Origin of the sequence: Pedobacter soli (assembly GCF_900101435.1) — a bacterium.
Classification (GTDB): Bacteria; Bacteroidota; Bacteroidia; order Sphingobacteriales; family Sphingobacteriaceae; genus Pedobacter; species Pedobacter soli.
Genome location: NZ_FMZH01000001.1, coordinates 57,672 through 173,014, shown reverse-complemented (window position 1 = coordinate 173,014; position 115,343 = coordinate 57,672). Strand labels below are relative to the sequence as shown.

Below are 115,343 nucleotides of genomic sequence, written 5' to 3'. Positions count from 1 at the left end.
AATAATTCGATATTGAAGCAATTTAGCGGTGGTTTTAATGCCGAGTATAAACTTAATACTGGTAAAATTACCTTGAATTACAGTCACGAGAGCAATTCGAACGATGTAAACTCGAGTTTCATGGGCTTTGCCAGCAATTTTGTAAACTATGGTAAAATGAACGTAATCGATTTATTTTATAACCAGAAACTGGGTAATAAATTAGATTTATTGGTAGGTATCGATAACCGTAAAACAAAATTAATTACCGATACAAGTAATCCAACCACCAATATTTTTGCAGCTTACGGATCATTGTTCTTACACAATTTAAGTGTGTTTAACCTCGAAGTAGGTGGTCGTTACAATAAGCACGATCAATATGGCGAAAACTATACCTATTCGGTAACGCCAACCATCAATATTATCAAAGAAGTAAAATTGTTTGGAACCGTATCTACAGCTTTCAAAGTACCTACTTTAAATATGCTTTTCGGGCAGTTTGGTGCTAACTTAAACCTGAAGCCAGAAAAATCGCAGAACTACGAAGCAGGAGTAAACTTTAGCTTTGCTGATGATCAGTTCAGCTTACGCGTAGCGGGCTTTAAACGCGATTTAACCGATGCCATTGTTTATACTACAGGTTATACCAATCAGGGTACACAGAAATTTAAAGGGCTAGAGGTAGAGCCTGCAGTAAAATTTAGCGTATTTAACCTGAATGGTTATTACGCTTATGTAGAAGGAAATACCGGAACTGTTGATTATCTGATTCGCAGACCAAAACATACTTTTGGTATTACAGCAGGTGCGCAGGCTACTAAAAACCTATACATTAGTGCCAACTACCGTTATTTTGGTAAACGCTTCGATACAAACTTCATCTCTTATTTAAACGAAGAATTGCCATCGTATAAATTGTTAAATGCTTACGTAGAGTATGCTTTGGCTAAAAAACGTGTAAAACTGTTCTTCGATGCTAAAAACATCCTGAACGAAAAATACAGCGAAATTATTGGCTACAATACACCAGGCTTTAACTTTAATACCGGCGTAAGTTTTAATATACGCTAATAAAAATTTAACTTTGCTTAAACAATAAAAATACAATGTCTCATTTAAAATTTAATCCGCGCACCTTAATACTGCTGTTAATGATATTGGCGATTACGGCTTTCCGTTTGCTGGTAACATTTAATTCAGATGAATTGAAATTTGCTAATTTCTCCTCAATCGGAGCTGTAGCTTTATTCGGTGGTGCTTATTTTAAAGATCACGCCAAAGCTTTTGCTTTTCCGTTGTTGAGTTTATTCTTGAGCGACTTTATTTTAGCTTCGACCATTTTCAGTAAATACAACGGAGGTTCGTTTTTGTATCAGGGTTGGTACTGGACCTATATTGCTTTTGCTTTAATGGTTTTAGTGGGCAGAATTCTGCTTAAAAATGTAAACGTAGTAAATTTATTAGCCTCTACATTAAGCATTGTGCTTATTCACTGGTTGGTTACCGATTTAGGTGTTTGGATTAACAATCCGGCCTATACTCAGGATTTGGCCGGTTACTGGAATTGCCTGGTAAAAGCCATTCCGTTCGAAATCAGATTCCTGGAAGGAACAGTGATTTATGGTGCTTTACTTTTTGGAGCTTTCGAAATTTTAAAAGCAAAGTACCCGGTATTGAAATTAAACGCGCAAGCCGTTTAATATACCAGATTTAGATCATTCACTCGTTGGTGGCTCACCAACAAAATGAAAATAATCATGAAGATCCTCTTTTGAATTGATTTCAGAAGAGGATTTTTTTCTTAACGTCATGCTGAATTTATTTCAGCATCTCATTAAGTATCATTAGATTTTTTTACCTTAGAAATAGTAAGAGATCCTGAAACAAGTTCAGGAAGACGAATTTAGATATTATGAAAGTTGTTTCCTTTTTACCCGCTGCCACCAAAATGATTTACGATATGGGCCTTCAGGATTACCTGTATGGGGTAACTTTCGAATGTCCGCAAGAGGCAGCCGATCAACCTAAAATTGTGCGCTGCATCCTCGAGGGTAAAAACTATTCCAGTATTGAAATCGACCGGATTTTTTCAGCTTCCAAAGCGCAGGGTAAAAGCCTGTATTGGGTAGATGATGCACTTTTGGAAAGCATTGCGCCTGATATTGTGTTTACGCAGGATATTTGCGAAGTATGTAATATTGATACGGTTTGCACCGAAACTGCTGTGATGAAGCTGAGCAAACAGCCAACTTTGGTTCCGCTTTCGCCCAATAATCTGCAGGATGTTTTCGAATGTGCCATTACCATAGCCCGGGCATTGGGTAAAGAAGAAGTAGCTTTTAATTACCTGGCAGGCCTGCAGCAAAAAACCGATCAGATTTTAGATCAGTTACGGGCAAACAAATCGCCTTTAAAACGGGTAATGCTGATGGAATGGATAGAGCCAGTTTACAATTGCGGGCACTGGATTCCCTTTCAGATTGCTGTTGCCGGTGGGGTTGATATGCTTTCGAACCCTGCAGGTGATTCTATTGTTACCCCATGGGAAAAGATTGTAAAGTATAATCCCGAGGTTTTGGTTATTGCACCTTGTGGCTTTGATCAGAAACGAAGCCTCGAAGAAATGAGCCTGCTTACCGCTAAAGCCGGATGGAACGACCTTGAAGCGGTAAAAAACAATCAGGTGTACATTGCCGATTTTGATATGTTTACCCAGCCTAGTGTAGGTACCCTGGTAGCTGGTATCGAAGCTTTAGCTTGCATGTTTCATCCTGAGGTTTTTAAAGCTGATGGATTGATAGCTAAAAAATTTGTAAAATTTAATACTTCAATATTAGTATGAAGCATATCTTATTAACGCTCACCTGTATTTTCCTTTATTCATCATTATGTCGTTCACAAGAAAAAAAATATACTGATTCGGCAGTGGCAGAATATATTAAAGCGTGTCAGTGTAAGTATGGATATAGATATGGTTGGAAGTTAAAATCTGTAAAAAAACATGAAGCATATTCGCGGGTGAAAAAAATATTTTTTGTTTCGTTTAAAAATAATGATCCTGCAAAAGAGGCTCCTTATGTAAAAAATGAAAAAATTGATAATGATGTCGTTACCGAGCAACATTTGCTGACACAAACAGAAACTGATTCACTCTTCAATATAATATACGGGTATAACTATACAGGTTATCCATCAAAGATTCTGGTATTTGAGTGTAAGCAACCAGAAAATGCAATTTTATATGTAGATAATGATGATAAGGTTCTCTTTTCGATAAACATTTGTTTTTCTGGAACGGGCCACCAAATATGGACAAGCAAAAATTACAAAGGAACCCACACAACAACATTTGGGGAAACTTGCTTCGGCAAATACGAACAACTTGCTAAACTTTTCAGGTCGGCAGGGATTAGAAATATAAAATAAATGAAATTAGTTGTTTTAACAGGAGCGGGGATCAGTGCCGAAAGTGGATTGAAGACTTTCAGGGATTCGGATGGTTTGTGGGAAGGGTATATGATGTAGCTACTCCCGAGGCCTGGGAAAGGAATCCGGACTTGGTGCAGGAGTTTTATAACGAAAGAAGAAGACAGGTTGTTGCTGCACAACCCAATGCGGCGCACCGTGTACTAGCCGAACTGGAGCAGGATTTCGATGTAGAAATTATTACCCAGAATATTGATGATTTGCACGAGCGTGCCGGATCAACCAAAGTAACGCATTTGCATGGCATCATTACACGTTCGCAATCAAGCTTACGCCCCAGTTTAACTTATCCTATTGCGGGTACCGAAATTAAAATGGGCGAACGCTGCAAATTAGGTTCGCAACTGAGGCCCCATGTGGTATGGTTCGGCGAAGCGGTTCCCATGATAGAAGTCGCTGCAAAAATCTGCGAAAAGGCTGATTTGTTTGTGCTGATCGGAACTTCGCTTGCAGTTTATCCTGCGGCCGGATTGATTGATTTCGTTCCACGGCAAGTCAAAAAATACATTGTCGATCCTAAAACTCCCGATGTTAAACGCTACCAGAACGTAATTACCATCGAACAAAATGCAGTAAACGGAATGGAGCAGCTGAGAAGTATTTTAACGAATGGATAAGAAAATCTGCATTTTTAACTGGAGTGGCGGAAAAGACAGTACACTCGCGTTACACTACGCCCTTCAGGATCCAACACTGGAAATTCGCTATCTGGTTACCACCGTTACCGAGCAATACAACCGCGTTTCGATGCACGGCGTAAGAGAAGCTTTGCTGATTAAACAAGCAGAGAGTATCGGTATTCCCTTGTATCAGATCCGTTTGGGTGAAATGCCCGATATGGAAACTTACGACAATACCATGCGCGAACACCTGAATAAATTTAAAGCAGAAGGCATTACGCACTCGGTTTTTGGCGATATTTTTCTCGAAGACTTACGTAAATACCGCGAAAATAAACTGGCCGAAATTGGTCTAAAGGCTATTTTTCCGTTGTGGCAAAAAGATACCAGGCAAATGATCAGCGAGTTTATAGGCCTGAACTATAAAACCATCATTGTGTGTACACAAGAGAATCTGCAAGATATTTGTGGAAAAGTAATCACTGAAGAGCTGATTGATCAACTTCAGCCAGAAATTGATCCCTGTGGCGAAAACGGTGAGTTTCATACCTTTGCTTTCGAAGGACCGGTTTTTAGACAAAAAATTGCTTTTTCAGTTGGTGAACAGGTTTTCAGGACCTATAATGCGCCATCAAAAACTGCAGCTGAAAATGATGCTCCTTGTAGCACTAATGCACTTTCGGGCTTTTGGTACACTGATTTAATTGAATAATTTTCTTTTTATAAAACATTTTGGCATCATTTTTTCTTTAGTAGTGGTAATTAACTAAATCACACATTCCAAAATGAAACTGTTTAGCGAGGTTAGGTAACTAAACAGGCGTCATATTTAAAATTTAAGTTTATGAAAAGGATATTGGTAGTAATCGCATTAAGTTCTGTTATGTTTGCTTGTAATAACAAGGAAAAAGAAGAAGCAGCGTTAAAACAACAACAGGCAGAAAAACAACTGGCTATTAAAGCCGTAAAAGATAGTTTACGCCTAGATAGCTTTAAAAAAGCTGAAGTAGCCAAAGTTGAACAAGAAAAGGAAGCTAAACGTCAGGCTGAGTTAGCAGCAGCAAGAAGAGCAGGCGCTAATTCTTCAAGATCTTACGCGAGCTCAGGTGGTAGCTCAAGTGGCGCCTATGGTGGTACACAACCAACCGCTAAGAAAAAAGGTTGGAGTGATGCTGCTAAAGGTGCTGTAATTGGTGGTGCCGCAGGTGCTGTTGGTGGTGCTTTAATTGATAAGAAAAAAGGCAGGGGGGCTATTATTGGCGGTTTAGTTGGTGCTGGTGGTGGTTACCTGATTGGTAGAGGTGAAGACCGGAAATCAGGTCGTGTGCAGCCTAAAAACTAATAATAAGCTAATCATATTTGAGAAGCGTTCCGATTTAACATCGGGACGCTTTTTTTTTGTGCACCAGAAAATCATTTCTATCTTGCGCAAAATAAAATTCTATATGACAGATCACACTACCGCAGATAAAGGCCAGATTCAACATTTTGTAATGTTCTGGTTAAAGCCACAGTTAACCAAAAGCGAAATTGCCGATTTTGCTAATTTTTTCGAAAGCTTAAAGCCTATTAAGTACATTAAAACTTTAAGTTATGGTTTGGCTGCTAACACTCCGGTGCGCCCCGTAACCGACAATTCTTTTACTTATTCGCTTACCATAACATTTGCCAGCATCGAAGATCACAACGCTTATCAGGAAGATAAAACACATTTAGATGCGGTAGAGAAATTCTCTAAAAACTGGTACAGGGTAGTGGTGCACGATACGGTGATTGCTTAGGTTTAAGCTTAGACGTTCTATTGGCTTTTCGTCATTCCCGCGCACGCGGGAATCTTAAAGCGGTCGCTATAAATCCATTTTGTAAGATTGCTTCGTCGTTCCTTCTCGCAATGACGATTCATTATATTGTTGAGCTAAAAAAGCCTAACTTCCCATATATTTGGCGAAATAAGCGTTCGAAATTATATTTTGTTGAGTAGTTTATTTTTCATTATATCAGTTAGTTACGTTTGCTGTGCTAAATAAATTGCTGATATGTAGGTTGTTTTTCAGCTCAAAAACATTTAAAAAATCAAAATATAATTCTGGTTGACTAATTAACATACAGTAAATCAGTGAATTGCGTGGTTAATATTGATGTCTGTTGTAGGCTTCGGTAAAATCGGTACGCATTAATTTAAATCGATCAATAACTGTTGCAATAAAAGCTTCGTCGAGTATTTCGAATACATCATTTACTCCTCCTCCGCTTAAATCCAGTTCGGCTAATTTGTAGCTTTGCTCAAACGTTCCCTGCTCAAATTTTACAATATACTTCTGGTTCATCGAAAAGATGGTGATTTTGCATTCAGGATGCGGTAGTTCTGCTATTACTCTCATTGTAAATGATAATATGGTTAAAAAGGATTAAATCAATGGCTGGTAATCGTTAATGGCTTTGCCGTTTAAATGCCCCTGGCATGATATAATTTCGAAACGGGCAAAGAGCTCTTCTTTATACCATTCGCGCGCTCTGGTGAGCTTAATTACATCGGCGTGGTCAAAAGTTTTGTAAGCATAGTTTTTTACGCTTTCAGCATTTTCCCAGATCGAAAAAGTGGCCTGATCCACGAATGGATTTTCGCCTATGCCTGCAGCCAGGATAAAGCCAGGAGAAATTCGCATGGCTTCTGCTGCTCTTTTAATGTTTTGTTTAAACTCTTTCAGGCGGTTGAATCGAATGGCTGCCCTGGTAATTACGGCAATTTTTCCGGTATATGGAGTGGTATTTCCGCTTGTCTTAAAAGGTTCTTTTTTAGACCATTGTCCGTGACTGGATAAAGTTTTTAGTAAAATAGTGCAGCTTTCAATTCCGAAAAAGTTAAACCATTTTATGACCAGTGATTTGCTGTAAAAAGTATCGCAGTCTTGCTGGCTATCCCAGGTGGTGAGTGTAGCCCAGTGTTTATAATCGGGAGCCAGGTCTACCTGGGCATTTTTGCCGCTGCCCATTAATTTCCAGAAGCGGCATTTGCTGTTTAGCCATAACGGAAGGCGCAAAACCGCCATGCCTATAAAAGCAAAAGGGATCGTAGTGCCGCGGAATTTTGTAATGGTTAAGGCTGTAATCAAAGCAGTCGGGGTTTCAATTGTCAAAACTAACGAATTTCAGGATAGGTTCTCGTTCAAAATTTCGTCATTAAATCTGCGGGTTCATGGGTTCTTGTAAATGATGATTAACTTTGGTTATAGCATAAATAAAATGGCAGAAGATTTAACAATAAACCGTAATACCTCAAAAGAAGTCCAGTATCAATCTATTATCCCTCAAATAGAGGCATTGCTGTATGGCGAAACCGATTTTGTAGCTAACATGGCTAATGTGGCAGCTGCATTAAAAGAACAATTTAACTGGTTTTGGGTAGGTTTTTACCTCGTAAAACAAGATGAATTGGTGTTAGGGCCATTTCAAGGGCCTGTTGCCTGTACACGAATTAAAAAAGGAAAAGGTGTTTGTGGTAGTTCATGGGCGCAGGCCGAAACTATAATTGTACCCGATGTAGAGGAGTTTCCTGGTCATATTGCCTGTGCTTCTGCATCTAAATCAGAAATCGTACTTCCTTTAATTGTTGATGGTGAAGTAATTGGTGTATTAGATGTGGATAGCGAGGTTTTAGATAAATTTGATGATACAGATCAACTTTATTTAGAGCAGGTTATATCTGTTTTGTTAAATAATTTATCTAAATAATTTTTGAAGTTAAAATCCGAATATTACCTCAACGAAGATGTTGTTGCTCTTGCCAAAGATTTGCTGGGCAAGGTGCTGTACACCAAAATAGGTGACGAGATAACTGCCGGTATAATTGTCGAAACAGAGGCTTATTTTGGGGTAAAAGATAAGGCTTCGCATGCGTATGGCGGCCGGCGTACAAACCGTACCGAAACCATGTATGCGAAAGGCGGCATTGCTTATGTTTACCTCTGTTATGGCATGCACCATTTGTTTAATATCGTAACTGCGGTAGAAGATGAACCGCATGCTGTTTTAATCAGGGGGATTGAGCCGCTTGTTGGTATCGATATCATTGAAGCCCGCCGGAGAATGCCTGTTACCAAAGGCGCAATAGCTGCCGGTCCGGGTTCTGCAGCTAAAGCATTGGGGATTGATAAAGGTTTTAACGCTAAACACCTTGAGGGCGATGAAATTTGGGTAGAGGATCATAAAATCAGGTACAGCGACAATGAAATTGCAGCGTCACCAAGGGTTGGTATTGCTTACGCGCAGGAGCACGCCTTACTGCCATGGCGCTTTTTCGTTAAGGGCAATAAATATGTGAGCAAACCCAATAAGGGGTGATTATTTAAAACCTTTTATACTTGCTGCTGTTTTTCATACAAAGATAATTACGATGAAAAACGAAAAAAATATTGCCATATTGAAAGATATGGCAGAAAGTGTCCGTACCTGTATGTTTACTACTTTTTCTGCGCACGATGGTTTTGGTAGCAGGCCCATGGGAACGGCTAAAATTGAGGATGATGGCTCTTTGTGGTTTTATACCAACGAATATTCACCAAAAACTAAAGAAATATCAAAAGATGAGCAGGTATTGCTGGCTTACAGTGATCCCGGAAAGAATACTTACCTTACCGTTAAAGGAAAGGCGGAGCTGGTAGATGATGCAGTAAGAAAAGAAGCCTATTTTTCGCCTTTTATTAAAACCTGGTTTCCGGATGGAATTGAAGATCCAAGGTTGATTTTGATCAAGGTTACGCCAGAAGAAGCAGAATATTGGGATGCTTCGGCCTCCAAAATCGTAGTACTCTTCAGTATGCTCAAAGCAGTTGTTACCGGCGATACTCCGGATCTGGGCAAACACGATACCATAAAGTTTTAAATTTATAATACAGATTTGGAAAGCAGGATTGGAAACAATACCTGCTTTTTTTGTAATATTGAGACCATAAACTCAATACCGGCAAACGCTACCTGATATAGAATAATACGCAAGATGATAAATTACAACCCTAAAGATTGGTTTACTTTTATTTTTCACATCCATAAGGCCGATACCTTTCGCAAGCTCTGGCCGCTGATGTTAAGTGTAGCTGCATTTTCGGCCTTGGTTTCATTTCTGGAGCTTAATGTCTTTAAATTATCCAAGAGCGATTATGTGAGTAATATCGGCATGATGCACAGTTTACTGGGGTTTGTAATCTCTATGTTGCTGGTGTTTCGTACCAATACTTCTTACGATAGGTGGTGGGATGGCAGGAAACTACTAGGGGGATTAACCAACGTAAGCCGTAATTTTGCGATGAAAATTAAAGCGCTGAAGCTGCCTGAAGAAGATTTAAAGTTCTTTGAATACGGAATTCCCAAATATGCATTTGCTTTAAAAGAGCATTTAAGGGAAAAGAAGTATTTTGGCAAAAACAGTTTTTTAATCGAAGTTGAAGAACATAAGCATATTCCGAATCAAATAGCCAGCAGCATGATTTCCAGACTTTACGAATTGCTCAGAAGAGGTTTGATTTCACAGGAGCAGCTGATCGTGCTAACCAATGATGTAAATCAGTTTACCGACATTTGTGGGGGCTGCGAGCGAATTAAAAATACACCGATTCCTTTTTCATACAGTGTGTTTATTAAGAAATTCATTTTTGTGTACGTGTTAACCATTCCAATTGGCTGGGTGTTCAGTCTGGGGTATTACCTGGTGTTAATTGTTCCTTTTATCCTCTATGTATTAGCGAGTTTGGAATTAATAGCTGAAGAAATAGAAGACCCATTTGGGCAGGATGCAAATGATTTACCTGTCGATCAGATTTGTACCAATATTGAAAAACATGTTGAGGAGATTTTGAGCTAATGATTAAAATTGCCTGGCACGAATTATATGCACATCCATTGCCCGAAGGTCACCGTTTTCCAATGCTCAAATATGAGTTGATACCTGGTCAGCTCTTGCATGAAGGTACTATCGCGCAGCATAATTTGTTTCATCCAGATTGTGTGAGTGAAGATGTAGTTCGGTTAACCCACCAAAAAAAATATTGGGAGCAACTGCGTGATTTAACACTGTCGCCCCGCGATCAACGGCGTATTGGTTTTCCCTTAACTGCACAGTTACTGGAGCGCGAACTCCGCATTGTACAAGGCACAATAGATGGTACGCACTATGCTATGGAACAAGGTATTGCTTTCAATGTGGCTGGTGGTACGCATCATGCAGGCAGTAACTGGGGGGAGGGTTTCTGTTTGCTGAATGATCAGGCTGTTGCTGCTAACTATTTATTAAATAATAATTTAGCTAATCGTATATTAATTATCGATTTAGATGTACACCAGGGAAATGGCACTGCCGAAATTTTCCAGGATGAACCTAAAGTGTTTACCTTTTCCATGCATGGCGATAAAAACTTTCCTTTCAGAAAAGAGCTTTCAGATTTAGACGTGGCGCTGGCTGATGGAATGGAAGATGAGGCTTACCTGTCGCTGTTAAATGCCAACCTTGCAACCGCTTTTGAAAGGTCGGAACCTGATTTTGTTTTTTACCTTTCAGGTGTTGATGTTTTATCAACAGATAAACTCGGTAAGCTGGCATTAAGTAAAGCAGCTTGTAAAGAACGAGACCGCATCGTTTTGCAGGCATGCAAAGATAAAGGCTTGCCTTTGCAGGTCAGCATGGGTGGTGGTTATTCTGCCGATATTAAGGAAATTGTAGATGCACACTGCAATACCTACAGACTGGCTTTTGATTTATTTGCATAGTCGCTTATGTCAAAAATATAATATCCTTATCTTCGCGCCGATATGTTGGAGATTATTTACGAGGATGAAAACCTGATTGCGATCAACAAACCACATGGCTTGCTGGTTCATCAATCGTCTATTGCGCGCGATGCCACAGAGTTTGCTTTGCAGCTGCTTAGAGATCAGGTGGGTAAGCATGTGAGTCCGGTGCACCGCCTGGATAGAAAAACAAGCGGAATCTTATTGTTTGCTTTTGATAAGACTTCTGAAATTGCTATGCATCAGCAGTTTATGAATGCTGAAACGGATAAAAAGTACCTGGCTATTTTACGCGGTTATACACCTGATACAATGGATATAGATTATCCTCTGGCTAAAGAAAACGGCACCATGCAGGATGCTTTTACTTCGTTTAAAACGCTGCAAAGGGCAGAAGTAGCTGTTGCTTTTGGTAAACATCCCACATCACGGTATTCGTTGGTAGAAGCAACACCCAAAACAGGGCGTATGCACCAGTTGAGGCGTCATTTCAGTCATATTTTACATCCCATAATCGGCGACAGAACACATGGCTGTAACAAACAGAATAAATTTTTTAAAGAACAATGGGATATGACTACGATGTTATTGCATGCTTCTGAGCTTTCGTTTATGCATCCGGTTAGCCACAAACAAATACACCTCAAAGCAGGTTTACACGATGAGTTTAAAAGGGTGATGGATTTTATGAAAATGGAACACTAGCACAATTTTTGCCTTCAAAATCAGTTTATATAGCATCTATGATTAAATACTTACGTTTTTCCCTTCCGGTTTTAGCGCTTTTTGCAGCCAGTTGTTCTTCAGTTTATATGCCTAATGTTCCCAATACCCCAATGCTGAGTAAGCAGGGCGAATTTAGCGGAGGCGGTCACATTTCTTTAAAAGGCAATGCCAGTATTAATGGAGCCTATGCTGTTACCGATCACATTGGTGTGCTTTTTAGTGGTTCAACGATGAGCAGCGAAAGAAAAACAAAGGATTTTGGACATAAATTAATTGAAATTGGCGGAGGTTATTACGATACATTTGGTCCTGACAATAACCGTATTATCGAAATTTACGGTGGTGTAGGTAAGGGTTGGAGCGATATCACCTTTCGCGATTTTAAGGATGATGTGTTGGTTAGCAGCGAATTGCAGGAAGTAGATTACCGCAAAGCCTTTTTGCAGGTTAATTACAGCTCCAAAAAGAAAAACAACCTCCATTTATTCGGTAAAGATTTTCCGATTAATTATGGCACAGCATTGAGAATTAGCCATGTGAAAATGGACAGGTTCTTTTTAAATGGCGTAGTTCAACCAAAAGAAGATAATATTTTCTTTGAGCCTATTTTCTTTACGCGCATGGCTTTAAGTAAGACTTTTCAGCTACAATATACCACCAGTAGCAATATTGGCTTAAAAAGCCGCAAATATATGTCTGCAGGCAATTCTATCTTCACCATTGGTGTTGTGGTAAATGTAGGTGGGAAGTAAATATCGTCATTGCGAGGAGGCTTTTCAGCCGACGAAGCAATCTTTTAGTGTAATCTACTGTGATAGATTGCTTCGTCGTTCCTCCTCGCAATGACGATTTTTCTATTGATGAGGGCTTTTCTATTTAATTACTCTCCTTTAAGGTCCTCGTCTTATTCTGAAACCTTAAAAACAATAGGACAGAAGCCGTTAGTAAACCAAAGGTTAAGCCGTACCAGATGCCGTTTACACCCAGGTTGAATTTAAAGCCAAGCAGATAACCTACAGGGATTCCAACTACCCAGTACGCCAGGAATGTAATAAAAGTTGGGATGTTTACATCGCCCAGTCCGCGGAGTACACCAAGGCCAACCACTTGTGTACCATCAAATAACTGGAAGAAACCTGCAATAATCAGCAACTGAGCTGCAATAGCCACCACCGATAAATCTTCGGTATAAATAAAGGGCATAAAATTGTGTGCCAGCACAAAAATGATGGCTGAGCAAGTCATAAATAGTAAAATTACGTGGTAACTGGCAATCGCCGATTTACGCAGGTCGTCAAAGTTTTTCTTGCCGAAATTGGTGCCTGTTTTAATGGTTGCTGCCGAAGCTACGCCGCTGGCCATCATGTAAGTCATAGCTGCTAAACTAATGGCAATCTGGTGTGCAGCCTGTTCTGTTGCCCCAATGGTACCAATCAGTACTGCTGCACCACTAAAAGCACTGATTTCAAAAGAATACTGCATGGCTACAGGAGCGCCAATTTTAATAATTTTTATGGCTCGAACCTTGTCTATAAACGTAATTCTGAAATGCGTGAGGTACTTTTTAAAATGCTTTGATCGCAATACGTAAATACACATTACCGTAGCCATTAAAAGCCTGTCTATTAAAGTGCTCCAGCCCACACCGCTTACGCCCATGGGCTTAATGCCGAACATGCCCTTAACGAAGATGATTCCCAAAGTAATGTTTAATGCATTCCCCCAGATGGATACAAACATGGCCTGTTTGGTAAAGCCGAGGCCTTCGGCAAACTGTTTAAAGGTTTGAAAAATTAGTAAGGGGATAATGGAGACAGAAAGCAGGCCCAGGTAAGGCTTCGCGTAACTTACCACTGCAGGTGTTTGATCAAGGTGATCGATAACGAGTAGCACCCCGAAATGTACCAGGCAATACAGCACAATGCCAATCAGCACATTAATAATTAAACTGTTTGACAGTAAGCGGCCGCATTCTTCGTAATTCTGCCTGCCGTTTTCCTGTGCAATTAATGGGGTTAAACCGTAAGAAATACCGAGGCCGATAACCAAAATTAAGATAAAAATACTGTTTACCAGCGATACGGCAGCCAGCTGTGTCGTATCGGTGAAATGACCTACGATAATACTATCAGCCATGTGCACCAGGGTATGACCAACCTGTGAACCCACAATAGGAAGGGCAAGATGGAGATTTTCTTTGTAGTAAGGTTTATATTTTTGGTAAATTGTAGCAAACATAGGTGGACAAAGGTCGGGTTTTTAAACCTCAAAAAACAGGGGTGTAGAAAAGTAACACGGCATCTTTGATCACGGTCGTCATGCTGAACTTGTTTCAGCATCTCTTGTTTTTTTATAGAGACCCTGAAACAAGTTCAGGGTGACGATCCCGGAAGAAGCGGAATGGATAAATCACGGGTTTTGTCTTTCTACCTTACCGCTGTAAAATACTCCTCCCGCTCGGTGGTGTGCGATTTGATTACATTCGTCAGAATTAAATTAACCAGTATCTTTTGGGCTTTCCGGTAAGAGCTGCGTAGTAATTTACTGAACTCCTTGAGTGTTATCCTTTCGTTTTCATCCAGGTATTGGAGCAGTTTTTTCTCATTATCCGAATACGAAATCAGTACACCTTTATCTTTGTAATCGTTTTTCAGTACTTCTACAATAATTTTACTGGCCAATACGCTTTTATCATCAATACGGATATAGGCCCACCATTTTCCCTGGTCATCAAGTGCATAGTGCGGCTTGGTATCGCTTTCGGGGATATCTACCACCAGTACCAGTTTATCGTCTACGTAAATTTCTTCAAAATCAGGCTCGATAGCGGGTTTACAAAATTGGTGTGCCGAAGTAAGGATCATGTATTTTTCTTCCTCTTCCGATTTTACACCTTTAATCGAACCATCGTCGGCCACGCCAACCAGTAATTTGCCACCTTTATTATTGGCAAAGGCTACCAGGCTTTTGGCAATTTTTCCGGTATTGTTAATGGTTTTTTTAAAATCGAGCATAACACCTTCGCCCTGCATAATTAAACTCTTGATACTCGGCATAAGCTAAAAATTAATAGGCAACACGAGGCGTTTCGCCCTGGTGCAGGTTTCTTACATATACTTCATTCATTACAGTAGCACACAGTTCGCCGTTTTTATTGGTAATTTCCATGGGGTAAGCTTTTACAAACTTTCCAGCGGTTTTTAAGGCATGCGTGGCTTCTGCAAGCATTTCGTCGGTTATGGTAATGGTAAAATATAAAGCCGAACGCCCCGGTTTTAAATATTGTATAGAGGCGCTTTTAAGCCATACACGCACTTTAAAGCCTTCACGCTGCATTAACTGATCAAATAATAAAGCATAAAAAGGATCGGTTGCGGCATAAATTGTGCCGCCGAAAATAGAGCCATTGTAGTTCTTATTCAGGAAACTTTTGCTCACTTTAACCGTACAGCTTCTAAAGTCATTTTCAAATTTCTGAACCCAAATGCGCTGAAAAAACAAGGGAGGGTAAAAGCGCATTACCCATTTAAGGGTGTTTTGAGAAATAATCATACTTACTAATATCAGAAAGTTTTAGCACCTTTTAAAGTTTTATGGTGGTTGATTTGGTAATATTTCCGTAAATTAGGTTATGCATGTATACGACACCATTACCGCCGCTTTAAGCGACTTAGACCACCGGGGCTATAACCTGGATTTTAATTTAACAGCTGTTGGATTGGAGTGCAAACCGATCAATCTGTTCCTGAGACCAGAGGAGTTTGAAATTGAGGAGGTTTACCGTTTTGAAGGTATGACCGATCCGGCTGATAGTTCGGTAGTGTATGCCATTTCATCGAATGCCGGAAATTTAAAAGGTGTTTTGGTAGATGGCTATGGCGTTTATGCCGAAAATGTTTCGCCAGAATTGTTGAATAAGCTTAAAATACATCACGGGTAATTTTGGTTTTAGCGATTGATAATCAATTGGCTAGCCTAAAACTATACATTTACCAGCGAAGAAAATTAAAACCAAATGATTATAAGGTTGTTAGAAGGATAGATAACAATAAAAACTATGAAAAAAACAATCTTAAGTCTTGCTTTTGCTGGTTCTTTGATAATAGCCACTTCAGCATGCAATTCGTCTAAAAATATGGCTGGTTCTTCAGACAGTACCAAGATGGATTCTACCAAAGTGATGGATACGACTCAGAAAATGACCGACACGACCAAAAAAATGCCTGATACCACAAAACAAATGCTTCATTAAGCAGGTTAAAAGCCACACCAAACCAGGTGTGGCTTTTATTTTAAAATCTATTTTAATTTATTTGTGTTAATGCGTACTTTCAGCGATTAAACCCAAATATTTAAATGGACCAGCAAGCCCAAACCAACAAACGTAATGTAACCTTCTTAGTCATTGTAGCCGCCCTGGGCTATTTCGTTGATATTTATGACCTCGTATTGTTTTCGGTAGTACGGATTAAAAGTTTTACCGAAATTGGTATTTCAGCCGAGCACATGCGTACGGAAGGAGAGTATGTAATCAATATGCAGATGTTTGGGTTATTGCTGGGTGGTTTGCTATGGGGCATTATTGGCGACAAATTTGGTCGCATTAAGGTACTTTTCGGCTCTATTTTAATGTATTCACTCGCGAACATTGCAAATGGTTTCGCTAACGATGTGCACACTTATGCCATTATCAGGTTTATAGCTGGAATTGGTTTGGCAGGCGAACTAGGTGCAGGAATCACCCTTGTTACCGAAACCATGGACAAAGAAAAACGTGGTTACGGAACAATGGTAGTAGCAGGTATTGGTTTATTGGGAGCGGCAGCAGCGGCTACCATTGGCAAACATTTTACCTGGCAAACTTCCTATTTTGTAGGGGGCGGAATGGGATTATTGCTGTTGCTTTTACGTGTAGGTACTTTCGAATCGGGGATGTTTAAAAATGCCGAACAGGATAAAGCGGTCTCAAAAGGTAACTTTTTCATGCTTTTTTCTGATCGCAAACGCTTTTTAAAATACCTGGCTTGTATTTGCCTTGGATTACCGCTTTGGTTTATTGTCGGCATTCTGGTTACGCAATCGCCTGAAATAGGTAAAGCTTTAGGCGCAAAAGAATTGTTAAACCCGGGTACGGGGATTATGTATACTTATTTCGGTATCGCCATTGGCGATGTGGTATGCGGCGTTTTAGCACAAGTTTTAAGGTCGCGTAAGAAAACCGTGCTTATTTTTCAGGGTTTATCGGTAATTACGGTAATTATTTACCTGACCAGCACAGGCTTAACCGAAAGCAATTTTATTCTTATTTGTTTGTTTATGGGATTTGCTGTAGGCTATTGGGCCACCTTTGTAACTATCGCGGCCGAGCAGTTTGGTACCAATATCCGTTCAACTGTTACTACAACTGCGCCTAACTTTGTACGCGGCGCTTTAATTCCGATAACCTTTGTATTCGAGTTGTTTGTGCACCGCTACGATATTGTTTCTGCAGCCTTTATTGTAATGGGTATATTAACTATTATTGCTATGCTTTCTGTAGCTTCTTTAAAAGAAAGTTTTAATAAAGACCTGAACTATCTGGAGCAATAATTACCACAATAAATTCGGCTGGGTTTCATCAGTCAATGTCAATAAAATGTACTATCTAAACATAAATCAGCAGAGCTATTTGAATAGCCTTAAATTTGTATGGAAATAGAAAGAGCCATCATGTTGAAAGAAGAAGTAGCAGCGCGTTATAAGCAAATCCAGGATGAGATTTGCCGTGGATTGGAAATTGCCGATGGCAAGGGAAAGTTTGAAGAGGAGCTTTGGGAGCGAAATGGTGGGGGAGGCGGACGTACCCGGATTATGCAAAATGGAGCAATAATTGAAAAAGGTGGCGTAAATTTTTCGGCTGTACACGGTAAATTACCTGAGGCGGTTAAAAAAGCTTTCAACGTAACAGAAGATGACTTTTTTGCAACAGGCGTTTCTATTGTAATCCATCCAAATCATCCGCTGGTACCGATTATTCACATGAATATCCGCTATTTTGAATTAAACGAAACTACACGTTGGTTTGGTGGCGGAATTGATTTAACACCGCACTACGTTTTTGAAAATGATGCCCGTTTTTTTCACCACAAACTAAAAAAAGCATGTGATGAATTTAATCCGGATTTTTATCCAAAGTTTAAAACGCATGCCGACGATTATTTCTACATTAAACACCGCGAAGAAACCCGTGGCATTGGTGGTATTTTTTACGATCGTTTAAAACCTGAAAATACCAATTTAAGCTGGGAACAGATTTTGGATTTCTCGATTAATGTTGGCGAAACTTTCTTACCGATTTATACCGAACTGATTGACCGCAATCGCGATAAAGAATTTACTGAACAACATAAAGAATGGCAATACCAGCGCCGGAGCCGTTATGTAGAATTTAACCTCGTTTATGATTCAGGAACAAAATTTGGCCTGGAAACTAATGGCCGTATTGAATCTATTTTAATGAGCTTACCACCGCAGGCCAACTGGGGTTACAACGTACAACCGGCTGTTGGTACTGAAGAATACGAAACTTTGCAATTGCTGAAAAAAGGAATCAACTGGGTGTAGTATAATAGATAAGCGATATAATCGCTTCTTTCGGTCATCCGCGTTACAAACGCGGACGATTTCTATCATTAAAACAGGGTCAAATCTGGTAAAACTTCATGAAAACCAGCTTTAAGTTTACCTGTTCTAAAATCGTTTACAATGTTATGCGCCTGGCGTGTGGGCTCCGGAATGCGGTAGTTACCAATGCAATTTTTTATCACTTCAAGGCTTTGTTGCTGCGTAGTTAAATGTCCTGCCGATACATAAACTGGTGCACAATTATTTTTGGTACGCAGTGCAAAACCGAGTGTTTCGCCATGGCTTTTAATTTCCGTGGTGCTGAATTTAAGTGGTGCCGGCAAATGATTGTCTCCATACAAAAGGCTTTTGGCACAACCAATAGTTGCTTGATTAGCCAAAATACCAAAATGTGAAGCTACACCCATACGTCTTGGGTGCAGGATTCCATTGCCATCCAGCACCACCACATTCGGTTTGTTTTCAATCAGCTCCCAAACTTTCAACAAGGCCGGCACTTCTTTAAAACCTAAAAAACCGGGCTTGTACGGAAAATTAGTTTCGTAACTAGCTAATGCGAAGGATTTTAAAACCATTGTCGGATATGTGAGCATTACAATGGTAGCGTACATGGTTGTACTGTATTTATTAAATGAAATATCGGCACCGGCAATGGTTTCAATCTGATCAATCTGCTCAAACCTGAGTTGTTTGGCCAGTTCAATCTGGTAGGCAGTGGCATCCTGAAAACTATAATGATCGTACATGCTAAAAATACAAGCGGTAATTACAATTGTTTTTATTTATACGCCAAATTGCCTTAGGTGATGATCGAAATGCTTGTAGGCAAAAGTACCAATTTGCGTTTTAGACATTTTACCGAAAAAATCGTGTACAAAACCAGGGTTTGAAAAGTATTCGTAGTCAGCTATCAGTTGTATCCACTTTATTTTCTGAGCTTCTACATCACCTTCAATTTCTTTAATGGTAAAAGCTTTCCCGGCAGGCATATTTTTTCCAATTGGTTTATCATTTTTGGTATTACTTTTTAAAGCCCATTTACCAAAAATCTTTCCGATAAAATCTTGCTTATAAGCATAATCCGCATAATCTTCTTTTCCTAAAACCCAGTTATTCCAACGATTACAATGTTTGGTCATCTGGTAAACATTCATTTTTCCCCATTCAGCCTTACTTTCTGGCGATAATTTACCGATTCGGTTAGTAAGCTCATTTCTTACCGTTTGATCAAATATTGTTTTCATTGCCGAAGTTATTTAAGGGTTGTAGCGAAAAGTAATTACCAGAATCGTCTTTAAACAAGGCTTCAGTACCATAAAACTCTTTGGTTGGCGGTTTTATAAATTCGACGCCTTTGGCAACAAGCTCTTCGTAAGTGGCAAAAATGTCATTGCAAGTAAGCACTCCACAGCCGAAAATCCCTTGTTTAATCAGCGAAATCAAGGTTTCAGCGGTTTCTTTTGGGAACATTTTACTCACTTTCACCGGAAACAGCACAAGTTGCAAATCAGGCTGATCAGGAGGGGAGACGGTAAGCCATCTGGTATCGGGGCCCATTGGAATATCATCAACAAGATTGAAACCTAATTTATTAACGTAAAAATCGTAGGCGCTATCCTGGTCAATTACATGGATATTGGTAACGGTCATTTTGGTAATCATTGTCTTTCGTTTTAAGTTTAATGTTAGATAAAGATAACCGTCATTTTAAAGGTCGGTTTCTTCAAAATTGCTATTTTCAGACCACCCATGCTGGTAAGCGTAACAACCTGGTATAAAAGCTAATGGTGTTTTAGCAGCTAAAGCTTTGTTTTGTTTGTGTATCGCTGCATATGTTGATGCCGACTGGCCAACCATGCGCTTAAATAAACCGCTAAACGAACTTAAACTATCAAAACCCACTAAAAAACAAACTTCCGATACAGATTCACCGTCTTTGAGCAATTTCTTGGCATTCTCAATGCGGACGGCTTTTAAATACTGATGCGGCGTTTTTCCGTAAACATTTTTAAAGAGCCTGATGAAATGAAATTTAGAAAAAAAAGCTTCGTCAGAAATATTATCCAAATCGATATGCTTTGCGTAATTGCTGTCGATAAATAATTTTGACTGTACAATTCGACGATACAAATAAATTTTTGGATAAGTAAATTCCTGTTTGCTGCTCATAAAATTTGGTTTTGGTCGAATGCTGTATAGCTAATGTAGTGTAATCTGATAAATTAAACAATGAAACCAGCAAACAGCCTGTAAAGCCATAATAATGTTTTAGTCTTATAATTAATATTATGTTAAGTTGTATTTTATTAATACTAACCTACCCGCTGTAATCGGCTCAAAAATCAGTTAGAAAAACGTATAATGAATCAGATCAATATCGCAGCTTATAATTCCTGAAGCTTGCGGCTAAGCTCCTGAACTTTGTCTGTAGCTTTTTTACGGGTGTAAATATCGAGCAACAGCTGAACAGTTTTTTTATCGTTCGGATTAATTTCGTTGGCCCGTTGTAAAGCAAACTGTGCGCGGTTAATTAAACCATTGTATTTGCTGGCTTTATCGGCATCGTTCTTTTTAAGCGTTTCGTTTGCAGTATTGATATATGCGAGGCTTAGCTGGTACAAAGCATCGAAATAATTCTGATCAGTGGCCAAAGCTTTATCATAAGCTAAAATTGCTGTAGAGTTATTTCCGCCAACTTGCTGCAGGTAACCGTAAAGAAAATAAAGCAATTTACTACCCTTTTCAACCTGCAGGTTTTTCTCAATCAGTCCTGTGGCTTTGCTGTAATTTTCGGTATCGAGTAAAAGATTAATGTAATCGTTAGTTAAAAAACGGTTAAAGGGATTTAATACCAATCCTTCTTCCAATGTTTTAATGGCGGTTTCGTAATCAGATTTTACCACATACATTTGTGCCATTTTTTGAAAAACTGAAGGATTTTTAATGCCGTTTTCTTTAGCGCGCTTAAAATAATTTAAAGATTCATCGTACGATTGAATGTTTAAGGCGCAGATGGCGGTATTTAATGCCAATGTGGTATCGGCAGGAAATTTATTGCTCACCTCCTTTAAATCGGCAAAAGCTTCTTTAAATTCGTTGTTAAAAAAAGCTTCGTTGGCTTTATCTTGTTTTTTGATGAGAATATTGTGGTCAGATGCTTTAATCAGACCTGAATTATCATTGTAACGATCAAGCGATTTTGCTTTGGCCACCGCCTCTATGGCTGTATCGTAATATTTATTCGAATTACCCTGATCTGTATCAATTATTGCTGCGTAAGATGTTAAGTACGATTTAATCGACCAGGTTTCTGTCCAGTTTTTGGTTTTATTATCTTTCTCAGCCGATTCGATTGATTTTAAGCCATCGGTAATGATTGCCAGTTGTTTCTTTTGGTCTTCTTTATTGGCAATTGAAGCTTGTAATTTACCAACCGAATTTCTTGCAATCAGGATTTGGCTTTTTTGAGCTGCAGCGTTAAAAGAGACTAAAGTTAAAGCGATCAATGATAATTTAAAGCAATTCTGCATAGGATAAAGAAATGAGTAAAACTATTATAAACCATAAAAATAGTCATAAAAAAAAGAGCCCCGAAATTTCGGGGCTCTTTTTTTAAAACGTGGGCTAAATTATTGTTTAGGCAAAGCGTCTAAACGTTTTTTAATTTCGTCGTAGTTTTTAGTATCATTTCTGAAAGCATAAATGGTTTTTAAGGTCTCCAATGCACCTGCATTTTTGCTGTCAATTTCTAATGCTTTTTTGTAAAAAGGAAGCGATTTATCTAACAAAGCGTTCATTTTAGCGGTTACTTCATTAAATTCTTTTACTTTTTTCTGGTCAATTTTATTTCTTTCGCCTTGTAATTTTAAAGCCTGGCTGAAATAGATGTTACCCAATAAAACCTGATAGTTTGCATTGTTTGGTTCTTTGGTTGCTAAAGCCACTAACATTTGCTCAGATTTTGCAGCATCACCCCTATCAATATAAATCTGGGTTTCAGTTTTAATCCAGTCTGTATTGTCAGGGAATTTTGCAGTTGCTTCTTTAATTAATGCCAAAGCAGCAGTAGTATCTTTCTGTTTCGCTAAAACAGTGGTAATAATTTCATTATACAAATCTTTAGATTGTGGCGAATTTAAAGCGATTACCTTTTTAAATTGAGTAATCATACCAGGATAGTCTTCAATCGTTCTGGCTGCAATACCTGCATTTAGGTACATTGAAGTATCCTGAGGATTAATTTCTGTGGCCTGAACGAATTTCTGATAAGCTGTTTTGAAATCTTTTTTGTTGTAAGCAATAACGCCACCATTTCTAACCGCATTAATTACATTGGTTTCAGCCAGATTGATATTATCTTTCTCTGCTCCTTTGGTATCAAGTTTTTTGGCTTCAACAATGGCTTCACGGGCAATTTTTAAGTTTGCATCAGCATTTGCTGTGCTTACAGAGTCTAAAATTGCTGCAGAAGATGCGAAAAGTGCACGGTATGACCATGCTTCGGGCATTACTTTAGATTTTTCGTCAGCAATGGCTTTGTCGGTGTGAGCCAGGCCTTTTGCTAAAGCTTCTAATTTTTTGGCTAGTGGAGTTGAAGCATTAGACGAGGTAAGCTGGAATAAGCCCCAATCGTTTCTTGCTGCTGAAACTTCGCTTTTCTGAGCAAAAGCAGCGCTTACTGCACCTGCCAGAAATATACTTAGAAATACTCTTTTCATAATTTTTATTCTAATCTTAATTTTAGTTAATTTTCTTCTTCCGTTTCGTTATCTGAATCATCTTCGTCAGCGTCTTCAGCTTCTGGTGTAGTATCGGCTTCTAATTCTTCACCGTCAACTACAACGCTTTCTAAATCTACTGTTTCTTCTTCATCTTCCTCGTGGTCGATTTTGGTTACCGATGCAATTTCGTCATCACCTTTCAGCGAGATTAAGCGTACGCCCTGAGTTGCACGTCCCATCACCCTTAAAGCAGAAACCGGAATCCGGATTACAATGCCCGAACGGTTAATAATCATCAAATCTTCGCTATCTGTAACGTCTTTAATGGAAACTAATTGTCCGGTTTTTTCGGTAACGTTAATGGTTTTTACCCCTTTACCGCCACGGTTGGTTACGCGGTAATCTTCAATATCGGTACGTTTTCCATAACCTTTTTCTGATACTACTAACACCGTAACTTCAGGATTGTTTACAGCAATCATGCCAACTACTTCATCTTGGTCGTGCGCCAGCCTTACGCCACGCACACCGGTAGCAGTTCTACCCATCGGACGAACGGTTGATTCATTGAAACGGATGGCCCTGCCTGAGCGTAAAGCCATTACAATTTCGCTTTCGCCGTTGGTTAAACAAGCTTCCAGTAAAATATCACCTTCGTTAATGTTGATGGCGTTGATACCATTTACACGTGGACGTGAATAAGCCTCAAGAGAAGTTTTCTTAATGGTACCTTTTTTGGTACACATAATGATAAAGTTGTTCTCCAAATACTCCTGGTCTTTCAGGTTTTTAACCTTAATGTAAGCTTTAATTTTCTCTTCTTTCGGAATGTTGATGATATTCTGGATCGCCCTTCCTTTGCTGGTACGCGAACCTTCCGGGATTTCGTAAACCCTTAACCAGAAACATCTTCCGGCTTCGGTAAAGAACAACATGTAGTTGTGGTTTGTAGCCACTAACATGTGCTCAATAAAGTCTTCGTTACGTGAAGTACTGCCTTTAGAGCCTTTTCCGCCCCTGCCCTGTGCTTTAAACTCGGTTGCAGGTGTACGTTTAACATAGCCTTCGTGCGAGATGGTAATTACTACCTCTTCATCATCGATGAAATCTTCCATGCTCATGTCTTCTGCAGAGTGAACAATGGTTGTTTTACGCTCATCACCAAATTTCTGTTTTACTTCTTCCAGCTCATCTTTAATGATTTTCATCCTTAAGCCTTCGTCAGCCAAAACAGATTTTAAATATTCGATGGTTTTCATCAGTTCAGCATATTCTTCTTTAATCTTATCACGCTCTAGTCCTGTTAAACGACGTAATGTCATATCGAGGATTGCACGTGCCTGAAGATCGCTCAAACCGAATTTTTCCATCAAGCCAAGGCGGGCATCCTCAGGAGTTTCTGAGGCACGGATTAATTTAATTACTTCATCTAAATGATCTAAAGCAATTAAATAACCTTCTAAAATGTGTGCACGTTTTTCGGCTTCGGCCAATTCGTATTTGGTACGGCGAACAATCACATCATGGCGGTGATCTACGAAATGCACAATTAAATCTTTAAGATTTAGCATTTGCGGACGACCTTTTACCAATGCAATATTATTTACACTGAAAGATGTTTGTAAGGCTGTATACTTATATAAGTTATTTAAAACGATAGAGGCATTGGCATCGCGTTTAATTTCGTACACGATACGGATACCATCTTTGTTCGATTCGTCTTTGATATTCGAAATACCTTCCAGTTTTTTCTCGCCAACCAATTCAGCAGTACGCTCAATCATCTGGGCTTTATTTACCTGATATGGAATTTCAGTTACGATAATAACCTCGCGGTCTTTAATGCTTTCAATTTCAGCTTTAGCACGCATTACAATACGGCCACGACCAGTTTCAAAAGCTTCTTTAACACCAGTGTAACCATAAATGATACCACCTGTAGGGAAATCCGGAGCTTTTACAAACTTCATTAGTTCCTCTACGGTAATTTCGCGGTTATCGATATAGTTAATTACACCATCAATAGCCTCTGTTAAGTTATGTGGCGCCATGTTGGTAGCCATACCTACCGCAATACCGCTCGATCCGTTAACCAAAAGGTTCGGGATTTTTGAAGGTAAAACAGTTGGCTCCTGCTCAGTATCATCGAAGTTTAGCTGAAAATCAACAGTATCTTTGTTGATGTCGGCAACCATTTCCTCAGCCAGTTTACTAAACCTGGCCTCGGTATAACGCATTGCAGCCGGCGAGTCGCCATCAATGTGGCCAAAGTTTCCTTGTCCATCTACCATTGGGTAGCGCAAGCTCCAGTCCTGGGCCATACGTACCATGGTAAAATATACAGATGCATCGCCATGCGGGTGGTATTTACCCAAAACCTCACCCACAATACGGGCAGATTTTTTATAAGGCTTGCCGCTGGTTACACCTAAGCCCAGCATACCGTATAAAACACGGCGGTGTACTGGTTTTAATCCATCGCGTACATCAGGCAAAGCCCTCGATACGATTACCGACATTGAATAATCAATGTAGGCCGATTTCATCTGCTCTTCTATATTAATTGGAATGATTTTGTCGTTCTGCTGATTCTCTAAATCTTCTGCCATAAATTATTATTCTCGTTATTTAAAACGATGTTTAAAAAAAGGTATTGTTATAACCTTGCGAATTTAACAAAATTATGCCGAAATAAGGCATTGTGGAAAAGTTTTGACTATTGTTATAGGTTTTGAGTCTCGCTGCTGTTTTTAATTCGCTGTAGGCTAGTTTAAGCGTTTTTAAATAAACCTATCAGGTTTTAAAAACCTGATAGGTTTTATGCGGTTTGTAGAGAACTTAAATTGAGTTTATGCCTTAATTCTGATACTTTTGCGCATCAACCTTATAGATATACTATGGCAAACGAAAAGAAATCGGCAATGAGTTTTATTATGGTTACCCTCCTGATTGATTTTACAGGATTTGGGATCATTATTCCGGTTTTACCTAAACTGATACAGGATTTTACAGGCGGTGGTTTTGGTTTGGCTGCCGAGTATGGTGGCTGGCTTACCCTGGCCTATGCATCGGTACAGTTTATATTTTCGCCCATCATTGGTGCCATGAGCGATCGTTATGGCCGCCGGCCAGTGTTGTTAAGTTCGCTTTTTGGTTTAGGGATAGATTATATTTTTCTGGCCTTCGCTCCTTCTATAGTATGGTTGTTTGTAGGCAGGATTATTGCCGGAATTACGGGGGCTAGTTTTACTACGGCCCAGGCCTATATTGCCGATATTTCAGCACCTGAGAAGCGGGCACAGAACTTCGGTTTGGTTGGTGCAGCTTTTGGGGTAGGTTTTATTTTAGGCCCTGTTTTGGGTGGTGCTTTCAGTCATTTTGGTACGCGCGTTCCTTTTATGGTTGCCGCAGGTTTGTCTTTAATTAACTGGTTGTATGGTTATTTCATTTTACCTGAATCGTTACCTGCTGAAAAACGCCGGGCTTTTGATTGGAAAAGAGCCAATCCCATTGGTTCGTTACGCAGTATTGGTAAATATCCGGCTTTAATGGGTTTAATGGTTACTTTATTCTTGTTGTATTTCTCAAGTCACTCGGTACAAAGCAACTGGACCTTTTATACCATGGAGAAATTTAACTGGGATGCATCCTGGGTGGGTTATTCGCTGGGTTTTGTGGGTTTGGTAATTGGTGTGGTGCAAGGTGGCTTAATCAGGATTATTCTGCCGAAGATTGGCGAAAAGAAAGCCGTATATTTTGGTTTAATGCTATATGTAATTGGTTTTGTGGCCTTCGCTTTTGCAACAAAGGGCTGGATGATGTTTGCTTTTATGCTGCCATATGGTTTGGCCGGAATTGGTGGACCAGCCATGCAGGGTTTAATCTCAAATCAAATCCCCGCGAATGCGCAGGGCGAAATGCAGGGTGTTTTAACCGGTTTGCAAAGTTTGGCCGCCATATTTGCACCATGGGTAATGACTCATATTTTTGCTTATTTTATTGAAGGAAAAGCACCAGTTTATTTTCCGGGGGCACCTTTTATATTGAGTGCGGTTTTAACTTTAATTGGCTTGTTAATTGCCCTCAGATCATTGAAGAAATACCACTAATAGAATTTTATTTGTTTCCTGCGGATTAAATATATTTTATCTGCGTGCTCTGCGATATCAGCGGGAGGTGAATTAGATTTGCACTTTATAGTTTGCCCGCAGATTTAAGGAGATTAAGCAGATTAAAATAACATTTCATCTGCGCGCTCTGCGCTATCAGCGGGAAGTAAATTAGATTTACATTTAGTAGTTTTCGCGTAGATTTAAGAAGATTAACGCAGATTAAAAAACATTTATCCGCGTGCTTTGCGCTATCAGCGGGAGGTAAATTAGATTTACATTTACTAGTTTTCCCGCAGATTTAAGAAGATTAACGCAGATTTAACCTATTTATCTCTTACAACAACTCGTTTGCCAGGTTGGCCAGTTCACTTCTTTCGCCTTTATGCAGTGTAATGTGTGCATATAGCGGATGGTTTTTAGCATTTTCAATAAGGTACGATAAACCATTACTTTCCGAATCCAGATAAGGCGTATCAATCTGGTAAATATCGCCAGTGAAGATAATTTTGGTATGCTCTCCCGCCCTCGAAATGATGGTTTTTACCTCGTGTGGGGTTAAATTCTGTGCTTCGTCTATGATGAAGAAAATTTTGGTTAAAGTTCTGCCACGGATAAACGCCAAAGGTGCGATGGCTATCTTTTCGGTTGTAATCAGCTCATCAATCTTTTCAGTCATTTTATCATCACCAATAAATTGCTCTTTAATAAACCGCAGGTTATCCCATATCGGTGCCATAAAAGGATCTGTTTTGGATTTGGCATCGCCCGGTAAAAAACCAATATCCTTATTACTTAACGATACGGTAGGTCGGGTAACATAAATCTGCCTGAAGTTTTTCCGTTGCTCCAAAGCGCTTGCCAGCGCCAATAAAGTTTTACCTGTACCCGCGTTGCCCTGTATGCTCACTAGTTTAATATTCGGATCGAGCAGTGCATGTATGGCAAAAGCCTGTTCTATATTTTTAGGTTTTATTTTAAAAACCGGATTAGTAGAAACAGCCGAAATGGTTTTTAAACTTTCATTGTAAAAAACACTGGCACTCTTTCGTTTATTTTTTAAAACGTAAAAATGGTTGGCATTTTTTTGCGGTAGTCCGATATCGTTAGCTGCTAAAAAGGGTTCTTGTTTTAGGGCTTCAATAATTTCGGTCGAAAAATCATGCAGTTCGGTTTTACCGGCGTATAGTTCATCTACATTTTTAATTTTTCCGGTTTCGTAGTCCTCGGCATTTAACGAGAGCGCTTTGGCTTTTAACCTCAAGCAGATGTCTTTTGATACCAGCACCACACGTTTATCGGGGTATTCGGCTTTTAGACTTAAGGCTGCATTTAAAATCTTATGGTCGGTTTTCCCTTTGCCGTACACTTCTTCTGCATTTACAGCCAGCGGATTTTCGTTCAGGATTACCTTAAATTTACCCGAATTGGCCTTTTTCAGTGGTGTCCAGTCGCTGATCAGTTTTTGTTTTGCTGTTTCATCAATCAGGCGGATAAAGCTTCTGGCTTCAAAGTTACGGGTATCATTCCCGCTTTTAAAATTGTCGAGTTCTTCGAGCACCTGAATGGGAATAGCTACATCGTGTTCATGGAAATTGTTGATTGCATCATGATCATACAGGATTACTGAGGTATCCAAAACGAAAATCTTCTTTGTTAAACCGGGATCTGCTTTACCTTTTTTGGCCATAAGGTAAATTTAAGGTTTATTGGGCTTAATCTCAAGTTTTTCCGCAGTTTCTCTCCACCGTTTCTAGCCGGCTGGAGATGAATAAAAGATAAAAAACCGATAAAATTTTTTATTTCAAATAAATAAACGTTAATTAGACGATTATTTATTGTTATGAGCACAGCAAACTATGTAATAGGTGTAGATTACGGGACGGATTCTGTTCGTTCGGTTTTAGTCGATACCGCAAATGGAAAAGAAATTTCGGCCTCTGTTTTTCTTTACCCGAGATGGCAGAAAGGTTTATATTGTAAACCGGCCATTAATCAATTCAGACAACACCCACTCGATTATATTGAAGGTTTAGAACACACCATTAAAGCTTGTATTGAAAAAGCCGGCGGTGCAGCCATTGCGCCTTTGGTAAAAGGAATTTCTGTTGATACGACGGGTTCGAGTCCGGTGGCAGTTGATGCAACAGGCACTCCCCTAGCCTTAACACCCGGTTTTGAGGAAAACCCCAATGCCATGTTTGTGCTTTGGAAAGATCATACGGCAGTAAAAGAAGCCGCAGAAATTAACGAGCATGCTACCCAATTTAAAACCAACTATTTAAAGTATGTGGGTGGAATTTATTCGTCTGAATGGTTTTGGGCTAAGCTGTTGCGAACTTTAAGGGTAGATCAGTCTATTCGCAGTAATGCTCAATCGTGGGTAGAACATTGCGACTGGGTTCCGTTTTTACTGTGTGGTGGTAAAGATGTAGCTAAGATGAAAAGAAGCCGCTGTGCCGCCGGACACAAAGCTTTATGGGCAGAAGAGTTTAACGGATTACCTCCTGAAGATTTCTTTAGCAGTCTGGATCCGCTTTTGGCAGGCTTTAGGGATAAATTATTTACCGATACCGATACTTCCGATGTAGCTGCCGGAACATTGTGCGCAGAATGGGCAGGTAAACTGGGCTTAAGCACCGATGTGGTAATTGGTGTAGGTGCCTTTGATGCACACATGGGCGCAGTTGGCGGTCAGATAGAACCTTATTATTTAAGTAAAGTAATGGGGACCAGCACCTGCGATATTCTGGTAGCGCCAAACGAGGATTTACATGGCAAACTGATTGGTGGTATTTGCGGACAGGTAAACGGTTCGGTAATTCCGGGCATGGCAGGTTTAGAAGCTGGTCAATCGGCTTTTGGCGATGTGTATGCCTGGTTTAAAAACTTAATCAGCTGGCCGCTCAATCATTTATTGACGGAATCGGCCCTGATAGATGAAGCCACTGCTCTGGCTTTAAAAGAAGAAGTTGAAGCTAAAATCATTGCCAATTTAAGTAAACAGGCAGAAGCATTAGATGATGAAGATTATGCAGAACTGGCTGTCGATTGGTTAAACGGGAGAAGAACACCCGATGCCAACCAGGAACTTAAAGGTGCCATTACCGGTTTAGGTTTGGGTACCGATGCGCCGAGATTTTTCCGTGCACTGGCAGCGGCAACCTGTTTTGGCGCCAAAGCCATTGTAGATCGTTTTAAAGAACAAGGCGTACCGGTAAAAGGAATTATTGGTATTGGAGGTGTGGCTAAAAAATCGGCTTACATTATGCAAATGATGGCCGATGTATTGGAAATGCCAATCCGCATTCACCGTTTCGAACATACCTGTGCTTTAGGTGCAGCCATGTTTGCCGCAGTAGCCGCAGGCATTTACCCAAATGTTGAGGCCGCTATGGAAGCCATGGGTACAGGTTTTGAAAAAGAATATAAACCTAATGTGAAAAAGCAAAAGCTTTACCGCAAGCATTACGAGCAATATTTAGGTTTAGGCCGCTACCTGGAAAAATACAATAAAAAAGAATTAAAACCTTATTATCATGAGCAGCTATAAGGATATAAAACAACAGGCTTACGAGGCCAATATGCAGTTGCCCAAACTGGGGCTGGTATTGTTTACCTTCGGTAATGTAAGCGCTGTCGATCGCGCTAAGGGTGTATTTGCCATTAAGCCAAGCGGTGTGCCTTACGAGGATTTAACACCGGAAAAAATGGTCATCGTAGATTTTGAGGGGGAAACGGTTGAAGGTAGCCTTCGCCCCTCATCAGATACCCAAACACATGCCGTTTTATATAAGCACTGGGAAGATATTGGTGGTGTAGTACATACCCACTCTACTTATGGTACGGCGTGGGCACAGGCGCAAAAAGCCATCCCGATTTTTGGTACTACCCATGCCGACCATTTAACGGTCGATATTCCTTGCGCGCCACCTATGGATGATGCCATGATTAAAGGCAATTACGAATATGAAACGGGTTTCCAGATTATGAATCATTTTGAAAGTCTGGGCTTAAGCTATAAAGAAGTGGAGATGATTTTAGTAGGTAACCACGCACCTTTTACCTGGGGCAAAACAGCAGAGAAAGCGGTTTACAATAGTGCGGTATTGGAAGCGGTAGCACAAATGGCTTTGTTTACGCAGCAGATTAATCCGCAGGCGCCCAGGTTAAAAGATTCGTTGATTGAGAAACATTATGAGCGTAAGCATGGTGCGGGTGCTTATTATGGACAAAAGTAACAGATAGCAGTTTTAAGTTGGCAGTTATGAATCCTTGAACTATCGGTTGGTGTCTCATCAACCGAAAAATAAAAAACCTCGCAGGTTTTAAAAACCTGCGAGGTTTAATAACTAAAATTAAAAACAACATAAACAGTAATGATTGATTTAAAAAAATTACAGGTTTGGTTTATTACGGGTACACAACATTTGTACGGCGAAGAAACCTTAAAACAAGTTGCAGCACATGCACAGCAGGTTGCCGATTCGTTGAACCAAAACTCAAACATCTCGGTTTCGGTAGTATACAAGCCGATTGTAAAAACAACTAAAGAGATTTTTGAAACTTTGCAGCAAGCCAATATTGATGAAAACTGTATCGGGGTAATTACCTGGATGCACACTTTCTCTCCTGCTAAAATGTGGATCAGAGGCCTGAATGTATTGCAAAAACCTTTATTGCACCTGCATACGCAGTTTAACCGCGATATTCCATGGAATACCATCGATATGGATTTTATGAACCTGAACCAGAGTGCACACGGCGACCGTGAATTTGGTTTTATGGTTTCGCGTATGCGTAAAGACCGTAAAGTAGTGGTTGGGCATTGGCAAGACGAAGAAGTAGCCAAACAAATTGATACCTGGTGCAGGGCTGCTGCCGGATGGAACGATTGGCAGGGTGCTAAATTTGTGCGTTTTGGCGATAACATGCGCTTTGTAGCAGTTACTGATGGTGACAAGGTTGAAGCTGAAATGAAATTCGGCTTTTCGGTAAATACTTATGGCATTGGTGATTTAGTAGCTGTAATTAATGCAATTGATGAGGATGCTATTCAGGCTTTATTGAAAGAATACGAAGCTACTTATGAAATGGCTGATGATTTGAAAGCCGGTGGTGCGAGACATCAATCGGTTTACGATGCAGCCAGAATTGAACTGGGTTTGCGTAAGTTTTTGGTTGATGGCGGCTTTAAAGGTTTCTCTGATACTTTTGAAGATTTACACGGGATGATTCAGTTGCCGGGTATTGCAGCACAACGCTTAATGGCGGATGGTTACGGCTTTGCCGGTGAAGGCGACTGGAAAACAGCAGCTTTGGTACGTGCCTGTAAGGTGATGGGTGCTGGCTTACCCGGTGGAAATGCTTTTATGGAAGATTATACCTATCATTTCGACCCTGCAAATGCATTGGTTTTAGGTTCGCACATGTTGGAGGTTGATGCCAGTTTAGCTTCAGGTAAAGCGAGTTTAGAGGTACACCCACTGGGCATTGGCGGTAAGGCTGATCCGGCACGTTTGGTATTTAATGTAGGTGGTGGCGATGCCCTTAATGCTTCGTTAATTGATATGGGTAACCGTTTCCGTTTGCTGGTAAATGAAGTTAAAGCCGTAGAAGCCGAAAATGACCTGCCTAACCTGCCTGTTGCACGCGTGCTTTGGAAACCACTTCCGGATATGAAAACAGGTTGTGCAGCATGGATTTACGCAGGTGGAGCACACCATACCGCTTACAGCCAGAATTTAACTACCGAGCATTTATCGGATTTTGCCAATATTGCCGGTTTGGAATACATTAACATTGGCGCCGATACCAAAATCAATCAGTTCAGAAATGAATTGCATTGGAATGAGGTGTTTTATAAAGGCTAAGCTAAACAAGCCCTCAATTATACTGAAAGCCGATAATGATCTAAATTATCGGCTTTTTTATGTGATCGTCATCCTGAACTTGTTTCAGGATCTTTCTGTAGAATATGATCGGGTAAAGATGCTGAAATAAATTCAGCATGACGTTTTGGGTTAAATTATGGCTAAAGTTTAATTTTCAATCCTTGCCATGGCCTTAATTACTCCGTTTTTGGGGTTGAGCCAGCTTTCAAAGTTGTCTTTAATTTCTTCAAAATTAACCTGATGGGTAATGTAGGTTGTCGGCTTTACCAAACCTGCTTTCATCGATTGGATAACATGCTCAAAATCGACAATGGTTGCATTTCTGCTGCTCATTAAAGTAGATTCGCGCTTATGGAATTCAGGGTGATTGAAAATTAAATCTCCTTTTTGCAAACCAATAAGTACAAATCTTGCACCATGGGCCATGTAGTGAATGGCGTTGTTAATGGCTTTTTGGTTTCCCGTTGCATCGATTACCACAGTGGGCATATCGCCATTGGTAATTTGGCTTAATTGCTCGGTTACATCTGGTGAAAGTGCATTAATGGTATGTGAAACCCCTAATTTTTCTTTACAAAAGTTCAGCCGGTCGTTATTGATATCGAGCGCAATTACCTGTCCGCCGGCTATGCGTGCAAACTCCATGGTGCCTAAACCAATTGGGCCGGCACCAATTACCAGTACAAATTCGCCGGGTTGTACTTCGGCTCTACGTACGCCGTGTGCACCAATAGCCAGTGGTTCTACGAGAGCAAGTTCATCATAACTTAAGCCTTCGCCATGTAGCAATGTGCGTGATGGAACAGATAGATATTCGCGCATGCCACCATCTACATGCACGCCACAAACCTGCATTTTTACGCAGCAATTGGGTTTATGCATGCGGCAGGCAATACATTCGCCACAATTAAAATAAGGGATAAAGGTAACAGCCTCTCCTATTTCAAAATCAGTTCTGCCATCAATGGCAACCAATTCGCCGGAAAGCTCGTGACCTAAAATGCGAGGATAATTAAAAAAAGGCTGTGTACCTTCAAAAGCATGTAAATCGGTGCCGCAAATGCCGATTCTTTTTATTTTAATAATGGCCTGGTCTTTTTGAAGTTCAGGTTTTTCAGTTTCTGAATATTCAAAAGTACCTGGAGTTGTACAGGTTAAGGTTTTCATTGGTGTTGGTTAATTGTATAAATTGGGTAATTGGTTAACTGTTGGCATAGGCATAAACTGCAAACTAATAACTGTCAACTGAAAACTGATTAAGCGTTCGCCAAAGCCCTGTCTAAATGCACATAGCCGCCATCTACATGGATAATTTGTCCGGTGGTGTGACTAGAACGGCCCGACATCAGAAATACCGTCATATTGGCGATTTCTTCGGCGGTGGTCATCCTGTTTTCTAAAGGAATTTTAGCTGTAATTTCGTTTAATTTTTCCTGCGCATCGGTCAGCGTTTCAATCCAGGTTTCGTAAGCTGGTGTCCAGCACTCTGCTACAACCACGGCATTAACCCTGATGCCATATTTGAGGAGTTCTACTGCCCATTCGCGTGTGAGTGCGTTTCTGCCACCATTGGCTGCAGCATAGGCAGATGTATTGCCCTGACCAGTTTCGGCTGTTTTGGAAGTGATATTTACAATCGCCCCCTTGCTTTTAATCAACTCCGGTAAGGCATGGTGCGCCATCAGGTAATAATGCACCACATTTTTATGGAGCGACGCCATAAATCCTTCATAATTGCCACTTTCGAGGCCTACGCCATCATTCACACCGGCATTGTTTACCAAGCCATCAATCCTGCCGAATTTCGCTACAATTTCAGCAACTACTTTTTCGCAATCTTCCGGTTTGGAAAGTTCGGCTACAAACTGATCGGCTTTTTTGCCTTGTGCGGTAATTTCGTCAACCACTTTCTGATTGTCTGCTGCTTTTCTGCCTACAATTACGGCAATGGCATCTTCTTTGGCGAATACTTCTGCAATACTACGGCCAATGCCTTTAGCAGCGCCGGTAATGATGATTACTTTTTCTTTTAACTGTAAATCCATGCTTCTAAAATTATTGATTAGTCGTCACCCTGAATTCATTTCAGGGTCTCATTGTAAAATAAGAGATCCTGAAACAAGTTCAGGATGACGGTACTATTGGTTAATCATATTTATGATATCTTTTTTTCTCGATTCGGGTAATACTATCAAATCTATTAATTTTCCGTCTTTTAAAGTTCCTTCAACGGTAGTTTGGTATGGTGCATAAAGTTTAAAATGTACGTTCCAGTCTGCAGGCCAGGCCGGGAAAAGATAAATCTTTTTTCCATCGGTTTGCATGAGCATTTCCTGTAAACCAATCATGCCTGAACCACCCCAGTTGTGATCGGGTGTCCAATCGAAGCCTGGGCCCCAAAAAGCAGGAAATCTTCTTCCTGAGTCTTTTAATTTTAGGGTGGTTAATCGGGCAGCTTCTTCAGTTAAACCTAATCTTGCTGCAAAGATGTTATCTTGCTTCCAACCTATGTGACTGCGAAATTTAAGCACATCGGTATCATATTTAAAGGTGTTGATTGCGGTATCCAATCCCGGTTTACCAATGCCATAAATCCCCCAGGGAAAAACGGGGTACAGTTGCGGACTTTCGGTGTTGTTGATCCGTTCCCAGGTTTTGGCTGGTGCAATAGTGGTATGCCCCTGAAAGGACCTGAAATTGATCTCTGGGATGGTTTTGAGCATGGCTGTCCATTCGCTTCGTTTATTTTCGGGTAATGAAGGACTTTCAATCAAGCTCTGTAATAATGTTTTTAATGCAGCGATGGTAGATGTAGCATTGTAAGCCATTTTATAGGTTTCGGCACCGGAGCCTGGATACAAAACCAAATGCCCCTCCCCATCAAGTGCTTTAGCTCCCCGTTGTTTAGCCAGGTAGGTATAATGCTCTTTAAAAAACGTTAGCGAGCTTTCAATTAAGGGAAGATATTTTTCGATATTGCGTTTGTCATAACGTTCTGTTTCAAGAATCATCATGCAGAACTCGAGAACGGTATCCCATTCGTATTCGAGCCAGGCATTGTATTCCATGCCCTGGTTAAAATCAGCCGGGCGTTTCCAACCGTATTCGGTAGGATTGGGCAAACCGAAGTTTTCTAATTGTTCAGTAAAACTTGCTCCCTTGTGCCCCCAGGCAGCCTGAGTCCTGATTTCTGCATTATGGACTAAACCGAGGTAAAAATCGAATTGTGGCGCCATCATATCGAAATCGCCGGTTTTAAGCATGGGCCAGTAAACTAAACGCTGGTTTTGTGCGGTATGGGTACCTCCTCCCCAGTTTCTGAAATCAGGAGTATATTTTAATGTGCTATCGGTAAGCTGCGGATCGAAAGTAAAAAGTCCGCCATTAAATTTAGTAGGATATTTGCCAAAAGCATTGCAGCCCAGCATGTAGCGAAAAAGCTGATAATTCCTGGCTGATTGATTAGCAGCCTCATCTTTTGCCTGGATGTAAATAAAACTTTTGTTCCAGTAATTGTTCCACCATTTGATGCTGGCCTGCTGATCGTTTTTAGCATTTTGAAGTGTGCGCTTCAATTCCTTTTCCCAAGTGGCAACAGCTGAAGTAATGCTGGTATTTAGGGCTATGGTGAGGTGCTCGCTTGTAGCAGGTGTTTTACTTTTCAATTTCCAGCCCTGAAGAGACGTGTTGAGATAAGTGTCGGCATCATTACCAGCAGCCACCATATTTTTCCCTATCATTATCCCGCCAAAAATCAAGTTTTTTAGAGGGTTGTAGAGGACTGTTTGATATTCGCTTAAACCTTGTTGCTTTACCGTCACATCAAAAACAGTTTGCGGCTGATTCTGATGATAAAATTGTACACCTCCATCTTTAAAAGCAATTTCGTCTTTCAGTGTTTTTACAATTCCTTGTGGGGCCCATTTGTATGAGTTCTGGTTGTTTTCTTTGCCTGTGGTAACCCGATCTTCAAAACGCCAGCTCTCATAATTGGCGGTAGTGCTAATTTTTGTATTCGATTGAATGTCTACATGAATGACAGGTTTAAAAACATCGACCCAAACCTTGATTCCACTTTTAATTTTTCCATTAGCTCCGGATATGCTGGCGTAACCATCTTTCAGGATGAGTTCTTGCTTAAAGGTTTGGCCAGCAAAGGGATTGGGACTAAACTGCAGCCTGATGCGACCAAGCTTAAGCAAGGTATTGTTTTCATCAAAAGTTCCGCTGCGGGCAATATACAGATACACCTCTCCTTTTTCTACCCAGAGGTTTAAACCGATATCGCCACCACCAACAGGCATAGATTCTGCTGAATTGTTACTTTGGTTAGTCCATACCACATTATCTTTTTCTTGCGAAAAGACTGTTGTCGAATTGAACCACAAAGACACGAAGAGCACAAAGGCAAGGGGTTTAATTTTTAAGCGCAAAATATTCGACCCCCTAAGACACCTAAGGACACCTGAGACGCGACTTAAAAATGCCGACCATATAAGGCAATTTAGCATATTTAAGTACTTTTTATATAAACCTGGTGTCTTGGTGGTTAACATCATTCTTATTTCTCCCAATTGTCTGTACGGAAAGAGGAAACCGGAAGTCCATCGTTTCCGAATAAATCGCCGGTTACAAAATCTTTAAAGGCATAACGTACGGCCACAGGCACTTTTACCTCCTCGGCCGAAACTACGATACTGCTGCCTTTTATTGTGGCTTTGGCCGGATAAAACTTATGGTCTGCACCTGCAATTTCGAATAAAGATAAAGCTTTACCAAAAGAAGTGAGGCCATTGGGTACATTTTGAAACTTAAGGGTTGCAGCGTTTTTTTCGATACTTAAGGATTCGTATGCCGGGCTAAGTGCACCAAAGCCCTTAATGCCATAGGTTTGAGCAAGTGCGATGTAAGCAAGCCTTTGTCCGCCTTGTTTTTTGTTGGCCGGATGGATGGAGTTTTCTTCACCGATATCCATTAACACCGCCATACCACTATTGGGTATTTTGCTTAACGACTTGCGCTGCGCATCGCGTAAATAAGCCGAATTGTAATTGGTCCCTGGCTTGGCTATAAGTGAATAATTGTAGGGCGCAATTTGTGCGTAGTAAAAGGGAAATTCGCCATTATCCCAGTGTTGCCGCCAGCTCGAAACCATGGCCGGAAACAAATCTTCGTAGCGTTGCGGTCGCTCATAATTGGATTCGCCCTGATACCAGATAGCGCCTTTAATGCCATAACCGATTACCGGATAAAGCATACCATTGTATAAGGTGGTTGGTGTTCTGCTTACTTCTTTAATGGAATCGCCTTTTGAAGGGATTTTAACTTCTGTAAAGGGTTTCAAATCTTCGGGCGACATCCAGGCTTCAATGCTCGAGCCTCCGTAACTATCGTTAATTAAGCCAATGGGTACATGCAGCATTTCGCTAAGTAACGATCCAAAATAATAAGCAGTAGCACTGAAATTAGAAACGGCTTCCGGTTCGGCATGTTTCCACAACGAAGGCTTGCTGTTCTCCTGCCTTTCGGTAATGGATGAACGCGGAACAGTATATAGCCTGATGTTTGGGTTTGAAGATTTTAAGATGACTTCATTCGAGCCGATAACAGGCTGGCTTTTAAAACCTTTCATGGGCATTTCCATATTCGACTGGCCACCGCAGAACCAAACCTCACCAATGAGAATATCTTTCAGTACGAGTTTTTCTCCATCATTGAGCTCAATTTCGTATGGTCCGCTGGCAGCTGGTGTAGCTACTTTTACTTTCCACTTTCCGGTTTCATCGGTAGTTGCAGCGTAGCTGGTTTTGTTCCAGGAAGTAAGCACTTTTACTTTGGTTGCCGGTTTAGCCCAGCCCCAAATGGCTACGTTGCTTTGCTGCTGGAGTACCATGTGATCGGTAAAAATGGAAGCTGGTTTTACAGTGGCCGATGCGATGCTCGAGCAAAGGATCAGGAAAAGTATCAGTTTTAATTTCATTGTTGTCAATTAACCATGTAAGACATTTAAGTTTTTTGCATTTATTTAACCACCTTAGAAACCTTAGGACACCTAAGCCAAAATGGCTTAAATGTCTGAGGTGGTGATAAATTAACGACTAACCGGTAGCCAAACCGACATTTCTGAATGGCCCCTGTTGCCCCAGGCAAAGTAAGGTATCAGTTTAAGTGTGGTTACGGTGTTTTTATCTTCAATAGGCTTATAAAGCACATTTTTCCAGTTATTGGGTGCCACAATTTTAGCGGTACCCACCAGGCTCATTATTTTGGCGCCATCAATATCCATGGCCTTTGCTTCAAATTGGGTAGAGGCAGGTACGAAGGCATTGAAAATACTCTTGCCCGGCAAGTCGGTAGATTCGAGGCAATACACCACCGGACCGCGTTTTACGGCTACCTGATTGCGGTTCTCCTCTACTAAAGGATTGGCTTCAATTAAAACGGCCTCCATTGGCAAGTTTAATTCGATGATATCGCCTTTTTTCCAAACGCGGTTTATTTCGGCATATGTGCCCGAAACTGGCTTTGCCTGTGCTACTTTTCCGTTGATGCTGATCTGCGCATCATGTGTCCAGGCGGGGATTCTTAAAAAAATTGAATAGGCTTTACTGGTACTTTCTTTTACTGTGATTTTGATGTTGCCATTCCAGGGATAGTCTGTTTCTTCGGTTAAGGCAACCTTACTACCATCAGTCAATGTAGTGCTTAAGATGTTACCTCCGTATAAATTGAACCACAGTCCTTTATCAGAAACGCTATAGGCATAATCACTAACTTCGGCAATGGTGCGCACCACATTCGGCGGACAACAGTTAGATAGTGCTATGTAAGGTACGCGATCTTTAGACCAACGCTGTTTAAAAGGTAAATCATCTGATTGTGCCAGCGGATTCGTATACAGGAAATTCTTCCCATCTAAGCTAATACCCGATAAAACACTGTTATGAAGCGCCAGTTCCATCACATCGGCATATTTGGCATCGCCGGTAATTTGTAACATGCGCCAGTTCCACAATACGTTACCAATATTGGCACAGGTTTCGTTGTGCGCGGTAAAATTGGGCAGCTGGTAATCGCGCCCGAAAGCCTGGTGTATTTTCTGCACCTCGGTCGGATTGTATGAGGTACCGTCAGGCGAAGTACCATCGTAAAGCGAACCACAACCACCAGTAATGTACATTTTATGCTGGTTTACATCATCCCACATCAGATTTAGTGTATTTAAAAGCGAATCTTTTCCGGTTTCTGCGTATAGATCGGCTACACCAGCATACAGATAATTGGCCCTCACGGCATGGCCCATGGCTTTGGTTTGCTGTAAAAATGGAATACGGTCCTGATTGTCGTCGGTTCCATCCTCTATTTTGCCTTTAATGGCAATTAAATGTTTGGCCAGCTCGAGGTACCGCGGATCTTTTGTGGTACGGTACATTTCTACCACACCCATGTAGTGCGAAGGGCAAATGGCATTTCTGGCTAAAGTAGGCGAAGCAGATTTATAGAATTTGTATAAATAATCTGTAGCTTTTTTGGCGATGTTGAGCAAAGTGGTTTTGCCTGTAGCACGGTAATGAATGCAACCGGCTGTCATTAAGTGACCAATGTTGTAAGATTCGAAACTCAGGCGGTCCTGAAACTGGTTATTGGCTCCGGTTTTGCGCTGTTCAATCATGGCTTTGGTATAGATATAACCATCTTCGCGCTGCGATTTGCCGATTACAGCAATGGCCTTATCCATCATTTCGTTCAATTTTGGATTTTTGGTTGAAGCATAAAGCACAGCAACAGCTTCTAAAGTTTTGTAATAATCGCCATCGTGAAAAGAAGGACCAGCATGCGAACCAGTATCGAGGCCAGCCGCAATTTCGAAGTTTTTAAAAGCATGGCTGATTTTGGGATCGTTGTAAATGGCCCACATGTTGGGAACCATGGTTTCGGTAGCTACTTTAAAGCGATCGGCCCAGAAACCATTTGTCCAGGTTACATCACTCAGGTTAATGCTATGCAGTTTGGCATAAGGGCTGTTTGAGGTGTTTACCAGCGATTTATCCTGTGCCTGAGCTACTGTGGCTAACAATAACACCAGGGCCAGCGTCTTTATTTTGAAAAATATCTTCATCTTATTTCTCCTCCAATTGAATAACTACCGGACCGAATAAACCTGCAGAGTTCAAAGGTTTGTCTGCTAAACGGAATGGCGCGGTTGTTTTGGTAATTCTTTTATCTTCAGGTAATTTACTATCGCCAATTAAACGGTTAGCCCAGGTGTTTACCACCTCGATGCTGATCTGGTTCTCTCCTTTTTTAATGGCCTTGCTGATGTCTAAACGGTAAGGCGGTGTCCATAAGGTGCCGCATAGGATGCCGTTGATTTTAACTTCGGCTATACTCGAGAAAGCGCCCAAATCAATCCAGACCTTTTTAGTATCGCCATTGTAAGTAAAGTTTTTGGTGTAAACTGCAGTTCCGGAATAATAGCGGATTGCAGTATCAGGGTTTTTGCTCCAATCGCTTAGCTGATTAAAGGCAACAGGTTTGGATGGACCGCCATAAGCCGGATCGAATTGTACTTGCCAGTCGGCTGAAATATCCAATGCTTTTTTATCTGCAGGCTTGTTTTTGGCAGCTTTCAATTCGTCCTCCGCACTTTGTGAATAAAAAGAAAATACTTCTGGTGTATCTAGTACCAAAAAAATAGATTGGTTAGGATTTAAGGTTAAATTGATGTCAGTACCATCAAATGCATTGTTAATCTTATGTGGATCAGACCATACATCACTTACGGCATCATAGCTTTGTATCGATTTTTTGCCATTTCTTAAGTTGAAAAGTAATGCTCTTTTTCTATTTTGCTGATTAGAGATAAAGTAAATTTCTTTATTCCCGTTAACCCTATGGCTGTAAGCAATACCAGGTGCGTAATCCTTGCTTAAATGATTGTTTGTGAATTCATTAACATTTAAATCTCTTTTCAAGCCTAAAACATCAAAGGTTTCGCCATAGAAAGGTGCCTTAAAAATCTGTCCCAATCCTACTTTTTTGGTGTAAACAGGATGATTATTGTTTTTATATGATTCGAAGTTTCCAACCCAAATTTCATCCACAATTTTATTAAACTCCATGATATTAACCTGTTTAATACCATATTGATAAAGTGGTTTATCTCCAACAATTACCTTCGCACCTGCCTTGATCAGCTCCAAAAGCTTTTTAACTGTTTCATAGCTCATGTACTGGTAATTGGGGTTCATTTTCATTTCGCCAGGGAATACCAGAATTTTATAACTGGTACCGCTTGCAAAAACAACCTCGCCGTTTTTAACGGTTGCGGTGCTCAATACATCCGGATTAAAACTATCGTAGGCATAACCGCGTAAAGGGTTTACCCAGTTTTCGGGATCGGCCATATTAGCCGAATGGGTGACACCGGCAGGGATTTGTCGCAAAGGTTCGTCAACATTGGCTAAACGTTTCTGTTCTGCCTCAACCACATCTTCACCAAAAACTCCGGGTAAGGTTGTTACCAGCCTATCGGGTAATACCGATCTTCGGGGCAATTCTTCGCCTGTGAAAACGGCAATATCGACCACAGGTTTGCCTTGCTGCAGCAGGTTTTGCGTACGTGTGGCATAATCAACCCAAGCTTTACCCAGTTTCCACCAGGTTTGGTCGCGCTGAAAGTAAAGGCCTACACCATCTAAAGTCATGCCCGGTTTTCTATCCATCCAGGGGTTGTGTGCAAAAACGTGGTAGCTCAGTTTGTTAATGCCCAGGGCATAATTGCGGTCTTGCAGGGTTTTCATATTGCCCGGACTTTCGTTCCAATCCATACGTACGGTGGTAAAAGCCTCTGCCTGAACTATGTTTTTGCCATAAATGTGTGCTCCAGAAATGGCATCGAGCATATCGTTTGGTTTATCGTGCGTAGGACTGTTTAACCAAAACTCGCCCATGGGTACATCTACCGTTTTGTAGTGTAATAACCCGTCGCTCATCATGGTAGGTGCTACACTCTCAGCAGTAAAGGTCACCCCTTTCTCCTTTGCCAGTTTGGCCAGGGTTTTATAAAACTGATCGACCACCAGTTCGGCGATGGTTTTTCTGATATCATACAGAAAATCTTCAGATACTTTTGCATTTTCTACCGGAAGCCCGGTCATAATGGGCAGATATGGTGTTAAATCGTAACCCCGGCGCTTTAAAAACTCAGTTTTAAACAATGGCGACCAATTTTGGCTACCACACTCCCAGCTATCTACATGGAAAACGCTCAATACCTTTTTGGCCATTTCTGGGCCAGCGTGTTTTAAAGCTGCTCCATACCAATTGTCGAATTGTAGTTTAACTGCTGCGGGATTAAATTTGTCGCATTCCAGCCCCATGCCACCACCAGCGGTAGCATTGGTATGCCCCGTTGAGGTATGCCCGATCCTTAAAATGGTCCATTTACCTTTAGGTGCTTTCCAGTTTAAAGTGCCATCAGGGTTTAGTTTATGGCTAAGGTTAATGATGTTTTTTAAGGGAATGCAAAGATTTTTGGCAATTTGGGCATCCGTGCTTCTTTTGCTGATCCGCCAAACCGAGCCATTTTTGCCCTCAAATTGATTAATCTGCGCTTCGGCCGATAATTCAAGGTTAACGAGTTTTAATGAAGGTTTCCATTTGGCTGCATCCAAATCTTCAGCACCGGGTTCAGAGCCTTTCTTATCGTAAATAAACCTGAAGAATTTAGCTGTTGTAGGTACGATGCTATGCGTAACATCTTCATCGGTATCCTGCCAGCCATGTCGTGGGGCTGCTAAGCGACCAATTGAGCGAAAGGTTTTTCCATCATTACTCACCTCGATAGCCAGTCGCTGGGCCTGGTAATTATTGCCACTAACCTTAATCGTTACGGTTCTGCAGGTGAAAGGTTTTTCAAATTCGTACTGGATATAACAAGGTTCGTTTGAGCCAAAGTTTTTCTTATTGCCGGGTTGCACCAGTCCGGTAGCGTCTGCTCCATTGCTGGCCGTAATTTTAGGGATGATGGTACGTGTAGAAATTCCTTCACCAACAGGTGATGGATAAGCGTAAACGGCTATATCGCGATAGTAATTTTCCTTATTTTCAGGTGTAGGTAATTGTATTTTATTCTTAGTATTACTGGTAGTTATCTTTGACCAAACTACTTTTTGCATGGAAAGTCCGGGCTTAATCCACGGACCGCCTGCCAGTGCAAAACCATCGCTTACGTGCATACCCAGTTTAAGATTTAAACGTTTGGCTTCACTCATGGCAAACTCAACCATTTGCCACCATTCGGGTGTTAGTTGTACACTTGGCGGCTGATAAAGTGGTGCTTTATCGGCCCCCTGGATGCTCATTAAATATGCACCGCCGATACCATTGGCTTTCATGGCTTCCAGATCGGCGGTTATGCCTGCTTTCGAAACACCTGCTTTAATCCAGTACCAGAATACCCAGGGCTTTGCGTTTTCGTTTTGCGCATAGGTTTCCTTTAAAGCACAAAAGCTGATCAGCAATATCAATAATAGTGTTTTACTAAACCTAGGTATCATTTTTAAATTTTTATTATCAGCTTTGTTTTTACATGATGTAATCTATCTATTAGCTGAACGTTTAGACTTTTCTCAATTGAGATTGCTTCGTCGTTCCTCCTCGCAATGACGTTAAATTCTATTTACGCGCCATTTTATATCCACTTAAACCGAAATAAAGTACTACTATAAAGCAAATTAACGGGATGCTGTAACCAATCTGAATGTTATCACCATACAGATCAATCAGAGTGCCCATACCGAAAGGGAGAATGGCGCCGCCCACAATTGACATAATTAACCATGAAGAGCCCGGTTTGGTATCATCACCAATACCATCGATACCCAGTGCAAAAATGGTTGGGAACATGATCGACATAAAAAATCCAAGTCCGCCTAAAGCATACACCACGTAAGAACCCTGTCCTAAAATAGCCACAAGGCATAACAAAACAGAGATAACGGCATAAATAGCCAGTAGTTTACTGGAAGATACAAACTGGAGAATAGCTGTGCCTGCAAAACGGCCTACCGTAAATAAGAAACCATAAATTACTAAATAAGATGCTGCGGTTTTCTCGTCGAAGCCACCACCTTGCTGGGCCATTCTGATGAAAAAACTGGTTACACAAACCTGCGCACCTACATAAAAAAACTGCGCAACCACTGCCCACCTCAGGTGTTTATGCCTTAGTGCACCAAAGAAATTACCTTTAGCCTCACCATCAATACTTTTGGTTTTAATTTCGGGCAGGTGGATGAAATAAAATATAACTGCAATGACCAGTAAAATGATACCTAAGGTGATATAAGGTGTTTTTACTGATGCTGCTTCTTCCAAAAAATAGCTGTTTCGGCTTTCAGCACTCATGGCTGCAAGTTGGTCTTTAGTATGTGATTTTCCGGAAAGGATGAATAAACCACCGATCATTGGCGCAACCATGGCTGCTAAACCATTAAATGATGCAGCAAGATTTAACCTGCTGGTGGCTTTTGCCGGATCGCCTAAAACTGCAGCATAAGGATTGGCCGAAGTTTCGAGCATGGTTAAACCACAACCAATGATAAAAAGTGCAACCAGAAAGGTAATGTAGGAAAGGTTATTGGCTGCCGGAACAAATAAAAAGGCACCAATTGCAAAAGCCAGCAGGCCCGAAATCATAGTAGCCTTATATCCCCATTTCTTTAAAATAATACCTGCAGGAATGGCCATTAAGAAATAGGCAAAGAAAACTGAGGTATCAATTAAGGTAGATTGCCGGTTATTTAAATTACAGGCTTTTTTTAGGTGTGGGATAAGGATCGAATCGAGGTTGTGCGCCATTCCCCAAAGGAAAAACAGACTCACTACGAGTATAAATGGCAATAGGTACTTTTTTCCCGATGAGGAATTGTTTTCAGTTACAATTTCGGTTGTGGTGTTGTGGTTCATTATATTTGGTTTATTGGTTCATTCGTTCAATAGTTCATTTGTCATTGGTGGCATTTGTTCATTGTGATATCACTGGCATGCGGATATAAGCATCCAGACTAATGAACGAATGATTACTGAACTAATGAACTTTTTTAACTACAAGTAAATGGTCGCAGACTAACACGACTTCTCCGTGCTGGTTAATGATTTCTACATGCTCGGTTACGGTGCCATATTCCGGTCTTTTACTTTCTCCTTTTTCAGAAATGGTGACTTCTGAGTGGATGGTATCGCCAATAAACACCGGTTTTACAAAACGAAGTTTATCGTAACCTTTACTCATGGCCTCGGGGTTAATTTCCGAAGCGGTAAGGCCAATACCAATACTAAAAATCATGGTACCATGTGCAATGCGCTGTTTAAACGGTTGCGTGGCACACCATTCGGCATCCATGTGGTGCGGAAAAAAATCGCCGGTATGGCCTGCATGCACCACAAAATCGGTTTCGGTGATGGTACGGCCTAAGGTAATGCGTTTATCCTGTAACTGGTAATCTTCAAAAAAAGTGGATTTGAAATACATAGTTTAATTTTTTTATAAGCGATACAATCGCTGTTCTCGTTCATCCTCGTTATTCCAAAGGAATCACTTTGTGACAAACGAGGACGATTATTTAATCTTTACACCACCAGTATCACTGGATTGATAGGCACTTTCCACTACTGCCATTGTATCAATCACATCCTCAACACTGGTTTGTAGAATGGGGCTTGATCCTTCGTTGTAACGCATTAAATTGGCCATTGTACCAATAAATGCTTCCGGAAACCAGGAACCTTCCAGTTTTACGGTTTGCCATTCGGGTGTTTTACCAGCTTCTACCACACAATACTCAAACACATCAGGCACACCATGCGGATAATCCATCAATAGGCCAATTTTGGCCACAATAGCGCCTTTGGTTCCCTCCCATTTAATATAGCTTTCCTGATGCCTCGGACCAAAATCATGATCGTGGTTGGTATTGATTACGGCATGCATCGTATCGCCATAATCGAATAAAATGGTTGAACGCGATGAGGATAAGCTTTTGGCAGGATGTTTCAAGGTTTTAGCCAGTACACTATTGGGATTGCCTAAAAATGAACGGATTAAATCAACATAGTGGATGCTATGATACTGAATCTCTAAACGTGGATGGATGATCACATGCGGGAAAATTTCCCAGGGGGTTTTAATGGTTACCCTGACTTCCATATCGTATAGCTCACCAATCAAGCCTTTATCAATGAGGTATTTTGCAGCACTTACAAAAGGCGCAAAACGCAGCTGAAAGTTAATAGCTGCCTTGAGGTTTTTGGCCCGGCATAAAGCCAAAATTTCTTTTGCCTGGTTAAAATCATCGCCCATGGGCTTTTGAATTAAAACCGCTGCACCATCAGGTAATTGCTTTAGGGTTTCGATATACTGCTCGGGCATAATGGTAATATCGAACACCGTATTTTCAGGCGCTGCAGCAACGGCTTCAGCTACACTATCAAAAACATGAGCGATGCCGAAAGCATCGGCCAGTTTCTGTGCCCTGGCTTTAGTCCGGTTTACAATGCCATATACTTCAAAGCCCGCAATTTTATAAGCAGGCAGATGTGCATCAGCCACAATTCCGCCGGCACCAATAATGATAATTGGCTGTTTGGTTTCAGGTAAAATTGGTTTATATTGGATATCGATACTCATTTAATTCAATTTGTTAATCTGGTCTTGGGCTGCCTCAATTAAACCGGCAGATTCAGCTGTGGTATTCATGGCTTTTAAGACCATTTCATCAATAATTTTGGCAATATGAGTCCAGTTTTTATGCTGTGGCAGCATATTGGCCACCTCATGTAACTGTTCTAATTTATGGTAGTATGGAATAATTTCGTTCACTTCTGCATCTTTCCAGGTCGATAGACGGCAACCGATTCCTCCTTCAAGCGTCAATAGCTTATCTTGCTGTACATTCGTGGCAAATTTCAGGAAATCGTAAGCCACTTCTTTATTTTTACTGCCTTTGGCAATGGTGTAAAGCCAGTATACATTTAAGGATGCCGATGCCTTACCAGCTGCTGTGGGTAACAAATCGACACCTACTTTACCTTTTACCTTCGAATTTGCATCTACTTCGCACATGCCGGCAAAACCAAACCAATTGATCATCATGGCGGCTTCGCCATTGGCAAAAGCTACACCGGCCGCAACCGATTCAAAATCTTTTGATTTCGGATGAACTGCTGTTTGATCGTTTACGATCTTCCGGTAAAAATCAAGACCTTCTACTGCCGCCTGGCAGTTGATTTGAATGTTTCCTTTTTTATCGACCAGGCTGCCTCCTCTGGTCCATAGTTGGAGGCAAAAATCGAAAACGGTATTGTGCCCATCGGGATAGCAGGCAAAGATGCTGCCATATAGATTCTTGTCAGGGCGGTTAAAAAACCGCGCTACCTGATAAAAATCTTCCCAGGTTTGGGGTACTGTAAGCGCTTTTCCAAACCGCTTTAAATAATTGGCTTGTTCGGTTTCGCTCTCAAACAAATCTTTGCGGTAAATAAAACATTCCGGACCATCGTGAAAAGGTAAACCCACCACTTCCCAGCCAAAGCGTTGTAAACCAAGTAACGATTTGCTCCAGCCATTTGGAAAATCTACGGGTTTACTGGTGTTGATATAAGGATTTAAAACTTCAAACGCCTGGTTCAGGTAGCCTTCATACACCCAATCGGTATTGATGTGCGCAATATCAAATGCACCTTTAGCTAAACCCTGATTGGTAATGGTACTTTCATAAAGCTCGTGCAAATCCATAATCTGCATTTCCAGCTGGAGTGTACAGCCAGAAAAGGCACAATAGCTGTCCCAGAATTTCTGCATGGCAGATTCGAAAGGACCAAATTTACGTACGGCTATTCTGAAAGTTTCGGCTTGATTAGGCATTTACAGTAGTATGTGTTATAAATTCTTTGATGATTTTTTCATTGTCCTGTCCCAATTTGGGAGAACCTTTCGGTGAAGTTAATAATTCTCCATCAATCCGGATTGGACATCTGGTAGTTTCGTAACGGTAACCATCAATCATTTGCACTTCCTGGATCATGTTCAATACCTTAAAGCCATCATGCGCCATTAAAGCATTCCAGTTTAATACATCCGAACACCAGATATCTGCCGGTTCTAATTTGGAAAGCCATTTTTCGGTGGTTTGGGTTAGCAAATGACTGGCTAAAATTCCTTTAATTTCATCGCGTTTGTCAAAAGCTTCGCTAACTTCAATGTACTCTTCCAGTTGTTCGCAACCCAGCAAATTACCCAGCTGTGGTATAGAACCCATGGCCAGTGCCAGATAACCGTTTTCGGTTTGGTAAATGCCGTAAGGCGCACCTAAATAAGCGTTGGCGTTGTTTTGTTTAGATCGCTCAGGTAAACTACCACCGTCGTTCATGAAGGTGGTAATGGTTTCAAACTGAAAATCGTAAGCCGATTCCATCATGCTCACCTGTACAAAACCGCCTTCATTTTTTACAGCTTTGCGGTATAGGCAGGCTAAAATTCCCTGGGCCAGATGTGCGCCAGCCAGCATATCAACAATGGATAAGCCCATGGCCACAGGACCACTATCTGCATTTCCGGTAAGGGATGTTAGGCCGGTAACCGATTGTAAGAGCAAATCCTGGCCCGGTTTATTTTTCCATTCACCATTGGTGCCGTAGCCCGATATTTCGCCATATACAATAGCTGGATTTAAAGCGCTAACTGCCGGATAATCGAAACCTAAACGCTCCATTACACCCGGCCTGAAGTTATGAATCATAACATCGGCCTTTTTTAAAAGCTCGCGAACCATTTCGCAGTCTTCTTCACTTTTTAAATCAACCTCAAAACTTTCTTTGTTCCGGTTGATGGCATGAAAAACCGACGATTCGCCATTCATAATCAGATTGGAGGTATAAAGCGTACGGCAAATGTCGCCAACGCCCAAACGTTCAATTTTGATTACACGCGCACCCATATCGGCTAAACGCAAACTCGCCGAGGGGCCAGAAAGAAACTGGCTAAAATCGATAACTAAATAATCTTCTAGCGGTCGCATATTTTTATATTTTTTATTTTTCCATGGTTCGTGCCACCACGAACCATCCTAATCACACTGGGTCGGGATTACAAATCCCGACCAACGAACTGCTTATTTTATCTCAAACTCTTTGTTGATACTTTCGGTATCAAAACCCAATTTTGGTGCAGCTTTAGCCGCAAATAACTTTCTTTTATCCAGCCGGATGGGACTAACGGTTGTTTTAATGTTTTTTCCGTTCCCTAACTCAAGCTGTTGTTCTATTTCGAGGTTTTTATAGGTACTTAATGCAGTAGCCGTTTGGTAATTAAGCACCTCGGCACACCAGATGCCGTTACTTTCTAAAAGATTAACCCAGTTGGCTGTAAGATCCTGTTTAAAGGTTTCGGCCAGACGTAGAATCAGTTTGTCGCGGTTTTCGAAAGCTGAACCTGCTTCTACATACAAATCGCTGATATCGCACCGGATAATGGCGCAGATGTTCGGCAGGTTGCCCATGGCCATGGCAATGTAGCCATCCTGAGTTTGGTACATGCCATACGGGGCACTTAAATAGGCGTGTGCACTACCTTTGGCTCCGCTCCTGTCTGGCAATTTGCCTCCATCATTTAAATAAGTGGTAATTACTTCAAACTGTACATCCAGGATAGATTCGAGCAGGCTCACCTCTATCAATACACTTTTTTGAGTTTTAGCCCGCTTAATTAAAGCCGCCATAATGCCTTGTGCCAGGTGGTTGCCGCACATAATATCCGAAACGGAAAGGCCAAAGGGCACTGGTCCGTCGGTATCTACACCGGAAAGGAAGGTTAAACCAGAAACAGATTGTACCAGTAAATCCTGTCCGGGCTTATTTTTCCAGGGACCTTCGTTGCCATAACCGGTAACCATGCCGTAAATAATTTTTGGATTGATTTGTTGCACCTGCGCATAATCCAGCCCAATTTTTTCCATCACACCCGGTCTGAAATTATGTGTCATCACATCTGCTTTGGCGATCAGTATTTTGAGTTTTGCTAAATCTTCCGGATTTTTTAAATCGGCAGTATAACTCTCTTTATTGCGGTTAATGGTATGAAACAATAAGCTGTCTTCATCTACAAAAAGATTTTTGATGGATAAGGAACGACAGGCATCGCCGGTTTGTGGTCGCTCTATTTTGATCACGCGTGCGCCTAAATCTGCCAGTTTTAGACCGGCAGATGGCCCTGCCAGAAACTGGCAAAACTCTAAAACCAAAAGTCCTTCTAACGGCCTGTTCATGATACTGCTAAACTTTTAGATTGCTGATATAACTCGTTCAACGCAGATAAAACTGTCATTTCATCGCCCTTACCCATTAAATAATCGCGCACTACATCACCGGCATGATCCTGAAAATACATGGAACCATGATAACGCGGACGTAAAAATGCCCTTTGTAAGGCTGGTAATGTGTTGGCAAAGTATTGCTGGCTCTGGCGGTTCACCTCTTCATTTTTCCATGCAGCCAAATGCCCGGGCTGCCCTCCGCTTTCGAAATACAAGGTAGCCTGACAAGCCGGAGAACCAACAAACTGAACATATTTGGCTGCCATTTCGAGTTCGGCACATTTAGCTGAAATAGCCAAACCAGTGCCGCCTAAAGTGCTTCTTAAATTGGTTTTTCCATTCACCGATATCATATCATGAAAGTGCAACACTTTTCGTGCATAACCATTTCTCGAATAATTGGAATAGCCGTAGGCAAAGGGGCAATAAGCAATCTGATCAGTTTGGGTCATGGCTTCATATACCTGAATGGGGTTTCTGTTGAAATTTGCGGGATCTATTTTTGAGGCCAGCTGACGGTACATTTGTAGCGCCTTTACACCGGTTTCAGTTGAAATTACAGTTTCATCGTTCTGGCAGGGATCTTCGCCCAAAGAGCAGCAAAGCGTGTAGAAATTCATTAACACGTCTATTGGGATGCCTGCAAAGGCTACAAGGCCTGCATCGGCCAGTGCCATTAAATCTTCAAATGATTGAGGCAGGGAAAAACCGTTTTCAGCCAGTAAATCTGGCCGGCTTGCGGCTACAGGTGTGGCTGCATCAATGGGCAATGCCCATAAATGACCATCATAAGTATAACTTTCGTAAGATTTCCCTACAGAATTCTCTTCCTGATCTTTTAAGTAGGCGTCACTGAGGTAAAAATCCAAAGGAACAATCGATTTTGTTTTGGCGGCAAAGCCTGCCCAGGGGTGATCAATCACCAATAAATCGAAACGCTCGGCCAGCTCCTGGATAGAAAAATCGGCAAATTGCTGCAAGCTCCGCTTTTCCCAGGTGATGTTTACATTGGGGTGCAATTCTGAAAACCGCTGTGCAGTTGCCACCATGGGCAATAAGCCACGACTGTGGTTCCAGGTTATTCCTTTTAAATTGATCGTCTTCTCCACTTATTCTTATTATTTATTTTTGTCATGGTTCGTGTCCTCACGAACCATTATTTATATGCTCAGTTGCGGTTGGTGAGCCACCAACCGATTAGATTATCCAACTGGTTGGTGCCACACCAACCAGCTTTGCAACGTATTTATTTATTTGTTCTAACTTCTATAACTGCCGATGACAAACCTGCCGATGTGGCTGTTAACTTAATTGTTCCCGTTTTAGCTGTAGCCTGCAAAATAGCCAGGCATAAACCATGAAAAGCTTTGCGATAGCTGGCTTTAAAAGGTTCTAAACTTGCCTGAAAACCATTATCCACACCGGCTATAAATCCGGCACCTTCTACTTTAAAATCGACCAGATTATCGGCATTTGGCACTACATTTCCGGCTTTATCTAAAATGCGTACGGTGATAAATGATAAATCTTTACCATCGGCTTTAATCTGTTTTCTATCAGCTACTAATTCAATTTTTGCCGGATCGCCGGCAGTTTTTACTTCACGAACCAAAATCTCTTTTCCATTTTTGCGCGATACAGCTTTAAGTGTTCCAGGTGCAAAACTTACGTTCCACTGCACGTGTAAATCATCATCCTGTTTTGATTTTTTACCTAAAGATTTTCCATTGAGGTACAGCTCTACCTCATCAGCCTGATTGTAGTAAGCCCAAACCTCTACTGATTTGCCCGCTTCCCAGTTCCAGTGCGGCAGGATGTGCAGTACCGGTTTATCGGTCCACTCGCTTTGGTACATGTAATACGAATCTTTAGAGAAACCCGCTAAATCGACAATTCCAAAATACGAGCTGCGTGCCGGCCATGGATAAGGTAAAGGCTCGCCGAGGTAATCAAAACCGGTCCAGACAAAAAGACCTGAAACATGATCGTATTTTTTGGCTGCTTTCCAGGTTTCTTCGTGCGTAGAGCCCCAGTAAGCTGATACATTATCGTAAGCAGAGGCCGACCATTCGCTGTTGCCTTCGGTAAACTTTGTTTTTCCGTCTCTTGGCCAGCGGCGAATAGTATCAGCTGTATCGTAAAAACCTCTGGTTTCTAATGCTGATGTGGTTTCGGTGGCCAGAAACTTAACGCCGGGATAGTTTTTAGGCCAATCTTTATACAGTTTATGGTTGTAGTTTAATCCATAAATATCCAGCGCATTGGCCTGGTAAATAAAGTTCTTTTTGGCATCGGTTTCGGTTAATGCAGAGATCACCGGACGACTTTGATCGAGGTTTTTAACTGTAGCCACCAACTCTTTGGTTAGTGCTACACCGGTACTGTCGAACTGCTCGCGGATTTCGTTTCCAATGCTCCATAAAATAATGGAAGGATGATTGCGGTCGCGGAGAATCATATCTTCCAGATCGCGTTTATGCCATTCGGGGAAATTGAGGTGATAATCGTTTTTGTTTTTCTTTTTCGCCCACATGTCAAATGCTTCATCCATTACGAGAAAACCCATTTCATCACATAAATCTAAAAACTCAGGTGCTGGTGGATTGTGAGCCGTGCGGATAGCATTTACGCCCATGGCTTTCATGATTTCGAGTTGGCGTTCCATGGCGCGAACATTTACAGCAGCGCCCAAAGCACCTAAATCGTGGTGCAGGCAAACGCCCAGTATTTTGGTTGGTAAGCCATTTAAAGAAAAACCCTTTTCTGCATCAAAATTGAAGGTTCTGAATCCAAATTTGGTTTCATAAGTATCAATAGGCTTGTTGTTTTGCAAAATTTCCGTAACCAGTTTATACTGAACAGGCCTTTTTAACGACCAAAGCACAGGGTTTTTAAGTTCAGTATCGCTGTTAACAATTAATCCTGAAGTATCTATTTTGATGTTTTGTGCTTGTGTTTTTAAGATCAGCTTGCCCTTGGCATCATAAATAGAATGTACTAAAACTGCAGCCTGCTGTTTCGAAGTTTTATTCTGGATTTGCGTTTTTATACTCACTTTTCCATCAGTACCCGTAGTTACAAAAGTGCCCCATTTTGCCACCGCAACTTTGGCCGTAGTAGTTAACCATACATTTCTGTAAATCCCAGAACCGGAATACCAGCGAGAATCGGGCTGTAAAGAATTATCAACCTTCACAGCAATGATGTTATTGCGTGACTTTAAGAATCTGCTGATTTCGTAAGCAAAAGAACTGTAGCCATAAGGACGTTTACCCAGATAGTGGCCATTTACCCAAACCTCGCTGTTTTTGTAAACACCGTCAAACTCAACGGTAACCAGTTTGTTTTTAAAATCGGCAGGCGCCGTAAATGTTTTCCTGTACCAGCCAATACCTGTCGGCAGGCCACCACCCTCAGGTTTAGCAGGGTTCTTTTCGTCAAATTTCCCTTCAATGCTCCAGTCGTGCGGTAAGGTAAGTTTTCTCCATTTGGAGTCATTGTATAGCGAATTCTTGGCGGATGGATCATCACCCAGGAAAAATTTCCAGTCTTGGTTGAAGCTGGTTTTTACTCGGGATTCTCTATCGGTTGGTGTCTCACCGACCGATGATTGTCTATCATGGTTGGTGGGACACCAACCATTAGGAATGAGTGGATTAGCATCACAATTTTGCGAGACTAATAATCCCAGCAGGGATACCATAAAAACCTTATAAATGCCCGGTATTCTCATTTCTTAATTTTGAACAAAATTCACTTTACTTTTTCCTAAATCTTTCGAAGTGGCTACAGCAATGCCCCGCTGGTCTTGTTTATTCACGGCGCAATAAAAGTGGTAAACAATGCCTTTGTGCTTAATGACGAACGATTTGTGCGCATACAGCTCATCATATTTTTCTGATGATTCGATCAGGTTATTACCCGTCCAATCAGTCCAGTTTACGAGATCTTTAGATACCGCAAAACGGTTAAAAGAACCTTTTCTGTCCTGCCAGAACGCCCCGAAATAAAACATTACATAATTGCTTCCTATCTGCTGGATTACCGCATCGCCAGTAATGCCAACCGGATGATGTACAACCGGATTTTTTAGATAGCGTTGCCAATGCACCATATCGTCGGATACTGCCATCCCAATGCGTTCGTACCAACGTGTTTTTTTATTGTTTGCCAGCGAATCGCCAACAGCGTTGTAATACATTACAAAAGAATGGCCGGTTAACTTTTTCTGATCGGCAATCACCGTACTTTTAAATAGTTTGTGCCGGTTTTCCCACCAGCGTACATCGTTGTCGAGCGAACTTAAAACCGGTTGATCCAGTCGTTTCCACTCCTGCACAATCGAGGGATGTTGATCAGTGTAAGCCATGCCAATAGATAAAGGCTCTACTTCGTATCCACGTGCTTTGCCACCGAAATACGACATCCAGTATTTGCCATTAAAGCTGTTAGCCTGGTAACTACCTCCCCATTTGATATCTAAAAGCGCATTGTAGCCTGCTTTCTGGTTATCGTCCCATTTGCCCGAATCTTCGAACGACATTAACTTACCCTGATTTTCCCAGTGCAGTAAATCGCTGCTTTTTGCCATCCAGGTTTCGTAACCGCGACCGCTAAAAATCAGATAAGTCATATACCAGTATTTGCCTTTTCTAAAAATGGTAGGACAATCCATCTTATGCTCTTTATCAGCCGGAACCATCACCAACCCGTATTTGAAAGGCGTTTTCACTTCCTGGTAAATTTTTTCCATTTCGGCAGCAGATACCGGATTTTTAGCTTCCTGAGCAAATGCCGTAGCGGTTGTTAAAATACCTATCAGATGTATCCAGATCGTTCTCATGCTACTTCACTTTAAATTTATAATAACCCGAACCGATCGCTACCTGGGTTCTGCCATTGGCTGTGCCCAGGTTTTGGAATTTAGTATTGTTAACCTCTGCAAGGCTTTGCTTGGTCGAAATAGGAATGTAAACCACAGCAGTAGTATTTACCGGAATATTTATGGCTATTTCGAAGCCTTCAGTCGTTTTTTTCCAGTCTGTAACAATTTTACCATAAGCCGATTGGTAACTCGTTGTAGCAGCAGTTAAATCGCCAACTACCTCAGGGTAAATTTTAATCCGGTTAAAGGCTACTGAGTTTTCATCCTGACGGATCCCGCCCACCCCACTGTAAAACCACTCCATTAAATGCCCCAGCATAAAATGATTATTGGAAACCGTAGGTAGTGCCGCCCAGCTTTCGGTTAAAGCGGTAGCACCTTTTGCCAGTTGCATGCCATAACCGGGTACATCGCTACGGCTGTTCATGTCGAAAATCACATCCGAGCGTCCGGCATCTTCTAAAACACGTAGTACATAGCGATAGCCGATATCGCCTGCCGTTAATCCGTTGTTTTTATCTCTAATGTCTTTTACGAGGTTATCAATAACTGCCTGTTTATCTTTTTCTTCAACTAAACCCATATAAACAGCCATGGCATTAGCCGTTTGGCTACCCGAGCCGTATTGTTTGCTTGCTGCATTAAAGAATTTGGTATTAAATGCATCTCGTACTGAAATTGCAAGTTTGGTATATGCCAGTGCATCAGCTTTTTTACCCAATAAGGTGGCTATTTTTTCGAGGATTTTTAAATCATAATAATAAATAGCGGTGGCTGTAATGCCCATTGGGGTAAGCTGCGAAACGCCCGGTGGTTTTGGCCCAAGGTCATACCAATCGCCTAAACCTTGCGATAAGATGTGGTTATTGGCTTTGGTGTCTAAATATTGGATGTAACGCTGCATGGTGGGATAATTATTGGCCAAAGCCTGTTTATCGCCATACCATTTATACAAATCCCAGGGCACTAAAATACTGCTGCTTCCCCATTCAGGCGAATCGCGGAACATATCGCCTCCCCATTCAAATTTAACGTACTCAGGCGCAATTTCTGGAACGAGCCCGTTGGTTAGCTGCGAATTTTGCATATCAACCGAAGCTTTTGCAAACAACGGTGCAGCAGCATAATTGTAATTTACCGAGCTGCCCATTAAATGCAATTGCTCTAACCAGCCGAGTTTTTCGCGGTGCGGGCAGTCGGTAAAAACACTAACCATATTACTTTTAATACCCCAATCAATCAGTTTAAAGGTTTTGTTAAATAATTCGTTTGAAGATGTGAATTCGCCTGCAGTTGGAGCTGCATTACGTATATGCAGGCCTTTTAAATCTTTGATAATGGCTTTGTTCAATGGGTTTTCTTTCCCGGCCGGAACGCCACCTTTAACCTGCAGATAGCGGAAACCCGAGTAGAAAAAACGTGGCCGCCAGGTTTCGGTGCCCTCACCATTTAAAATATAGGTAAAGTAAACAGGACCACCCATGTTTTTCTGGGTAACGGTACCATCTTCTTTCAATAATTCGGCTGGTGTAATGCGGATGGTGTCGCCTTTTTTCCCGCTCACCTGAAGTTCAATAATGCCCGATGCGTTTTGTCCGAGATCATAAACCCATTCACCGTTAGCAGTTGGTATAATCTGCTTTGCCGGAAAATGATCAAAGATTTTAACAGGCTCTTCTTTTTGGGCGTTTAGCTTCGGACCATTCACAACTAATGCGGTTTTCCATTTGCTATCATTGAAAACTGCCTGGTTCCAGTTTTTTTGCGCTAAACCGGCGTTATAGTCTTCGCCGCCATAAATACTCGAAAAAGTAACCGGAGAAGGAGCTGTTTTCCAGCTTTCGTTGCTGATTACATTGGCCGAAGTACCATCTGTATATTCGATCAGCAAACGACAAATCATTTTCGGGAAGCCATAAGCCACTTTTAATTTCCGGTACCTTTCTTTAACTGGGGGAATGTAGTAAAAGCCATTCCCAAGCATTACGCCAACAGCATTTGCGCCCTTTTTTAGTTGTTTGGTAATGTTGTAGGTTACATATAAGGCTTCGCGATCGTATTTGGTCCAGCCTGGTGCTAAGTAATCATCTCCTACTTTCTCACCATTCAAACTCATTTCAAAATGGCCTAATCCGGAAATAAAGGCCGTAGCCTTTTTAATGCTTTTGGTTACTGCAAAATCTTTACGGAACATTGGCAGGATATTATTGCCGGTAAATTTGTCTTTTTTACCATCCGTAGGTAAAGCATTTACGTTCGAATCGGCCAGTTTTTCGTAAGCAATCCATTTAGCGCCTTTCCAGTCAGCCGCATTTAACAAGCCCATCTGGAAAAATGCGGGTTCACTCCAGGCAGATTGCTTGCCCTGGTTATCCCAAACCTTAATTTTCCAATAATACTTTTGCGCTGATCCTAGTTTTATTCCTTTATGTTTTATCTGGATCGATTGATTAGAAGTAATCTTTTTCGAATCCCAAACCTCTCCTTTATCTTGCTTAAGAGCAGTCAGGCTCTTTGAAACTAAAATGTGATAAGCGGTTTGCATGATATTGTGCTTATCCGAAACCATTTGCCAGCTAAAATGTGGTTGCACAGCATCAATTCCCATTGGATTTGTGCGGTATTCGCAGCTTAAATGCGATACCTTAATCTCCTGAGCAAACAGCGGAAAAGTAAACAGGTAAAAAAAAGAAAAGATTACAAGTTTGTTCATTAGCCGTACAGATCGCTTTCGATGCTTGATTTAGGTTTATAGTTGGTTATCGTGCTCAATTTAGTTAGAAATAAATTCTTAGCCCATATAGCATAAGCTGTAGAATTTGCTTAACTTTAAATTTTACAAGTAATTCAAATATAAATCTTTTTTTTAAATATGAAAACATATATTCATGTAATAATTATATAATTTCATTCTGAATGAGAAATATGAATGCATTTTGTATGTTTGAAACTGTAAAAAATACGATACAACCAAATTAAACCTGTATGAAAGAAAATGAATCGAAGTATCAGGCGCCAGCTTTAGATAAAGGCCTTGATATTTTAGAGTATCTATCGGCGCAATCTATTCCCTTATCACAAACCGAAATTGCCATTGGTATTGAAAAAACACCGAATGAAATTTACCGGATGCTGATGAGTCTGGAAAGCCGTGGTTATATTTTACGCGATGAGGTTTCGGGGAAATACCGGTTATCGCTCAAACTTTTTTACCTTTCGCACCGCCACTCACCTATTGATGAGTTGAGGAAAGCGGCGCAGTTTCCATTAGAAGAACTGGCCAATTCGGTGCGCCAATCCTGTCACCTGAGTATTTTGTATATGAACCAGGTAATGGTCATTATCCATGCCAAGAGTCCGGGGCCAATTGCCCTTTCTATTGAAGAAGGAAACCTGTTTCCTTTGCCATTAACCGCATCTGGTAAAGTATTACTGGCTTATATGCCCGAAGCCGAACGCAATACAGTATTAAAAAACAATGCTATTTTTAAAAAATACGCCAAACCACAGCAGGAAGATTTCTTAAATTCTTTGACCGAAATTCAGCAAACAGGTTCGTATTTTAAAAACAGTGATGCTGTTTCGGGTGTAACCGATATTTCGGTGCCTATTGGTATTGCCAACAACAATGGCATTATTGCCTGCTTAACCATTTCGATGCTAAATGCTTTAAATTCTGATCAGGCGATTGACAGCAAGGTAATTTTAGCCGAAGCCAACAAATGCGTTAAAAAAATCGAACAAAGAATTGGGGTTTAACTGAGTTAGCCATGGGTTTAAACCCATGGCTAATTTGGGTATAATTTTATTGTGAAACTGTTTGATAATTGATTAAATGTATATATGTTTGTACATGTAGATTACAGATAGTTAAGCCCTTCAATATGAGGCAGCAAAAACAGTATAAATTATAACCGATGAATAAAAATATTGCATTAGCCATGTTTATTGCACTGGCGACGCCCGGTGTATCTTTAGCACAGTCGAAGGCTATTACACAAAAGGCACACAAAAATGTAACCCCGGCGGTTATGAATCAGGTTAAAACCATGGCCGAGGCGTTGATCAAGAAAGGTTTTACGGCCGGAGATGGCTATGGTGAAGTGTGGATCAGGGATTTAAATACCTTTATCGAATTAAGTTGTAAGGTTAACGATAAATCGCAGATCAGGAAACACCTGATTACTTTTTTTCAGTTTCAGCAAGCTGATGGTGCTATCCTGGATGGATATATCCCCTCAAAACAGGCAGGATCTGAAGGTACTTTTTACAAGTCGGATTTAGTGCCCGGATACCTTGGCCATAAAAATACCGTGGAAACTGATCAGGAAACCTCCCTAATTCAAGCCATTGCAAAATACATCAATATTACGGGCGATAAATCCATTTTAACTGAGCAGGTAGCGGGCTTACCGGTTAAAAAGCAAATGGAAAGGGCTATGGATTTTCTGATGAAAGAAAGGTTTAATGAAAAGTATGGCTTAATTTGGGGAGCAACCACTGCCGACTGGGGCGATGTGCAACCTGAGCAAGGCTGGGGTGTTGTAATTGACGAGAATACGCACAGGGCAATTGATATTTACGATAATGCCATGTTTTTAATTGCCATAAACGATTTTATCCAGGTTGGAGAGTTAAACCCTGCGCAGGTTACCAAATGGAAAGGCATTTACAAAAGCGTTCGTGAGAATATCAATAAATATTTGTGGGATGATAAAGCGCAAAAATACATTCCACACATTTATTTAAACGGCTCTCCTTTCCCGGCTTCTTTTGATGAATCGAAAGTTTACTATCATGGTGGTACAGCAGTTGCTATTGAAGCTGGGTTGTTAACCAAAAAACAGGTAAAGGAAGCTTACGAAAGGATGCAGCAAAACGTAAAAGATGCCAATGCGGCAACTATCGGACTTACCCTCTACCCTGTTTATCCGGCCGGAAGTTTCCAAAATAAGGTAATGGGGCCATATTCTTACCAAAATGGCGGCGATTGGACCTGGTTTGGCGGCAGAATGGTTACGCAACTCATCAGGTATAATTTACTGGCTGAAGCTAAAGAAGCACTCGACCCGATGTTAGCCCGTGTAATCAGCAACAATGGCTTTTACGAATGGTATACACCTGATAATAAACCCAAAGGTTCATCGAGTTTCAGAGGTGAAGCCGGCGTATTGTGGACAGCAATAAAGGAACTGGAGAAAAAGAAATAGCAGATTTACCTGTATAAAAACGAAAAAAGGGATAATGAACCAAATGTTTATTATCCCTTTTTTGTTAGCAGATCGTTATTCCCGCGGAAGTGGGAATTGTAATGCTTAAGCAGAGTACAGACACCCCGTCCTTCGGACACCCCTCTAAAAGAGGGGAATTACAATCTACGCATAAGTTTAATCAATACGAATCTTTCGGCATCTTACCCATTTGCACCACCAATTTCCCCCCGTTTTGAATGTCCTTAAGTTTCATAAAAGGAGCTTTTAACGGCTTACCGTTTAAAGAAAACGACTGTGCGTATGGATTTTCGGTATTATTATTCAGGGTTACAATTTCGAAATCTTTACCGCTGAAGTATTTTTTATTGCCCTTTATCCGGATAGTATTAAAAACGGGTGCCGAGAGGCCGATCTCTGGCGAGGCATCAGTAAAACCCTTTACATCAAAAATTCCCATCGAAGCCATTGCATACCAGGCACCAAGCTGGCCCTGATCTTCATCCTGACCATATCCGTAACCATGGATGCCTTCTGTGCCGTAAAATTCATCCATAATTTTTCTGACCCACTTTTGCGTAAGTGATGGTTTCCCCGAGAAATTAAAAAGCCATGAAGTATGCAGATTAGGCTGATTGCCATGGTTATACAAACCTTCAAGTCCGGAAAAAGCATCTAAAGTTGTACCACCACCAAATTTATTTTTTTCTGATACAGTAAAAATACTATCCAGCCTGTTGTTAAAGTCAGTTTTACCAATGGCAGCAATTAAAGCGTTTGGGTTTTGTGGTACATAAAAGGTGTATTGCCAGGCATTTCCTTCCTGAAAACCCCTCCAGGCCTGTTTGGGGTTAAAATTGGATATAAATTTACCATGCTCATCTTTAGGCCTGATGAATTTGGTTGCGGGATCAAAAATGGTTTTCCAGGCGTTTGAAAGTGTAGTTAATTTCTGGTAATCGGCTGTTTTGTCTAAAAGTTTTGCCCATTGGCCAACTGCATAATTACTAAAGGCATATTCAAGCGTATGCGATGCCGAGAACTGCCAGCGCTCGCTGGCGCTACTTCCACTGTCTAGATGATTTACGTAACCGTATTTCAAAAAGCTATCCAAATCTGACTTACCCGCTCCAAACGGCCGGTTTTGAAATTCCAGTTCATTTTTGAGCGCTGCCTGATAAGCGGTTTTTACATCAAAATCGCGAATTCCGGAGGTATAGGCGGCTGCTATAGCTAAACTCACAAAGTTGGTGCCTACACCAGATACATATCGGCTGTTGGCAATCCCGTCAGCTAACCATCCAGAATCTTTATAGACTAATAACTGACTTTTAACCCAATCTGAATAATATTCAGGATAAGCTACAGCCCAAAGCTGGGTTAAATTCCAGAAAGCGCCCCAAATGGCATCGGTATTGTAATGGTTGTGAAGTGGCACATGGTTTTTGTCAAGCGGAATCTGACCGATCCCTCCATCGTTTTTAGGGTAAGCACCGTTGACATCGCTGGCCAACCCACGTCCTGATAAAGCATGGTATAAGCCAGTATAAAACTTGGTGAGATTTGCTTTATTATCAGATGTTACCCCGATTCTTCCCAAATAACTGGCCCACGTGTTTAATGCTTGTGTTTTAGCCTGATCAAAGGAAAGATTTGCTGCTTCTTTATTCAGATTAAGCCTCGCATTAGCTATCGAGGTATAAGAAAGTCCGGCTTTTATAGTAATGCTCTCTTTTTCATGTGTAGCAAAAGTGAGGTATAAACCGGCGCCTTTGCCACTGGTACTTTTGTTTCCTTCGGTAATCTGCGCTCCGGTAAATGTGCCAAATTTTGAAGGCTTTTTACTCGCTATGGCAGAGAAATACATTTTTACATCTGCACCGGGTTGATATTTCTGGACATAAACCGGCCTCGTAATTACATAACCTTCAATTCTGCCATCTTTGGTCAGGTTTACCTGAGCATCACTTACCTCACCACTTTCTCCCTGCTGGTGCCCGATATCGAAAAGGATATTAGCCTGAGTTGATTTTGGAAAAGTATAGCGGTGAAAAGCCACCCTTTTAGTCGCAGTTAATTCAGCTTTAATGCCATAATCTTTCAGCAATACAGAATAATAACCGGGTGTGGCAACTTCGTCTTTGTGGTCGAAAGTAGAACGGTAACCTGCCTCGGGATGTTCTAAACTTCCTGCCAGTGTTTGCAATTTTCCGGTTGATGGCGCAAAAACAACCCCGCAAATCTGAAATTCGTGAAAATTGGCAAAACCTTCAATGGAGGTATGCCTTTCATCATAACCTACAGCTTCCCAGCCACTTTTATTGCCGTACGAACCATTGGTAGATGGTGCAGCTTTGGCCATTCCAAAAGGAACTGCCCCGGGCGTAAAATAAAACCAGCGACTGTGTGCCGTACCAATTCGCGGGTCGGCATAGGCTAATAGATCGTGGTCTGATTGTGCACTTACCGGCTTGTAAAACAGGTTAAGCAGTAATAGAACAGTAAGCTTATATTTTAAATTCATAGGTTTTTTGTCTTTTAATGAAAAAACACGGGTTTATCTGTCTCCTCTTTCCACTCACTCTCGATTTGCTCTAACGATTTTCCTTTGGTTTCGGGAAGCAATTTGTAAACTGCAATAAAGGCTATGATACAGAAAAAGGCAAAAAACCAAAATGTACCTGCACTACCCAGTTCGTTTAATAAGATGGGTGTAATTTGCCCCACAATGGTATCGGCCACCCACATCACCATGATACTGATGGCTAATGCTCTTCCGCGAATAGCTCCGGGAAAGATCTCTGCTGCCACAACAAATTTTAAAGGGCCAATTGAACAGGCGAAAAATGCAAGGAAGGCCAAAACACATACCAACAGCCAAATGCTGGAGGTAGCATTAAAATAAAAACATATACCGGTTAAAACCAGTGAAATGGCTGCACCTGCCGTTCCGTAAAGATAAAGTGGTCTTCTGCCCCAGCTATCTACTTTCCAGATGGCAAACAGGGTAAAAAGTACATTGGCGAGCCCAAAAATTACCTGGCTGATGAGTGAATTACTTAAAGATATACCAGCGTTCCCGAGTATTCTGGGGCCGTAGTAGATAATGGCATTGATACCACTAAACTGTGAAAATAAAGGCAATAAGATACCGATTAACAAAGCTTTACGCATGGCTGGGGCAAATAATTCTTTATATGAACTTTTGCGGCTGTTGCTTTCTGAGGCAAACTGATTGGGGTCAATTTCAGCTTGTGCTTGTCCGTTAATTTTACTAATGATTAAAGTGCCTGCTGCGATATGGCCTTTTTGTATGAGCCATCTAGGACTTTCGGGTATCAGCAATAATCCGAATAAAAATAAAACTGCCGGTAGTACGCCCATTCCTAACATGCCACGCCAAACTTCGTGGTTAAACAACGCACTTAAAGCTGAAGTAGTTGTTTGACTTGTTGAGACACCACTTAGCAGGGTTGCATTGCTGAGATAGGCAACCAAAATGCCCAGTGTTAGTGCAAACTGGTAGTAGGTAACCAAACGGCCTCTGATGTGTGCAGGGGCGATTTCTGAAATATATAAGGGCACTACATTTGAAGCGATACCGATACCAATACCTCCCAGGAGCCTGAAAGCAATAACGCCATTAAGATTTGGAAATAATGCACAACCCAGAGCCGATGCAACAAAAAGAATCGCGGTTAAAATCAATGGCTTTTTCCGGCCGAATCGGTCGCTCAGTTCTCCTGAAAAGGCTACACCAATAATACAGCCCAGCAATGCCGACGAGACAAACCATCCCTCTTGTGAGGCACTTAATGCAAACTGTTTTTGCACCAGCGGTAAAACTCCGGATATAACAGCCATATCAAAGCCGAATAAAAAGCCACCCAGCGATGCTACGAGCGTTATTAAAAATACACTGCTTCTTTTTTGCGCACTCATAATTTATATTTTGGTTAAAAATTTAAATGATTTGACAATGGCTTGCAAATCAAACCTGACTGCTGTTTTATAAAGTTACAGCAGTCAGATCGTCTTTTACAAACGCTTTAATTACTTTGGCCCTGTTTGAGCCCTTATTAATCAGGGTATAACTTTCGGCTGCTGCCGGAACTACAAAAGTTTCGGCATAGTGAAATTCCGTAATCTGACCATCTACATTTTTTAGTTGAATGGTGCTGCCTTCTACCAGCATTAAGATATGACAGGTATTGTTGGTATTAACCGTAATTTCGCTATCAAATTCCATGCGCTGAACATCATAAAAGTGTTGGTGGTGCGTAGGCAAATGGATTAATTCCCAATCAGCTCCTTTTTCTATTACCGATGGTTTCGAAATTAATTCCGCTTTAACCAGCTCACCTTTCCGGTTAAAATCCAGGTTCTTAAAGGCATGTTCAATATTAATTGGTCTTGGTTGACCATCCAGACCTAAACGAACCCAATCATACATTTTAAAGGTAAAAATATAAGGTGTTGCGCTGATTTCGAGCACAAGATTGTTGGCTCCGGCACTGTGTACGGTACGGTTTGGAATTAAAAATAGATCATGTTTTTGGGCATCATGTGCCTGCACAAACTGTTCAATATTTATTTCCTGCTTTAACTGCTGACTCTTAATTAAGGCCTGATTAAATTCGATTGGATTAATATCTTCCTGAAAACCCAAATACACTTTTGCATCGTCTTTACATTCAAGTATGTAGTAGGTCTCATCCTGCGTAATGTTTTCGCCAAATTCTTCACGGATATATTTTAATGAAGGATGGCACTGGATGGAAAGGTTTCCGCCATCCATGGTATCGAGAAAATCGAACCTGATTGGAAATTCGGTGCCAAAAATAGAAGCATGTTTACCCAATACCGATTGATTTTCGCTAAACATCAGAAAATCAAAAGTAACCTCTAACAGGTTTCCGCTACTTTCGAAAATAATGCCATTCTCGGGAACAATCATTTCGAAAGACCAGGCATAATTTATCTCCTCCTTATTCAAACCTTCAATGTTTTCCTGCATCCAATGCCCACCCCAGGCGCCAGCCTCAAACCAGGGCCTAACCCGAAATACCGATTGGCTGATCTGTTGTAAACCTCTCTTCAGTTCATTTGCCTCAACCCACTTTATCGATGATTTGTGTTGCGCATCAGCAACTACACTTATACGCTTTAAAATTTCTGCTTTATGGTTATTCAGCACCGGCCAATCTACAAAATAAAACCGTTTGTACATTTCAAAAGCACTTGCAGTAGCGGTCGCGCCCAGGTTGGTAATGGAACCAGCACGCATGCGGTATTGAATTTCGTTCTTAGGAATATCGAGGTAAATGATTGGTGCATCCCAATTAAGCAAGGCTGCGCCCACGCCAATTACAATATTTACTTCGTATTGCGTGTCGGGCTGGCTTGTACTAAATCCGGTTTCGAAAAAATCGTTGAGCTTTAGGTCTGTTTTTTTACCCCAAACACTTTTCACTTCGCCTAAAAAAGGATTTACCAGTTCCAAAACAGTAGCAGCGCTTTTCATTTTATCAGCTGTACGCAACCAGTTAATTTTTACCTGCTTTTTGGTAAATTCAGTTTGTAGTAGTCTTTCAATTTCAGACCAGAATACACCAACATAACCATCTATCAACACGGTTTTCTTTTCAATAATCCAGGCGGCCAATGTGGTAAAGCCATCAAATATTTTGCCTTCTCCTAAAGTGTGTATGGGATAAAGATTATACCCCTCTGTTGACGGGTTAAAACGGTGTGTGTGTTCAGGCAAAATTTTTTCTCCACTTTGTCTCCATTGTGCTGCTGCAGGTGTTTCCTGAGGATTATTTTTTACTTCCATAAATGGGTAAATATTATATTAAACAACAAATGTATATATGTATGTACATATATCCTAATATTTTACTGAAATTCTTTTAACTGGATCGGATTATAGCTGTTTGATTACCAAATTTGCCTTGGCAGGCTGTATGGATACATACATAGTATTGTTGTTTGTATATGCTTTCTTTATCTTTGTGAGGCTGCATGAGGAAAGTTTGTTTGCTTAAAGCGCTGTAGTCTAAATAAAATGAAATTTTCAATCGACCATAAAAGTCCTGTGCCATTGCACATTCAGGCAGAAGAATTATTGCGGAACCTGATTAAAGATCCTGAATATGCCACTAAATTTTTGCCTAACGAGGTTGATATGGCTAAACAACTGGCTATATCGAGAACAACGTTGCGCCAGGCACTGAATAAACTGGTATATGAGGGCTTGCTGATTCGTAAAAAAGGTATTGGGACTAAAGTGGCCGAAGTTTCTGTGAGTTCGAAAGCCAGCAACTGGCTAAGTTTTTCGCAAGAAATGCAAGCCAGGGGCATTCCGATTAAAAATTTCGAGCTTCACATTAGCTGGGTGTATGCTGATGAGAAACTGGCGCATTTCTTTGACATTGGTACCGATAAAAAGGTTTTAAAACTGGAGCGTTTAAGAGGGAAAGAAGAAGGCCCATTCGTTTATTTCATCTCCTATTTTCACCCCAGGATTGGCCTTACCGGTGATGAAGACTTTAAACGCCCTTTATACGAAATCTTGGAGAAAGACCATTCGATCATTGCGAATCTATCGAAAGAAGAAATAAGTGCGAAGGCGGCCGATAAATTTATGGCTTCGAAACTGGATGTTGAAGTGGGAAGTCCGCTGCTTTTTAGAAAACGTTATGTTTTTGATCAGGCGGAGCGGCCAATTGAGTACAATTTAGGTTATTACCATGCCGATAGTTTTGTGTACACGGTAGAGAGCCGTCGCGATACCTAATTGAATAGGAAACCGGGAAAACCAATTATCTGATTTTCCCGGTTATAAATTCCTGTTAATTGTAGCTTACCGTGTAATCTTTACCCTTTTCGACGGTAATTTCATACAAACCATTTCCTACAGCTTTAATTTCAGCAGCTTTTGCTACAGGCTTAGATTTACTTTTAATCCTTAATTTTCCGGTTCCTACAGCCGAAGTGATCTTGATTTCCTTTTTATTCATGTAAATCGAAATATCGCCGTTGGCGGTGGGTACTTTACCTTCCATCCAGGCTAAACCGCCTAAATTGGGCTCAATGGTATAGGTTTCGTAACCCGGCGAATCGGGACTTACCCCGAGGTAATATTTGCCGAGCAGATAAATCGGGCTGGCTCCCCATGCATGGCAAAGGCTTTTTCCAAATGGCCGGCCGTACATGGCCAGGTGTTCGGTACCTTTTTTATCGGGATTATATTCCTCCCAAAAAGAAGTAGCGCCCAGCTTGAGCATGCCTCCCCAATAGTTTTTCATCTCCTTTAATACATAGCTTTGCTCACCCATGGCGCAAAGTGCTTCCAGCTCATAAAAGCGCATGTAAGGTGTAGTAATTTTGTTGATGCTGTCGTTAAGCAGCACATGTTCTTTTACAGCCAGTTTCTGTTCGGGTGTAAAATAATCGAAGAAAATCCCAAACATATTGGCATAACGGGTTACGTTTTCTGTGGGCTTACCCGCTACCCTGCTGTGCACCAAGGCATGTTTGCTTTGATTCCAGTAAATATCGAATATTTTGGCTTTCAATGTTTTAGCCTGCTCCTCGTATTTAGCGGCATTTTCGCTATCGTTGGCCAGTTTGGCACATAAAGCCATGGTTTCTAAGCTACGGGCATATAACAATTGTTCAAAGCTCACTTCCCCATCTTTACTCAGTTTATCGGCCCAATCTATAAAAATCCAGTCGCCAGGCATCCATTCCAGCAAACCGTTTTTGTTTTTTCGGCCATCAATATAAGTCATAAGCGATTGCATGCGGGGATAAATATCTTGCACAAATTTTTTGTCGCCGGTAAATTTGTAATAATCGTAAATGCCCAAAAACCAATAGAAAGAATAATCCATAATGGTATTGATGTGTGCTGTAACCGGATCTTTGCCCCGCTGGGCCAGCAATGTTCTTTTTACGGTTGCCGCATCAAAAAACGAATAATAATTCATGAGGTAACTTTGGTAGGCATCACCACTCCACACCCATCTGTCGCGTTTTATGCCGTCGATAAAAAACTCACGCGTATTGAGGTGAAAAGTGTATTTGGCCACATCATAAATCTTGTTCAGCTCTGCATCTGATGATTTAAAACTTCCATGCTCGGTAACCGGGGCATATTCGTAAAGCATTGATATAGAATCTGCAGAAACACCATTTTCGGGCTGAAAGTTAACATAGCGGAAAGCTTTGGAAAGCGGCATTACCGAGTCTGTTTTTTTGGTAAGATCAATCTCCAGATGATCCAGTGTTTCGCATTTATCTGTTGATAAAGCTTCTTCTTTCGATTCGCCATAATACAAACTCAATTTGCCTTTGCCTTTTAAGCCATGTACTTTAATAAAACCGAAGGTTTCTTTACCAAAATCGGCTACATAACCTGTGCCTGCTTTTTCTGTTTTAACGGCCGTATGCTTCACAACTGGTAATTTAAACGCTGAAGGCAGGCTGTAAGGATCGGTTAATCCCCAGGAGCCAGCCGAAACAAAGGTTGTTCCCGATTTATCGGAGGTTTTGCCACTGGCATCAATCCATTCTTTATCCTCAAAAGTGGTTAACCAGCTTTCATCAGATACAACTGTTTTACCCTGTACAAAAATGGCTGGCACTGTAGCCTGGCTATACACTTTCAGGCTTAGTTTATGCTTTCCGGCCGGGATCTGAATGGATTTCGGAAAGCCGGTTAGAGCCTGACCGTCAATTTTAACATTGTAAGTGCCCTCTACAAAGAGCTTAACTTCTTCTGGTTCACTAAGGGTAAACTCTTTATGGAAATCGACCAGTACATAATGGCTATCCATTTTCCAGAATACAGGAAAAAATGAACCACGTTCTGTTCTGCGATTCTGCATCACATTACTCATGTAAATATCAAAATCGCCGGGATACCAGATCCAGGATGCTTTTTGTGCAAATGCGGGGATTACGAGGGCTTGCAGCAGGGTAATCAGGAGTATTTTTTTTAGGTTTTTCATGTTACTTTTTTTAGCCACGGATAATTCAGGTTTATCAAGTTTTTATTTAGCCACAGATGGACACGGATGAACACGGATTTAGTATCTGTGTGTATCCTTTTTATCTGTGGTTGATGTTAATGTCCGTTAAAGAAAATATAAAGTGCAACCATTACAATAGCCAGTGCAGCCCACGAAATCCAAACAGTCTTATCTGGTTTTTCAATATTGGCTTCATGTTCTTCGTTGATGGTGTAAATACTTGGTGTTCTGTCTAAAAGCGAAATCAAAATGGCGATAAGCAGTAAACCCACAAAAATCAGGAAGGATAGCATGAGGTAGTGCGGCCAAAAAGTATATTCGCTAGGTGGCAAAACCCATAAATAAACAATCCCGGTGCTTAAACTTAGGATAGAACCAATGGATAGCGTAAAATTTACGGCTTTTCGGGTAGTTCGTTTCCAGAACACGGTTAACAGAAAAACCACTGAAAGTGGCGGCGCAATAAAACCCAGTACCGATTGGAATACATCAAAGAGGTTTAGGCCTTTGATGTTATCGATAGCCAACACTACAATTACCGCAAAAATACAACCGGCTATAACCGTTAAACGGCCAACATTGATAATCTGCTTATTGCTGGCCTGTGGATTGATTTTCTTGACGTACACATCCATGGTAAACACGGTGCTTAACGAATTCAGCGATGAACCTATGGTGCCCACCAGAACCGCAATGAGCACTACGATTACCAAACCATTCATACCCGGAGGGAAAAGATTGGTTACCATGGTCATATATGCTTCATTTGGATCTTTCAGGTTCGGAAAGAGGATATAACACAATATTCCGGTTACGATAAAGAGTGGCAGTGAAAGGATTTTTAGCCAGCCAATAAAGCTCACGCCCAATTGGCCTTGTTTCAGGTTTTTAGCGCCCAAAACCGACTGAACCATCGACTGATCGGTACAGAAAAAGGCTACAGCTGCCACAGGATATCCTAAAAGTATGGCATACCAGGGATATTTGGGATCGCTGGCAGGTTGTATGAGGTTCCAGAAATGTCCGGGTGTTTTGCTGTACAGTGCTGAAATACCGCCAACCTTATGCAGGCCCAATAAAGTAAGCGAAAGCGAAACAGCAATCAGTAAGATCATCTGGAAAATGTTGACTTTGGCAATAGCCTTTAAACCACCAAAAAAGGTGAATAAGCCGGCAAAAGCAACCAAAACGGTTACCGATTGCCACATCGGAATACCTAAAATCTGGCGAACTAAAAAACCACCGGCAAATAAACCTAAGGATAGCCAGGAGATTAAAATCTTCACCAATGCATACCAGGCTAAAATATTCTGGGTAGAATCGCCGTAACGGTTTCCCATAAATTCGGGCATGGTGCTCACTTTTGCGGCCAGATATTTGGGCGCGAAAACAATGGCTAACAGGAAAAGGAAAATAAAGGCATACCAATCGAAGTTTACGGCTACAATACCGGTGGTATAGCCGATACTGGCAAAAGCAAGTAGCATGGATGGACCTACATTAGTACCCCACATGTTGAAGCCAATACTGGCCCAGCCTAAAGATTTATTGGCTAAAAATAAGGTTTCATCGCTGTTTTTCTTCTTCGGAAAACTGGCGCGGTACCCGATCACCATCAGGATGATGAGGTAGGCGATTACGATGATGTAATCTAAACTGGTTAAACGTTCTACAATGTTGTGCATTTGGTTAGTTTGGTTTTTTACTTGTTTGCCACGGAAACACGGATTAACACGGAAACTTTTATTTTGGTTTAATACTTTCCCGATATTTAGGCAGCTAACGAATTTGAATTCCGTGAGTTTTTTGTCTCCGTGGCCGATTTTTATAACACACATTTTTTAACTTTCAATGTGATACGAACTATTGCTTCTCAACTATCTGTGTCCATCCTTTTCATCTGTGGTTTAGTATTTTATAATCCTATCGATTCCCTGCTAATGTTATAACTGCTTAATATTTCATCTACCTTTACCGGCAAGCCTGTTTCGAGCGATTTATCCATGGCCTGCAAAAGGGCAATGGTTCCAATGCCTTCTTTTAAATCAGGGTAAGCCGTAAACTTGTTGTTAATGCTGTCGGCAAAATACTCCAGGTAATTTTGATATTCGCCGGCATGGTGGCTCTGGCCTTCGAAGCGGAAATAATGCTTCAAAGTGGCATCGCCCCAGGTAATGATTTTTTCTTCGCCCGTTTTGGTGGTTACTGCATAACGCAATTCATGGTAATCGGCCTGGCTAGCCCCTTCAGTTCCGCGCAAAATACAGCTCATTCCACTATCGCGACTTGCGGGTTGGGTTGGTCCGGTGTAAGCACCACTTACCCTGGCAATTCTGCCATCTTTGGCCTTGAAGATAAAGTGCATGGTATCCTGGTTTTTTAAGCCTGCTTGCTGTCCATTGCTGCTGAGCATACCATAGCCCATAACTTCTTCAATATCGGGCATGTACCAGCGGATAAAATCGACCGGGTGACTTAAACCGCCATATAGCCATTTGAAAGATTGTTTTAGCGACCAGCCTTTTTCCAAAAACCAGCGATGATCGGCATGATAGTGGCTTTCGATGGTAATCAACTCACCGATTAAACCTTTATCGAAATCTTTTTTCTGGCGCATGGCCGGTTCGAAGAAACGGGAACTCTGACCTACAAAAATTTTCTTTTTGGTTTTTTTGCTCAGGGCCAAAAGTTCGTTTGCCTGCGAGAGATCATCAATGAAGGGTTTGGTACAAACCACGTGCTTATCATGCTCCAAAGCCAGTTTAATGTGCTCAAAATGCAAATGATCAGGTGTATAAATCGCAATCATATCAATTTTATCGCTCTTGAGCATATCGTTGTAATCGGTAGTCCAGTTCTGGAAATCGAACTCCAAAGCGCGTTCTTCGCAGAGTTTTTTATTGGCATCGCAAATTTGAATTAATTTGAACTTTTTGCTTGCCAAGGAAGCAGATATGGTGCTTCTGCCCTCGCCTAATCCTAGTATTCCTAATCTTAACATATTTTATTTTTTGTAAGCGTTATAATTTTAAGTTTCGTCATTGCGAGGCTATACGAAGCGATCTTTTTTGCTTGTAAGATTGCCAGCCTTCGTTGTCATCCTGAGCTTGTCGAAGGGTTTTTAAAGCGTTTCGACAGGCTCAACGTGACAATCTTTTATTCGTTTATCGGTTTAAAGAAAACCCAAACTTCGCCGGGTTTTGTGCCTTCAATTCCTTCCTGATATTTTTTCATTAATGCATTCCATTCATCTACCCTGGGGTTATTTTCCGTTGTTTTCGGGTTCAGTTTATCTAAATTTTCGCCTTTGGGTATGCTGATAATCAACATGAGCTGACGGCCTTTTTTAAAAATAACCAGCCGTTGAAAATCCGCATTGCAAAAGCCTTTTGATATTTCGGGCCATTGCTCAAACTGTGTTTTGTGGTATGCGAGGTATTCTTTTTGCAGTTTTTCATCTTTCACCAGGTTGGCGGACAGTATAATGTTGTCCCATTCTTTTACTGGTTCGGTTCCGCACTGTTTTTTCCTGTCGAAATCGTAAAACATATCATCGTACAGCTTAATCTCGCTGGCATTGAGCCTTTTTAGGGTTTGCTGCAAGCTCTCTGTTTTTAAGGTAGATGTGTAAATGGCCAGGCGGTTTTCCCAATGGTAAATGGATGAACGCAGCAGGTTGTTTTCGCGGGCAAATGCAGTTAATGCTTTTTCGCCAGGTACTTCATTCTTTTTAAAAATGAGCTCAAAAACCACCGGTTTATCTATCGCCTTATTAATCTGCCTGGTGCCAGAAATCGATGATTTATCCTTTAGCAGATATTGATATTGCGCTTCCAGACCAGCGTTTTCTTTGATTTTTTCGGCAACCCCAGGTCCGTTATTTTCCCATACATTATCTGGACCATTGGCATTTTGCAGGTATTTTTCACTAGGCGTCCAGTTATCTTTGATGGTGAAATACGAAGATCCTTCGTCGGTGTAGAGGTAAAACCAATGATCAGGTAAGTGCGCATATTTGGCCGTGTAAATACTATCTACTACATTTTCGGTAATGAATGAGCCTGGTTGAGCAGATAAGGTATAAATGCCGGCCACATCGTACATGTGCTTGCCATAATGATGGATTTTGTTCGCGCTGATGGTATTGTCTTTCATCGCATTTTTCGTTTTTGTCCAGCCCCAGCCCATACTAATCCCCGAATAGGAAACATCACTGATTTCATTATGCAGGATTTTCAATCCACGTACGTAACCTGCTCCAATGCCTACAGCGCCCCAGTCTTCGTTGGTTACATCGGTAATCAGATTATTTTCAATCCGGTTATCCGAAGAAATCTCACGTTCATCTGATGGCTGGTAAGGTAGATGTACCTCGGTAGCTTCGTCAGAAAAAGTGCCCATTAGTATGCCTGATCCGCCAATATCTTTAAACAAATTGCCTCTAATCAGATTGTTGGTCGTTCCTTTTTGGTAATCAAGTCCGGTTGAAGCGTGGTGTTCGAACGTGCATGCCTCAAAATCGATATGATTGGCATAATTGATCTGGATGGCTGAAGCCGGACGCCCCACCCAGGCCTGGTTTTCTAGTGTGGGTTTATCGTTAGTGCCTGGTTTGTCTAACTTATAGGCATCGAGCATATACATGCCCGCCTGGTGCGGTACATGGCCCTGTTTGGAAGGAAATAACCACGATGCATGCTGAAAAGATATTCCCTGGAAAGAAATATAAGCTATCGGATGATCAATGGTTCCTTCAATTTTAACTAAGGTTTCTAAAGCAGGTGCAACCACATCTGCCTGAAGCATATTCTGCTTGGCTTTAGGCCAGTAATACACTTTATGCTGCTGTAAATCCTCGAACCACTCGCCCGGTTCATCTAAGAACTGAATGGCATTGGTTAAATAATAGGCAGAATTTCCGGTTTTATCCGAAATCCACGGCGCTGGCCATGGGTGTTCTGATTGTATGCGGCTTTCTGGCTGTAAAAAGGAAAGTTCGGCAGTATTGTGCTGGGTTTTTACTGACTTTACCCGCAAATTGGCAATGGCCCACCACTGGTGGATTACCATTTCGATACCTTTAGCCCCATTGAGGTTGATATTTTTGTTTAAAGGGATTTTGCAGGTTTGCGATTTCGCATCCCAGGATAAAATGCGGTTCATGGCATCTCCATTTGCATCTTTTGCCCTAATGGCCTTAATACCATTCACCCAAAGCTGTCTGAACAATAAAGTATTATCAGCAAACATGGGTGCATCGGCAACCCAAACTTTACCTACGGCATTTTTAGGTAAGCCTGCAACCGGGCTAGTTAATTTTTTCCAGCCTTTAATTTTTACGCCGCCACTAAAAATAACTTTAGCACCTGGAGCCGCCACAATTTGTGTTGGACTTTCTTTGGTGCCAGAATCTTCAGGACGGAGCACAATAGCTTCATCTAGAGCGTAATAACCATTTTCTACAATGATATAAATCCCACCTTTAATTGAACTATCGTTTAACCTGCGTAACTCCCTTGCCTTCCTGATGGCAAAATGCAACGAGGCCAATGGTTTTTTCTTTGTGCCGGTATTGCGATCGGAGCCCAATTTGGAGACGTAAATATCCGCCGCGAATAATTGCGCGCACATTAAATTTAAAATCAGCAAAATGGTTAGGTAGGTTCTCATAAACAAGGGTTATCCGGCTTGGAAAATAGATTTCAGGTATTTGGTATTGGCGGTAAAGTTGTACTTCACATTGGTAGGTTGTTTGGCATCACGGCTACGTTCTATAACCAGCCAGCCACTCCAGCCCATTTCATCTAAAGTTTGTTTTACCTTTTTGAGGTCAATTTTTGGGTCATTTTCGAGCCATACACCATCTTCATTGGTCGCATGGATTTGAACTATGTTTTTTCGCCCCAGTATTTTTAGTTCCTGGTGTAAATCGCGACCATTTTTAATTGCATTCGAAAAGTTGAAATAGCTTTTGATGTGCTTACAATTGATTTCTTTCAGCAACTGTAGTTCGCCTTTTGCGTCGAGTGAAGTTTCAATACCGATAATCACCCCTGCTTTGGCAGCCATTTTACCGGCAATTTTTAGGCGCTCAACAATTGGTGCCCTTAATTCGGGATTTTTAACCAAATCACCCTGTATGCCCAAGGGTAAAAAAACAACCTTGATTTGCATGGCTTTAGCCGTATCTAAACAATCCTGCACCATTTTTTGATAGGTTGGGCGTTTGGCAAAAGACTGGGCATAAAAGCCGGTCATGGCCAGGGCACAAAATTCGAGATTAAGTGCTTTTGCTTTTTCAAGATATTGTTGCCTTATGGTCGGATCAGCCAGTTTATTATCAAAGGTTTCCCGGTCGCCAAGCCCACCCATATCGATTTCCAATCCATCGGCGCCAATTTCGCGGGTCAGCTCTAAAGCGCTTAATTTCTGACGCTTGAGGATCATCAAGTCAATTACGGCCACTTTATATCTGCGCTTTTGGCTTGCAGCCAGCAAAACATTGGGCAACATTAAGCTCCCACCAATTAAGGCAACATGTTGGATAAAAGTTCTTCTGTTCTGGTGTTGCATCATTTAATTCTGGCTTTGTGGAAACAATTTTTGCAGGTTTTCAAAACCTATAACAGCATTTTTTGGTAGTTTTTCCCCTTTATCGCCAAAAACATACATAGCATTTTCTTTTTCGATGGTTACCTTGCTTTCATCATACTTTCCGGCTTTGTCTTTAACGGTATTGCCATTGAGTTTGAAATATTTAACCAGGAAATCGTAAAGTGCAATACGTTTATTCGGACCGAAATCATGTTTTTCGTCAGGTAAATGCACATTCTCCACTTTATCTTTTACGCCGTAATAGCCATACATTTTTTGCAGATAAGGGAAATCATGTTCAGGAGTATGTGCAGTCCAGTCGCTACCATCTGATACGAGCAATTGTGGCCGCGGTGCAGCCATTGCCGCAAGTTCAACATTATCTGTTCCACCCCCACATTGGTGAATAGGCATACCGCTTTCGCACGGGCAGCCACCATAAAAGTAAGATGACATGGCCACCACAGGGGCACTGAGTTTAATGCGGTTATCTATTGCGGTCATTAAAATACAATGGCTGCCAGCGCCCGAACCACCGCTAATGGCCACCCGGTTGGTATCGGTTTCTTTTAGTGAAGTGAAATAGTCTAAAATGCGGATCCCACCTAGCGTTTGCACGGTTTGTGATAAGCTTTTTCTATGGTCTTCGTACTTGAACTGCAACATCGATTCGCCCCAGGCAAAAAGATCGTAGCTGAAGGCCATAGCCCCCATACGCGCCAGCATGGCACACCGAATCTGGCAATCTGGACGGTAACGTTGTTTTTCCCAATGTCCATCAGGGCTTAAGATAACCGGTATTTTTCCTTTGATATTTAATGGTTTATAAAGTGATCCGTTGATCCAAACGCCTGGTAAAATCTCTAAAGCAATATTTTCTACTGAATAGCCATCAAAAATGCGCTTCGCAGTAATAATGGGCTTTGAATTGGGTTTAGCCGGTAAAGGAGATAATTGCAAAGCCTCAAAAAGCTGAGGTTTAATCAATGCTTTTCGTTTTTCCCAGCTGGCCTGATCGCTGTATTTGCAAGCTAAACTATCCAGGTAGGCCCAGCCATCCTGCACTTCCCAACGGTAATATTCGTATTCTTTGAGCTTGTAAACACCGGCTTTCTCTTTGTTCACCTTCATATCCAATGGGGTAAGCACATTGGCTAAGGTTTCATCAACATCTGCCCGAAAACGCCAGTTGGCATAGTTTACCCATTTATCTTTTACCTGGGGCTCGGCATATTTGATTTTTATGTGGTAACGGTTTTCAATATCTTTAAGTACCTCTAATAAAGGTTTTTTGTATGCGTGATCTGAGTTTTGGGTTTGGGCGGAAAGGATGTTAGTGAAGGACAGTGAGCCCACTATAAATAACACTAGACATCTAAATATTCCGCCCGTCATTGCGAGTGCTGATTTTTCATCAGCCGGAGCAATCTTTCCTTGTAAGACAGATTGCTTTCCCGAGAAATCGGGACTGGCTGTCGTACCTCCTCGCAATGACGATTTTCTTATACTTCTCATGGTTCCTCGTTTTTAGTTTCAGTAATTACCGGTGCAGTATATCCCTTTAGCTTTGGCCAAATACCATTTTCGATTTTCTTCAACTTTAATTTTGAGGGATCTACTACTACGTGTTTGATTTTCTCCCTCCGCCAGGTATAAATGAAATGCAACATGCCATCAGCCGTTTGGATTACAGCGGGATAAGAATACTGGCTTATGGGCGAATCTTCTAAAATCAATGCAGCGTACCAGGTTTTACCATCTTTAGAAACTGAAACATTTAAAGGTGTGCGCGCACCTTTGGCGAGATCGCCCGGAGGCAATACGTGGTTATAAACCAATACCTGTCTGCCATCTTTCAACGTAACGGCATCGGTACCCGAGTTGTTGTTGGGTAAAGTGGTTTTGGTAAGCGGCGACCAGGTTTCACCATTATCTATAGACCATGATTCGGCAATTGCGCGATTTGCGGTACGCGCTAAAATCTGGAGTTTACCTTTTCCGTACTGTAAAATACTGGGTTGGATGGCTTTAATGCCGTTTTCCTGCAATGGTCCTACTGTGCGCCAGGTTTTGCCATTATCTTTGGTTACCTCGAAATGTACTTTCCAGCCATCACCTTCGCGGCTTGACGGTGCGAAGAGATTTCCGTTACTTAACAAAACAGGTTTATTTTTAACCGGACCGATATTGTCATTAGGCAGTTTTGTAGCATCCGACCAGGTTTTACCACCATCTTTTGAGCTGCGCATCATGCCCCACCACTCAGATGGTTTAGGACCGATTTTATAGAATAACAATAAATCGCCACCCGGCACCTGATACAAAACAGGATTCCAGGTTGGTAACCGTTTGCCATCAGCTAAAATACCGTTAGCTACAGAAACCGGTGCAAGCCATTTTCCATCAATAAAACGGCTGATGTAAATCTCAACATCGGGATTTCTTTCTTTGGTGCCTCCAAAAAATGAAGCCACTAAGCCCGTTGGTGTTTCGGCAATGGTAGCCGAATGACACGATGGAAACGGAGCCTTATCATATAAAAACTCCTGTTTAACGATGCCGGTTTGCCATTTTTCTACCTGGGCATGGGCACCTATTGCTACTGCGAGAAGTAATCCTAGTGTAATGTATATTTTTCTATTTAACATCATATTTTTGTTAAGCTATTATTTATAGACGGTCGTCATTCCCAGCTTGATCCGATAGCTATCGGATGGGAATCTTAATAGGGTCGCTATGCATTTCTTTTGCTTTAAGATTCCCGCTTCCGCGGGAATGACGATCAGAGAGATAATTCCCTACTGTTTTGCTGCTTTTTCTTCTTTAATTTTCTTCGTATAAGCGCTGTAAAGTGCTCTCCAGCTCCTGCCATTGTTGTTGAGCAATTGCTCTGATTTGGTCTTGTAAATCTCGAAAATGGCCGAAATTTGTTTCATGTTTTTATAATCTACGGCCTGCTCTCTCGCCTGTTTTAAGTAAGCGAGTATTTTAGCTTCTTCATCGACCGTTAAATCGGGAACAATGGCCTTATAACCTTTCATGGTAAAAGCCACCTTGCCAATGGTGTATTTATCGAGAATTGTTTCTACCTGATCAGCTGATAAATATTGGTTTAAGCCATCCATCAATGCTTTGTGCACGGTTGCAGGCATGGCCGAATCGGCAATGATCTGTTTATCGAGATCACTTAGTTTATTGCCGGTTACCGGATTTATCCCATCAGGAACTATTGACGAAGGATGATCGTTATGCCAATCCTTAACCGTTGTTAAGTGAACGGCAATGATGTTTTCGACCGCTGTTCTTTTGCCTGCATCGGTTAAATTTAAAGCCGAAACCCATTCTTTGGCTTTGGTTAAAATATCTTCAGGTACAACAATGTCTTTGGTTTGACTGAAAACGTTTACTGAAGTGACCAGTAAACTTAACAGCATAAATAATCTTAAAATCTTTCTCATAATCTATATTTATTTTACCCGTCATTGCGAGACTGATTTTTCATCAGGCGAAGCAATCTATTTTGCTGGAAAGATTGCTTCGTCGTACCTCCTCGCAATGACGATTTGTTCTTGCGCCATGGTTTGTGTCCACACAAACCATGATTTATTTTGTCGTTTAACGTTCCACCACAAACTCATAATCGCCTGAGCCCACCTCATAAACGGCCCTGTCTTTTTCTAATCTTATAAATTTTAAATCCTTTATTGAACCTAAATTTTCTGTAATCGCTTGCTTGCTTTTTGCCGGAATATAAAGTGTAGCGCTGGTATTGGCCGGGATACTTACTTTCCAGGTGAACTTATCTGTGTTTTTGGTATAGTCGCTTTTAATTAATCCATAAGCCGACTGATAACTTGCATTTACGTGATCTAATCCAGCGATCATTTCGGGTTTCATGCTAATCTTTTTAAAAGCTTGGCTTTCGGCCTTAATGCCAGCTAAGTTTTCATAATACCAGATCAGTAAATCGCCCAGCATCATCACGTGGTTTTGCGAATTCATTTTCGGATCGGCGGTATTGCCATTCCAGAGTTCCCAAATGGTGGTTGCACCGTTATCGATCATATAACCCCAGCTAGGGTAAGTTTTTTGTGTAGCGATGGTATAAGCCAAATCAGGTCTGCCGTAATCGTTTAGACAGCGCATTAACCATTGCACCCCAACCAAACCATTGCTTAAATGCCCTTTGTTGGTTACTTCAACTGTATAGACTATATTTTTGAAAACCTGATCGATATGCTTTTCCGGAACCATTCCGAAATAAAGCGGAATGATGTTATCCGTTAAATTGTTATTGCCATAAAAGCCTTTTTCGTTGTAGAACTTCAGATTAAATGCAGCCTTTATTTTATCGCCAAGTGCCTCATAATCTTTGTAATCGCCCTCATTCCCGCTTATTTTGCTAAATTGCATCATCAGTTGTGTGAAATGATAGTAGTAAGCCGTTGAAATTAATTCGGAAGGGTACTTTTTATCGGCACTTTTGCCCCTGCCTGCTTCGATCGTTACCGGTGGCATGCACCAGTCGCCATAACTGTCTTTGGTGAGGATGCCATCTTTCATGTAACGGTCCAGCATATAACGCAACCATTTTTTGATGGCCGGATAATTTTCAGTCACGGCATTTACATCGCCTGTTTGCTTGTAAAGCATTTCGGTAATGAGCACAATAGAGCCCGGCCAGCTTATGTTATCACTGTAATAGCGCCAAAATGCAGGGGCAACATCGGGGATGGCACCATCTTCTTTCTGTGCATTCCTGATATCCTGCAGCCACTTGGCATAAAAACGACCATTATCGAAAAGGAAATTTTCGCCATGCGCAACGGCTCCTCTATCGCCTAACCAGGGCATGCGCTCGTTGCGTTGCGGGCAATCAATCGGGATGCCTTTGTAATTTCCGGCGATACCCCACCAGGCATTTTTAAAGATCTGGTTGATTAATGCATTTGACGTTTCGAAAGTGCCTGCGGTATTCATTTTATCGTAGATCATTTTTCCAACAAAGTCGCTGAGGTTTGGCGTGTAATTAAGGCCAGATAGTTCTACATATCTAAAGCCACGATAGGCAAAAGTGGGTTCCCACAATTCTGGCTTACTTCCTTTAAAGGAGTATAAATCAGTGCATTTAGCATTGCGCAGGTTTGCCGTAAATAATTCGCCATTTTCCTGCAGGGATTCGGCAAAACGCATTTTCAGTTGTTTGCCTTTTTGGCCTTTAACTTTAACTTGTAACCAGCCAACCATGTTTTGACCCATATCCAGGATAAATCTGCTGCCTGAGATTGCTTTAATAGTAACCGGTTTGAGCGTATTCATCACCCGCATGTTTTCGTTCATCTGGGCTTCGATGGTTCCCGAAGGTTCCTGCACAAATTCTGCTTTCAGCCATTTGCTGTCGTCGAAACCCGCTTTATTCCAACCGGCAGCTTCTTTTGTGGCATCATATTCTTCGCCATCGTACTCGTTATTTGCGCGGATAGGACCATCGGCAGTGCCTTTCCAGCTATCATCAGTGTCGATATTGGCTGTGCTGCCATCGCTGTAAACAATATGGATATTCAGCAGCATTTTAGGAAAACCAAAAGTTTTAATTTTATAAGGTTTTTCATTTTGCCGCATGGCGAAGAAACGACCATTGCCTAAAATGGCACCAACTGCATTTTTTCCTTCCTGCAAATAAGTGGTCACATCGTATGTATTGTATTTCACGTTTTTATTGTAATCGGTTGGTGAAGGGGTAAGCACCTCCTCACCTACTTTTTTGCCATTCAGGTAAAGTTGGTACAAACCCAGACCAATGATGGAGGCTGTGGCGGATTTTACTTTTTTGGTACTTTGAAATTCCTTTCTGAAATAACGTGCCGATAAACGGGAGTCGGTTTTGGTTTTATCCCATGGAAAGGCCCGATCGAAACCAATCCAGCCTTTGGGCCAGTCTTTGTAGTTTAGCAAGCCCATGGTCCACGAATTAGCGGCCGACCATTCGCTTTCGCCTGCAGTTGTCCAGGTTTTTACTTTCCAGAAACAACGCATTCTACTGCTCAGCGCCTGACCATTGTATTTTACATGGATGGATTCATCACTGTTTACCTTTCCTGAATTCCAGAGATCTCCCTCATTTTGAGCCAGTTTTTCAGTTGTTGAGGCCACTAAAATTTGGTAAGCCTTTTGAACTACATTGCGTTTTGACGAAAGGATTTCCCAGCTTAAACGCGGCTGCGTAGCATCAATACCTAATGGATTAACCAGCATCTCGCATTTCAGGTTTTGCAGGCTCACCTGGGCCACCAGTTTTTGGAGCGGCAAGAGTAGCAGCAATGTGATTAGCGATATGTAGGTTTTAATGTTCATTTTTTAGTGATTACACCGATTCAGTTAATTTTTTTGCCACAGATACACACAGATAAACACTGATCTTTCTGCAATAATTCAATAATATTTTTATCTGTGTTCATCCAATTCATCTGTGGTTAATTTTTGGGTGAAAAATCAAAATACAAAGTCATATCCAACGCTCTAGCCGGTTCTTTTTCAAAATCGTAGAACACATGTTTCATGCCCATTGGCCCTGTGGTTTCTGGTTTTTGTGTTTTGGTACCAATGGCCGAAATTCCGTTCATAAAAGAAATATCGCCATTCGGGAAAGTCGGACTCATGTTATCGTATTCTGTGTCTTTCGATTTCTTCGGGGTAAACAACCTTAAAAAAACATCTTCTCTATCGGTTACTACCCTGAAATTTTGTGTCTTCCCAATAAAATCGCACCAGTACAAATTGGCATAATAGCCTTTAAATTCAGGGTATTGCCATGGTGGTTCTCCGGTTGCCGAATCGTTGTAATCTTTCTTCCATAAGCCCAGTTGGGTACCTTTCATGCGGTTTTTCCAAACACGGTAAGGCCCGTTACCTTTGTAAGTTACGCCTTTCATTTCTGTTTCGGGATAAGAAAAATTTAAGCCAACGAAAGTGGTAAAATAGGCCGCAGGGAAATATTTTACCTGCATTTTTAACCAGCCTGATGGATAAATAGTCCATTCTAAGGTGTTATAACTTTCTTTTCTGTCAAAGGTTGAAGCGATAACCAGGTTTTGACCATCCATTCTGGTCGTGAAATTTTTAAAGTTATTTACGCTTTCCTGTAAAACCGGTCCGTTGTTAAAAGGAATGACTCCTTTGGTATTCTCTACCTTTTGCAGCAGGCCATTTGTTTTATCGAAAGTTAGTTGAATGCCATTAGCCGAAACGTCGAAAACCGTAGCCGATTCTTTGAAGTTCACTTTTGATTTTCCGGTGGTTACAACCAGTTTAGCGGCATCATCTTTTGGCAGGCTGATTGGGAAACTCCAGGTAAATAATTCTTTGCCGTAAACATCTTTAGCGGTTAGATACAGTGCATCGAAATTTTTCCAGTCGGCCGGGAGATTGATTTGCAGTGTTCCCTTTTCTAAAGGTTTAATATCAGGTGCATTTGCTTTACCTGCTTTGAAATCGGTTTCGGAACCATCGGCTTTTAATCTTTTTAATTTCCACTCAAAACTGCATTGGTTAAGGTTGGTAAAGGCATATCTGTTCTCGAGACGGAAAGTACCATTAAATGCAGTAGTAATTTCTCTTTTTTCGACAAATACCGGACTCCATACTTCTTTAATGGTATAAAAACTGCCTTCTTTTTCGTGGTATGGCCCTACAATCCCATCGGGCCCATGGTTGCCATCGGTATCTAAAATGCCATTTTTATCGGTGCGTACCACAGCCTGATCTGCAAAATCCCAAAGAAAACCACCTGCAGAAAGCGGGTTGTTCCACATGGCGTTCCAGTAATCTTCTATTCCAGCGCCATGACCGCCATCCCACATGCCATGCAGGAACTCTGTAGGCATTAATATGTTGTGCCCATGATCGTAATTGCCAATACCGTAATTATATTCTCGGTAATGCGTGGTTTCAAAGCCCCCAAAAACTTCCCATGGATGAATTAACGGGCGTTTCTGTATATCGTTTTCAGGGAAAAGGTGATCGAGTTCCCGGTTGTGACCACCTTCGTTTCCATTGGCCCAAAATATAATGGATGGATGATTTTCATCCGCGGCCATCATTTCTTTAAATAATTTTGTGCCAGTGGCTGTGTTGTAGGTACCGTGCCATCCGGCCAGTTCATCCATCACGAAAAGGCCAAGCGAATCGCAAACATCGAGAAAATGACCGTCGGGCGGGTAATGCGACATGCGAACGGCATTCATGTTCATTTCTTTCATTAACTGCACATCGGCAATACTGATTTTTTTACTGGTAGTACGGCCCGATGAAGGATAAAAAGAATGCCGGTTTACACCTTTAAATTTCATTTTTACGCCGTTAACATATACGCCATCGCGCTCACGGACTTCAACCGTTCTGAAACCTATTTTTTTGGTAAGCGTATGGAGCATTTTTCCATTCTTGCTCAGCATAAAAGTAGCGGTGTATAAATTGGGGAATTCTGACGACCAAAGCGCCGGATTTTTAAAAGTTTGAGTTATGCTTGTTGCGCTACCGGTAATTTTAAAAGAAGCACTGCTGCCAAATTTATTTCCTTTGGCATCTGTTAACTGAACAGCAATTTTATCAGCATCGCCTGTAGTGAAAAGATTAGCCATCAATGTTCCATTGGCACGTGCATCGATCTGTATCCTTTCCATATGGCTTGTGGGTAAAGCCTCGAGGTAAACCGGACGGAAAATACCGCCAAAAATCCAAAAATCTGCTTTGCGTTCGGCATTGTTAACCGATTCATTGGCAGAATGTTTAGCTACTTTTACTTCAAGTAAATTATCGCTACCCAGCTTAAGGAGTTTGGTAATATCGTATTTAAATACGTAAAACGATCCCTGATGAATTTCTCCGGCCAGCTGGCCATTGATTTTAACCTCGGTATCGGTCATAGAGCCTTCTAAAACGATATTAATCTGTTTGCTTTTCCATGTAGCAGGAACATTGAATTTATACTTATAAAGTCCTTGTTCTTTGCCTTTATTTTCTTCTTTATTGAAACCGTAATTGTATTTTCCAAAGCCTTGTAGCTCCCAGTTTGAAGGAACGGGGATAGTTGTCCATTTGCCCGAGTTCATGCCTTCGGTACAAAAGAATTCCCAGTTTACGGTATGGTCGTTCCCCGTACCCGATAGATATAATTTCTCTGTTTGTTGTGCCTTAGCCAGGCAAAACAGTAAAATAAAGCAAAGAAATAGTGATGACCGTTTTAACATTAATTGGTTTTAAATTGTTGGGTTAATGGATTATCAGTTCGAAAAGGTAAAGCGGGCAAGCCGTTGCTATAAAAATTCCCTGAAGGGTTTTCTGCCCAGTTGTAACGTACTGCCTTAGGTTGCGCCACATCTTTGGCCGATACCCACACTTTGCCGGCTTTAATTTCTGCATTGGCGGGTACAAATTTCCCGTCGGCTCCGGCCAGGGTAAAGCCGGTAACAGAACCAGAAGTTTTTGTGTTTAAATATTCGAAATCGAGTATGGCCTGGTTCGCTTTAAAGGTAACAGCTTGATAAATTGGACCGGAAAAATCTATTTTTTGGTGGTAAGTTTTGGTTAAAGCCCAAAGTGCCAGACGTCTGCCTACCTCCCATTTATATGTTGGGTGTAAATCGCCACCATTATCGTTTAAATCGGATGTTGAAATCATTCCCGTATTGGGCAAACGTAAAATCTGTTCCTGTGCTTCCCAGAAAGCAGGCTCAGTATCAGCGGTTAACAATACTTTATCGCTTTTTTGTTTGCTGTAATCGAAAGGTGCAATCTGCACATAATAAAAAGACAAATTACTTTCGTCCCAGGCTTTGCGCCAAAGGTTAATCAGCGTTTTCATTTTATAGGCATAGGTGATGTTTTCGTTTAAAAAGCAATTGGTTTCGCCCTGGTACCATAAAAAACCATTGATTTTAAATTTGGTAAGTGGCTCAATCATTGGGGTATAAAATTTACCCGGATTGTTGCCTAATTTTTTGTCTTTAAAATAGGGTTCATCAGCAAATGCCTTTTCCGAAATCCAGGGTTCGATGGCGCTGCCCGGCACTGCCGAAGAAATTACCCCTACCGGAACACCTAGTTTTTGCTGTAACTCTTTGGCAAAGAAATAACCTACAGCCGAAAAGGCACGTAAGGCAGAATCTTCAGCTACACTCCAGCTTTTATGAATGGAATCAGGTTTGATTAAAGTTTTTCTGTTTACCAGGAAAATCCTGATCTGCTTGTTTTTGGCCTCTGCTACTTCATCAGCAGGAAAACCCAGTTTTTCATTTTTGGGCTTCGGGATTTTAGCCAGTTTGCGCATGGCATACTCCATGTTCGATTGACCCGCACAAAGCCATACTTCGCCAACCAGAATATTGTTCAGCTCGATGGTGTTGGAACCCGAAATGAGCATACTTTGCGGTTGTGCAGCTGTTTTTAATGGATTTAAAACTACTGCCCAGTTTCCGTTTTTGTCGGTAAGGGTTTCTTTTTTCTGCCCGGCGAAGGTTACGGTTACCCGCTCGCCTGCTGCTGCAAAGCCCCAGATATTGATAGGTTTAGCTCGTTGCAAAACCATGTTGCTGGAAAGGATTTGTGGCAACAGGATTTTGGCGTTGGCGGAGAAAGAGAAAAATGAGAGGAAAATAGTTAGTGCCGCAATTCCCGCTTGCACCGGAATCCTAATGCAATTAGCTTTAAGATTCCCAATCAAGTTGGGAATGACGATCGCGCGGGGATGCACTGACGGGAAAACTCCCAACTCCCAACTCCAAACTGTCAACTTCCTCATATCCCCTCCGTTTTTAAATATTTGATCAGATAAACTGCTTCTTTTTTCTCGGCCTCTCCTGCGTTGTTTAAATCGTAGGTTTGATCGGCTGGAGTATCTACATCCGGGAAACGGCGTACGTCGCCTGTACGGAAAACAATGCGAGAAACATTGGCTACTGGTTGGAAAGCCAGACTGGTAAGTACATCTTTGCCGTTAACGGTAATGGTGTAAAAACGATTCGCCGTGGTTAGTTTTAGCTTAATATCGTAGGTTTCGCCAGCTTTATATTTTAAGAAATTTTTGTAGCGTGCACCAGCTTTTGCACTTAATACACCTGCGGTATCAAAGGTTAAACGCACGGTAGCCATGCCTTTATCATCTTGTAACTCAATTTCCAGTAAACCGAAATTATCTTGCTTAGGGATAACCGAAAAAGAAGTACTTAGCTTACTTGAAGCCGGAAATACGCGTTCGGCTTTTGCATAATCAAAAGGATCTTTGTCTTTTAGCACTAAATTGCCTTCTTCTACTTTTACTGGTGCCCAAAGCGGACTGTAGATATTCCATAAAGCTAAAGCTTTATCGGCAGGCATTTTACTGAAATCATCGTTTACATGGCTGTTAACCGTTGTGCTTACGGGTACCGGAATGCCCGAAACCCAGATATCTTCTTTATTCATGCTGTAGGTTACCCAAAGTTTACCATCAGCAGGTTTTCCATTACCTTCTTCAATGCCCCGAACATATTGCGGACCATACGATTTATAATTGCCTCCATAACGCATGGGCGTGATTTCGCCATTTACTAAGGAAAGGTCAGTGTAATCCAAACCATTCTTACTTGTTGAGATGGCCAGCGGCCAGCGGTATTCGGATGGATTATACACGGTTGCGAAATGGCCATCGCTGGTTTTTTGGCCCCAGATTTTGGCATTGCTGTTTACAAAACCAGGTGCGCGGAATGCACTTTCAGGCCAGCTTTTACCATTGTCGGTACTGATGGCCGTTAGAGCGTTCTTCCATAACCCCACTACGCGACCATCGGGTAAATGATAGTAACTGAAGGCTTTGTATTGTTTTTGCAAAGTAATTAGCGGATCTTTCCGGTCGGCCTCTTCGTTCCATTGCTGTGTCATTAATTTATTAGCCAACAGCTCGTTACAGGCTTCAATAAAAGCTTTGCTTTTGCTTTTAGTATAGTATGGATATTTGGTATTCTTTTCAGCATAACCTGGGTTGTAATGGATGAAATAAATCGGTCCGTATGTGCCATCTGCCTGTATCTCGCGTACAGCCCGGCCAATGCCATGTCCATCATTAGGATCATCTTTGGCATCGAAACTGATGGCATAAAAGCCCAGCACCAGGAAAACATTTTTGGTCGAAACATAAAAGCCCATTCTTTGGTGCATTACCGCGTCGAGATCTTTGGCGACATCAGTACGGCCTTCTTTTGTGGTACCATCCGGAATCCGGTAAACAGGGAAAATAACGTCAGGTTTGGTCCAGGTGTAGCCATCTTTTGATGATTGCAGCAAAGTTTGTCCTGGAGGGATGCTCTCGCCTACTTTATCGCTTAAATATTCTACATAAAATTGGTTGTTCCAGTAAGCCAGCATCGGTGCGTGGTTATAGGTCCAGCCAAAATTCTCAGCCAGCTCCGGATGCTCACGGTTCGCACGAAAGGTTTGGATGCTGTGTACGCCAACAACGGGTGTTAACTGCCCGTGGTGATAATCGGCATTGACCAGTGTTTTACCGGTATAGCGCACGGTATCCTGTGCCTGCACAGTGCTTAGGGCCAATGCAAGTGGTATAGCTAAACCAAATATCTGTTGTATTTTCATTTTAATTTATGTTCTACGTCATTACGCGTTTCCGATTTTTCATCGAAACGAAGCAATCTTTTTTGCTAAATAGATTGCTTCACGCACCCGCTCCATCCTTTACTTCAGTTCGCAATGACGATCTTCTATTCCTTTTAAACCTCGCAGGTTTTTAAAACCTGCGAGGTTTATTCACTTATTTATTTTTTAATAAATCTTCAATCACTTTCTTCTTCACTTTTAAAATAGTACCATGTTTATGCCCTTCAGGTACTGATACTTCACTGGTTATATCTTTAAAGGTTTTAAAATCAGTAGTTTTCATGGCCGAATAGTTTTTTTGTCCGTAAGCATCGAAATAAATCAGCCAGTCTTTTCCGGTTTTTACCACCGTGGGACCTTCGGTTAGTTTAGGGCTAAAAGCTTCAGATACATTCGTGTACGGGCCTAAAGCAGATGTTCCGAAAGCCACTTTTAAATTGCGGTTAGGCCGGGTATTGTCTTTCAAGACCAGGACATAATCTTTTGCTTCGCGTTTAACAATCACCGCATCAATTACACTAAAACCAGGATCCAGAAATAATTTAGGCTGAGAAAAAGTTACAAAATCCTTTGTCGTAACCGAGTACATCCGGTGGTTGTTGTCCTCTTCTTCTATCCCTTTGGCAAAACGGAAAGGTATGGTAGAAGCCCAGATAATTACATATTCTTTATTTTCTTCATCGTAAAAAAGCTCCGGTGCCCAAACGTTCACGGTTTTAGGTTCGTTTTCCATTACCGGGATAAATTGTTGTTTACTCCAATGGATGAGATCCCTGGAACTGGCATAGCCAAAACCTTTATCACCTTTCCAGCTGCAAGTCCAAACCAGGTGAAAAGTACCATCAGGGCCTTGAACCATCGATGGATCGCGCAATACTTTTTGGGTTCCGACTGTTGGTTTTAAAAAGGTTTTGTTTAAATCGGTCCAGTGGTAAGCATCGTAACTGTACAGCAGACGTAAACCTGCTGTGGCTGGTTCGTGGAACGAGGTAAACAAATAAGCCTGTTTAGTGCAGGAAGTTAATCCGCAAATTGCCAGGCCTAAAATGGCTAACCGTAAGGATGATATGAACTTAAATTTTAACACTTTCTTTGTTTATCATGGTGCCAGATATTGCTATCTGGCACTTTTATTTGTTTCTTTTTCAGCATCAGATGGTAACATCTGACGCCACGTTTACTTCCAGGATCGTCATTCCCACGAAAGCGGGAATCTGATTGCAAATGCCTTAAGATTCCCATCCGATAGCTATCGGATTAGGATGACGATCCCGATAGATTTCTCTTAATGACAATCTTTCTTTGAGATTGCTTCGTCATTCTTCCTCGCAATGACGGTAATCTATATTTTCTCTAAAACCAACACCCAATCGTTGCCATTTGAGGCTTCGCCCGGAGGATTAAACTCATGGATACCTTTGTTTTCAAACTCACCAATTGGTGTAATTTTTCCGGTGCGTGGATCAAACCACGAAGCTTTTACATCATCGCCATCAATTTTACCCATTTGTACTTTAAAATTTCTACCCGTGTAGGTATAGCACATGGCGAAATCTTCGCCCCGGGTTGCTAAAACGCGGTCATATTTTTCGCCATTTTGGCCTGCAATTAAGGTTTGGTCGGGCACACGGTCGAAATAACTGTGCGAAAGCATCAATGCTTTTAAATATTGAATTTGGCTTGCACCTTCAGCATTCAAAGCAATATTCCAGGGATCTTTGGGGCCGTAAGCTGGTTTTTTATCGGTAAGCTTATACATCTGCATTACCGAATTATGGCCGTATGTATAACCAAAGGCGCCAGCAAAAACCGACCAATAACCGTATCTTCTCACATCGGCAGCTGCCCAGCGTGGTTGCGTGGTATCGTGCAGGCCTTGCGGAATATCTTCATACGAAGGCTCGCCATCAATAGTGGGTTTAACTGGTTTTAACTTGTAATCGGCTTCAATGTATTTCCAGTTATCTTCTCCGTAATGCCATTTTTCGTTCTTCGAAGTATCCTGCTCATAACGGCGGTGGCCGGATTGCACCATATCGAAATCACTCCATGGCGAATTGTGGAACCATTGCGAGGATGCTGTTCTGCCACGTGGATGGAAAGTAATTAAATGATTTGGATCATTGGCCCGTAAGGTTTGCCCAATGGTATTCCAAACTTTCAATCCATCAGAACCTTTAATGTCGCCACCATTTAACCAGATGATATTCCATTTTTCGCGGTATCTTTTGGCTAAAAATTCTGCATATTTTTTGGCCTGTACTTCCTTTACTTTCCCGGCTTTAACATTGGTTCCCCAAACGGGCACCAGCGCCATGTAAAGGCCTTTTTCTGCGGCTTTATCTACAATATAATCTACGTGATCCCAGTAATCGTAGGCTACAGAATCTTTCGGATTATTGCCCGGGGTGAGCATGGGTTTGGCTACATCGCCATGTACAACCGACGAATCTAAATACACATTGCGCGAGGGCACATCATGCAAAACCATTACCTGAATGACGTTAAAGCCTTTCTGCTTCCGGTCTTCCAGATAGGTTTCGGCTTCCTCCCGCGTTAATCTGCCAAACAACAACCAACCGGTATCACCCAGCCAAAAGAAAGGCTTGCCATCGCCAGTGGTTAAATACCTTCCATTTTCCGAAACCAGCAAGCTTTTATCGCCAAAATGAGGTTTCTCCTTACAGCCAAAGGCCAGCAAAGAAATTATTGATAAAAGGAATATTTTAGATTTAAGCGTCATAATTAAATTTTGTTGATGATGATGAGCTCGTCGCCAGCACCAGTTTTACTGATTTTGGCCACAGCATTTCCGTTAATTTTTTCTTCTTTAAGTACCTTGCCATTTTTCGGGTTCAATATTTTTACACTGAACTTTCCGGCTGCTTTACTCAGATCTAAACTTAATGCTTCAGCTGAAGCATTGTATAACACATAAGTTTTTCCGGTATTTTCCAAACCATATTGTTTGGCATTTTTTCCTGCCGGAAGAAAAGGTTTGGTGCCCGAAATCAGGTTTAAAGTAGTTTTATCGATCAGATCGGCATTGGATAATGAACCACCTGCCATTAAAATAGCCCAGCCGAAACTATCGTAACTATCGCCCGAATAGATTACCGCTTTTTCAGGAAATTTGCTTTTGTACTCGGAAACAGCATGATAAATTTCTTCAAAAGAGGTTTTCTTTGGTTTTAACAAGCGTGCATGCTGACGTGGCGCCAGACTTTGGCCACCTTGTGGCGCATAAGCAGTACCATCGGCCTGATAGTGCCAGTAGCGGATATCGATTAAATCAACTACATTGGCACGCTCCGGATCAGCCAAAATCGCATCCTGCACATCTTTGGTCACACTTAGGCCAACAATCGGGTGTTTACCGGTTTCTTTTTCCCATTCTTTAATGGTATCGATCCAGAATTGTACAAAATGCAAAGGACCGGTAAACTCTGCACCAATAAGTTGGATAACACCTGAATTGCCATCAAAATTCTCGAGACACTTGCGAATATAGGCTTTATGAATGGCCCTGCGGTGTTCGTTGCTGATATCGTAAAACTGCTCTGCCATAAAAATCCGTTTATCTCCGGCGTACGGAACGGGCTCAGGAAAACCTGTGCTGTTGATGTTGTTGGCCGTACGCCACGGAAAATCAGCGTAGTGCGCACCGGCTTCGATAATGTTGTGCTGAAAATAATTTTCGTGAATAAGTACCAGACCTTTCTGATCGGCCAGGTTAGCAAAGGTCTTTAAGCGGTCCCAATACCATAGATTGTATTTGGTAATATCGTATTTACTTAAACCATCCCAGGCTTTATCTTGTCCGCTACGGGCAAAAGGAAGCTCGTAAAAAGGTGCCCAAACCTCGCCATCCATCCTGCGGATGCGCTCGTGATCGTCTCTTCTCCTATCGTACCAGAGACCATAATTGTGATCGAGGATTTTTACCGGACCGTTTTGCATCGAATCGGTAATATCATCGAGGTTGTCGGTCAAACCATTGCCCTCACGACCAGGTACAAACCGGGTAATGTGAAATTTGGTGTTTTTCAATCCATAAGGACGGGCGCTACCATTCCACCAGGGCACATCTTGTCTATCGCCGAGTACAATTTCATTTCCACGGGTTAACCAGCCATTTTTAACTGCCATTGCACCTGCAGTTTGTATGGTATTACTGCGATGGAAGCCTTCGCTGGTTACCAGTTTGGCCTGACCTTTTGCCGTAGGAATAGGATTTCTTTCGGTGGCCGAATCGATATATTCGGATAAGGTTAAAGCAGGTTTGTAGGCCAATTTGGTCAGTTTCAGTGCCACATCAACCGGTGGACTGCTTGATGCTTCTGTTTCAACCGGAAGTACAAAAGTTCTGGCATCTACACTATTGCCTACTCTGTCTTTCAGTTGCGCGTAGTACAAACTGCGTGGCTGGATCTGTTCGTTAGACATATCCCAATAGCCGTTGCCTGCAAATTGAGCCCAGGTACCAAAAGCCCAGTTTTGAGCAGTTGGTGGCTGATAATTATCGACTCTGGCGGCACTGCATTGCCAAAAAACACTGTTGGCGGCGCTCCAACCGGCTCCTTGCCCATCCTGACCACGGTTTAAGTAACTTAGTGCCTGTCCGTCGATATTTACGATATCAAACAATACACCAGAAGCCCAGCTATCGTAAGCTCCGCTGAAAGAAAATGGCAGGTACGATTGGCATTGTACAAAAACATTTGGGCCTGGAGCGCAGAAACCTACCGCAAAATCGTGGTAGCCATATTCCGAATATAGCCTTTGGAAAAGCGTTTGTTGCCCGGTAATTAAAAAGGTATTACGGCGTTCGCCACCAATCTCGGATATTGGCGCTAACGATTTACAATCCTCAACGGTAATCCTTTTTGCGGTAGATAAAACATTCACTGCTGAACCTGCAAAGTGTTCGAAAACCACCTGGCGTACCCAGGCATCTTCCACATTTTCAAGGCTAATAGCTGTCCAGCGGTGATATTCGTCTTTAATATTGTCTTTATGAAAATCAGATTCGAGTTTCAGGTTTTCGATACCTACCTGTGCAATCCGACCGTTCCAATTGTATTTAGCCACAGTTGCCCCACCAAATTTAGCATCGAGTGCGGTTGTAATTGGCGCATCGAAAGTAATGGTCGATCCGCTGATGGCGGTAATTTTTCGGTCCCAGAAAATATCCCGGGTACCTTGTTTCCAGCCCAAAGCGCTTTCACCTCCACCAAACTCAACGGTTTTAAGTGTTTCAATCCATTCTTTTGTAGATGGCCGTTGAATGGTGATCTTATCGCCAACTTTAAAGCCACTGGCATCGGCAAGTGTAAGCTGCATGGCATTTACAGGCACATAAGTATCTGTAATGGCTACCGCTGCTTGTTGTGTTTTATCGTTTTTGCCTAAAAACCTGATTACGCCAATCCGGTCTAATCCGGTGGCAAAAATTTTAGTACCATCGGCTCCCATTCCGCTGCCTCTGATGATCACACCAGAAGTCGCGATTTTTAAAGTACCTGAAACCTGATAGGTTCCTTTTGCCAATAAAACAGCGCCGCGCAAACCATCTTTACCCGGCTGCATAGCCGAAACCATATCAATGGCCCGTTGGATATATGGTGTAGCGTCACCTTCGACCAAAGGAACCACAATTTTAACCATTGCGGTAGGAATGGCTTTTTCGCCAGCCATATAACCGGCATAAGAAAAATCGGGAATGCGGTTCCCTTGAGCATCGGCCGTGTAAGCCATTTTACCATCTTTGCCTTTAAAAATAGGTTTAGGTGGCTCAACTGGCTTGGTTTTCTGGCCAAAGGACGCATGACTCATCAAAAACGCGATTACCAGTATCGGTAAGGTTTTGAATGGCTTTGCCTTTAATATATGGTTAGTTTTTGGCATTTGTGTTTTTGTTATCAACTTAATTCAAATACGCGTCACCCTGAATTTATTTCAGGGCCTCTGTTATAAGAGATGCTGAAATAAATTCAGCATGACGATGGAGAGTGAAGATTGATTGACCTTCAACCCTCCACCTTTACATCTTCTACCTCTACTATGGTCTCACTTTACTGATATCAACCAGGCTATTCAAATACACTTCAATATTGGCATAACCCGAAGCTGTAATTTTTGCAGCATCTTTTCCATCTTTCGGATTGAGGCCATGTTTACTTTCCCAGGCATCCGGAATGCCGTCGTTATCGGTATCTGTGTAAGGTTTTCCTTTATAATCCGGGTAACCACCCACCTGTGCAATATCAGAGATAATTCCCTGTTTGTAGGAATCTGCTGGTAATCGGCGTTTCACATAACTTTGTTTCGCGGGTAATTTACCATCTTCTACATGCTCTATTTTACCTGTAGCTACCTGTTTAATGATGCGCTGATCTACCGCATCGCGAACAGGTAAGCTTGCACCGGCATTGGCCAGTACATAATCGTAAGCCTTTTTGGTGTCGATAATCGAAATCTTAGCCATTGGCAAGGGCTTATCTACACGCATCGAATCGAGCAGTTTCTGCTTGTCGCGTTTACTTTCTGGCTGTACCCCGCCATCCCAGTTGTTTTGGGTTACTTTAGGATTGCCTTCGGTAATATTTCCGGTAACGTAAGCCTTACCAAACTCATTGGCAAATTTCTTGTCCCTACCCGATTCTGGCTTTAAGATACGATAAGAAATCGGTTCGCCGGCCGGTGTAATTGGGCCGGGTTTATAATAGTTGTTAATGAAACTATAAAACGAGTTGTTATCTCCGCCATCGGCACTGCGGTTCCACCAGTTAAAAATAACATTGTTGGCAAAACCAAAATCGCCATACATGCCCACAGACGGGTTACGACTGATGTTAGAAGCCCAAAGGTTACGCATAAAAGTACTGTTTAAACCGCCAATGGTACTGCCAAAAGCATGGTTGTAAGTATCTAACGCCTCCGAAAAGATCGAATTTTGAATGGTTACATTCACAGTAGGCAGTTTTTCGGGTTTCGAACCGTCTTTTTTATCATAAACATGGCGATAAATAGACATGTTTTCGTCTAATCCCCAGCTGGCCGAAACGTGATCGATCATGATATTACCTACCGGATTGCCGCCAATGGCATCGTCCCTGCGGGTAACATCGGTTTCGCCCCTGCGGAAACGCATGTAACGGATGACCACATCATGGGTATTGATCCAAACCGATTCGCCTGCAATACAAACACCGTCGCCCGGGGCACTTTGGCCTGCTATAGTAATATAAGGTGCACGGATAATTAAAGGGGTTTTTAACCTGATAATTCCCGAAACGTTAAAAACGATGATTCTGGCTCCGCCTTGTTCGCAGGCCTCGCGCAAGCTGCCCTTGCCGGTATCGTTTAAGTTGCTTACCACGTACACTTTCCCTCCGCGACCGCCAAACGAATAAGCGCCACCACCTTCGGCACCCGGAAAGGCTACCAGTTTGGATTGAGGCAAATCACTTGGTTTAGCTGCCCACGGAATGTAGGGTTTGCCATGTTTGGCATCCGCATCTACAATCGGTTTTACTTTTAGGAATTGAAGCTCTGACCGCTCTTCTATGCTGTTTAAAAGCGAATCGGCTTTCTTTTCCATTGCCACGGGTATAACCGGATACTGAGCAAATGCTGTATTTGCGATGGCACAAATGGCCATTATGCTAAAAATTGAGCTCCAGTTACGCATATTATTTGGTGCTAGGTGTTACAATTGAAACCGGAACCACACTGTTTAAGTATACTTCGATATTCGAATAACCGCTTTTGGTAATTTTAGCGGCATCTGAAGCATCTTTAGGATTTAAGCCATTTTTGATCTCGTAAGCATCAGGCATACCATCATCATCAGAATCTTTGTAAGGTGTTCCTTTATATTCCGGATAACCACCTACTTGTGAAATTTCGGTAATGATACCTTGTTTGTACGAATCGCCTTTTAGCCTGCGGTGCTCGAACTGGAAAGCTGAAGGTTTAGCATCGGGATGTACTTCAATTTTACCTGTTGCCACCTGCTTAACAACTCGGGTATCAACCGGATCGCGTTTAGGTAAGGTAGCACCAGCATTGGCCAGCACATAATCTTTGGCTTGCAGCGTTGGGATAATGCTGATTTTTGGCATTGGGAAAGGTTTTTGTGCTTTCATTGCCGGGAAATATTTACTTGCGGTTTCGAATGACATTAAGCCACCTTTTTTATCTTCCATCTGCACACCACCAGCCCAGTTATCGCGGGTTACTTTTTCATTCCCTTCGATAATGTTGCCGTTTACATAAGCTCTGCCAAATACCACGTAAGGTAATTTACTGCGACCTGATTCTGGTTTTAAAATGCGGTAGCTGATCGGGTCGCCCAATTCGGTAACCGGACCAGGTTTATAAAAATTATTAATGATGTTGTATTGTGCAGTATAGTCACCACCATCTGTAGAGCGGTTGTTCCAGTTGAAAACCACGTTGTTGGCAAAATTAAAAATACCATTCCAGCCAATAGATGGGTTCCGCGCACCATTATCAGCCCAAAGGTTACGCATAAAAGCACAGTTTTCGCCACCTAAAGTGCTGCCGAAAGCATGGTTCCAGTAATCTAATGCTTCTGAGAAGATTGAATTCTGGATGGTGATGTTCACTGTGCCCAGCTTTTCTTCTACTTTGCCTGTGCTGTCGTTATACATGTGGCGGTACATCGACATGTTCTCGTCTAATCCCCAGCTGGCCGAAACGTGGTCGATCATGATGTTACCTACCGGATTACCACCAATGGCATCGTCGCGACGGCCTACAAAAGTTTCGCCTCTTCTAAAACGCATAAAACGCACAATTACATCGTGGGTATTCAACCAAACCGATTCGCCAGCCACACAAACCCCATCGCCAGGTGCTGTTTGACCAGCAATGGTAATATAAGGTGCGCGGATAATTAAAGGAGTTTTTAAGCGGATAATCCCCGCAACATTGAATACCACAATGCGGGCTCCGCCCTGCTCACAGGCATCACGCAATGAACCCGGGCCGCTGTCGTTTAAATTCTTAACTACAATAACCCTTCCGCCGTGACCACCAAAACTATGTGCACCACCGCCTTCAGCTCCTGGAAAGGCCAAAAGTTCTGATTGTGGTAAATCATTCGGGCGGCCAGCCCATGGAATATAAGGTTTGCCCATTTTGGCCTCTTTCTCCATAATGGGTTTCGCTTTTTCCCAGGCAATATCTGATTGATGATAAGCTTCTTTCAACATCGAATCGGATGCTTTTTTTACATCCTCAGGGATTTTGGGATATTGCGCAAATGCATAATTTACCGGGAGCGTTAATGCTGTTGCAAGCAACAGATTTAAAAGGTTCTTTTTCATTTGTGTTTTGCTTGTTTGGGAAGCGAAAGAATTTACGCAAATATTTTTGGTTAGCAGGAATGCCAGAACAAATTTTTTAAAAATTGCGGCTCATTTCTTTGTTTATCCGTTGTTAGTATTTTGGTTAGAAAGTATATTATATTTCAAAATTGCATGCTAATTGGGGTGGTTTACTGTATAATTTTGGCTTTGTTTTGTATCATATTACCAATTGGTAAAAATACCTGTAACAAATCAAATTCATTCTCTCAACCCTGTTACAAGATAGAAACAAAATTCATATATAAATGTAACATTCTTAAATGAAAAAAGGAAACAAATTAATGTTTCCTTTTTCAAACCAATTAAAAAACATGAGCGATGAGCAAACCGCTCAATTCCTTCTTATTTCTGCGGATCGAAACTACCACCCCAGGTATTGTTCTGTAATAGATTAACATTACTCTGTATAGATGCCGTTGGGATACCGAAAAAGTACACACCAGCCTGATAATTGATGTTGTATGAATCAAGCGTTTTGGTGGTTACTGTAAAATTAGCCGTGTAAAATGCATCTAAATCTGTATTTGCAGCAGCATCACGCGTGGCTAAAATATAATCGGAGTTTGTGCCGGTATTTTTTAATGTAATGGTTACCCCATTTCGTTTTTTACCGTTTAAAGTCGATTCCAATAATTTTCTTCTCCTTAAATCCCAAAAACGTTTACCTTCAAAAGCGAGCTCAATCTGTCTCTCTTTCATAACTGCAGTTACCAGCTGATCTTTAGTCATTCCGGCGTTTAAACCGTATAAACCATCGGTTCCTGCTTCAATTCCTGCTCTTTTTCTCAAAGCAATCAGATTGGCGTAGGCTTCTTGTCCCTGGCCAATGTTACTGATTTCTGCTGCACATTCGGCCAGGTTAAGCAATACTTCTGCGTAACGGATCTCAATCCAGTCGGTTCCTGCATTCGGGAAAGAAGTAAGTGTTAAAGTTGGGTCAATACCTTTTCTTAAATACAATCCAGAGGCCGTAGCGGCACTTTCTGTAGAGGTAAGGCCGGTTGTTTTGGTGAAATAATAAGTCCACAAACGGTAGTTGTTGTTACCTAGTAATGGCCAGTTACAACCATTGTAAGCAATAGTCTGGTCGAATCGAGGATCGCGGTTTTTATAAAAGGTACCCAGGTTGTACGGATATTTGGTTGAAGTACCGGCATCTTTACCATCTTTCATTGGGAAAGCCATAGCCATTTCCCAGGTAGGCAAGTTAGAACCACCAGATGTACCAATATATTTAGGTACCGTGGCATTTGGATAAGTCGAATTGTTTTGACCAATATCGGTTTGGCCGGTATTGTATTGTGTGGCGAAAACAGCCTCAGGATTGCGTGGCGTACTGCCGCCTGCGCTGCCTTCTGTAGTCCACATCGAATAATCCCATTTGGCATATAAACCAAAACCATTTGCCGTTAAATTCGTAACCGCATCGGCATTAGCCTTATAAGCTGCCTGCCATCTGGTAATATCGTTGGTAGGATTAAACTCTGGACTTGCCCAATAGAGCAATACCCGGCCTTTGTAAGCCATTGCGGCGCCTTTGGTAATGCGGCCATAATCGGCATTGTTTGGCCACTTGTTTGGTAAGTATTTGATACAGGTATCTAAATCCTTTACAATTTGTGCAAAGGTTTCGGATGTGGTATTTCTGGGTAAAAGTGCAGCTTGTTTGGCTTCATCGCCAACGGCATCCAAAGGAGTTAAAACCAAGGGAACACCACCATATAATTTAACCAGCTCGAAATAACGGAATGCTCTCCAGAAAATGGCCTGTGACGCAAAGCGGTTTTTAACAGCTGGTGCCAGGGTTCCTGCATTAATATCCCTGATAAACATGTTAATGGTGCGGATCTTAAAGTAGTTTCCTGCCGTATTTACGTTGCCTAAATCGGTAACCGACTCAATGGTAGCGGTACCACGTGTAAATACATTATCTCCCGATTGCTCATCTGATAACGAACTGACAGAAGCACTTAAGCCACCTACGTTACCAAACCAACCTGGCTGGTTCTGGCTATATACATAATTAATGCTCAGGGTTGCAGTAGTTGAATCGTTGTAAACCTGATCTGCAGTAAAGCTGCCCAGATCTTGTTTCTCCAATACTTTTTTACAATTGGTAAAAAATACGGTGGCACAAAGCGCCAATGATGATAATATGATAAGTTTTTTCATGACCATGTTTTTATAAGCCAACATTTAAACCAAACGCCACTGTGCGCAAAGTTGGATAAGTACCTAATGGGGTTAAGAAATCCCTGTAATTATTTGGAAAGGGATTGATGAACTGCACCGGGTTGGTTGCCTGAACAAATACCCTGATGCTGTTGATACCGATTTTACCCGTTACTTTACTAGGAATACTATAACTTAGGTTAGCATTGGTAATACCCAGTTGCGTTGCAGAAACCAGCCAAAAATCGCTGTCTTCGAGTGCACTTGTAAAATAAGGGTTTGGATATGCAGCACCTGTATTGGTTGGGGTCCAGTGATCGGCCCAGTAAGAAGCACGGTTATTGTAAACGGTTGCACCGGTTCCACTTGCTTTTAACCCGCCTACTGATGTATATCCACCCCATGATAGACCTGCAATTACATTGAGGTTAATACCTTCGTAACCCACGCTAAAGTTTAATCCCAAATTGTTGTGGTTATTCTGACGTTTGGTAATGAATTGTTTATCGGCCACTGTAATTAAACCATCGCCGTTTACGTCTTCGTAATTGATCATACCCGGCTGCAGGAAGTTATCGAGGATTTTAACTTTATTGCTGCCACCGGCTGCGTTTGCACGCTGGGCGATAATGGCATCGGCATCTGCCTGAGTTCTGATGATACCTAAAGATTTGTATCCGAAATAACCTGCATCGCTTGATTTGCCGGTTAAATCTTCAATGGTACCTACTTTTCCTGAGGCCAAATCGTATTTGATGATTTTATTGTCGTTCCAGGTATAGAAAGGACTAAAACTATAAGTGAATTTATCGCCAATTTTATCTTTCCAGGTAGCTGAAAATTCGTAACCAAAATTATTGAGCGAACCATAATTTTCGGTTGGTACCGCAGCGCCAATCAGGAATGAAACCGACGATTGCAGGGTTGCCAGCATATCGTAGTTGTGGTTCCAGAAATAATCGCCTGATAAGCTTAATTTTCCTTTTAACAGCTGCATATCAAAACCGTAATTGGTTTTTAAAGCATGATCCCAAACTACTGCGCCATTAGGGATAGCCACATTGGTTTTAATGGCAATGCTTCTATCGCCTTCATTAAATACAGCACCGCCCGAACTACCTGTACCTAAATTGTATGAGCTTAAATATTGGTAAGCTTTGGTTGCGTCGGTACCAGTTAAGCCCACATTGGCCCTCAGTTTTAAGAAGTCGATCCATTTAACATTATTTTTAAAGAAGTTCTCCTGCGAGATTACCCATCCTACCGATGCTGCCGGGAAATTACCCCAATTATTACCCGGACTAAACTTGGCGCTACCGTCTCTGCGATATACCAATTGCAACAGGTATTTATTGTCGTAATCGTAGTTAATTCTTGAAATAAAAGATTGGAAACCATCCTGGCTTATTTGCGAAGATTGTGTAGAGGTTTGGGTACCCACTGTAAATGTCTGGTATGGTAAACCACCCGCTACAACGCCCTCGGTCATGGCTGCAACACCTTCAGAGCTGCTTTCTCTTTGCTCTACCAGGGCAAGTGCCGAGATATTGTGTTTTCCAAAACTCCTGTTGTAGTTAAAACCTGCATTTAACTGATAGTTTTCAGCGAAAATTGGGTTCAAACGTACACGGTCGCCATTTTTAATGGTATAAGTGCCCAATAAAGCTCCACCCGGAATGTGGCTGTTTAAACCCTGTCCGGCGTATTTATAGTAAGTAAAGGTGGTTCCGAATTGCTTAGAATTGGAAGAGTTGATGTTTTTATTACCCGTAAAAGTTGCCTGAAGGCCTTTTATTCCCGGAATATCGTAGGTTAACTTACCTAAGAAGTTCATGGTATAGCGTTTACCACCGGTAAAGTTGTCTGAATTTTGTACCAAAAAGAAGTTTACGTTATCTAAACCACCGGTATTGCTTGAACCAAGAATTACCGGATTTCCATCAATGTAATATTCAGACCATGGGTTAACGTTTTGTAAGCTGGCCACATCGTTATCTAAACTTTCTGACGTGCTGTTCAGTTTGTAGAAATAACTTTTTGTAGAGTTAACATCGCCGCTGATAGATCCTGATACGGTTAAGCGTTTAGATAATTTAGCTTCAATAGATGCCCTCAAGCCATATTTATCAGAATTGATTCCTTTAAAATTGGAATTCTGTGTTACATAATCGCCCCCAATGAAATAGTTTACCTTGTCGGTACCGCCACTAATATTAAGCGCATTGCGCAGCAGTGTTGAGGTTTGGAAAGCTTCTTTTAACCAGTTGTGATTGTTATTGGCAAAATACTGCAACTCATCTGGTGTGTACCATTGTGTTTGGCGCGTAAGATCGGCCACCCCGTTAATTACACGATAACCATCGGTATTGATATAGTTGGTATTTGGTACACCTGATGCAGTTTGTGCATATACAGATGCATTGAGGTAATCATTAACGTAGTTACCCAACTCTAAACCCGACATGAGTTCAGGAAGTTTGGTTGCATTAGAAAAACCTACCGTAGAACTGAAATTGATACGTGGCGTACCAATTCTGCCTCGTTTTGTTCTGACCAAAACCACACCATTTGAGCCTGAAACGCCGAAAATAGCCGCTTCGGCATCTTTCAATACAGAGATACTTTCTACCATGCTTTGATCGAGTTGCTCAAAATCCTGTTGTGTACGCACCACATCATCAATTACATAAATGGGATTTGTACCTTGCTGACTATCTTTTGAAAGCACTGATGGATTTCTAACCGTAATGCTGGCTGTTTGTCCGGGACGTTGTACACCGCCAGAAACAGTTACGCCAGGCATGGTACCCCGAAGTACAGCACTTAAACTCAGTGCAGGTACATCTTCAACTTTTTTAAGATCAGGCTGTGCGATAGCTGCTGTCAAAGAAGCTTTCTTTTGCGTGCCATAACCCACAATTACAACATCGTCAAGCTCTTTATTATCCGAGACCAGCTTAACGGTAATGTTGCTTTGGCTGCCAACGGTAATTTGTTGGCGTACATAACCAATGTACGAGAAAACCAACACATCGCTGTTTGATTTTACCTGAATGGTAAACACACCATCTGAATTGGTGCTCACATTGCTCGGAACCCCTTTTAAACTTACGTTTACGCCGGGTATCCCCTGTCCGTCTGCCTGATCTACCACTTTACCGGTAACCTTACGGTCCTGGGCATAGAGGATGGTGCTTGCAAGAAGCATAAACAGCATGGACAAAGAAATTTTTTGCAAAAATTTTAAGTTCATCTTATTATTTGGTTAGTTTTTAATGCTTACGCGATTTGTTGCTCTGAACACATCGTGTATTTCTTCTTTTATTTTGCTTGTTAACTGGAGTGCGCTAATCTGAGATAGAGAAAATAAGGTTTGTTTTCTTGTCTAATTTTGATTTTTAACAAAGCAGCTATAATGATCAGATTTTTATTTCCTGTTAAAAAGGTTGAAAATAGAATTGATGACTTGGCTCCTGTTTTGTTTTGGTCTCAGTATTTATTTTTTTGGTTAGAAAGTATATTAATTCAAATTTGCCGACAGATTATGTTTATTTTAAACAAGATGTTATCTAATTAGTATAAGATATTATCCAGCTTTAAATAATTTAATAACCTGTATAATGCAATGTTAAATGCTGAGTACAAGTTAAGTATTATATTCATATATAAATATAATATTTAAATAAAAAAGTGTTAAAGTTTTAAAATTTAACATTTGAGTGGTTTAAAACGTTGTTTAGACGTTTATTTTGAGGCTTTTGGTAAAGAAAGAATTACAAAAGTAAAGCAGGTATTTTTATAAGCAGTTTAAGATTCAGGCCTAAATACGGGAATTTTTGTATGGAAAAGAGGTTGCCAATGGAGAATTATAGCTGTACAAAGGGAATATTTTGGCCAGATTTTGTATTTAGTGTAGCGTAAAGACAAAAAAAGAGAGCACTCGCTGCTCCCTTTTTCTTCTAACCAAATATATAAAATTGTGGCGGTGTTACCCGCCGGGATAAAGCTTAATTTAACGCTGTACTTTTATACTCACGTTAATGAAAGGTCGTTTTTCATAGTCAGATGTAACCGCGTTAATATACATCATACCATATTTGCCTTCGGGAGTAACAAAAAACACTGCGCTGCCTGAATTTAGTCCATTAGCTAAAGTAGTGCCTGCGGTAGCATCCAGATTAATTGTTCTGGCTTTCGCCAGCGTTTCAATAGTTGAGCCTGATACTGCTCCTGTAAGAAACGCGGTAGACTGTCCTGTTATTGGCGCACTGAATTTTGTTGTCCTTTTAGGTGCCCAAGCACTGATATCATAAACTGTAAGTGGATTAACTGCTACACTTGGTGAATACAGATTATAGGTATATGCTATAGCTGTTGGCGTAGAGTTGGAAGCAAGCTTTCTGTAAATACCAAAATCGATATTGCCTGAATTAGCAGCTCCGTTTGTATAGCTGAAGCCAGAAGCATCTTTTAATGAAAAGAAACTAGGCAGCGATTTTCCTATAGAATCTGGCAAATAAATATCCCTATTAGCATAAATCATGTAACTGGGCTTTACTTCAATCGTGACGCTTTTCTTTCCGTCGCCAATAAAAATACCTTTTTGGTTCAACGCGTAAATGCGATAAGTTGTTTTTCCATCACGGTTCATGGTAAGTTTAATGATATCCGAAAAACTTCTCCGTTTTGTAGCATCATTAATTGTAATTATAGTACGTTCGGGGGTTTGGGTTCCGGAAGATTTTTCGATAGTATACGAGTACATATCCTCAGAAGCCGAATTAATCGTAAAATCAATCCATACTTCATCCTTATCATTAACCAACTTGTAATCGGTTACGCAGCGCGGATCGCTGTTGTTATAAGTCACGGTAACATCCGTAAACATGGTAAATATATTTTCAGATTCCTTTTTACAGGAAGCGAAAATAATTACGCTTACTGCAATGAGGAATAGCTTGTGCATATTTTTAGTTTTCATTTTTGATTTTTTTAACTAACAAATCGAGTTCAATTGTACTTTACTAATCCAGAGGGTCAAAAGTGCCACCAGGCCAGCCAATAGTTGTTGCTATGTTGGCACCAAAATTTACAAAGTCGTTATGGAACGTGTAGAAATAATGGAACTCAGGTATATTGTAAGGTAAATAAGTTGTATTGGTAACAGTTACAGTTCTGAAATATCTGTTGTAGGTTGTTTTGTCGTTAACATTTATGGTTTCTCTGAACATCACGCCATTTGTAACGGCTTCTAAAATGGCTTTATCTGATGTTGCACTTAACTGTATTTCTATTTTAGACATATTACCGGTTAACAAATGCATGGTACGCGATCTTCTTAAATCTGAATTGCGTTTATTTTCAAAGGCAAACTCTATTTGTCTTTCGTTTAAAATCAGCGTTCGGAGGTCGGCAGTACTTCCGGCTAAACCCAAACCATAATCAGCATCGCCCTGTACAACACCTCCTCTTACTCTGATCTGTCTTACGAGGTCTTTTGCCCCGGCCACATTTCCGGTTTCGTTTAAACAGTCGGCATAGTTTAGCATTACTTCGGCCAACCTCAGTTCAATCCAGTCCATCCCACTCCCGCCTATGCTATTTGAGTAGGCAACAGCTCCTGAAGCCAGCGTTGGTGTTGTAAAGCGTTTCACATATACTCCATTTCCGTTTGATTCATTAATAGCGGTATTGTAGGTCCATTGCTTTCTGGTTGTATTTCCACTTAACGGGTAAACACTCCCGTTGTAAGCAAAGGTTGCTTCAAACCTGGGATCGCGGTTTTGCCAGAACATGATCGCATCATAAGGGTAAGCTGAAGATGCTCCTCTGGGTTTACCATCTTTCATTGGATAAGCATCGAGCATTTTGGTAGTTGGCGTGTAGAAGGAGTTATAAGATCCACCTTCTGAAGAAGGCCGGTTACGCGCTTCGCCATTATGACCTCTGTTTGAAATAGTGCTGGAGTAAGTTCTTACTAAGATAGCTTCGGTATTAGCTGTTCCTTCGGTACGGAAAATATCCAGATAATTTGGCATTAACTTTTTACCAGCCGCTAAACATAAGTCATAGGCTTCTTTATTAGCAGTTAAAGCTTGTGTCCATCTTGCTGCGTCATACGGATGCTTAGCATCGTTAGTCGGGTTAAACTGCGGACTGGCCCAGTAAAATAAAACTTTCGCTTTTAAACAGGCCGCAATGAGTTTGGTAATTTTACCTCTTCCATCACCATCTCCAGGGTTAAAACCTTCCAGCATCTGCATAGACGTATTCAAATCCGAAACAATAGCCGCAAAACAGTCTTTTGCACTTTTTCTACCCCCCATATAGACCGTATTTTCCAGCTGCTGTTCTAAAATAAGTGGTACACCTCCGTAAACTTTAACCAATTCAAAATAGGTCATGGCCCTTAGCGCATAGTATTGGCCTAACAAAATATTTTGGCGATCCTGGGCCATGGTTCCTTTCGGAATGTTGGTTATGGCATCATTACATCTGGCAATATCCCAATATTTATTATCGCCAGGGTTGCCACGGTATTGATTCCCTACAAACCTCACATCATTAACCCCTAATACTCCTACCAGGCCAAGTGCAGCTTTTGCGTTGTCGTTTCCATCCGGAAAGTAGCTCTCATCACTGGCAACATGAACTCCATAACGATCTGGGAGTACCTGTAAGGGGAACCAAGGCATCACTACATCGTAAACCCTGTTGAGGTGTAATTGAACAGATCCCTCATTATCCCAAATGGCTGCGTCAATACCCTCCGTATCGGGTAAAAGGAAAAATTCATCTTTATTAACACATGACGGTAAAGCTGCTGCAAGTGCTAAGATTAGCAGCGACTTTTTTATATTGTTTTTAATTTGCTTAATCATTGCTCAAAAAATTATAAGTTAACACTTAAACCCAGTGATATTGTTCTCAATATCGGATAATCATACGCGCTTGAAGTGTATGGATCTTTATATGGAAGTGGATTAACGATAGTCCATAAATTGTTTCCTGTTAGCAGGATACGCGCACCACCAATGCCTAACTTATTGGCAAATGCCGTAGGTGCTTTATAACTCAAGGTCATGGTATTGATCCTGATCATTGTACCGTCTACCGCCCAGAAGTCTGAGTTTTTGGTTAACGAAGGGTCATCAAAGCGCGGCAATTTGCCTTGCATCGGATTGTCTGGCGTCCATCTATCCTGCCAGATGGTTAAAATATTCCGTGTTGCAGAAGGAGCAATTCTTGCTCTGCTGTCATAGAACACCTTACCCCCAAAGCGCGCGTTAATGTTAGTATTTAATGAGAAGTTTTTATAAGTTAAGTTTAATGAGATACCTGTAGCGAGGAAAGCATTGGTGTTTTTGAACATGGGTTTCATGTCACTATCTGAAATTACACCATCACCATTTGTATCTTCATAATACAACCAGCCTGGTTGTGGCACCTGGTCATAAAGTCTGTAATTTGGATATTTAGCCATCCAGGCATCTACTTCTGCCTGAGTCCTGAACATACCAATTGTTTTTAACCCAATATTGCTTGATGAATAAACCCGTGGATCAGTTCCAAACTGAGTTTGCCAATCGGGCGCAACGTTATTAATTAACTGGCCTGGCGCATAAAGCGTTCTGTTAACCACAGAGTTGCCCCAGCCAAAGTTCACATTTGCACTTAGGCTCCAATCTGTAGCTAAGCGGGCTTTATACCCAATGCTGAATTCAGATCCCCAGTTATAGGTTTCCCTGTAGTTAACCACAGGTGCAGCAGTACCAAAATATAATGGGAACAGGTTATTCCCACCCAGGTCAAAGGCATCATAATTCCTGTTCTGGAATACCTCAACACTAAAATCAAGTTTATTATTAAACATCGACGTTTCTAAACCAATATTAATGGTTCTTTTCTTTTCCCACGTAATGTCAGGGTTGGCTAAACGTGCACGGTTTAAACTGTTTTGGTTAGAGTTTCCGTATAAATAACCATTCGTTACGTCGATTTGAAAGCGATCCTGCCATAGGCGGCTTCCTACACGGTCATCGCCGGTAGTACCTACATTGACTTTCAGTTTGGCAAAATTGATGAATTTCAGGAAGTTGGCATCTTTGAAGAATTTTTCCTGACTGGCCACCCATCCAATGCCGATATTAGGTGAAAGTCCCCAGCGATTTCCTGTTGCAAAGTTAGATGATGCATCCAGACGCGTAATTACTTCTAATAAATACTTTTTATCAAAATCGTAACTAAAACGACCAAAGAATGAACGCTTGGAAACGGCGGTTCTTGCAAAACTCTGACGGGCAAGTGTGGTTGCATCAAAAGCCCAGTACTGATCAATATCTGGAATCAATTGATTGGTATACCGTACAGATGACTCTTGAGAATTGCCTTCACTCTGTTCGCCTCCAACCAATAAACTAACTGAGTGCTTGGCAAAGGATTTGGTATATTGTAAAGTTAAAAAGCCCTGGTAGCTGTTGTTCTCTGAAACTCCGGGCGTAATGTTAGCACTCGCAGCACTTGTGGGTTCGAAATAAAAAGAAGTTGCAGAAGTATTAACCAATTGATCGGTAAATAGCTGCTGATTATTGCCGCTCCTCACATAGTTGTATAAACGATATGGTGGCACATATTGAGTTGATTTTGTTGAACCGCTGGCCTGTGATATTTGGAACTTAGCAGTTAGACCTTTAAGAAAGGTTGGCTCATAAGTTAAAGCTGCATTAATGCGGTAGCCTTTAGAATAACCCTTGTTATAATAGCCCGATTCAGCTACAGCTAATGGGTTTATAGTACTATTATTTGCGCTAAAGTTTACATAATTACCATTAATACTAATCGGAACCCATTGTGGAATGCTTATAATGCGTTCAAAAAATGTATTGTCCTGATCATTTGCGTTATGATGGAGTTCTTTTATGTTGTAATCTACGTTAAAGTTAATATCTGCTTTTAATCCATTTGCCAGGTTTGCAGTTAAACCACTTCTGAAGCCGTATTTATCAAACTTCATGCCTGCATAATTGCCATTTTCTCTTTGATAATTTCCGCCGGCAAAGAATGTTATTCTCTCACTACCACCAGATATACCAACATTATGTCTTTGCATCGTGGCAGGTTGCCAAACTTCGTCGTACCAGCTTTTGTAATTTAGTGTTTTAATATAGGCTAAATCCTCGGGTAAAAAGAAGTTCGATAAAGCAGCTTTCTGAGTGCGATAGGTATCATTTAATAACACAGCATGATCATAAGCAGAAAGCATTTCGGGAGTCTGAGCAGCATCTGAAATGCCTAAATAACCATTATAGGAAATACTAGGTTTACCGATTTTGCCTCTTTTGGTTGTTACCAATACAACACCTTTTGCTCCAGATGCACCATAAATAGAAGCAGAAGCGTCTTTCAAAAATGTTAAATTTTCGACCATTGAAGCATCAATATTGTCAAATGCATCTCTGGTTACTGTAATACCATCTACTACATAAAGTGGCTCATCTGTAGCGCCATTTAAACGGGCCTGATCAGATACTGTAGAATTCCTAATGTTTAAAGTAATCGGAGATCCTGGTCTACCAGAAACCTGACTTACTCCTACTCCAGCCACCCGGTTTCTTAAAGCACCTGCCAAATTTGGCGCTGGTACATCCTGAATTTCAGCCCCGGTTATAGTCGCTACTGCACCCAATACTTCACTGCGTTTTTTTGTCCCGTAACCAATTACCACAACAGCATCTTCATCTAAATTTTTTGAATCTTCAACAAAGCTTACCGTAATATTGGTTTTGCCGGCCAGTGGAATAACCTGTCTGGTGTAACCTACATAAGAGAAAACAAGTGCATCGGTTGAGGGATCGGCTACCAAAGCAAATTCGCCTTTATCATTGGTACTTACATTATTGGTTTTGCCGCGTATACCAACGGTAACACCGGGAACAGGCTGGCCATCCTTCTTATCGACAACCTTACCCGTAATTTGCCGCTGCTGAGCAAACAACGAGCCACTGATCATCGTCAGGAGCACCAAAACCCAGGATAATTTACGTAGAAATTTTAAGTTCATATTAGTTATTTGGTTAGTTATTAATATTAATTATGTCCATGTAGTGAAGCGTGCAGGCACGCAACATTTTACGAGTGGTTACAATTTATGCCAGGCATAATCTGGATATGCTTAGCTAATGTTTAATTAATAATGTTTTTCCGGTTAAAGAGGGATGTTTGTTTTTGCTTTTTAAAGCTTGCTAGTTAGGCAAAGGTTTTCGATTGCGTTAAAATAAATCTTTCCTAATTTGAGTTGTTGTAAAATTGGCTCATATTCTTATTGTTTGCGTTAAAAATCTGGTTAGAAATAAACCTCACTATGAAGGTCTATCTGTTATTTTAAACTTAAAGCGATGAGTTGTTAAACCATTTTACCGGTATCATACTAAACTCCTCGCTTCAAGTTATTTACTTTAATATTTACTGATACAAGATATAAATAAATTCATATATAAATGAAATATTCTTAAATAAAAAATGGCAAAAAATTTTCGGGCGTTACAACCAATAGGAATTAATTGCCCTGAGCCTTTGCTTTGCGCCTTTTTTCCCATTCTATGCCTTCTTTTTTCAGGTCGTAACCAGCAGCTGAAAGGTAATTGTTGATGCGGCCTTTGTACTTGCCGAACCAGGCATGTTTTTTATCCGATGATTCTGCATCCATGGCACGTTCGCGCGCTTCAGTTAACCAAACCAGGATTTGCTTTTTCTGTTCATCGGTTAAAGTCAGTATTTCTTCCTGATAGGCTTTATAAGTAAGTGGCAGCACCCCGTAAGTCATACCGTTTTTTACGCCCTCAACTTGCTCATTGTTTAACTGGCCGGCTAACTTGTTAATGTATTTTTTGTGCAGCTTAGCCAGCGATGCATCTACTGTGCGATTTTGCTTAGCCAACGCCGAATCGCGCAGTACTTTATTGTCTTTATTTTTTTCTTTAATTTCTTTCGCTTCAAGGTCTCTGGCGGTATAAATATCGTTCAGGTTGCTGTACTGATCTCTAATGATATTGGTAACCTTTTCAGCCTTTTGGCTGTCGCTGATACCCAGGGTATTTACAATTTTAGCGGCACGCTCGGTAATGGTTTTGGTATAGGCAGCCTTATCTGCAACGGCATTATTTTGAGCAAAAACAGCCGTTGTAACGGAGAACGTTAAGAACATGGCTAAAATTTGTGATTTCATTTCTTTATATTTTTTAATTAGCATTTCTTTTTTTTCCAAGGTTTACATCACCACAAAAGTGCACTTTTATGCCCAGTTCATCCATAGCAGCAGCTTTAATTCTGCAGGCTTCATGCGCAGCGGCTTCGTAATTGGTGTAAACTACCTGTATGTGGTTGGCCTGGTGGCGCGCCATTAACTGATCGCGGCTTACCCCTTTTAAAATGGCCTGCATAATAGGCCACTCGGGTGTGGTTCCCTCCCATCTTCTTTTGGTTTCAGCTTCTGGTAAAGATACCACTTCGCCAACACCTAAATCGCAGTGTAATTCGTTATTCTTTATATATACGCGGCTCCAAACAATAAAACCGGGTTTACTGATGCCTTTTAAAGATCCACCACCCAATCGGAAATACATCGCGGGCTGCCTTTCGCTGCTTGCACCTGCATAACCATTGATGAAATGTGCCGCCGGTGCAGCGCCTGAAATGAGAAAAAGCCAAACAAAGCCATCAATTTCGCCACCTTTATAATGTTCACCCCAACGGATATCATGCAGCGTATTTTCACCTGTCATGCCGAGCTCCTTCCAAAGTTGATAAGTGAGTAAGGCATCCAAACCGGCGCATTCATCTACTTCGTTAAAATGTGGCAAAGCCTTTTTTGCATACAGTTCTTTGCCATTTAAGCCAAAAACCGGTGGACGATCTTCGTTATTTAACAGGCCTTCTACCAAATCGCTGGCCACGGTTAAATCTTTTAAACCCTGCTGGTATTGGATACCAATGGTATCGCAGCTAAATTCATCAGCAATACGGAGTGCTGCAATATACATGCGGCATTGCTCAAGCGTTTGTCTTTTGGTTAACTGTGTAGCCTCGTTGGTGCCCCAGTTAAAGGTCATCCCTTTTTGCAACAACCATTCTAAAACACCTTCAGCTTCAACATCAGTTACCTGTAACATAGCGGCGTATAAAGCCGATTGACTGAGCCGCTCTTTAAAGAAACCGGTACGGTGTAGTAGCTCATCAGGAATGATAGCATTGTACATACCCATACATCCTTCATCAAAAACGCCCATAATCACTTTACGTTCTTTCAGGCTTCTGGCAAAATCGCGACCTTTTTTATCGTCGCTTGAAGGGATTTTATTTAAGGCAAAACTTTTAACGTGACTTTGATCATAACTAATTTTTCCGGTAGAGAGCCATTCCTGCAACCCATCAGTAAAAAAATCATCTGTAAAATTTTCACTCCACAGTGTACTGTAAGGAATTTGTGCTTTAGTTAAACAACCGTTGAGATTTAGCATACCTACCAAACCAGGCCACTGCCCGCTCCAGTTGGCAACGGTTAATATGGGGCCACGATGCGTGGTTAATCCGGCCAGCACATGGTGAGAATACTGCCAAACGCTTTCTGCAACGATTAATGGCTGCTCGGGATCGATACTCCTGAAGATATCCATACCCATTCTTTGCGAATCGATGAAGCCGTGTTTTTTGTCCGGATCATAAGCATGTGCCCGTTTAACCGTCCAGCCAAATTTCTCAATTGCAGCAGTTAATTTTTGCTCCATTTCGGCTTGCGCTGCCCAGCAACTCTGGTTTGCTGAAAGGCGTAAATCTCCACTGGAAACGATCAGGATTTCGCTTGGTTTATCGGGTCTCATATTTTATTAATGAACATATAATTTATATAAAAATAATATGCTATTTGTAAATTTGGTTATGCCATACGGCCTCTATACAAAAATCTGTAATGAAATACACCATTTTATAATGTTTTTTATCAAATTAATATAGGATATTATCATTTTAGTACCTAAATTAGGCTGTTGCAATTGATGGGCACACACACAGCAAATCGCAATCCTAACCAAATGTTTTTATTAAAATCATGAAACCTCATTTTCATAAAGTTCCTATTACCCTTCAAAGTTCTTTTAGTATTCGCCATGATATTAAACCAGATTTTGGCAATATCTGGCATTACCATCCGGAGCTTGAATTGCACTATGTAATTAAAGGTGAAGGTGTACGGTTTATCGGCGATAACATCAGTAATTTTGTTCCTGATGAAATGGTTTTGCTGGGCGAAAACCTGCCGCATACCTGGCGTTGTAAAGATGAGTATTTTCAGGGCAACCCCGATTTAACTACCGAGGCCATGGTGATCCATTTTCTGCCAGATTGTTTGGGGAAATACATGCTCACATTACCTGAGGCTTACCTGATTCCGAAATTATTTGAAAAGGCAAAGAGTGGTATGGTGATTAAGGGTAAAGCCAAAGATAAACTGATCGATTTAATGCGTGCCGCAGTTGATGCTACTAACCTGGACCGGATTATTATTCTGCTCTCGATTTTAAAAACACTTGCTGAAACGGATGAATATTCGACCATTGTAACAAGCAAGAATACATTTTACCAGAGCAATGAATCTGAAACCCTGCGGATCAATAAAATTTGCAATTATACCTTAAGTAATTATAAAAAAGATATCACATTGGAAGAAGTAGCTTCGTTAAGCAATTTGAGCGTAACTTCTTTTTGCCGCTACTTTAAGCTAATGACGAAGAAGACATTTTACGATTTTCTGATCGAAATCAGGGTAAGTCATGCTTGTCGTTTCTTAATCGAAAACAAATTACCTACCGAGATGATCTGCTTTGATTGCGGCTTTAACAATGTTTCAAACTTCTACAGGCATTTTAAAAAGGTTACCGGAATGACTCCGCTGGATTATAAACGGAAGTATTTGAATTAAGGTTATCTGGAAGCTGGTTGATGAAACACCAACCACTAGATAGCGTTAGACCTCGCAGGTTTTAAAAACCTGCGAGGTCTGGCTAGAAGGTGTCAGATGTTACCATCTGA

General features: G+C 41.3%; 82 protein-coding genes and 1 pseudogene (1 of these 83 only partly in view). 27 read left to right on the top strand and 56 right to left on the bottom strand.

Annotated elements, in window-relative coordinates:
• The 8 genes and pseudogenes from BLR37_RS00625 to BLR37_RS00590 all read left to right on the top strand — a co-directional run.
• Nucleotides 1–1,053 carry the 3' portion of a TonB-dependent receptor plug domain-containing protein gene (locus tag BLR37_RS00625; protein ID WP_090763198.1) on the top strand. It extends 813 nt beyond the left edge of the window, so only the last 1,053 of its 1,866 coding nucleotides appear in the window; its start codon lies off the left edge, out of view; the stop codon is at nucleotides 1,051–1,053.
• 35 nt (nucleotides 1,054–1,088) lie between these two features.
• Nucleotides 1,089–1,682, top strand: a complete 594-nt coding sequence (locus BLR37_RS00620) for a DUF6580 family putative transport protein (protein WP_090763196.1) — start codon at nucleotides 1,089–1,091, stop codon at nucleotides 1,680–1,682.
• A 212-nt stretch (nucleotides 1,683–1,894) separates the two neighbouring features.
• Complete coding sequence (locus BLR37_RS00615; RefSeq protein ID WP_090763193.1) at nucleotides 1,895–2,824, top strand: ABC transporter substrate-binding protein; 930 nt, start codon at nucleotides 1,895–1,897, stop codon at nucleotides 2,822–2,824.
• Nucleotides 2,821–3,408, top strand: coding sequence for a hypothetical protein (locus tag BLR37_RS00610; RefSeq protein WP_090763191.1), 588 nt, complete (start codon nucleotides 2,821–2,823; stop codon nucleotides 3,406–3,408). The genes BLR37_RS00615 and BLR37_RS00610 overlap by 4 nt, the downstream gene beginning before the upstream one ends.
• Nucleotides 3,409–4,085: pseudogene (locus BLR37_RS00605) on the top strand (SIR2 family NAD-dependent protein deacylase).
• Nucleotides 4,078–4,800 (top strand): Dph6-related ATP pyrophosphatase, encoded by a 723-nt coding sequence (locus BLR37_RS00600; protein ID WP_090763185.1) that lies wholly within the window; start codon nucleotides 4,078–4,080, stop codon nucleotides 4,798–4,800. Before BLR37_RS00605 ends, BLR37_RS00600 begins: the two are co-directional and overlap by 8 nt.
• 132 nt (nucleotides 4,801–4,932) lie before the next feature.
• Nucleotides 4,933–5,430, top strand: a complete 498-nt coding sequence (locus BLR37_RS00595) for a YMGG-like glycine zipper-containing protein (protein ID WP_090763182.1) — start codon at nucleotides 4,933–4,935, stop codon at nucleotides 5,428–5,430.
• A 103-nt stretch (nucleotides 5,431–5,533) separates the two neighbouring features.
• On the top strand, nucleotides 5,534–5,869 hold the full coding sequence (locus tag BLR37_RS00590) for a Dabb family protein (protein ID WP_090763179.1): 336 nt from the start codon (nucleotides 5,534–5,536) through the stop codon (nucleotides 5,867–5,869).
• Nucleotides 5,870–6,217: 348 nt separating this feature from the next.
• Here BLR37_RS00590 and BLR37_RS00585 read toward each other — a convergent pair whose 3' ends face one another.
• Together BLR37_RS00585 and BLR37_RS00580 are read right to left on the bottom strand one after the other, a co-directional pair.
• Entirely contained in the window at nucleotides 6,218–6,469 is a 252-nt protein-coding gene (locus BLR37_RS00585; RefSeq protein ID WP_090763177.1) for a hypothetical protein, read from the bottom strand.
• Nucleotides 6,470–6,496: 27 nt separating this feature from the next.
• The gene (locus BLR37_RS00580; protein WP_244154560.1) at nucleotides 6,497–7,225 is read right to left on the bottom strand and encodes a DUF3291 domain-containing protein; all 729 of its coding nucleotides are present in this window, start codon (nucleotides 7,223–7,225) and stop codon (nucleotides 6,497–6,499) included.
• A 106-nt stretch (nucleotides 7,226–7,331) separates the two neighbouring features.
• Here BLR37_RS00580 and BLR37_RS00575 point away from each other — a divergent pair, with 106 nt between their 5' ends.
• The 7 genes from BLR37_RS00575 to BLR37_RS00545 all read left to right on the top strand — a co-directional run bounded on the left by BLR37_RS00575 (nucleotide 7,332) and on the right by BLR37_RS00545 (nucleotide 12,346).
• Nucleotides 7,332–7,820 (top strand): GAF domain-containing protein, encoded by a 489-nt coding sequence (locus BLR37_RS00575; RefSeq protein WP_090764769.1) that lies wholly within the window; start codon nucleotides 7,332–7,334, stop codon nucleotides 7,818–7,820.
• 3 nt (nucleotides 7,821–7,823) lie between these two features.
• Nucleotides 7,824–8,429 carry a DNA-3-methyladenine glycosylase gene (locus tag BLR37_RS00570; protein WP_090763174.1) on the top strand — a complete coding sequence of 202 codons (606 nt, stop codon included), beginning with the start codon at nucleotides 7,824–7,826 and terminating at the stop codon, nucleotides 8,427–8,429.
• 52 nt (nucleotides 8,430–8,481) lie between these two features.
• On the top strand, nucleotides 8,482–8,970 hold the full coding sequence (locus BLR37_RS00565; RefSeq protein ID WP_090763171.1) for a pyridoxamine 5'-phosphate oxidase family protein: 489 nt from the start codon (nucleotides 8,482–8,484) through the stop codon (nucleotides 8,968–8,970).
• Nucleotides 8,971–9,084: 114 nt separating this feature from the next.
• Nucleotides 9,085–9,945 (top strand): bestrophin family protein, encoded by an 861-nt coding sequence (locus BLR37_RS00560; RefSeq protein ID WP_039479186.1) that lies wholly within the window; start codon nucleotides 9,085–9,087, stop codon nucleotides 9,943–9,945.
• Entirely contained in the window at nucleotides 9,945–10,847 is a 903-nt protein-coding gene (locus BLR37_RS00555; RefSeq protein WP_090763169.1) for a histone deacetylase family protein, read from the top strand. Before BLR37_RS00560 ends, BLR37_RS00555 begins: the two co-directional genes overlap by 1 nt.
• 42 nt (nucleotides 10,848–10,889) lie before the next feature.
• Nucleotides 10,890–11,573 carry a pseudouridine synthase gene (locus BLR37_RS00550; RefSeq protein ID WP_090763167.1) on the top strand — a complete coding sequence of 228 codons (684 nt, stop codon included), beginning with the start codon at nucleotides 10,890–10,892 and terminating at the stop codon, nucleotides 11,571–11,573.
• A 38-nt stretch (nucleotides 11,574–11,611) separates the two neighbouring features.
• On the top strand, nucleotides 11,612–12,346 hold the full coding sequence (locus BLR37_RS00545; protein WP_090763164.1) for a hypothetical protein: 735 nt from the start codon (nucleotides 11,612–11,614) through the stop codon (nucleotides 12,344–12,346).
• A 124-nt stretch (nucleotides 12,347–12,470) separates the two neighbouring features.
• Here BLR37_RS00545 and BLR37_RS00540 read toward each other — a convergent pair whose 3' ends face one another.
• The 3 genes from BLR37_RS00540 to BLR37_RS00530 form a co-directional block, all read right to left on the bottom strand.
• The gene (locus tag BLR37_RS00540; protein WP_090763162.1) at nucleotides 12,471–13,832 is read right to left on the bottom strand and encodes an MATE family efflux transporter; all 1,362 of its coding nucleotides are present in this window, start codon (nucleotides 13,830–13,832) and stop codon (nucleotides 12,471–12,473) included.
• Nucleotides 13,833–14,020: 188 nt separating this feature from the next.
• Complete coding sequence (locus BLR37_RS00535) at nucleotides 14,021–14,650, bottom strand: AlbA family DNA-binding domain-containing protein (protein WP_090763158.1); 630 nt, start codon at nucleotides 14,648–14,650, stop codon at nucleotides 14,021–14,023.
• Between the two features lie 10 nt (nucleotides 14,651–14,660).
• Nucleotides 14,661–15,146 (bottom strand): PaaI family thioesterase, encoded by a 486-nt coding sequence (locus BLR37_RS00530; protein WP_090763155.1) that lies wholly within the window; start codon nucleotides 15,144–15,146, stop codon nucleotides 14,661–14,663.
• A 79-nt stretch (nucleotides 15,147–15,225) separates the two neighbouring features.
• Between BLR37_RS00530 and BLR37_RS00525 the strand changes: the two genes are divergently transcribed.
• The 4 genes from BLR37_RS00525 (at nucleotide 15,226) to hemF (ending at nucleotide 18,197) form a co-directional block, all read left to right on the top strand.
• The gene (locus BLR37_RS00525) at nucleotides 15,226–15,534 is read left to right on the top strand and encodes a phosphoribosylpyrophosphate synthetase (RefSeq protein WP_090763152.1); all 309 of its coding nucleotides are present in this window, start codon (nucleotides 15,226–15,228) and stop codon (nucleotides 15,532–15,534) included.
• A gap of 117 nt (nucleotides 15,535–15,651) precedes the next feature.
• The gene (locus tag BLR37_RS00520; RefSeq protein WP_039479166.1) at nucleotides 15,652–15,846 is read left to right on the top strand and encodes a hypothetical protein; all 195 of its coding nucleotides are present in this window, start codon (nucleotides 15,652–15,654) and stop codon (nucleotides 15,844–15,846) included.
• Nucleotides 15,847–15,950: 104 nt separating this feature from the next.
• A complete protein-coding gene (locus BLR37_RS00515) occupies nucleotides 15,951–17,183 on the top strand; it encodes an MFS transporter (RefSeq protein ID WP_090763150.1) in 1,233 nt (410 codons plus the stop codon).
• 99 nt (nucleotides 17,184–17,282) lie between these two features.
• Nucleotides 17,283–18,197, top strand: a complete 915-nt coding sequence (gene hemF / locus BLR37_RS00510) for an oxygen-dependent coproporphyrinogen oxidase (RefSeq protein ID WP_425261849.1) — start codon at nucleotides 17,283–17,285, stop codon at nucleotides 18,195–18,197.
• A gap of 68 nt (nucleotides 18,198–18,265) precedes the next feature.
• On the opposite strand, the gene BLR37_RS00505 is transcribed toward hemF, so the two are convergent.
• The 7 genes from BLR37_RS00505 to gyrA form a co-directional block, all read right to left on the bottom strand.
• Nucleotides 18,266–18,964 carry an endonuclease V gene (locus BLR37_RS00505; RefSeq protein WP_090763147.1) on the bottom strand — a complete coding sequence of 233 codons (699 nt, stop codon included), beginning with the start codon at nucleotides 18,962–18,964 and terminating at the stop codon, nucleotides 18,266–18,268.
• 36 nt (nucleotides 18,965–19,000) lie between these two features.
• A complete protein-coding gene (locus BLR37_RS00500) occupies nucleotides 19,001–19,462 on the bottom strand; it encodes a DUF1569 domain-containing protein (RefSeq protein WP_090763145.1) in 462 nt (153 codons plus the stop codon).
• Nucleotides 19,446–19,880 (bottom strand): VOC family protein, encoded by a 435-nt coding sequence (locus tag BLR37_RS00495; protein WP_090763142.1) that lies wholly within the window; start codon nucleotides 19,878–19,880, stop codon nucleotides 19,446–19,448. The genes BLR37_RS00500 and BLR37_RS00495 overlap by 17 nt, the downstream gene beginning before the upstream one ends.
• Nucleotides 19,881–19,925: 45 nt before the next feature.
• Nucleotides 19,926–20,387: a helix-turn-helix domain-containing protein gene (locus tag BLR37_RS00490; protein ID WP_090763139.1), complete on the bottom strand. Its 462-nt coding sequence runs from the start codon at nucleotides 20,385–20,387 to the stop codon at nucleotides 19,926–19,928.
• 215 nt (nucleotides 20,388–20,602) lie between these two features.
• The gene (locus BLR37_RS00485) at nucleotides 20,603–21,748 is read right to left on the bottom strand and encodes a tetratricopeptide repeat protein (RefSeq protein WP_090763136.1); all 1,146 of its coding nucleotides are present in this window, start codon (nucleotides 21,746–21,748) and stop codon (nucleotides 20,603–20,605) included.
• Nucleotides 21,749–21,847: 99 nt separating this feature from the next.
• On the bottom strand, nucleotides 21,848–22,936 hold the full coding sequence (locus BLR37_RS00480; RefSeq protein WP_090763133.1) for a tetratricopeptide repeat protein: 1,089 nt from the start codon (nucleotides 22,934–22,936) through the stop codon (nucleotides 21,848–21,850).
• A 26-nt stretch (nucleotides 22,937–22,962) separates the two neighbouring features.
• Nucleotides 22,963–25,548 carry a DNA gyrase subunit A gene (gyrA, locus tag BLR37_RS00475; RefSeq protein WP_090763130.1) on the bottom strand — a complete coding sequence of 862 codons (2,586 nt, stop codon included), beginning with the start codon at nucleotides 25,546–25,548 and terminating at the stop codon, nucleotides 22,963–22,965.
• Nucleotides 25,549–25,782: 234 nt separating this feature from the next.
• Here gyrA and BLR37_RS00470 point away from each other — a divergent pair, with 234 nt between their 5' ends.
• On the top strand, nucleotides 25,783–27,048 hold the full coding sequence (locus BLR37_RS00470; protein WP_143009501.1) for a TCR/Tet family MFS transporter: 1,266 nt from the start codon (nucleotides 25,783–25,785) through the stop codon (nucleotides 27,046–27,048).
• 337 nt (nucleotides 27,049–27,385) lie between these two features.
• On the opposite strand, the gene BLR37_RS00465 is transcribed toward BLR37_RS00470, so the two are convergent.
• A complete protein-coding gene (locus BLR37_RS00465) occupies nucleotides 27,386–28,738 on the bottom strand; it encodes a PhoH family protein (protein ID WP_090763124.1) in 1,353 nt (450 codons plus the stop codon).
• 153 nt (nucleotides 28,739–28,891) lie between these two features.
• Here BLR37_RS00465 and BLR37_RS00460 point away from each other — a divergent pair, with 153 nt between their 5' ends.
• The 3 genes from BLR37_RS00460 to araA all read left to right on the top strand — a co-directional run bounded on the left by BLR37_RS00460 (nucleotide 28,892) and on the right by araA (nucleotide 32,921).
• Nucleotides 28,892–30,601, top strand: coding sequence for a ribulokinase (locus BLR37_RS00460; protein WP_090763121.1), 1,710 nt, complete (start codon nucleotides 28,892–28,894; stop codon nucleotides 30,599–30,601).
• Nucleotides 30,588–31,289 carry an L-ribulose-5-phosphate 4-epimerase gene (locus BLR37_RS00455; protein WP_090763118.1) on the top strand — a complete coding sequence of 234 codons (702 nt, stop codon included), beginning with the start codon at nucleotides 30,588–30,590 and terminating at the stop codon, nucleotides 31,287–31,289. The genes BLR37_RS00460 and BLR37_RS00455 overlap by 14 nt, the downstream gene beginning before the upstream one ends.
• A 138-nt stretch (nucleotides 31,290–31,427) precedes the next feature.
• Entirely contained in the window at nucleotides 31,428–32,921 is a 1,494-nt protein-coding gene (gene araA / locus BLR37_RS00450) for an L-arabinose isomerase (protein ID WP_090763115.1), read from the top strand.
• Nucleotides 32,922–33,089: 168 nt separating this feature from the next.
• Here araA and BLR37_RS00445 read toward each other — a convergent pair whose 3' ends face one another.
• From BLR37_RS00445 to BLR37_RS00370, 16 genes are all read right to left on the bottom strand, one after another.
• Nucleotides 33,090–34,109: a zinc-binding alcohol dehydrogenase family protein gene (locus BLR37_RS00445; RefSeq protein WP_090763112.1), complete on the bottom strand. Its 1,020-nt coding sequence runs from the start codon at nucleotides 34,107–34,109 to the stop codon at nucleotides 33,090–33,092.
• An 89-nt stretch (nucleotides 34,110–34,198) separates the two neighbouring features.
• Nucleotides 34,199–34,987: an L-fucose dehydrogenase gene (locus tag BLR37_RS00440; RefSeq protein WP_090763109.1), complete on the bottom strand. Its 789-nt coding sequence runs from the start codon at nucleotides 34,985–34,987 to the stop codon at nucleotides 34,199–34,201.
• A 93-nt stretch (nucleotides 34,988–35,080) separates the two neighbouring features.
• Nucleotides 35,081–37,375 (bottom strand): DUF5703 domain-containing protein, encoded by a 2,295-nt coding sequence (locus BLR37_RS00435; RefSeq protein WP_244154559.1) that lies wholly within the window; start codon nucleotides 37,373–37,375, stop codon nucleotides 35,081–35,083.
• A gap of 128 nt (nucleotides 37,376–37,503) precedes the next feature.
• Nucleotides 37,504–38,922 (bottom strand): sialate O-acetylesterase, encoded by a 1,419-nt coding sequence (locus tag BLR37_RS00430; RefSeq protein ID WP_090763106.1) that lies wholly within the window; start codon nucleotides 38,920–38,922, stop codon nucleotides 37,504–37,506.
• Between the two features lie 111 nt (nucleotides 38,923–39,033).
• Nucleotides 39,034–41,061 carry an aceric acid hydrolase gene (locus BLR37_RS00425; RefSeq protein WP_090763103.1) on the bottom strand — a complete coding sequence of 676 codons (2,028 nt, stop codon included), beginning with the start codon at nucleotides 41,059–41,061 and terminating at the stop codon, nucleotides 39,034–39,036.
• Between the two features lies 1 nt (nucleotide 41,062).
• Entirely contained in the window at nucleotides 41,063–44,503 is a 3,441-nt protein-coding gene (locus BLR37_RS00420; protein ID WP_090763100.1) for a glycosyl hydrolase, read from the bottom strand.
• A gap of 118 nt (nucleotides 44,504–44,621) precedes the next feature.
• The gene (fucP, locus tag BLR37_RS00415) at nucleotides 44,622–45,914 is read right to left on the bottom strand and encodes an L-fucose:H+ symporter permease (protein ID WP_090763097.1); all 1,293 of its coding nucleotides are present in this window, start codon (nucleotides 45,912–45,914) and stop codon (nucleotides 44,622–44,624) included.
• A 121-nt stretch (nucleotides 45,915–46,035) separates the two neighbouring features.
• The gene (locus BLR37_RS00410; RefSeq protein WP_039479123.1) at nucleotides 46,036–46,479 is read right to left on the bottom strand and encodes a MaoC/PaaZ C-terminal domain-containing protein; all 444 of its coding nucleotides are present in this window, start codon (nucleotides 46,477–46,479) and stop codon (nucleotides 46,036–46,038) included.
• 87 nt (nucleotides 46,480–46,566) lie between these two features.
• Nucleotides 46,567–47,634, bottom strand: coding sequence for a Gfo/Idh/MocA family protein (locus tag BLR37_RS00405; RefSeq protein ID WP_090763094.1), 1,068 nt, complete (start codon nucleotides 47,632–47,634; stop codon nucleotides 46,567–46,569).
• Nucleotides 47,635–48,870 carry an extracellular solute-binding protein gene (locus BLR37_RS00400; RefSeq protein WP_090763091.1) on the bottom strand — a complete coding sequence of 412 codons (1,236 nt, stop codon included), beginning with the start codon at nucleotides 48,868–48,870 and terminating at the stop codon, nucleotides 47,635–47,637.
• Nucleotides 48,863–50,023, bottom strand: a complete 1,161-nt coding sequence (locus tag BLR37_RS00395) for a CaiB/BaiF CoA transferase family protein (protein WP_090763088.1) — start codon at nucleotides 50,021–50,023, stop codon at nucleotides 48,863–48,865. The genes BLR37_RS00400 and BLR37_RS00395 overlap by 8 nt, the downstream gene beginning before the upstream one ends.
• A 93-nt stretch (nucleotides 50,024–50,116) precedes the next feature.
• Nucleotides 50,117–51,268 (bottom strand): CaiB/BaiF CoA transferase family protein, encoded by a 1,152-nt coding sequence (locus BLR37_RS00390; protein WP_090763085.1) that lies wholly within the window; start codon nucleotides 51,266–51,268, stop codon nucleotides 50,117–50,119.
• Nucleotides 51,265–52,425 (bottom strand): ABC transporter substrate-binding protein, encoded by a 1,161-nt coding sequence (locus BLR37_RS00385; protein ID WP_090763082.1) that lies wholly within the window; start codon nucleotides 52,423–52,425, stop codon nucleotides 51,265–51,267. The genes BLR37_RS00390 and BLR37_RS00385 overlap by 4 nt, the downstream gene beginning before the upstream one ends.
• 137 nt (nucleotides 52,426–52,562) lie before the next feature.
• Nucleotides 52,563–55,049, bottom strand: a complete 2,487-nt coding sequence (locus BLR37_RS00380; RefSeq protein ID WP_244154558.1) for a glycoside hydrolase family 2 TIM barrel-domain containing protein — start codon at nucleotides 55,047–55,049, stop codon at nucleotides 52,563–52,565.
• Nucleotides 55,050–55,052: 3 nt separating this feature from the next.
• Entirely contained in the window at nucleotides 55,053–56,159 is a 1,107-nt protein-coding gene (locus BLR37_RS00375; protein ID WP_090763081.1) for a glycoside hydrolase family protein, read from the bottom strand.
• Nucleotide 56,160: 1 nt separating this feature from the next.
• Nucleotides 56,161–58,914, bottom strand: coding sequence for a family 78 glycoside hydrolase catalytic domain (locus BLR37_RS00370; protein ID WP_090763078.1), 2,754 nt, complete (start codon nucleotides 58,912–58,914; stop codon nucleotides 56,161–56,163).
• A gap of 272 nt (nucleotides 58,915–59,186) precedes the next feature.
• Here BLR37_RS00370 and BLR37_RS00365 point away from each other — a divergent pair, with 272 nt between their 5' ends.
• Together BLR37_RS00365 and BLR37_RS00360 are read left to right on the top strand one after the other, a co-directional pair.
• On the top strand, nucleotides 59,187–59,960 hold the full coding sequence (locus BLR37_RS00365; protein WP_039479114.1) for an IclR family transcriptional regulator: 774 nt from the start codon (nucleotides 59,187–59,189) through the stop codon (nucleotides 59,958–59,960).
• A gap of 158 nt (nucleotides 59,961–60,118) precedes the next feature.
• Nucleotides 60,119–61,411 carry a GH36-type glycosyl hydrolase domain-containing protein gene (locus BLR37_RS00360; protein ID WP_090763075.1) on the top strand — a complete coding sequence of 431 codons (1,293 nt, stop codon included), beginning with the start codon at nucleotides 60,119–60,121 and terminating at the stop codon, nucleotides 61,409–61,411.
• Nucleotides 61,412–61,592: 181 nt separating this feature from the next.
• On the opposite strand, the gene BLR37_RS00355 is transcribed toward BLR37_RS00360, so the two are convergent.
• The 3 genes from BLR37_RS00355 to BLR37_RS00345 form a co-directional block, all read right to left on the bottom strand.
• Complete coding sequence (locus tag BLR37_RS00355) at nucleotides 61,593–63,935, bottom strand: GH92 family glycosyl hydrolase (protein ID WP_090763072.1); 2,343 nt, start codon at nucleotides 63,933–63,935, stop codon at nucleotides 61,593–61,595.
• Nucleotides 63,936–63,949: 14 nt separating this feature from the next.
• A complete protein-coding gene (locus tag BLR37_RS00350; protein ID WP_090763070.1) occupies nucleotides 63,950–65,353 on the bottom strand; it encodes a sugar porter family MFS transporter in 1,404 nt (467 codons plus the stop codon).
• 67 nt (nucleotides 65,354–65,420) lie between these two features.
• Nucleotides 65,421–67,247 (bottom strand): class I mannose-6-phosphate isomerase, encoded by a 1,827-nt coding sequence (locus BLR37_RS00345; RefSeq protein ID WP_090763068.1) that lies wholly within the window; start codon nucleotides 67,245–67,247, stop codon nucleotides 65,421–65,423.
• Between the two features lie 231 nt (nucleotides 67,248–67,478).
• Between BLR37_RS00345 and BLR37_RS00340 the strand changes: the two genes are divergently transcribed.
• The gene (locus BLR37_RS00340; RefSeq protein WP_090763066.1) at nucleotides 67,479–68,210 is read left to right on the top strand and encodes a GntR family transcriptional regulator; all 732 of its coding nucleotides are present in this window, start codon (nucleotides 67,479–67,481) and stop codon (nucleotides 68,208–68,210) included.
• Nucleotides 68,211–68,265: 55 nt separating this feature from the next.
• On the opposite strand, the gene BLR37_RS00335 is transcribed toward BLR37_RS00340, so the two are convergent.
• From BLR37_RS00335 to BLR37_RS00220, 24 genes are all read right to left on the bottom strand, one after another.
• On the bottom strand, nucleotides 68,266–70,428 hold the full coding sequence (locus BLR37_RS00335; RefSeq protein WP_090763064.1) for an alpha-L-rhamnosidase-related protein: 2,163 nt from the start codon (nucleotides 70,426–70,428) through the stop codon (nucleotides 68,266–68,268).
• Nucleotides 70,429–70,544: 116 nt separating this feature from the next.
• Nucleotides 70,545–72,134, bottom strand: coding sequence for an SLC5 family protein (locus BLR37_RS00330; protein WP_090764757.1), 1,590 nt, complete (start codon nucleotides 72,132–72,134; stop codon nucleotides 70,545–70,547).
• Between the two features lie 230 nt (nucleotides 72,135–72,364).
• Nucleotides 72,365–73,450 (bottom strand): Gfo/Idh/MocA family protein, encoded by a 1,086-nt coding sequence (locus BLR37_RS00325; RefSeq protein WP_090763061.1) that lies wholly within the window; start codon nucleotides 73,448–73,450, stop codon nucleotides 72,365–72,367.
• Nucleotides 73,451–73,605: 155 nt separating this feature from the next.
• Nucleotides 73,606–76,119 (bottom strand): L-rhamnose mutarotase, encoded by a 2,514-nt coding sequence (locus BLR37_RS00320; protein ID WP_090763058.1) that lies wholly within the window; start codon nucleotides 76,117–76,119, stop codon nucleotides 73,606–73,608.
• Nucleotides 76,120–76,128: 9 nt separating this feature from the next.
• Complete coding sequence (locus tag BLR37_RS00315) at nucleotides 76,129–77,025, bottom strand: sugar phosphate isomerase/epimerase family protein (protein WP_244154557.1); 897 nt, start codon at nucleotides 77,023–77,025, stop codon at nucleotides 76,129–76,131.
• Nucleotides 77,026–78,558, bottom strand: coding sequence for a DUF4974 domain-containing protein (locus BLR37_RS00310; RefSeq protein ID WP_244154556.1), 1,533 nt, complete (start codon nucleotides 78,556–78,558; stop codon nucleotides 77,026–77,028).
• Complete coding sequence (locus tag BLR37_RS00305) at nucleotides 78,555–79,694, bottom strand: sialidase family protein (protein ID WP_167356521.1); 1,140 nt, start codon at nucleotides 79,692–79,694, stop codon at nucleotides 78,555–78,557. Before BLR37_RS00305 ends, BLR37_RS00310 begins: the two co-directional genes overlap by 4 nt.
• 147 nt (nucleotides 79,695–79,841) lie before the next feature.
• A complete protein-coding gene (locus BLR37_RS00300; RefSeq protein ID WP_090763052.1) occupies nucleotides 79,842–80,501 on the bottom strand; it encodes a DUF3826 domain-containing protein in 660 nt (219 codons plus the stop codon).
• 157 nt (nucleotides 80,502–80,658) lie between these two features.
• Nucleotides 80,659–83,397 (bottom strand): alpha-L-rhamnosidase, encoded by a 2,739-nt coding sequence (locus BLR37_RS00295; RefSeq protein WP_090763048.1) that lies wholly within the window; start codon nucleotides 83,395–83,397, stop codon nucleotides 80,659–80,661.
• Between the two features lie 119 nt (nucleotides 83,398–83,516).
• Nucleotides 83,517–86,291: a glycoside hydrolase family 2 protein gene (locus tag BLR37_RS00290; protein WP_090763046.1), complete on the bottom strand. Its 2,775-nt coding sequence runs from the start codon at nucleotides 86,289–86,291 to the stop codon at nucleotides 83,517–83,519.
• Nucleotides 86,291–87,724, bottom strand: a complete 1,434-nt coding sequence (locus tag BLR37_RS00285) for a sialate O-acetylesterase (protein ID WP_244154555.1) — start codon at nucleotides 87,722–87,724, stop codon at nucleotides 86,291–86,293. Before BLR37_RS00285 ends, BLR37_RS00290 begins: the two co-directional genes overlap by 1 nt.
• A 113-nt stretch (nucleotides 87,725–87,837) precedes the next feature.
• Entirely contained in the window at nucleotides 87,838–89,670 is a 1,833-nt protein-coding gene (locus BLR37_RS00280; protein WP_090763043.1) for a sialidase family protein, read from the bottom strand.
• A gap of 175 nt (nucleotides 89,671–89,845) precedes the next feature.
• On the bottom strand, nucleotides 89,846–90,778 hold the full coding sequence (locus BLR37_RS00275) for a glycoside hydrolase family 43 protein (RefSeq protein ID WP_244154554.1): 933 nt from the start codon (nucleotides 90,776–90,778) through the stop codon (nucleotides 89,846–89,848).
• Between the two features lie 255 nt (nucleotides 90,779–91,033).
• Nucleotides 91,034–92,434, bottom strand: coding sequence for a glycoside hydrolase family 140 protein (locus BLR37_RS00270; protein WP_090763041.1), 1,401 nt, complete (start codon nucleotides 92,432–92,434; stop codon nucleotides 91,034–91,036).
• Between the two features lie 2 nt (nucleotides 92,435–92,436).
• Nucleotides 92,437–95,598, bottom strand: a complete 3,162-nt coding sequence (locus tag BLR37_RS00265) for a DUF6298 domain-containing protein (RefSeq protein ID WP_090763038.1) — start codon at nucleotides 95,596–95,598, stop codon at nucleotides 92,437–92,439.
• Between the two features lie 154 nt (nucleotides 95,599–95,752).
• On the bottom strand, nucleotides 95,753–97,384 hold the full coding sequence (locus BLR37_RS00260; protein ID WP_090763036.1) for a polysaccharide lyase: 1,632 nt from the start codon (nucleotides 97,382–97,384) through the stop codon (nucleotides 95,753–95,755).
• 1 nt (nucleotide 97,385) lies between these two features.
• Nucleotides 97,386–99,047 carry a pectate lyase family protein gene (locus tag BLR37_RS00255; protein ID WP_090763034.1) on the bottom strand — a complete coding sequence of 554 codons (1,662 nt, stop codon included), beginning with the start codon at nucleotides 99,045–99,047 and terminating at the stop codon, nucleotides 97,386–97,388.
• A gap of 384 nt (nucleotides 99,048–99,431) precedes the next feature.
• Complete coding sequence (locus BLR37_RS00250; RefSeq protein ID WP_090764743.1) at nucleotides 99,432–101,261, bottom strand: RagB/SusD family nutrient uptake outer membrane protein; 1,830 nt, start codon at nucleotides 101,259–101,261, stop codon at nucleotides 99,432–99,434.
• Between the two features lie 10 nt (nucleotides 101,262–101,271).
• Nucleotides 101,272–104,514, bottom strand: a complete 3,243-nt coding sequence (locus BLR37_RS00245) for a SusC/RagA family TonB-linked outer membrane protein (RefSeq protein WP_090763031.1) — start codon at nucleotides 104,512–104,514, stop codon at nucleotides 101,272–101,274.
• 759 nt (nucleotides 104,515–105,273) lie between these two features.
• On the bottom strand, nucleotides 105,274–106,242 hold the full coding sequence (locus tag BLR37_RS00240) for a hypothetical protein (protein ID WP_090763028.1): 969 nt from the start codon (nucleotides 106,240–106,242) through the stop codon (nucleotides 105,274–105,276).
• A 43-nt stretch (nucleotides 106,243–106,285) separates the two neighbouring features.
• Nucleotides 106,286–108,142 (bottom strand): RagB/SusD family nutrient uptake outer membrane protein, encoded by a 1,857-nt coding sequence (locus BLR37_RS00235; protein WP_090763025.1) that lies wholly within the window; start codon nucleotides 108,140–108,142, stop codon nucleotides 106,286–106,288.
• A gap of 11 nt (nucleotides 108,143–108,153) precedes the next feature.
• Complete coding sequence (locus BLR37_RS00230) at nucleotides 108,154–111,321, bottom strand: SusC/RagA family TonB-linked outer membrane protein (RefSeq protein ID WP_090763022.1); 3,168 nt, start codon at nucleotides 111,319–111,321, stop codon at nucleotides 108,154–108,156.
• Nucleotides 111,322–111,816: 495 nt separating this feature from the next.
• Nucleotides 111,817–112,485 (bottom strand): DUF3826 domain-containing protein, encoded by a 669-nt coding sequence (locus tag BLR37_RS00225; RefSeq protein WP_090764740.1) that lies wholly within the window; start codon nucleotides 112,483–112,485, stop codon nucleotides 111,817–111,819.
• Nucleotides 112,486–112,498: 13 nt separating this feature from the next.
• Nucleotides 112,499–114,136 carry a fucose isomerase gene (locus BLR37_RS00220; protein WP_090763019.1) on the bottom strand — a complete coding sequence of 546 codons (1,638 nt, stop codon included), beginning with the start codon at nucleotides 114,134–114,136 and terminating at the stop codon, nucleotides 112,499–112,501.
• A gap of 227 nt (nucleotides 114,137–114,363) precedes the next feature.
• Here BLR37_RS00220 and BLR37_RS00215 point away from each other — a divergent pair, with 227 nt between their 5' ends.
• A complete protein-coding gene (locus BLR37_RS00215; RefSeq protein WP_039479064.1) occupies nucleotides 114,364–115,233 on the top strand; it encodes an AraC family transcriptional regulator in 870 nt (289 codons plus the stop codon).
• The last annotated feature ends 110 nt before the right edge of the window (nucleotides 115,234–115,343 follow it).

Excerpts from the sequence above, each read along its gene's own strand:
- BLR37_RS00620 (WP_090763196.1), top strand. The coding sequence starts at position 1,089 with ATGTCTCATTTAAAATTTAATCCGCGCACCTTAATACTGCTGTTAATG.
- BLR37_RS00615 (WP_090763193.1), top strand. The coding sequence starts at position 1,895 with ATGAAAGTTGTTTCCTTTTTACCCGCTGCCACCAAAATGATTTACGAT.
- BLR37_RS00610 (WP_090763191.1), top strand. The coding sequence starts at position 2,821 with ATGAAGCATATCTTATTAACGCTCACCTGTATTTTCCTTTATTCATCA.
- BLR37_RS00600 (WP_090763185.1), top strand. The coding sequence starts at position 4,078 with ATGGATAAGAAAATCTGCATTTTTAACTGGAGTGGCGGAAAAGACAGT.
- BLR37_RS00595 (WP_090763182.1), top strand. The coding sequence starts at position 4,933 with ATGAAAAGGATATTGGTAGTAATCGCATTAAGTTCTGTTATGTTTGCT.
- BLR37_RS00590 (WP_090763179.1), top strand. The coding sequence starts at position 5,534 with ATGACAGATCACACTACCGCAGATAAAGGCCAGATTCAACATTTTGTA.
- BLR37_RS00585 (WP_090763177.1), bottom strand. The coding sequence starts at position 6,469 with ATGAGAGTAATAGCAGAACTACCGCATCCTGAATGCAAAATCACCATC.
- BLR37_RS00575 (WP_090764769.1), top strand. The coding sequence starts at position 7,332 with ATGGCAGAAGATTTAACAATAAACCGTAATACCTCAAAAGAAGTCCAG.
- BLR37_RS00565 (WP_090763171.1), top strand. The coding sequence starts at position 8,482 with ATGAAAAACGAAAAAAATATTGCCATATTGAAAGATATGGCAGAAAGT.
- BLR37_RS00560 (WP_039479186.1), top strand. The coding sequence starts at position 9,085 with ATGATAAATTACAACCCTAAAGATTGGTTTACTTTTATTTTTCACATC.
- BLR37_RS00555 (WP_090763169.1), top strand. The coding sequence starts at position 9,945 with ATGATTAAAATTGCCTGGCACGAATTATATGCACATCCATTGCCCGAA.
- BLR37_RS00550 (WP_090763167.1), top strand. The coding sequence starts at position 10,890 with ATGTTGGAGATTATTTACGAGGATGAAAACCTGATTGCGATCAACAAA.
- BLR37_RS00545 (WP_090763164.1), top strand. The coding sequence starts at position 11,612 with ATGATTAAATACTTACGTTTTTCCCTTCCGGTTTTAGCGCTTTTTGCA.
- BLR37_RS00540 (WP_090763162.1), bottom strand. The coding sequence starts at position 13,832 with ATGTTTGCTACAATTTACCAAAAATATAAACCTTACTACAAAGAAAAT.
- BLR37_RS00535 (WP_090763158.1), bottom strand. The coding sequence starts at position 14,650 with ATGCCGAGTATCAAGAGTTTAATTATGCAGGGCGAAGGTGTTATGCTC.
- BLR37_RS00530 (WP_090763155.1), bottom strand. The coding sequence starts at position 15,146 with ATGATTATTTCTCAAAACACCCTTAAATGGGTAATGCGCTTTTACCCT.
- BLR37_RS00525 (WP_090763152.1), top strand. The coding sequence starts at position 15,226 with ATGCATGTATACGACACCATTACCGCCGCTTTAAGCGACTTAGACCAC.
- BLR37_RS00520 (WP_039479166.1), top strand. The coding sequence starts at position 15,652 with ATGAAAAAAACAATCTTAAGTCTTGCTTTTGCTGGTTCTTTGATAATA.
- BLR37_RS00515 (WP_090763150.1), top strand. The coding sequence starts at position 15,951 with ATGGACCAGCAAGCCCAAACCAACAAACGTAATGTAACCTTCTTAGTC.
- hemF (WP_425261849.1), top strand. The coding sequence starts at position 17,283 with ATGGAAATAGAAAGAGCCATCATGTTGAAAGAAGAAGTAGCAGCGCGT.
- BLR37_RS00505 (WP_090763147.1), bottom strand. The coding sequence starts at position 18,964 with ATGTACGATCATTATAGTTTTCAGGATGCCACTGCCTACCAGATTGAA.
- BLR37_RS00500 (WP_090763145.1), bottom strand. The coding sequence starts at position 19,462 with ATGAAAACAATATTTGATCAAACGGTAAGAAATGAGCTTACTAACCGA.
- BLR37_RS00495 (WP_090763142.1), bottom strand. The coding sequence starts at position 19,880 with ATGATTACCAAAATGACCGTTACCAATATCCATGTAATTGACCAGGAT.
- BLR37_RS00490 (WP_090763139.1), bottom strand. The coding sequence starts at position 20,387 with ATGAGCAGCAAACAGGAATTTACTTATCCAAAAATTTATTTGTATCGT.
- BLR37_RS00485 (WP_090763136.1), bottom strand. The coding sequence starts at position 21,748 with ATGCAGAATTGCTTTAAATTATCATTGATCGCTTTAACTTTAGTCTCT.
- BLR37_RS00480 (WP_090763133.1), bottom strand. The coding sequence starts at position 22,936 with ATGAAAAGAGTATTTCTAAGTATATTTCTGGCAGGTGCAGTAAGCGCT.
- gyrA (WP_090763130.1), bottom strand. The coding sequence starts at position 25,548 with ATGGCAGAAGATTTAGAGAATCAGCAGAACGACAAAATCATTCCAATT.
- BLR37_RS00465 (WP_090763124.1), bottom strand. The coding sequence starts at position 28,738 with ATGGCCAAAAAAGGTAAAGCAGATCCCGGTTTAACAAAGAAGATTTTC.
- BLR37_RS00460 (WP_090763121.1), top strand. The coding sequence starts at position 28,892 with ATGAGCACAGCAAACTATGTAATAGGTGTAGATTACGGGACGGATTCT.
- BLR37_RS00455 (WP_090763118.1), top strand. The coding sequence starts at position 30,588 with ATGAGCAGCTATAAGGATATAAAACAACAGGCTTACGAGGCCAATATG.
- araA (WP_090763115.1), top strand. The coding sequence starts at position 31,428 with ATGATTGATTTAAAAAAATTACAGGTTTGGTTTATTACGGGTACACAA.
- BLR37_RS00445 (WP_090763112.1), bottom strand. The coding sequence starts at position 34,109 with ATGAAAACCTTAACCTGTACAACTCCAGGTACTTTTGAATATTCAGAA.
- BLR37_RS00440 (WP_090763109.1), bottom strand. The coding sequence starts at position 34,987 with ATGGATTTACAGTTAAAAGAAAAAGTAATCATCATTACCGGCGCTGCT.
- BLR37_RS00430 (WP_090763106.1), bottom strand. The coding sequence starts at position 38,922 with ATGAAATTAAAACTGATACTTTTCCTGATCCTTTGCTCGAGCATCGCA.
- BLR37_RS00425 (WP_090763103.1), bottom strand. The coding sequence starts at position 41,061 with ATGAAGATATTTTTCAAAATAAAGACGCTGGCCCTGGTGTTATTGTTA.
- BLR37_RS00420 (WP_090763100.1), bottom strand. The coding sequence starts at position 44,503 with ATGATACCTAGGTTTAGTAAAACACTATTATTGATATTGCTGATCAGC.
- fucP (WP_090763097.1), bottom strand. The coding sequence starts at position 45,914 with ATGAACCACAACACCACAACCGAAATTGTAACTGAAAACAATTCCTCA.
- BLR37_RS00410 (WP_039479123.1), bottom strand. The coding sequence starts at position 46,479 with ATGTATTTCAAATCCACTTTTTTTGAAGATTACCAGTTACAGGATAAA.
- BLR37_RS00405 (WP_090763094.1), bottom strand. The coding sequence starts at position 47,634 with ATGAGTATCGATATCCAATATAAACCAATTTTACCTGAAACCAAACAG.
- BLR37_RS00400 (WP_090763091.1), bottom strand. The coding sequence starts at position 48,870 with ATGCCTAATCAAGCCGAAACTTTCAGAATAGCCGTACGTAAATTTGGT.
- BLR37_RS00395 (WP_090763088.1), bottom strand. The coding sequence starts at position 50,023 with ATGCGACCGCTAGAAGATTATTTAGTTATCGATTTTAGCCAGTTTCTT.
- BLR37_RS00390 (WP_090763085.1), bottom strand. The coding sequence starts at position 51,268 with ATGAACAGGCCGTTAGAAGGACTTTTGGTTTTAGAGTTTTGCCAGTTT.
- BLR37_RS00380 (WP_244154558.1), bottom strand. The coding sequence starts at position 55,049 with ATGAGAATACCGGGCATTTATAAGGTTTTTATGGTATCCCTGCTGGGA.
- BLR37_RS00375 (WP_090763081.1), bottom strand. The coding sequence starts at position 56,159 with ATGAGAACGATCTGGATACATCTGATAGGTATTTTAACAACCGCTACG.
- BLR37_RS00370 (WP_090763078.1), bottom strand. The coding sequence starts at position 58,914 with ATGAACAAACTTGTAATCTTTTCTTTTTTTTACCTGTTTACTTTTCCG.
- BLR37_RS00365 (WP_039479114.1), top strand. The coding sequence starts at position 59,187 with ATGAAAGAAAATGAATCGAAGTATCAGGCGCCAGCTTTAGATAAAGGC.
- BLR37_RS00360 (WP_090763075.1), top strand. The coding sequence starts at position 60,119 with ATGAATAAAAATATTGCATTAGCCATGTTTATTGCACTGGCGACGCCC.
- BLR37_RS00355 (WP_090763072.1), bottom strand. The coding sequence starts at position 63,935 with ATGAATTTAAAATATAAGCTTACTGTTCTATTACTGCTTAACCTGTTT.
- BLR37_RS00350 (WP_090763070.1), bottom strand. The coding sequence starts at position 65,353 with ATGAGTGCGCAAAAAAGAAGCAGTGTATTTTTAATAACGCTCGTAGCA.
- BLR37_RS00345 (WP_090763068.1), bottom strand. The coding sequence starts at position 67,247 with ATGGAAGTAAAAAATAATCCTCAGGAAACACCTGCAGCAGCACAATGG.
- BLR37_RS00340 (WP_090763066.1), top strand. The coding sequence starts at position 67,479 with ATGAAATTTTCAATCGACCATAAAAGTCCTGTGCCATTGCACATTCAG.
- BLR37_RS00335 (WP_090763064.1), bottom strand. The coding sequence starts at position 70,428 with ATGAAAAACCTAAAAAAAATACTCCTGATTACCCTGCTGCAAGCCCTC.
- BLR37_RS00330 (WP_090764757.1), bottom strand. The coding sequence starts at position 72,134 with ATGCACAACATTGTAGAACGTTTAACCAGTTTAGATTACATCATCGTA.
- BLR37_RS00325 (WP_090763061.1), bottom strand. The coding sequence starts at position 73,450 with ATGTTAAGATTAGGAATACTAGGATTAGGCGAGGGCAGAAGCACCATA.
- BLR37_RS00320 (WP_090763058.1), bottom strand. The coding sequence starts at position 76,119 with ATGAGAACCTACCTAACCATTTTGCTGATTTTAAATTTAATGTGCGCG.
- BLR37_RS00315 (WP_244154557.1), bottom strand. The coding sequence starts at position 77,025 with ATGATGCAACACCAGAACAGAAGAACTTTTATCCAACATGTTGCCTTA.
- BLR37_RS00310 (WP_244154556.1), bottom strand. The coding sequence starts at position 78,558 with ATGAGAAGTATAAGAAAATCGTCATTGCGAGGAGGTACGACAGCCAGT.
- BLR37_RS00305 (WP_167356521.1), bottom strand. The coding sequence starts at position 79,694 with ATGATGTTAAATAGAAAAATATACATTACACTAGGATTACTTCTCGCA.
- BLR37_RS00300 (WP_090763052.1), bottom strand. The coding sequence starts at position 80,501 with ATGAGAAAGATTTTAAGATTATTTATGCTGTTAAGTTTACTGGTCACT.
- BLR37_RS00295 (WP_090763048.1), bottom strand. The coding sequence starts at position 83,397 with ATGAACATTAAAACCTACATATCGCTAATCACATTGCTGCTACTCTTG.
- BLR37_RS00290 (WP_090763046.1), bottom strand. The coding sequence starts at position 86,291 with ATGTTAAAACGGTCATCACTATTTCTTTGCTTTATTTTACTGTTTTGC.
- BLR37_RS00280 (WP_090763043.1), bottom strand. The coding sequence starts at position 89,670 with ATGAAAATACAACAGATATTTGGTTTAGCTATACCACTTGCATTGGCC.
- BLR37_RS00270 (WP_090763041.1), bottom strand. The coding sequence starts at position 92,434 with ATGACGCTTAAATCTAAAATATTCCTTTTATCAATAATTTCTTTGCTG.
- BLR37_RS00265 (WP_090763038.1), bottom strand. The coding sequence starts at position 95,598 with ATGCCAAAAACTAACCATATATTAAAGGCAAAGCCATTCAAAACCTTA.
- BLR37_RS00260 (WP_090763036.1), bottom strand. The coding sequence starts at position 97,384 with ATGCGTAACTGGAGCTCAATTTTTAGCATAATGGCCATTTGTGCCATC.
- BLR37_RS00255 (WP_090763034.1), bottom strand. The coding sequence starts at position 99,047 with ATGAAAAAGAACCTTTTAAATCTGTTGCTTGCAACAGCATTAACGCTC.
- BLR37_RS00250 (WP_090764743.1), bottom strand. The coding sequence starts at position 101,261 with ATGAAAAAACTTATCATATTATCATCATTGGCGCTTTGTGCCACCGTA.
- BLR37_RS00245 (WP_090763031.1), bottom strand. The coding sequence starts at position 104,514 with ATGAACTTAAAATTTTTGCAAAAAATTTCTTTGTCCATGCTGTTTATG.
- BLR37_RS00240 (WP_090763028.1), bottom strand. The coding sequence starts at position 106,242 with ATGAAAACTAAAAATATGCACAAGCTATTCCTCATTGCAGTAAGCGTA.
- BLR37_RS00235 (WP_090763025.1), bottom strand. The coding sequence starts at position 108,142 with ATGATTAAGCAAATTAAAAACAATATAAAAAAGTCGCTGCTAATCTTA.
- BLR37_RS00230 (WP_090763022.1), bottom strand. The coding sequence starts at position 111,321 with ATGAACTTAAAATTTCTACGTAAATTATCCTGGGTTTTGGTGCTCCTG.
- BLR37_RS00225 (WP_090764740.1), bottom strand. The coding sequence starts at position 112,485 with ATGAAATCACAAATTTTAGCCATGTTCTTAACGTTCTCCGTTACAACG.
- BLR37_RS00220 (WP_090763019.1), bottom strand. The coding sequence starts at position 114,136 with ATGAGACCCGATAAACCAAGCGAAATCCTGATCGTTTCCAGTGGAGAT.
- BLR37_RS00215 (WP_039479064.1), top strand. The coding sequence starts at position 114,364 with ATGAAACCTCATTTTCATAAAGTTCCTATTACCCTTCAAAGTTCTTTT.